The organism is Streptomyces incarnatus (assembly GCF_001027185.1).
Lineage (GTDB): Bacteria > Actinomycetota > Actinomycetes > Streptomycetales > Streptomycetaceae > Streptomyces > Streptomyces puniciscabiei.
This window is the reverse complement of sequence record NZ_CP011497.1, coordinates 3,454,261-3,565,831: the sequence shown is the minus strand read 5'-3', so window position 1 is coordinate 3,565,831 and position 111,571 is coordinate 3,454,261. Positions and strand designations below refer to the sequence as shown.

Genomic DNA, 111,571 nt, shown 5'->3' with positions numbered 1-111,571 from the left:
GCAACGCGGACAGCGGTCCACCGCCACCGTCGACGCGGTCGACAGCGTCCCCGTGACGAGGTCGAACGTCCGTACCGTGCCGCCGAGCCCCACCGGGCCCGTGCGCAGCTCGGCCACGGCCAGCGTCAGCAGACCGTGCGCGATCGCGAGGTGCATCCGGCCGAAGCCCTCCGGCAGTCCCCGGGTCGCCTCGCCCACGGGATCGGCCTGCCCGGGGTCCCGGTGCTGCTCGACGCGCCGCAGGTAGCAGTCGTAGCAGGCCGTGGCTCCGGGGATCACGGCCGGACCGCATACGATCCTGGTCGGGAGCAGCTCGACCGCCACCGTCGGGACGCCCCGCTCGAATCCGAGCCGGTCGAGCGCGTCACGCAGTTTCTCGTCCTGCCCGGAGTAGACGGCGGCGATCACCGCGGCGTGCAACAGCCGGTCGTCGTCGGGAAGTTCACTGCCGGTCACCCGGCTCGATGCCGCCGCCTGGTACGCGTCGGCGTACTGCTCCCCGAACGCGTCTCTCACCAGGTACAGGCATCCCTCTGATTGCTCGGACAGCACGTGCCTTGTCCCCTATCTACGCAGCGGGCTGTGGTTCCGGATTCAGCGACTCCTCGCCGTGGCTCTCGTGCCCCATCGCCGTGGGCGCGGTGTAGAGCCGGTCCGTGCCGAGGTAGCGCTCGCTGTGAATGAACGACAGCGGCACGGCCTCGGGGACCAGCACCTTGACGGCGTGCATGCCGACCTGTCGTGCCTCGTCCGTGGTGACGTCCACCACGAGCACCTCGGCCCCCCGCGCGGCCACCCGGGACACCGCGGTCGCCAGCGGGTCCGGGTCGGCGGACAGGTCGGGCAGCTCGTCGAGGCGTCGTACGTCCCGCTCGCCTTCCAGCAGGTGCCGGAAGGCGTCCCGTCGGTCGGCCGAGGCGTTGTAGGCCGCCGAGCCGATCACGCTGACGGTCCCGTCGTCGGGCCGCCCCGCCGGCCGGCTGTCCACCGCGGCGCGCAACGCCACCCGCACGGCGGCGAGTTCGCGGTAGATCTTGGCCACGGCCCGCCGCGGATCGACGTCGCACGTGGCGCAGACGATCTGGGCCAACCGGTCTTCGTGGGGCGAGAGTTGCACGGCGTACACCACAGGGATGCCGAAGTCCGTCGTCGCGTCGAAGAGCCGGACGTCGAGGTGACGCGCGGTTCCCGTCGCGTGGTAGGCGCGTTCGAGCGGTTCCAGCAGCTCCGGATCGACCGACAGGTGCGGCAGCCGCAGGCGCTGCAGCCACGCGATCGAGAGCGCGTCCCGCTCCACGACTTCGAGCAGCCCGCCGAGCACCGCGCCGCGGAGATCGGAGTGGACGGCCGCTCCCGTGGTGATGCCCCGGGTGAAACGTTCCGACCGTGACCGCGGTGCCATGTGCAGGTACACCGCGATGGCCGGGACGAGGACGGAGCACCGCCGGGTGAGCGACCAGGCCCGGACCCATCTGATCGGAACAGCCGGGTCGTACGGGACCAGACCGCAGTCGTCGCGAGCGAACTCGCTCGCGGAGCACTGGGGCCAGCGCGTCGGCGAGACGAACTCCTCGGTGAGCTCGTCCTCGGCGGCGACAACGATGTCCTCGTCGTGCCAGGCGCAGACCGAGTACCGTTCGAGCGCCTCGGCGATCGAGATCAGCCTGGCCCGCTCGCCGGCCAGAGCGCTGCCCACACCGTCGACATTGCCCAGGTCCCCGTCGTTGCTCCAGCCCCGCATGCTGTGCAGGACCTTCGACGGGTCGCCGATGCCGGCGACGCGGATGGTGAAGTCCGGATCGCCGTCGGCCACTGGCAGGGCCGCGGTGCGGGACACAAGGCCGTACGGAGACACCAGAGACGTTATTCGCCGTAACGCAGGCGTACTGACGTCCATAGATTCTCCCCCGTTGAGAAACTCAGGCCGACGGCGGTTGGTGGACCGCCGTGGGCCGATCGTCACCGACCGCGGTCCAGGCTGTCAAGCAATGTGGAGCCGGTCCCTTCGGTTGCGTGTCCTATCACTGCTGGTCGGGACGCATTTTTTGCATGTAGGGAGCACGTGCCGTCACAGGGTGACTTCGCGGCACTCGGGCAACGTGTCGGCAAAGGGCTGGCCGTCGAAGAGGATGTGCGGCACGATGCTGGCGGCGCAACGGGGAGAAATGCTGCACCTACGCCGGCGGACGTGGCCCTGCGTGCATGACATCGGGGCCGGTCGGGTATGTCGACGTGTTAACGCGGTCGAAGCAGCAGGGAACCGCCGGTGCGTGGTTCGGTAAAGGCTTTCGACGGGCCCCCGTCGGTCCGTTATGGGCGAGAAGGCGGTCGAAGGGGGCACTTGCGGCACAGCCGTCGCGGATATGGGCGAGCGAATCCGGCCAATGCGGCCTGGCCGGTGGCGACATTTTTCTGGGACAGTCTGCTGGAACCATGACCCGAAATCCGGCCAGTTCACTGCCCTAATGCCGCGTACGGTGCGGGGAGTTCGCCGCAGCGGATGGGTTCCGGCCCCGCGCGGACACAGGGCGGATCGACAAGGGGGAAACGACGTGACCGACGTGACCAAAGAGAACCAGCGGCTCCTCGCACTGTGGCAGGAATACGCTCCCCGCTATGACCGTGACGCCGGGCGTCTCGAACGCATGCTGCTCGATGACGGGCGTTCCTGGGTGGCCGGCCAGGCAAAGGGAGAAGTCCTCGAAGTCGCCATCGGCACCGGCCTGAATCTGCAGTTCTATCCGGCCGGGGTGTCCCTGACCGGACTCGACCTGAGCCCGGCCATGCTGGACCAGGCCCGCGACCGCGCCGCCGCACTGGGCCGGGAGATCGAACTGCGGGAAGGACAGGCCCACGCGATGCCGTTCGCGGACGACTCGTTCGACACGGTCGTCTGCACGCTCGGGCTGTGCAGTGTGCCCGACGAACGGCCCGTGATCGCCGAGATGTACCGGGTGCTGCGACCTGGGGGGCGGCTGCTGCTGCTCGACCACGTGGGCAGCCACCACCGGTTGATCTTCTGGTGGCAGCGCATGCTCGAGAAGAACATGCTGCGACAGTGCGGCGACTACCAGACCCGCCGGCCGCTTCCGCTGGTCCAGCGGGCCGGATTCGTCATCGAGCACCAGGAACGGCGCAAGCTGGGCGTCGTCGAGCGGGTCACCGCGCGCAAGCCGGCCGCATAGCGGGCCGCTTCACTTCGGTCGGCCACCAATTCGACGGGCAACGGACCAGCCGATGGAAATCCTGGCTTCGGTGGCCGTGTCCAGGGACTTTCTTCTGGGGCCCGGGACGAAGCCCTCCGCCATCGGATTCCATACCCACGCTCTAGCAAAGGATGACGAAACGTGACATCCATGGCCGACACCTGGGGAATTCACGAGGCGCAGTTCTGGCTACGTGGCCGGGCGCCGGAAGCCCCGGTGCGCTACGACGCCCAGGCCGGAATCTGGTGCGTCTACGGCTATAAGGAAGTCCAGCACGTCCTGGCCAACCCCGCGACGTTCTCCTCGCATACACAGCGCGTCATACCCAAGGACATGCTGGAGGGCCAGGAGGAGTTCAGTGAGGGCAACCTCATTCAGATGGACGGGCTGGAGCACAAAAAGCTCCGCGGACTGATCAGCCATGCCTTCACTCCGAAGATGGTGGCCGATATGGAACCCCGCATCGCCGAGCTGACCAACGAGTTGCTCGACGAAGTCGCGGACGGCAACCGGATGGAGCTGGTCAACGACCTGGCCTATCCGCTTCCGGTCATCGTCATCGCCGAACTGCTCGGAGTGCCCGGCTCGGACCGGCACAGATTCCGGGAATGGGGCGACGCCCTGATGGAGAGCACCCAGGAGTTCTCCTTCGCCGACCGGACCGAAGGACAGCGGCAGCGGCTTCAGGACGCGATGCTGAAGGTCCGGAAACTCTCCGACTATCTGCGTGAACATGTGGAGGATCGCAGGAGGAATCCCCGCGAAGACCTGATCACCAAGCTGATTCAGGCCGAAGTGGACGGTGAACACCTCACCGACAACGAAGTGGTGAACTTCTCCAACGTCCTGCTGATCGCCGGGCACATCACCACCACAATGCTGCTGGGCAACTCGATCCTGTGCCTGGACACCCATCCGGAGTGGTTCGCCAGGGTGCGCGAGGACCGGAGCCTGATCCCCGCGGCGATCGAGGAAGCGCTGCGGTACTTCAGCCCGTTCGCCGGGACGGCGCGGGCCACCACGACCGAGGTCGAACTCGGCGGCGAGCGCATCCCCGCCGACTCCTTGGTGGTGACGTTCCTCGGCGTGGCGAACCGGGATCCGAAGGTGTTCACCGATCCGCACACCTTCGATCCGACGCGGGACCCGAACCCGCACATGGCGTTCGGCCGCGGGGCACACTTCTGCATCGGAGCGCCGCTCGCGAGGCTGGAAGGCAGAGTGGCGCTGAACATCCTCCTGGACCGCTTCCCGAACCTGCGGAGCGATCCGGAAAGGCCGCCTCGGTTCCTTCCCAGCCTGAGCATGACCGGGGTCAAGGAACTCCCGTTGGTGTTCTGAGCACGACACAGTGCGGCCCTGCCCCGCCGAAGAGCTCGCGGTTCCGGACGGTGGAGATTCTGACCGGCGGTCACTGCAGGTCGGCGCGCCGGCCCGGGGATGCAGCCGTACGGCGGTGCGGGCCGGCGGGGCCGGTCCGGGGAAGACTGCGGTGATGTCGAGGGGCCGGGGCGGCGTCGTACGCGTCATGACCGTTCAGGCTCCGGGCCCCTCTGGCAGGGCGGCCCGGAGCGATGGCCCGGTTGCCCCGGGCGGGACCGTTACGGCAGGTCGACGGCGTTGACGGACAGGCCGTTGTCGACCGTGTAGTACGGCCGTACCCGGGCGCGTCCGCGCGGGGTGTCCTCGAACACCGTGACGGGGTACACGTACACCTTCTTGCGGTCCTTGACGTCGCCGAACCAGCCGCCGACGCGCACCGGTTCGGTCCGGCCGGCGACGCGGACCGACAGGTCCCACAGGTCCTGCTCCGCGTGGTGGTGGCGGGCGACGTCCGCGCAGCTGACGCGGGCGTGCAGCAGCCCGTCCCCCGCGCGGTGCCAGGACGGCTCCAGGACCGGGGCGTCGGCGCGGCCGCGGTGCCGCAACTCGACCCCCTCGACGTCGGCGCCGGTCCCGAACAGGCGCACCGTCACGCCGATCTCGCCGCCGTCGATGTCGATGCCCTGCACCTCGGCGTGCACATCGGCCTCACGGGTGCTCAGCGCGACGAACCCGTCCACGGTCGTGTACGGCAGCAGCGCCCGCACCGGGGAGAGCTGCGGCTCGGGCCGGAAGTCCATCAGGCCCCGCAGGTCGAGCAGTTCGCTGCGCAGCCGCTTGCGCGGCCCCTTCGCCGGAGCGATCCACAGGTCCCACACCGCGTTCCCCAGGGGCAGCGTGCGCTCCACGGGAGCCGAGAGCCGGCCGCTGTCGTCACGGACGAGCGGCACGCGCAGGGTCGTACGGTCCTCGCCGCCGCGCCTGATCAGCAGCAGCTCGCCCTTGTCGACCGGCGCGGTGGGCGCCGTCACCACGCGCAGCGAGCCGTCCGCGCCGGCCTGGACGGACCCGCTCATCGGAGCCGGCGCCGACGACGCGGACGGCCGCGACCCCGCCGCCGGCGTCTCCGCCGTCCGGTCGGCGCGGGTGCGCAGCAGACGGCCCCACAGCGAGGGGCGGACGGGCGCGGCGGCGGAGCGGCCGGCACCGAGCTCACGGAACAGCTCCTCGTAGCGCACGGCGACCGCGGCGGGGTCGAACCGCTCGGCGTTGCGGCGAGCGGCGGCACCCATCGCGGCCCGCGCGCCCTCGTCGTCGATCAGCCGCAGCAGGCCCGCGGCGATGGAGTCGACGTCTCCCGGCGTGACCAGCAGGCCGTCCTCGCCGTCGCGGATGATCTCACGCGGGCCGAGCGGGCAGTCGGTGCTCACGACCGGGACCCCGCAGCGCATCGCCTCCACGATGGTCATGCCGAAGGACTCGCTGTCCGAGGTCACCGCGGCGATGGAACCCTTGACCCACTCGGCCTCGATCGGCGAGGCGAGCCCCATCAGATGGACCTGGTCGTACAGACCGAGGTCATTGATCAGGGAGCGCAGCTTCCCGCGCTGGCCGCCGTCGCCGTAGATCCGCAAGCGCCAGTCGGGGTGCTTGGCGGCGACCTGCGCGAAGGCCTGCACGAGCAGGTCGTACCGCTTGACGACCGCCAGCCGGCCCGCGGCGACGACCGTCTTGGCGGCGGGGTCGGCCGGGGAGACCGACGGCGCGGGGACGCTGTTGGGTATGGAGACGATCGGCAGCCCCGGAATGGCCATGTCACTGCGGTAGTTGGCCGCATCGGCCTCGGACACCGTGACGAATGCGTTCAGGCGTGCGTAGGCCTTCTTCAGGTCCGCACGCAGGGCCTCCGAGTGCGAGGCGAGCGTGATGTGCTCCTGGCCGATGCGCAGCGTCCGGTCGCCGCCGAAGCGGGCGACGTACACGTTCAGGCCGGGGCGCGTGCCGATGAGCACATCCGGGCTGTTCCGGCGGAAGTGCGCGGCGGCCCGCTCGTCCGTCACCGTGCTGTACTGGTGGTAGCGGGCCTCGGCGGCGGGGAAGACCCTGGCCGGTACGGACCGGTCCTTCTCGGGGACCTCGCGCGTGTCGATGAGACTGGTCAGCCTGATCCGCGGGTCCACGGTGAACAGCGGTGCGTCGGTGCTCTGGAACACCGACACGATCTCCACCTCATGGCGCTCGGCCAGGGCCGTCGCGAGATTGATCGTCGTCCGGTTTGTCCCACCCAGGCCATACACATTGTGGATGAGGAACGAGATCTTCACGCAGTTCTCCGGCTTTGTGGCATGGGTGGGGCCCGCCGACGAGTCGGGCTCAGACCGTCCGCAGGGCAGTCATACAGTATTCACACATTTTCCATACCGTTTACAAGGGCTTAGAGGTCTCGAAACGAACAGGAGCCGGCCGGGGCCGGTCGCGGCGATTGCCGTACCATGCGCCCCTGTGGCGATACAGAACCCGTACCCGTGGGGCCCTCCTTACGGCGGCCCGCCGCCTGCGCCGCCGAACATCCCGGCGAAGGTCCTGCGACCCCGGCGCCTCTGGTATGTGGTGGCCGGGCTGCTGGGGCTCGTCCTGGCCGGTGCCGGTGTCGCCTTCATCGCGGTGACGCTGAAGAACACCGTGGACTCGGTCGACACCGCCCACAGCTTCTCCAGCGGCGACTCGCGCACCTTCAGCTTCGTCCAGGGGAAGACCAAGGCGATCTACGTCTCCCAGTCCGGGCCGGGTCACGTCGACTGCCGGATCCCCCAGATGCGGTCCGGCTCGATGACCCAGCCGTCCAGCTCCTTCCGCGTCACCGCCGGCTCCCGCACCTGGGAGCGCGTCTTCGAGGTGAAGCCCGGCAGCACCGGCAGCTACACCCTCACCTGCACCTCGGAGCTGCCGGCCGAGTTCGCGCTGGGGGACAAGCCCCGGGTGGGGGCGTTCGTCGGCAACGTCTTCGCGGGGATCGGCTGCTTCGTCGCCGCGTTCGTCACGGCCGCGACCATCGCCGTCGTCACCGCCGTCCGCCGCCACCGCCACCGCCGCCGCCTCACCGCCACGTGGACCGCCCCACCCCAGTGGGGCCCACCCCCCTCAGGCCCCGCCCCATGGCCTCCGGCCGGCCCGGTGTCCTAGCGCGTCGCGTGCCCGTGGCCGGCTCTCTCACCTTGGGGCCGGCATGGTGATCTCGGCCCACACGGTCTTGCATGGCAGCCTGCCCGGCGCGGCACCCCAACGGTCGGCCAACGCCGCCACGAAAATCAGCCCCGTCCCGACTCGCCCTCGCCGCCCGGGAGTTGCCTCCGGGGCAGGCGGTCCCCGCGCCTGTCGGTCACCTCGATGCGGAGGGCGTCGCCGACGACGTGGAGGGTGACCTGGAAGCTCCTCCCGGGCACACCGCCGTGGGTCGCCGCGTCGGCCACCGGCTCGGCCACGTGTGCTGCGCCGCGACCAACGTGAGTCCGGACGCGCGGAGTTGCTCGATGGCGAGGAGCCGGGCCAGACGGGCGTGACGAGATCGAGCCCGTGGCGCAGGCGGGGGAGTACGCGCGAGCGCTGCTGCCAACCTGGCGGCCGGCCCGCAAGCCCATCGCCCGGTTGCCGCCCGTGGAGCTTCAGGTCATGCCAACCACCGACGGTGACTTCGCGGGCCGCCCGGTCTCGAACCCCAGGCAGCTCCGGGTCCTCGACCTGCGCTATGGCATCATGCGGGCTCAGGCGCTCACGCCCGAGGAGTCTGTGGTCTTCATCGAGCAAGCACTGTGGGCTCGGCGATAGGTGTGCTGCCGGCGGTGGTGGGGCTCGCCTTCGTAGCCGTACGGCCGTCGCCGCCGCTGGACCGGTTTCCGGGCGGTCACCGCACCTCCTCCGCACCGCTGCCCGCCGAGACGGCGCTGCCCTCGAGTGCCCCGGGGTGGGGTCGACCACGCCGGACCACCCACCCGCAAGGACCCCTTCCGCGGCTCGCCCGTCCAGCGATGGGCCGAGGGGGCGGACGCCATCGAGGTGCCGGCCGCGAAGGCCGTGGGCGGGATGAGCCGGCAGGACGTGGCCCTCGCCCTGCGCCGTACCAAGGAGTTCCTGGTCGGCACCAACCTGGACTCGGCCGTGCTGCCCGGCGGGCAGTCCGACGCGGCGCCGGCCCTGCTCGACCCGCGGCAGCCCACACACTGCCCGACCTGCGGCGCTCGCTGCGCACCCCGGACCGGGCCCACGACCCCCTGGAAAGCTGCGGGTACACGCGGACTACCCCTTCGTCTGCCCGCTGGTCCGGGCCGGCGGAAAGGGAGACCGCGATGTCGTGGCACGGACGATCACCGCCGCGACCTGACCACGGTCCTGCTCGACCCGCACGAGTGGATCGCGACCGAGGGCAAGCTCAACGTCCGGTCGTCCGACAGCGAGTTCTACAACAGCGAGCGCGGCGGCTACGACGGCTGCTACCACCCGATCTTCCCGGACCTGAAGCAGAACGTCGGCGGCATCGTCGCGGGGACCGGCTGCTTCCTTGCCACGTTCGCCGTGGCGGCGACCGTCCTCGTCGTCGGCCTGCGGGTGCGGTGGCGGTGATCGCTAGGTCGGCAGCGCAACTGCCCCCGTCTACAGGATATTTGTTAGCGTGATACGCCAACGCGCAACGAGCGGACGGGGGTTGGCATCGTGGCAGGAAAGGCACATGGCGACCAGCACATAGCCGAAGGATCGGCTGGACAAGGGGCCGTCGGGATGCGGCTCAACCACCTGCCGGACGGCCCTGGTGGCGGCGGGCCCACGGGCGGAAAGCCGGACCTCGCGTCCTCGCCCGCCCAGAAGCGGGCCGCGGCGAATGCGATCGAGCAGCACATCGAGCCCGACACCAAGAAGGCGGGCGATGCTGCAAAAGACCAGACGAACGCGGTGGTGAAGGCATTCGACGCGAAGGACGGCAGCGGATGGCTCACCTCCGGCGCGGTGAGCAAGGCGTACAAGACCTGGGGTGAGCAGGTCCAGAACCTGATGAACCGGCTGTGGTCGGAGAAGTCGGCGCTGCGTGGGGCCAACAGGGTCTTCACCGGGACGGACGCAGGAGTCGCGGCCGGAGTACGGACGTCGTCTTCGCTGGACGCGTACTGATCCAGCCGCCGTCGGAAACGCCATCGCTTCACTCAACGGGGGACTCATGCCGACGTACCACGAGATTCTGACGACCGATCTCTCCACGCTCACCACGGCCGCCGAGCACTGGGACGGTGTGGCCAAGGACTTTCATACGCAGGAGACCGCCTACCGCCGGGACGTGTACGGGATCTCCATGGGGCCGGCGTGGCAGGGTATGAGCGCCACCGTCGCCAACGGGCATTTCGACGTCACGCTGAAGGAGTTCCAGAAAGCCCGGACCGAGGCAAAGGCCATCGCCTCACTCTTCCGCGACGCGCACACGCAGTTCATGGACCTGCGCAAGAAGCTCGAGTCGGCCAGGGATGACGCCATTGCCCAGGGGATGAAGGTGTCGGACCAGGGCGTGGTCTCGTATGACACCGGGAAGCTCAGCCCGGGGGACCGTCAGGCACTGGCACACGACCCCGACTATCAGGACAGCATCCGTAAGTCCGTTGCCTCGTGGCAAGCGCTCATCGACCAGTGCGTGAAGAACATGGATGACGCGGACGCGGGCGTTGCGATTGCCTTCCAGGCCGTCGTGATCGACTCTGACACCAGCGACGGCACAGTCAATGGCTTCAACGGCAAGGCGCAGGGAGACATCAAGAAGTACGACGCCGAGGCTGCAGCAGCGGCCAAGGAGGCCCGTACGAAGCCCGACGGCTGGCACGCCAAAGGCAAGACCAAGTTGACCGGGCCCGACGCAGGCTTCTCCGTCACCACTGACCCCAAGTACGGCAAGGAGGGGTCCGTCAAAGCGTACGCCGACCTCTTCCACGCGACCGCGGACGGCACCCTGACCAACGGAGACTTGAAGCTTGCCGGGGTGGTCGACGGCTATGGAGGAGCCAGGGCCACCGCGAACTACGGATTCAACAACAAGGGCGTCGTGGGCAAGGCCGAGGCATCCGTCGGGCTGCGAGGATTGACTGAAGGCCGGGCTGAGTACGGTCCCTACGGCAGTCTCTATGCGCGGGCCGACGGATTCGCCGGTGCCGAGGCGGGGGTCAACGCCAAGGTGACCAAGGACGAGGTCACCGTCGGCGGGAAGGCGTTTGCCGGGGCGAAGGGAAGCGTAGCCGGGGGTGGCGAAGTCGCAGGTATCGGTTTCGGCGCGACGGCCGAGGGGTGGGCCGGTCCCGGTGCAGAGGCCTGGTGGGGTTACAAGAAGGACGACAGCGGGGCTTATCACCTCGGCGGTAAAGCCGGCGTCTCCCCGATCCTGGGCGGCTCGGTGGGATTCGAGATCACTGTTGATCCACACAAGCTGAGCAAGACCGCCGACGCCGCAGCCGATGCGCTGGGTGACGCGGCTGAGAAGGTTGGCGAGGGATTCAGCTCCGTCACCAACGTCGCCAACTGGCTCTGACCTACTTGCCCAGAAGGAGGGCTGCAATGCCCGCGACACTGCCAACGCCCATCGAGTTCCGGTTGCCGGAGGGCTGGCTCCCAGCCCGTTCGGAAGAGTCCGATGCTGCTTGTGTGGCCTTCGCTGCGGTGCATCCGCAGCCGGATGCCGGCTTTGCCGCAAACATCACCATTGATGGCGAAGCGGTGCAGGACCCGGTGACGCTGACCGACCTCGCGGACGAGTCGGCCGAGCGCCTGCGTGAGGTCGCCGAGTCGGTGGTCGTGGCGCACCGCCGCGAGGTCGGGACAGCCGACGCGCCCGCCCTGACGCAGCGGCTGACCTTCTCGGCAGTTGTCAATGGGACGCATCGCGACCTCGTCCAGTCACAGGTCTACTTGTCCCTGCCGGACGTCGGGGAATCGCATAAGCATGCGGTGATCCGGTTGACTCTGACCGCCTCCGCGTCCCAGCACGACGATGTCCTGGGGGATTTTCAGGGCTTCGTCCGCACGGTTCGCCCGGATGCCCCGGCGGGTGCCTGAGGATGGGACGTCTCTGGGAAAGACTGACCGGCACCAGGCACCCCGACAGCGGTGTCGCACCGCTGTCGGCGACGGAGGTCCGGGCCGCCCTGTTGGCACTCAATGGACCGGATGTGCCGTACCGCGTGCGCAACGCTTCCCTTGACGAGAAGGCCGATCTCGTGGCGGAGTGCACGGTTCGGCGGATGGGTGTGAGGCTCAGGACGCGGATGCGCCTGATCCCGGAGAAGCGGGAAGTGCGCTCTCTGGACGAGCGGTGGGAAAACCGTTCGTCCGGTCAGGCCAATGCGCAGTACGGCCGTGGGCACGCGCCGGCGGTCTACCGGCAGTGGGAGATGAAACAAGGCCCCGACGGCCGTCGGCACAAGGTTGAAGCGTTCCGCTTCGACACGCGGGAGATGACCGATCCCCTGCAGAATGCCGTCCTTGGCGCCGGATGGACCTGGCGGGGAGTGTTCCGGCTCTGATCGGCGGGTGAGCCGTCGGCGGGGCGTTCGCCCCGGTCGGCGCCGCGGCGGGGGTCAACACGTCCTCGGCTCGCCGTGCACTCCGCCGCCTGGACCGCGTTATCGGGTATGCCGCCGAGCGCCGGCGGCCCACACCACCAGGCCCAGCCTCAGCAGCGCGGCCCCCCGTTGCCGGGACGGCAACCCACCCCGCCGATGCGGTATGCCGTGATGCCCAGGGCCGGAGCCCGTCGCGCCGCCGAGGTAGTACGACGTCATGCAGACGGATGCGAACCGGGCGGGAGGGGCGGTGGGTCGTAGACCACGCTCATGGTGAGCATGTGGGCGGCATGGACGACGGCGTCCATCAGCAGGGCGCCGGCCGCCGGCCAGTGCAGGCTGTGACCGCCCGGCCACGTCGCCGCGAACGCGATCACACCCCACAACAGCAGCACACCGGTGGCCCCGCCCTGTGGCCGCTGTCAGCGCGTCGGCCCGCCGCCTTGGCCGCGATCGCGCCTGCGGCGCCGACCAGGGAGAACAGCCCGATCGCAGATGATCCCCAGCCGTAGTGCGGTCCGGCCGGCCGGAATGCCGAGGTCGCCCAGAAGACGCTGAAGGCCGCGAAGCAACACGCCCCGATCAGTGAGCGTCGGCGCAGCACCGGCTCGGTGGCGGCCGGCCGCAGCGTGGCGGCGAGCTGGGTGCCGTGTCCGGGAGACACGTCCGGCGGAGACGGCGGCAGCACCGTACGAGGAGCTGGGCCACGGCCGCCGGCGTGCCGGACGCGGCCAGGGACACCGCGCGCCGGCCGAAGGCCCCGCTGAGCAGCCCGGCCGCCGTGCGGGAGAGCAGGATGCCGAGCAGGATACCGGTGAGCAGGGTCGCCATCGCCCGGACCAGCGCAGCCCCGGGGACGTCGGAGGCCGCGTGCGGGATGAGGACCCGGACGACGACCGCCCCGGCCCGCGGCGAAGCCCCCGCTCAGCAGTGCCCACAACGAGGGTGTTGCCCCCGACTGGAGCACTTCGGCGGTGGCCGTGCCGAGAAGGATGCCGATCAGGCGGACGCGCGCACGGCCGCCTCGGCGTGCTCCTCGTCGGACTCGGCGGTCTCCTCCCCTGCGTTTGACCTACGTCACCATGGGGGTATTCTCTCCGCCCCGATTGGCATCCGCCCCGCCCCATATGGCAGACTGTCCGAGTTGCTCGGTCGAGTGTTGATGCTGCGCGCCTCCCGCCGGGAGGACCGGAAGCGAGTCCCACAGTACTCGTCGTCCTAACTGCCACCACGGCAGCACTGGGGCGGACGTACGGGAATCTTCCGGGAAGCGTGGGCGCGGCACCGGCCAGGCGCCCGGTGGGCCCGAGGTCCCCGGTCCGCGGTTCCGGAAGGGCCGTCGTAATCCCCGCAGGGATGTTCGAACAAGGGACATCTGTGTCAGCGGGAGCGCGACACGCCCGACCGCGTGGGTCGGAGAAACGACGGCAGCAGAAGGAATCCGCCGGGTGTCAGAGCGTAAGAGAGACAGGACTACTGAGTAGCCATGGCGGGACAGAAGATCCGCATCCGGCTCAAGGCCTACGACCACGAGGTCATCGACTCCTCGGCGAAGAAGATCGTCGAGACGGTGACCCGCACTGGTGCGTCGGTCGCGGGCCCGGTGCCGCTGCCCACTGAGAAGAACGTGTACTGCGTCATCAAGTCGCCGCACAAGTACAAGGACTCGCGCGAGCACTTCGAGATGCGCACGCACAAGCGCCTGATCGACATCCTCGACCCGACCCCCAAGACCGTTGACTCTCTGATGCGACTCGACCTGCCGGCCGGTGTCGACATCGAGATCAAGCTCTGAGGCTGGTGGGCTGAGAATGGCTAAGCAGATCAAGGGCATCCTGGGCGAGAAGCTCGGCATGACGCAGGTGTGGGACGAGAACAACCGTGTTGTTCCGGTCACCGTCGTCAAGGCCGGCCCCAACGTCGTGACCCAGGTTCGTACGAACGACGTCGACGGCTACGAGTCCGTTCAGATCGCCTTCGGCGAGATCGACCCGCGCAAGGTGAACAAGCCCCTCAAGGGCCACTTCGCCAAGGCCGACGTCACCCCCCGTCGTCACCTCGTCGAGATCCGCACCGCGGACGCCTCCGAGTACACGCTGGGCCAGGAGATCACCGCCGAGGTGTTCGAGGCCGGCGTGAAGGTCGACGTCACCGGCAAGAGCAAGGGCAAGGGCTTCGCCGGTGTCATGAAGCGCCACAACTTCCGTGGTCTCGGCGCCGGGCACGGCACCCAGCGCAAGCACCGCTCGCCCGGTTCCATCGGTGGCTGCGCCACCCCGGGCCGCGTGTTCAAGGGCCTCCGCATGGCGGGTCGCATGGGCAACGAGCGGGTCACCACCCAGAACCTGACCGTCCACGCCGTTGACGCGGAGAAGGGTCTGCTGCTCATCAAGGGCGCGGTTCCCGGTCCGAACGGCGGCCTCGTCCTGGTCCGCACCGCGGCCAAGGGGGCCTGAGGTAACCGATGAGCACTGTTGACATCCTTTCGCCGGCGGGCGAGAAGGCCGGTTCCGTCGAGCTCCCCGCGGAGATCTTCGACGCCAAGGTCAGCGTTCCGCTGATCCACCAGGTCGTCGTCGCGCAGCTGGCCGCTGCCCGCCAGGGCACGCACAAGACCAAGACCCGCGGTGAAGTCCGTGGTGGTGGCAAGAAGCCGTACCGCCAGAAGGGCACCGGTCGCGCCCGCCAGGGTTCGACCCGCGCGCCGCAGTTCGCCGGTGGTGGCGTCGTGCACGGTCCCGTGCCGCGTGACTACTCGCAGCGGACCCCGAAGAAGATGAAGGCCGCCGCCCTGCGCGGTGCCCTCACCGACCGGGCGCGTCACAACCGCATCCACGTCGTCTCCGGCGTGGTCGAGGGCCAGATCTCCACGAAGGCCGCCAAGAGCCTGTTCGGCAAGATCAGCGAGCGCAAGAACCTGCTCCTGGTCGCCGAGCGCTCCGACGAGGCCGCGTGGCTGTCCGCCCGCAACCTGCCCCAGGTCCACATCCTGGAGCCGGGCCAGCTGAACACGTACGACGTTCTCGTCTCGGACGACGTGGTCTTCACCCAGGCCGCTTTCGAGTCCTTCGTCGCCGGCCCGAAGGCCAACGACACCGAAGGGAGCGAGGTCTGATGGCCATCCGTCACCCCGCTATCGCCTCGAAGGCCGCCAAGGCCGCCAAGGCCGCGCGCGTCGCCAAGGCGCGCCGTCACGCCGCCGAGGGCAAGAACACCGTCGAGACCCCGCTGAGCAAGTCCTTCACGGACCCCCGTGACGTGCTGCTCAAGCCGGTCGTCTCCGAGAAGAGCTACGCGCTCCTCGACGAGAACAAGTACACGTTCGTCGTCGCCCCGGGCGCCAACAAGACCCAGATCAAGCAGGCCGTCCAGGCGGTCTTCGACGTCAAGGTCACCGGGGTCAACACGATCAACCGCCAGGGCAAGCGCAAGCGGACCCGCACCGGTTTCGGCCAGCGTGCCGCGACCAAGCGCGCGATCGTGACCCTCGCCGAGGGCGACCGTATCGACATCTTCGGCGGTCCGACCGCCTAAGGGCGGTCCGGATCGTCCGATATCGGACGAGGACTGAGAAATGGGAATCCGCAAGTACAAGCCGACTACGCCGGGCCGTCGTGGCGCCAGCGTCGCCGACTTCGTCGAGGTCACGCGGTCCACGCCGGAGAAGTCGCTGGTCCGCCCCCTGCACAGCAAGGGCGGCCGTAACAACGCCGGTCGTGTGACCGTTCGCCACCAGGGTGGCGGACACAAGCGCGCCTACCGAGTGATCGACTTCCGTCGTCACGACAAGGACGGCGTGCCGGCGAAGGTCGCGCACATCGAGTACGACCCCAACCGCACCGCGCGCATCGCGCTCCTGCACTACGCGGACGGCGAGAAGCGCTACATCCTCGCGCCGCGTGGCCTCAGCCAGGGCGACCGCGTCGAGAACGGTCCCGGGGCCGACATCAAGCCGGGCAACAACCTGGCCATCCGCAACATCCCGGTCGGTACGACCCTGCACGCCATCGAGCTGCGTCCGGGCGGCGGGGCCAAGTTCGCCCGCTCCGCCGGCGCCTCCGTGCAGCTGCTCGCGAAGGAGGGCGCCTACGCCCACCTGCGCATGCCCTCCGGTGAGATCCGCCTGGTCGACGTGCGCTGCCGCGCCACCGTCGGCGAGGTCGGCAACGCCGAGCAGAGCAACATCAACTGGGGCAAGGCGGGCCGCAAGCGGTGGCTGGGCGTTCGCCCGACCGTCCGTGGTGTGGTCATGAACCCGGTTGACCACCCGCACGGTGGTGGTGAGGGCCGGACCTCCGGTGGTCGCCACCCTGTGTCCCCGTGGGGCAAGAAGGAAGGCCGTACTCGTTCGCCCAAGAAGGCGTCGAACAAGTACATCGTCCGCCGCCGCAAGACGAACAAGAAGCGCTAAGGACGGGTTGAGATGCCTCGTAGCCTGAAGAAGGGGCCCTTCGTCGACGACCACCTGATCAAGAAGGTGGACGCCCAGAACGAAGCCGGCACCAAGAACGTCATCAAGACCTGGTCCCGCCGCTCGATGATCGTCCCGGCCATGCTGGGCCACACGCTCGCGGTGCACAACGGCAAGACCCACATCCCGGTGTTCGTCACCGAGTCGATGGTCGGCCACAAGCTCGGCGAGTTCTCGCCGACGCGCACCTTCCGGGGTCACGTCAAGGAAGACCGGAAGTCGAAGCGCCGCTAGCAGCGGATCGCATTCAGACACGTAAGTAACTGAAGGGACAACCATGGAAGCCAGGGCCCAGGCGCGGTACATCCGCGTCACGCCCATGAAGGCCCGCCGCGTGGTGGACCTCATCCGTGGCATGGACGCCACGGAGGCCCAGGCTGTTCTGCGATTCGCTCCGCAGGCAGCCTCCGTGCCGGTCGGCAAGGTGCTCGACAGCGCCATCGCCAACGCCGCGCACAACTACGACCACACCGACGCCGACAGCCTCTACGTCTCCGAGGCGTACGTCGACGAGGGCCCGACCCTGAAGCGGTTCCGGCCGCGCGCCCAGGGCCGTGCCTACCGGATCCGCAAGCGGACCAGCCACATCACCGTGGTCGTCAGCAGCAAGGAAGGAACCCGGTAATGGGCCAGAAGGTTAACCCGCATGGGTTCCGGCTCGGTGTCACCACGGACTTCAAGTCCCGGTGGTACGCCGACAAGCTGTACAAGGACTACGTCAAGGAAGACGTCGCCATCCGTCGGATGATGACGTCCGGCATGGAGCGCGCCGGCATCTCCAAGGTGGAGATCGAGCGCACCCGTGACCGCGTGCGTGTGGACATCCACACCGCTCGTCCGGGCATCGTCATCGGCCGCCGTGGCGCCGAGGCCGACCGCATCCGCGGCGACCTCGAGAAGCTCACCGGCAAGCAGGTCCAGCTGAACATCCTCGAGGTCAAGAACCCCGAGACCGACGCTCAGCTGGTTGCCCAGGCCGTCGCCGAGCAGCTCTCCTCCCGCGTCTCCTTCCGCCGTGCCATGCGCAAGAGCATGCAGTCGGCGATGAAGGCCGGCGCCAAGGGCATCAAGATCCAGTGCGGTGGCCGCCTCGGCGGCGCCGAGATGTCCCGCTCGGAGTTCTACCGCGAGGGCCGCGTGCCCCTGCACACGCTCCGCGCGAACGTGGACTACGGCTTCTTCGAGGCCAAGACGACCTTCGGCCGCATCGGTGTGAAGGTCTGGATCTACAAGGGCGACGTCAAGAACATCGCCGAGGTCCGCGCCGAGAACGCTGCCGCCCGTGCGGGTAACCGCCCGGCCCGCGGTGGCGCCGACCGCCCGGCCCGTGGTGGCCGCGGTGGCGAGCGGCGCGGTCGCAAGCCGCAGCAGGCTGCCGGCGCCGAGGCCCCCAAGGCCGAGGCTCCCGCCGCTCCGGCTGAGAGCACCGGAACGGAGGCCTGACCGACATGCTGATCCCCCGTAGGGTCAAGCACCGCAAGCAGCACCACCCGAAGCGCAACGGTATGTCCAAGGGTGGCACGCAGGTTGCGTTCGGCGAGTACGGCATCCAGGCGCTGACCCCGGCCTACGTCACGAACCGCCAGATCGAGGCGGCCCGTATCGCGATGACCCGCCACATCAAGCGTGGCGGCAAGGTCTGGATCAACATCTACCCGGACCGTCCCCTCACCAAGAAGCCTGCCGAGACCCGCATGGGTTCCGGTAAGGGTTCTCCGGAGTGGTGGATCGCGAACGTCAAGCCCGGACGTGTGATGTTCGAGCTGTCGTACCCCAACGAGAAGATCGCCCGTGAGGCGCTGACCCGTGCGGCCCACAAGCTGCCGATGAAGTGCCGGATCGTCAAGCGCGAGGCAGGTGAAGCGTGATGTCGGCCGGTACCAAGGCGTCCGAGCTGCGCGAGCTGGGCAACGAGGAGCTTCTGGCGAAGCTCCGCGAGGCCAAGGAAGAGCTGTTCAACCTCCGCTTCCAGGCGGCGACGGGCCAGCTCGAGAACCACGGCCGTCTCAAGGCGGTCCGCAAGGACATCGCCCGGATCTACACCCTCATGCGTGAGCGTGAGCTCGGCATCGAGACGGTGGAGAACGCCTGATGAGCGAGAAGAACGTGACTGAGCAGAACACTGAGGCGCGCGGTTTCCGCAAGACCCGTGAGGGCCTCGTCGTCAGCGACAAGATGGACAAGACCGTCGTCGTCGCCGTCGAGGACCGCGTCAAGCACGCGCTGTACGGCAAGGTCATCCGCCGTACCAACAAGCTCAAGGCGCACGACGAGCAGAACGCCGCGGGTGTCGGCGACCGCGTCCTCCTGATGGAGACCCGGCCGCTGTCCGCGACGAAGCGCTGGCGCGTCGTCGAGATCCTCGAGAAGGCCAAGTAGGTAATTCCCGCAAGGGAATTCCAAAAAGTACGTTCCTGCGGGGCGCCCCTCGCAGGACAGTTCCGCCAGGCTCCGGGGGCCGCTCGGTTGAGCGGCCCCCGGGGAACCGGCAGACATTCAGGAGATAGACGTGATCCAGCAGGAGTCGCGACTGCGTGTCGCCGACAACACTGGTGCGAAGGAGATCCTTTGCATCCGTGTGCTCGGTGGCTCCGGTCGCCGCTACGCGGGCATCGGTGACGTCATCGTCGCCACCGTCAAGGACGCGATCCCCGGTGGCAACGTGAAGAAGGGTGACGTCGTCAAGGCGGTCATCGTTCGCACCGTCAAGGAGCGCCGCCGTCCGGACGGCTCGTACATCCGCTTCGACGAGAACGCCGCCGTCATTCTGAAGAACGACGGCGACCCTCGCGGCACCCGCATCTTCGGCCCGGTCGGCCGTGAGCTGCGCGAGAAGAAGTTCATGAAGATCATCTCGCTCGCGCCGGAGGTGCTGTAAGCATGAAGATCAAGAAGGGCGACCTGGTCCAGGTCATCACCGGCAAGGACAAGGGCAAGCAGGGCAAGGTCATTGCCGCTTACCCGCGCGAGGAGCGTGTCCTGGTCGAGGGTGTCAACCGGGTCAAGAAGCACACCAAGGCCGGTCCGACCGCTAGCGGTTCCCAGGCCGGCGGCATCGTGACCACCGAGGCGCCGATCCACGTCTCCAACGTCCAGCTGGTCGTGGAGAAGGACGGTCAGAAGGTCGTCACGCGTGTCGGCTACCGCTTCGACGAAGAGGGCAACAAGATCCGCGTTGCCAAGCGGACGGGTGAGGACATCTGATGGCTACCACCACCACTCCGCGTCTGAAGCAGAAGTACCGCGAGGAGATCGCGGGCAAGCTGCGTGACGAGTTCAAGTACGAGAACGTCATGCAGGTTCCCGGCCTCGTCAAGATCGTGGTCAACATGGGTGTGGGCGACGCCGCCCGCGACTCCAAGCTGATCGAGGGCGCCATCCGCGACCTCACCACGATCACCGGTCAGAAGCCGGCCGTCACCAAGGCCCGCAAGTCCATCGCGCAGTTCAAGCTGCGTGAGGGCCAGCCGATCGGTGCCCACGTCACGCTCCGTGGCGACCGCATGTGGGAGTTCCTGGACCGCACCCTGTCGCTCGCGCTGCCGCGCATCCGCGACTTCCGCGGCCTGTCCCCCAAGCAGTTCGACGGCCGTGGCAACTACACCTTCGGTCTCACGGAGCAGGTCATGTTCCACGAGATCGACCAGGACAAGATCGACCGTACCCGGGGCATGGACATCACCGTGGTCACCACGGCGACCAACGACGCTGAGGGCCGCGCGCTCCTTCGTCACCTCGGCTTCCCGTTCAAGGAGGCGTGAGCGAGATGGCGAAGAAGGCTCTGATTGCCAAGGCTGCTCGCAAGCCCAAGTTCGGTGTGCGTGGCTACACCCGCTGCCAGCGCTGCGGCCGTCCGCACTCCGTGTACCGCAAGTTCGGCCTCTGCCGCGTGTGCCTTCGTGAGATGGCTCACCGTGGCGAGCTGCCGGGCGTGACCAAGAGCTCCTGGTAATCCCGACTTTTAGGGATTCCTGGACCTCTCGGTAAGCAACCGGAACGGCAGGGGCCCTCCTGCACATGCCTTAGGCTAGGAGGGTTGGGCCTCTGCCGCCCGTACGACTTACTACGCCGTAGGTCCCCGCACCGCACCCGTCCCGTCTGCAGAAGTACGGGGAGAGGGATGGCGCATATAGGAAACCCCGGCGAGAAAGGCCACAGGCCAATTCATGACCATGACTGATCCGATCGCAGACATGCTGACGCGTCTGCGGAACGCGAACTCGGCGTACCACGACTCCGTGACGATGCCGGCGTCCAAGATCAAGTCTCACATCGCGGAGATCCTCCAGCAGGAGGGCTTCATCACGGGCTGGCGCGTCGAGGACGCCGAGGTCGGCAAGAACCTCGTCCTCGAGCTGAAGTTCGGCCCGAACCGTGAGCGCTCCATCGCGGGCATCAAGCGGATCTCCAAGCCCGGTCTCCGGGTGTACGCGAAGTCCACCAACCTGCCGAAGGTGCTCGGCGGCCTCGGCGTGGCGATCATCTCCACGTCGCACGGGCTCCTCACCGACAAGCAGGCCGGCAAGAAGGGCGTGGGTGGGGAAGTCCTCGCCTACGTCTGGTAGCAGAAGGGAACGGAGGAAACAGCTATGTCGCGCATCGGCAAGCTCCCCATCGCGGTTCCCGCCGGCGTGGACGTCACCATCGACGGCCGTACGGTCTCGGTCAAGGGCCCCAAGGGCTCGCTGACCCACACCGTCGCGGCTCCGATCGACATCGCTAAGGGCGAGGACGGCACCCTGCAGGTGACCCGCCCGAACGACGAGCGTCAGAGCAAGGCCCTGCACGGCCTCTCCCGCACGCTGGTGGCGAACATGATCACCGGCGTGACCCAGGGTTACGTGAAGAAGCTCGAGATCAGCGGTGTCGGTTACCGAGTGACCGCCAAGGGTTCGAACCTGGAGTTCGCTCTCGGTTACAGCCACCCGATCCTCGTCGAGGCCCCCGAGGGCATCACCTTCAAGGTGGAGTCCCCGACCCGCTTCCAGGTCGAGGGCATCGACAAGCAGAAGGTCGGCGAGGTTGCGGCCAACATCCGCAAGCTGCGCAAGCCCGACCCGTACAAGGCCAAGGGCGTCAAGTACGAGGGCGAAGTCATCCGCCGCAAGGTCGGAAAGGCGGGTAAGTAAGCCATGGCATACGGGCAGAAGATCCTCAAGGGCGACGCCTACAAGCGCGCCGCGATCAAGCGCCGTCACATCCGGATCCGCAAGCAGATCTCCGGTACGGCGGAGCGCCCCCGTCTGGTCGTGACCCGCTCCAACCGCCACATCGTGGCGCAGGTGATCGACGACCTGAAGGGCCACACCCTGGCGTCGGCGTCCACGCTGGACGCTTCGATCCGTGGTGGCGAGTCCGACAAGTCCGCGCAGGCCAAGCAGGTCGGCGCCCTGGTCGCCGAGCGTGCCAAGGCCGCCGGTGTCGAGGCCGTCGTGTTCGACCGTGGTGGCAACCAGTACGCCGGGCGCATCGCCGCCCTGGCGGACGCCGCCCGCGAGGCCGGGCTCAGGTTCTGAGCCGCCGTAGCTAGCGGAAAAGAGAGAGGTAAATCCAATGGCTGGACCCCAGCGCCGCGGTGGCGGTGCCGGTGGCGGCGAGCGGCGGGACCGGAAGGGCCGTGACGGCGGCGCTGCTGCCGCCGAGAAGACCGCGTACGTTGAGCGCGTCGTCGCGATCAACCGCGTCGCCAAGGTTGTGAAGGGTGGTCGTCGCTTCAGCTTCACCGCGCTGGTCGTGGTGGGCGACGGTGACGGCACCGTGGGTGTCGGATACGGCAAGGCCAAGGAGGTGCCGGCCGCCATCGCCAAGGGCGTTGAGGAGGCCAAGAAGCACTTCTTCAAGGTCCCCCGGATCCAGGGCACCATCCCGCACCCGATCCAGGGTGAGAAGGCTGCCGGCGTCGTGCTGCTCAAGCCCGCGTCCCCCGGTACCGGTGTTATCGCCGGTGGTCCGGTGCGCGCCGTGCTCGAGTGCGCCGGTATCCACGACGTGCTGTCGAAGTCGCTCGGCTCCGACAACGCCATCAACATCGTGCACGCGACCGTGGAGGCCCTGAAGGGCCTGCAGCGTCCCGAGGAGATCGCGGCCCGCCGTGGTCTGCCGCTCGAGGACGTCGCTCCCGCGGCTCTCCTTCGTGCGCGTGCCGGGGCGGGTGCGTAATCATGGCGCAGCTCAAGATCACGCAGGTCAAGTCCTACATCGGCAGCAAGCAGAACCACCGTGACACCCTGCGGTCGCTTGGTCTCAAGGGGATCAACACCGTGGTCGTCAAGGAGGACCGCCCCGAGTTCCGCGGCATGGTGCACACCGTCCGCCACCTCGTGACGGTCGAGGAGGTCGACTGATCATGGCGGAGCAGAACCCGCTGAAGATCCACAACCTCCGTCCGGCCCCCGGCGCCAAGACCGCCAAGACCCGTGTCGGTCGTGGTGAGGCGTCGAAGGGTAAGACGGCCGGTCGTGGTACCAAGGGCACCAAGGCCCGCTACCAGGTTCCGGAGCGCTTCGAGGGCGGCCAGATGCCGCTGCACATGCGCCTCCCGAAGCTGAAGGGCTTCAAGAACCCGTTCAAGACCGAGTACCAGGTCGTGAACCTCGACAAGCTGGCCGCGCTCTACCCCGAGGGTGGCGAGGTCACCGTCGAGGGCCTGGTGGCCAAGGGTGCCGTTCGCAAGAACAGCCTCGTCAAGGTCCTCGGCCAGGGCGAGGTCTCCGTGGCGCTGCAGGTGACGGTCGACGCCGTCTCCGGCTCCGCCAAGGAGAAGATCACCGCCGCCGGCGGTACGGTCACCGAGCTGGTCTGAGTTCCTCAGGTCCCTCGATGACGTGAACGATCCCGACCGGGGATACTCCACAAAAGGGGTATCCCCGGTCGGTCGTTCCAAGGGGGGTGCTCTCGCCGGTAAGGTGGCCAGCACTGCCTACTTTCAACGGATGCTTCCCATGGGGCACCCTGAGCGGCAGTTGACCGTTAGTAATTCGTCTGTATCCGTCGAACCTCAAGACCGTCACCCTTGACGCAGTTGCGCGGGGGTCGCAGGAGGCACCGTGCTCACCGCGTTCGCCCGGGCGTTCAGGACGCCCGACCTGCGCAAGAAGCTGCTCTTCACGCTGGGCATCATCGTGGTCTACCGGGTCGGTACCCACATTCCGATCCCCGGCGTGAACTACGCGTCTGTACAGCAATGCGTAAAGGAGGCCTCTGGCAACCAGGGGCTCTTCGGCATGATCAACATGTTCAGCGGCGGTGCGCTGCTGCAGATCACGGTCTTTGCGCTCGGCATCATGCCGTACATCACGGCCAGCATCATCCTTCAGCTGCTGACCGTGGTCATCCCGCGCCTGGAAGCCCTCAAGAAGGAGGGCCAGGCCGGTACGACGAAGATCACGCAGTACACCCGTTACCTCACGGTGGCCCTGGCCATCCTGCAGGGCACCGGTCTGGTCGCCACCGCCCGCACCGGCCGGCTGTTCAACGGCTGCTCGGTCGCCACGAGCATCGTCCCGGACCAGTCGATCTTCACGACCGTCACGATGGTCGTCTGCATGACCGCCGGTACGGCCGTCGTGATGTGGCTCGGTGAGCTGATCACCGACCGCGGCATCGGCAACGGCATGTCGATCCTGATGTTCATCTCGATCGCCGCGACCTTCCCGTCCGCGCTGTGGGCCATCAAGAAGCAGGGCACCCTGGCCGGCGGCTGGATCGAGTTCGGCACCGTCATCCTGGTCGGCCTGGTCATGGTCGCGCTCGTCGTCTTCGTCGAGCAGGCCCAGCGCCGCATCCCGGTGCAGTACGCGAAGCGCATGATCGGCCGCCGTTCCTACGGCGGCACGTCCACGTACATCCCGCTGAAGGTGAACCAGGCGGGTGTGATTCCCGTCATCTTCGCCTCCTCGCTGCTCTACATTCCGGCGCTGTTGGCGCAGTTCGCGGGGGGCAAGTCGGGCTGGAAGACCTGGATCGAGCAGAACCTGACCAAGCAGGGCGATAGTCCCGTCTATATCACCCTGTACTTCTTGCTCATCGTGTTCTTCGCGTTCTTCTACGTGGCGATCTCCTTCAACCCCGAGGAAGTCGCCGACAACATGAAGAAGTATGGTGGCTTCATCCCGGGCATCCGGGCTGGCCGACCGACCGCTGAGTACCTCAGCTACGTGCTCAACCGGATCACCTGGCCGGGTTCGCTGTATCTGGGTCTGATCGCTCTCGTACCGACAATGGCGTTGGTGGGCTTCGGGGCAAGCCAGAACTTCCCCTTCGGTGGGACCAGCATCCTCATCATCGTGGGTGTCGGCCTTGAGACGGTGAAGCAGATCGAGAGCCAGCTCCAGCAGCGCAATTACGAAGGGTTCCTCCGCTGATGCGTATCGTCCTCGTCGGGCCGCCGGGTGCCGGTAAGGGAACGCAAGCCGTCCGGCTCGCCAAGGAGCTGGCCATCCCGCACATCTCCACCGGTGACCTTTTCCGGGTCAACATCAGTCAGGGGACGGAGCTGGGCAAGCTCGCGCAGTCCTACATGGACAAGGGCGAGCTGGTGCCGGACTCCGTCACCATCGGCATGGCCAAGGACCGCATGGAGCAGAAGGACGCCGAGGGCGGCTTCCTGCTGGACGGCTTCCCGCGGAACGTGGAGCAGGCCGAGGCGCTGGACGAGCTGCTGGAGACCGAGGGCATCAAGCTGGACGCCGTCCTGGACCTGGAGGTCCCCGAGGACGAGGTCGTCAAGCGGATCGCCGGCCGGCGCATCTGCCGCAACGACTCCTCGCACGTGTTCCACGTGACGTACAGCCCCCCGAAGAAGGAGGGCGTGTGCGACGTCTGCGGCGGTGAGCTGTACCAGCGCGACGACGACTCCGAGGACACCGTCCGCACGCGGCTGGAGATCTACCACACGAAGACCGAGCCGATCATCGACTACTACAAGGCGCAGGGCCTGGTCGTGACGATCTCCTCCCTGGGCCCCGTGGACGAGATCACGCAGCGGGCGCTGGAGGCCCTCAAGCGTGAGAAGGCCGAGCAGTAACAGCCCGGCTCCTCCGGCCGCGGTGCCCTCCCCGGGTGCCGCGGCCGTACTGTTGTACAGATACCCCAGCCGATGTGAGTGACGGAGAGCGCAGGCCCCCATGGTGCAGATCAAGACGCCCGAGCAGATCGCGAAGATGCGTGCGGCGGGCCTGGTCGTCGCCGCCATCCACGCGGCCACCCGCGAGGCCGCGGTGCCCGGCGCCTCCACCAAGGACCTGGACGAGGTCGCCCGCAAGGTGCTGGCCGAGCACGGCGCCAAGTCGAACTTCCTGGGGTACGGCGGCTTCCCCGCGACCATCTGCACCTCCGTGAACGACGTCGTCGTGCACGGCATCCCCTCCGACGAGGTCGTCCTCAAGGACGGCGACATCATCTCCATCGACTGCGGCGCGATCGTCGACGGCTGGCACGGCGACGCCGCCTACACGGCGTTCGTGGGCTCCGGTCACGCCCCGGAGCTGATCGAGCTCTCCCGGGTGACGGAGGAGTCGATGTGGGCCGGCATCGCGGCCATGAAGCAGGGCAACCGGCTGGTCGACGTCTCCCGCGCGATCGAGACGTACATCCGCCGCCAGCCCAAGCCGGGCGGCGGCAGGTACGGGATCATCGAGGACTACGGCGGCCACGGCATCGGCACCGAGATGCACATGGACCCGCATCTGCTGAACTATGTCGACCGGCGCCGCGGCAAGGGCCCCAAGCTGGTGCCCGGCTTCTGCCTCGCGATCGAGCCGATGGTCTCCCTCGGCACCCCGAAGACCGAGGTCCTCTCCGACGACTGGACGGTCATCACCACGGACGGCACCTGGTCCTCCCACTGGGAGCACTCGGTGGCCCTCACCGAGCAGGGCCCGCTGGTGCTGACGGCACCGGACGGGGGCAGGGCCAAGCTGGCGGAGTACGGCATCACCGCGGCGCCCGACCCGCTGGGCTGAGGGTCATTCCCTGAAGATCGCAAAGCCTTCACCAATAATCGATCTTCAGTTCGATTTCTGCAGTTAAGATCAACGTCGACCAACAGGGGGACGGTCGGCTGATCTGAGCGCTCCCCTGGCATGTACATGAAGAGGGGAAGCGTAGTGGGTTCGACACTGAAGCGAACGGTCGGCGTTCTGGCCGGTGCGGCCGCCCTTGCCATCACCACCGGCACCGCTCCCGCGTTCGCGTCGGCGGCGGGGTGTCACGGCGGTGCCTGTGTGAGGGTCCAGGGTTCCGGCCTTCACGTGGACTGGATCCAGGCCTACTCGGGGGACGAGGTCTTCCACGGCAAGTTCAAGATCTACGCCGAGAAGATGGGGTACGTGAAGTACTCGCCGCTGACGACGTACTACAACACCGGTGATCACTTCACCTACTTCCGGGTGCCGATCAACAAGAACTGGAAGGACGGCACCGACATCTGCGTCCAGGCCCTTCTGGACGGCACGCACGATGACGGCACTGCCTGCGAGACCGTCGAGAAGTAAGCCGACAAAGCAGTAGTGGGACCAGCTGCTCGCCCCGTTCGTCGTGCATACCGTGCCGATGGGCGGGGCATCGTCATGAGCAGGCGTGGTGCACGGGCGAATTCGTCTTTTCCGACGCGCTGACGTAGACTGACTCGTCGGCTCTCGTGTACCCGCATGTCCGCATGCCCCTCGTGAGTCGATCAAGGTAGTCGATTCGAAGGGCGAAGCGTGGCCAAGAAGCAAGGTGCCATCGAGATCGAGGGCACTGTCGTCGAGTCTCTGCCGAACGCCATGTTCAAGGTCGAGCTCCAGAACGGCCACCAGGTCCTGGCACACATCAGCGGCAAGATGCGTATGCACTACATCCGCATCCTCCCTGACGACCGGGTCGTGGTGGAGCTGTCTCCGTACGACCTGACGCGTGGCCGGATCGTCTACCGCTACAAGTAGATCTTGCCCGCATCCCGCTTCCACGGGGTGATGGCACTGACCCGGAGAACCTCAATCCCATGAAGGTCAAGCCGAGCGTCAAGAAGATCTGCGACAAGTGCAGGGTGATCCGCCGTCACGGCCGGGTCATGGTCATCTGCGAGAACCCGCGCCACAAGCAGCGCCAGGGCTGACGCACGACCTCACCCTCTGCACCTCTATCGCAGAGATTCGCGCGACGCGAGCTGAATATGTTCATACGCAGAACCCGAGCCACTCAGCTCGACACCCCCGGTTCGGAGGCCGGGGACCCGGTTCGTACCTGGTACGGCGGCCGGGAGCCGGTTCTGCGGAAGACCTCCGAAGATCACCAGGAGCCATTGAATGGCACGCGTTTCCGGTGTTGACATCCCGCGCGACAAGCGCGTGGAGGTCGCCCTCACCTACGTGTTCGGCATCGGCCGGACCCTCTCGAAGGAGACGCTGGCTGCGACCGGCGTCGACCCGAACACCCGCGTCCGTGACCTGAGCGAAGAGCAGCTGGTCGCGATCCGCGAGTACGTCGACAACAACATCAAGACCGAGGGTGACCTCCGTCGCGAGATCCAGGCCGACATCCGCCGCAAGGTCGAGATCGGCTGCTACCAGGGTCTCCGTCACCGTCGCGGTCTGCCCGTCCGCGGTCAGCGCACCAGCACCAACGCCCGCACCCGCAAGGGCCCGCGTCGCGCCATCGCCGGCAAGAAGAAGCCGGGCAAGAAGTAGTCCGCAGCGGACACCTGTCCACGGTCTTCGCTGTAGGACCGACCACCTCCCGTAGGAGTTAGTAGATGCCCCCCAAGGGACGTCAGGGCGCTGCCAAGAAGGTGCGCCGCAAGGAAAAGAAGAACGTCGCTCACGGCCACGCGCACATCAAGAGCACGTTCAACAACACGATCGTCTCCATCACGGACCCGTCCGGCAACGTGATCTCCTGGGCCTCCGCCGGCCACGTCGGCTTCAAGGGCTCCCGGAAGTCCACGCCGTTCGCCGCGCAGATGGCCGCCGAGTCGGCCGCCCGCCGCGCCCAGGAGCACGGCATGCGCAAGGTCGACGTGTTCGTCAAGGGCCCGGGCTCCGGTCGTGAGACCGCGATCCGCTCCCTGCAGGCCACGGGCCTCGAGGTCGGCTCCATCCAGGACGTCACCCCGACCCCGCACAACGGCTGCCGTCCGCCGAAGCGTCGTCGCGTCTGACGCACGGTTGACCGATGGGTCCGGGCGGTATGGCTCCGTAGGGGTCGTACCGCCCGTACCCTTGCAGTACCCGCACTTTTCACGGGTGCGGTTTCCGTCGGACGTCAAATAGCGGGCGTCCACGAATGAAGGATCTGATCCACACATGCTGATCGCTCAGCGTCCCTCGTTGACCGAAGAGGTCGTCGACGAGTTCCGCTCCCGGTTCGTGATCGAGCCGCTGGAGCCGGGCTTCGGCTACACCCTCGGCAACTCCCTCCGTCGCACCCTCCTGTCGTCGATCCCCGGCGCTGCTGTCACCAGCATCCGCATCGACGGCGTCCTGCACGAGTTCACCACCGTGCCGGGCGTCAAGGAGGACGTCACCGACCTGATCCTCAACATCAAGCAGCTGGTCGTCTCCTCGGAGCACGACGAGCCGGTCGTGATGTACCTGCGCAAGCAGGGCCCGGGTCTGGTCACCGCCGCCGACATCGCGCCCCCGGCCGGTGTCGAGGTGCACAACCCCGACCTCGTCCTCGCCACGCTCAACGGCAAGGGCAAGCTGGAGATGGAGCTGACGGTCGAGCGCGGCCGCGGTTACGTCTCCGCCGTGCAGAACAAGCAGGTGGGCCAGGAGATCGGCCGTATCCCGGTCGACTCCATCTACTCGCCGGTGCTCAAGGTCACGTACAAGGTCGAGGCCACCCGTGTCGAGCAGCGCACCGACTTCGACAAGCTGATCGTCGACGTCGAGACCAAGCAGGCCATGCGTCCGCGTGACGCCATGGCGTCGGCCGGCAAGACCCTGGTCGAGCTGTTCGGTCTGGCGCGCGAGCTCAACATCGACGCCGAGGGCATCGACATGGGCCCGTCCCCGACGGACGCCGCCCTGGCCGCCGACCTGGCCCTGCCGATCGAGGAGCTGGAGCTCACGGTCCGCTCCTACAACTGCCTCAAGCGCGAGGGCATCCACTCCGTGGGTGAGCTCGTCGCCCGCTCCGAGGCCGACCTCCTGGACATCCGCAACTTCGGTGCGAAGTCCATCGACGAGGTCAAGGCGAAGCTGGCCGGCATGGGCCTGGCCCTGAAGGACAGCCCGCCCGGATTCGACCCCACGGCCGCTGCCGACGCCTTCGGCGCCGACGACGACGCGGACGCGGGTTTCGTGGAGACCGAGCAGTACTGACCGTACTGACCGGTCGTTGCCGGTGAGCATCCGCTCATCGGGTTCCTGACCCCGGTACCTGACACGGCCGGGGCAGACACACAGGAGAAGAACCATGCCGAAGCCCACCAAGGGTGCCCGTCTGGGCGGCAGCGCCGCGCACGAGAAGCTGCTCCTCGCGAACCTCGCGAAGAGCCTCTTCGAGCACGGCCGTATCACCACCACCGAGGCGAAGGCCCGCCGCCTGCGCCCGTACGCCGAGCGTCTGATCACCAAGGCGAAGAAGGGCGACCTTCACAACCGCCGTCAGGTGCTCCAGGTCATCACGGACAAGAGCATCGTCCACACGCTCTTCACCGAGATCGGCCCGCGGTACGAGAACCGTCCGGGTGGCTACACCCGCATCACCAAGATCGGTAACCGCCGTGGCGACAACGCGCCCATGGCCGTCATCGAGCTGGTCGAGGCGCTGACGGTGCAGCAGAAGGCCGTGGGTGAGGCCGAGGCCGCCACCAAGCGTGCGGTCAAGGAGGCCGACGAGGCCAAGGTCGAGGAGACCAAGGCCCCCGAGGCTGCCGCCGAGGAGCCGAAGGACGCGTAAGCGTCTGCCGGGGGCTGCCGGTCGGCGGCTGCGGCGCCGTAGTGGCTGGTCGCGCAGTTCCCCGCGCCCCTCAGGGCGTTGGCGGGCCCGTTCCTTTCAAGGAGCGGGCCCGCTTTTCTGTACCTGAGAGGATGTGCACGTGACTGACGAAGTACAGCCCGGTTTCGTACGCATCCGCCTCGACCTCTCCTACGACGGCACCGGCTTCCACGGCTGGGCCAAGCAGGCCGGCGGCAAGCGGACCGTGCAGGGCGAGATCGAGGACGCCCTGCGTACGGTGACGCGGTCGAAGGAGACGTACGACCTGACCGTGGCCGGACGGACCGACGCCGGTGTGCACGCGCGCGGTCAGGTCGCCCATGTCGATCTGCCCCGGGAGGTCTGGGCGGAGCAGAGCGGAAAGCTGCTCAAGCGGCTCGCCGGGCGGCTGCCGAAGGACGTGCGGGTGTGGGCGCTCAGGGAGGCGCCCAGCGGTTTCGACGCCCGGTTCTCCGCGATCTGGCGGCGCTATGCCTACCGGGTGACGGACAACCCCGGGGGAGTGGACCCCCTCCTGCGGGGCCACGTGCTCTGGCACGACTGGCCGCTCGACGTGGACGCCATGAACGAGGCCGCGCGGGCGCTGCTCGGCGAGCACGACTTCGCCGCGTACTGCAAGAAGCGGGAAGGGGCCACGACCATCCGGACCCTGCAGGAGCTGAGCCTGGAAAAGGGCGCCGACGGGATCATCACCGCCACCGTGCGCGCCGACGCCTTCTGCCACAACATGGTGCGCTCGCTGATCGGCGCGCTGCTGTTCGTCGGGGACGGGCACCGGGGACCGGAGTGGCCCGGGAAGGTGCTGGCCGCGGGGGTGCGGGACTCCGCCGTGCATGTCGTACGGCCGCACGGGCTGACCCTGGAGGAGGTCGGCTACCCCGCCGACGAGCTGCTGGCCGCGCGCAACAAGGAGGCGCGGAACAAGCGCACGCTGCCGTCGGCGGGGTGCTGCTGAGCCGGCGGGTCAGCCGGCCAGGGCCTTTTGGACCGTCGGCCTGAGGAAGGGCACCAGCGACTTCGCGTAGCCCGCCGTGATGTGGCTGGCGTCGAAGTAGACGATCTGGTCCGCGATCACCGCCGGGCATACGCCGCTCGCGCAGAACGCGGGCAGCGTGTCGATGACCTCGGCACCGTGGGCCTCGGCCACCCGCTGCTCCGTGGCCCGGTGGTCGCGGTACTCGATGGCCTGGTCCTGGGTGGGGTTGCAGGCGGAGACGTCGTGGAGGTGGGTGGCGAGGCAGTCCGGGACGTTCCGGCCGGGCTGCGGGGTGTCCGTGAGGTACAGGAGCCTGGCACCGGAGGCCTCGAACCGCTCGAAGGCCTCCTCGGCGCCCTTCTCGGTCACCTCGCGGCGGATGCGGCTGGAGACGACGATGACATCGGGCTTGAGGTCCTCGATGCTCTTGAACGCCGATTCCCGCCAGCTGTCGCACTCCGCGTACTCGCGGTTCAGCTCGGGGTTCTTGATGGCGTAGACCTCGGGGGAGCAGCCGCCCTTCGCCATGGTCACCACCTTGGCGTGCAGCGACGCGCCGAGGGCGTTGAAGGCGTCGCCCCACTGCCAGGCGTGGGAGTCGCCGATGACCACGATGGTCTTCCTGCCGGACCGGTCGCCGATGACGCAGTTCCCGCGCAGGACGAACGTCTTGACGTCCGTGTTGTCGATACAGCCGTAGTGGGTCATGTCCTTGGGCGCCCCCGGGAGGGCGCTCTGGGCGGTCGCCGAGAGCTCCTTGTGCAGCACGGCCTGCTTCACCGAGCCCGCGCCGGAGTAACCGGCGGCGTCGCCGCTCGCGGCGGAGGCGGAGGTGGCGAGGTTGAGCGGGACGAACATGGCGCAGGCCGTGGCCGCCGCCGCGCCCGCGGTGGCGGTGCCGCCGGCGCAGATGCCCTTCCAGGGGGTCGCCACCAGTTGGGCGTTGTTCCGGAACCGCAGCTCGACGACGTAGTACATGACGACGGCCAGGATGAACGACAGGGACAGCACCCGGAAGCGGTCCGAGTAGGTCATGTCCCGGCCCACGACGTTCGGCCACAGGACCAGGATCGGCCAGTGCCACAGGTACCAGCCGTAGCTGACGTTGCCGATGTAGTCGGTGACCGGGTTGTGCAGGATCGTCTCGACGCCGAGGCGGGGATGGGCGCAGCCGCCGGCGATGATCATGCAGGCGCCGAGCACGGGACCGGCCACCGCGTAGCCCGGCAGCGGGGTCTCCTTGGTGATGAGCAGTGCGGTGCCGATCGTGGTCGCCAGGCCCGCCCAGGTGATGACGGCGGCCAGGCCCTGGTTCATGCGGGACAGCAGGGGCGCCCCCAGGGCGAGCAGGATGCCGGAGGCGAGCTCCCAGACGCGGGTCTGGGTGCCGAAGTAGGCGAGGGGCTGGTTCGAGGCGGTCTGCTCGACCGACAGATACAGCGACCCGCCCACCACGGCCGTCAGGAACAGGCCCAGCAGGACGCGGTTGCGGAGGATCCTGCGGGACAGCCACACCGTGACGACGAGGACGACCGGGGCGGCCAGATAGAACTGCTCCTCGATGCCCAGCGACCAGAAGTGCTGGTACGGGGACTGCGTGCCGTCGCCTGCGAAGTAGTCCGTGCCGGTCTCCACCAGGCGCCAGTTCATGAAGCTGAGCGCCGCGCTGAGACCGTCCTTCATGGTGGTGCGGAACCTGAGCGGGCTGGCGTAGAGCCAGGCCACGGCCGCCGTGGTGATGACGACGACGGCCATGCCCGGCGCGAGCCGCCGCATCCGGCGCGCCCAGAACTTGCTCAGTGACACCCTGCCGGTCCTGTCGATCTCGGCGATGAGCTGGCTGCCGATGAGGAAGCCGCTCAGCACGAAGCTGACGTCCACGCCGCCGTGGATGTCGAGGATGCCGACGTGCATGGTGACCACCATCATGATGGCTACGGCACGCAGGCCCTGGATGTCCGGCCGGTACGTGCGCAGACGCCCGGTCTGCGCGGCCGTTGAGCGATGGCGGGTCACGGTTCTCCAGTAACTGTCCGGTCGGGCCGGCGACTTCAGTGGGCCGTCGGGCAGGCGGCAGCCGTACCGCTGACGCGCACCCCTTGGGCGGGAATGCGGATGCCGCACGACAGCCGCAGCTGGGCGGGGAGCTCGTTCTGCGCGCCGACATGCGAGTGGCAGCCGACCACGACCTCGTGCAGGAACGATTCGCTGCCGATCGAGGAGTCGTGGTCGACCACGGAATCGCGGATCCGGGCGCCCTCGGCTACGGTGACGTGCGCGCCGACGATGGAGCGGTCGACGACCACGCGCGGGCCGATCACGGCGTGCGGGCCGATCGTCGAGCCGCCCGTGACGCGGGCGGTCGCGTCGACGGTGGCCGTGGGATGGATCAGGGCCTCGGCCGGCGGCCCCACCAGCGGCGAGGCCGCCCGGCCGGTGACCAGGTCGGCGGACCCGTGCACGAAGGCGAGCGGGGTGCCGAGGTCACGCCAGTAGTCGTCGGTGACATGGCCGAGGACCCGCCCGCCCCCGGCGACGAGCCGCGGGAAGGTCTCCTGCTCGACGGAGACCTCCCGCCCGCCCGGGATGGCGTCCAGGACGGAGCGGCGGAAGACGTAGCAGCCGGCGTTGATCTGGTCGGTGACGATCTCCTCCTGGGTCTTCGGCTTCTCCAGGAAGGACAGCACCCGGCCGCTGTCGTCGGTGGGGACGAGGCCGAAGGCACGGGGGTCGGCGACGCGGGTGAGGTGCAGCGTCACGTCCGCCTCCGCGGCCTCGTGGCGGGCCAGGATGCCGCGCAGGTCCACGCCGGAGAGGATGTCGCCGTTGAGGATCAGCACCGGCGCCTCGGGCCCGCCGCGCAGCAGCCGTCCGGCGTTGCGGATCGCCCCGCCCGTGCCGAGCGGCACCTCCTCGACGGCGTAGGAGATCTCCAGATCCTGGGAGAAGCCCCGGAACTCCTCCTCGAAGAGGCCGGCCAGATAGGACGTGGCGAACACCAGGTGCTCGACGCCCGCGTCCATCAGCTTGGCCACCTGGTGCCGGATGAAGGAGGAGCCGGCGACCTTCAGGAGCGGCTTGGGGGTGTGGTTGGTCAGGGGGCGCAGGCGGGTTCCCTTGCCGCCCACGAGAATGATGGCTTCCTGCATGAGTGCCTCGCTCGGTCAGCTGGTGGTCTGGGGCCCGGGTCCCGCGTAGTCGGAGGTGAAGCAGGCCCTGATCGCCTTCTCGGTGAGGGGACGGCCGGCGAAGTCGAGCCGGGAGGCGACCTTGTCGTCGGGCGCGGTGTTCGGGTCGTCGTCGAAGTAGATCGACCACCAGTAGACGCCGCTCATCTTCCGTTCCTGGACGACCTTGCAGACGGCCGTGTACCAGGTGGCCTGCACCCGGGGGTCGACGGCCCGCTTGGTGGAGAAGTCGCCGGGGGCGTGGTAGGCGCCCTTCATGGCGCCGATGCCGGCCTCGGCCACGGTGATCTTGGGCAGCGGGCCGGTGGCCTTCCTGTCCAGCCACCGGTTCCAGCCGGCGGCCAGGGTGTCCACCGAGGCGCCGTCGCCGGCCTTGACCGGGAAGTAGGCGTCGACGCCGAGGTGGCTGACCGGCATGACCACCGGGCCCCGGACGTAGTTGTCCCAGTTGGCGTCGTAGGCGACCTCGCCGCTGAACAGCTTCTCGGCGTCGTTCACGACGGTCTCCCAGTGGGGGTCGCCCTCCAGGGAGTTCAGCTCGGTGCCGATGACGAAGGTGGCCGCCTTCTCGCTCTGGGCCGCCTTCAGGTACGGGGTGACGAACTTCTCGTACGACGCGAACCAGGCGGCGCGGCCGGCCGGTTCGATGCTGCCGCGCCAGCCGTGTTCGGCCTTCAGGGAGTGCTCGTCCATGAGCGGCCGGACGGTGGTGCGCAGCCCGGCCTCGTGGAAGATCTCCAGGACGCGGGCGAGCCGGTCCGGCGTCGGGGTCCTGGCGCCGCGGGTGATCTTCGTCGAGGAGCGGTTCCCGGTGAAGAAGGGGAAGGACACGCTGACGGAGTTGGCGTGCAGGCCGACCAGGTAGTTCGCGTGCAGCCGCGCCTGCTTCTCGACGTAGGCGAGGGAGTGCCGGGGGTTGTCCTCCCAGTAGATCTGGGCGCCCCACTGGGGCATGCCCTGCTTCCACTCCTTGTCCACCTTGGCGAGCTCGGGGCCGGTCGAGGGCGCCGCGGCAGTCCTGCCGTCGCCGCCCGTGGGGCCGGCCGGGCGGGTGTGTTCCTTGCCGTCGAGCACCAGGTGGGGCACGGGTGAGCCGGACGACCACTGCAGCGGGTGGTCGCCGAGCACGAAGGGGACCGCGACCACGAAGGAGATGACGGTGACGGGGAGCACGGCGAGCATGGGCAGGCGTGCGCGCTTCATGGGTGTGTGATCTCTTCCGGGTCAGGCGGGCTTGGCGATGACGACGAACTTGTTCTCCTCGCGGCGGATGAACTTCCACAGGCCCCTGATCCCGCCGAGCCCCTCGATGAGGGAGAAGTAGGGCAGCAGGACGAGGACGACCAGGGGCTCCCACCACTTGCGTCGGCCGTTCACCGAGGCGATCGCGTTGAGCCGCAGCCCTTCCCAGTACGCCCAGATCACATAGGCGAAGCTGATCGACCACAGGATGACCACGGACTGGGTCACGGGTGAGGTGTTCATGTCGCCGATGAACCAGGCCACGAACAGGATCGTGCCGACGTGCTGCAGCGGGCCGAGGATCCAGCTCGTCACGCAGATGGTGAGGAACCAGCGGTAGCGCAGCGGCACCTTGCGGTTGAAGCAGAGGGCGACCAGGCCCCAGGCCCAGCGCTCGCGCTGCTTGACGAAGTCCTTGGTGTTGGCCGGCGAGGCGCCGTAGCAGCGGCCGTTGAACCAGTCGCTGCGGCCCGGGTAGAGCCGGCAGAACGTCAGCGCCAGCCGGGCGTCCTCGACGATCTCCTTGGGCCCGAAGTCCCAGCCGATCTCGGCCTCGATGGAGGCGCGGATGACGAGCAGCTCGCCGTGCACGCCGGCGGCCGGGGTGCCGAGCCCGGTGAAGGCGCGGAACCGGGCGATGTCGTCGGCGGGGCGGATGGCGTCGGCGAACCAGGTGACCAGGCTCACCGCGTTCTCGCGCGGGTAGGTCAGGATGCCCTGCGCCATGTGCTTGACCTCTTCCGGGGTCGCACGGCGCTGGCGGTTGATGAACTGGGCGAGGGCCGACGAGGTGTCGGGGCCGACCCCGGTGTCGTCGTCCATGTGCAGCACCCAGACGTTCTCCAGGGCCTCGCCCTCCGCGATGCGCAGCTCGTGGGCGTAGTTGTTGGCGCGGGCCTTGAAGCGGGTGCCGTTCCTGGTCCGGTAGGCCTTCGGGACCGTGACCACGCGGATCAGCGGGCTGCTCGCCGCCAGGGCGTCGATTCGCTCGGCGGCCTCGCAGCCCTCCTCGGTGAGGACGTCCACGCGCAGGTACGGGAACCACTCCGGCAGGTGCTCCACGTACGACAGCACGGAGCGCTCCAGGGCCGGGTAGGTGTCGTGGCGCCCGATGGTCGGCACCAGCACGATCAGGAAGTCCTGCTCGACCGGGGCCGGCGGGGTCATCAGGTGTGCCTTGCGCAGCCGGCGCCGGATGAGGAGGAAGCCCTGGACCGACACCAGCACCCCCGGCACCGGGAGGGCCCAGCAGATGGTGATCAGCCAGGCCAGCGGCGAGTGGCTGGGCGTGTACGACCACAGGCTGAAGAGGGTCAGGAGGACCAGCGGGATCAGGAACGGCAGGAGGCCCGGTTTCCACGCGGCGGTACGTTTCGCCAGCTTGGAGTTGTGCCGTGACTGCTGCATCCCCCCGTCGACCAGTGTCGATGCCATGACGACTGCGGAACTCCCCGTGAGATCGGTGGGCGCGTCGAGGCGGCAGCAGGCATCGGCCGTGGTGCGACGGCGCACCACGGCACTCTCTTACTCGGGTTCCGTGCCCCCCGACGCCTTCTTCGGCGTCTCGGCCACTGCGTGCTCAGAAGCCCCCCCAGGCGCTCAGATCACTGGCCGAACAGAAAGCTGATCCTTACACGTATGAACGAAGTAAGGAAGCGGTGTGAGGGTGATGTGTTCAAAATTTAACCAAGTGGACTCTTGTCCGGAGATCTCCAGTCGTCTGCGGTGATCACCCGGTCGGATCCGTAGGTCTGCCGCACATCGGCCACCGTGTTCCGGTACCGAGGCTCGGAGACGTTGTCGTAGGTGAGTGCCTGGCCCCATACCGTCCACAGCACCCACGGCGTGTCGGAAAGTGTCCCCGGCTGAGCGGAACCGAGCGGGACGTGAAAGGACTCGGCCATGACGCGGGGCCGGTCGTAGCCCTCCAGACCCCGGTACCAGAACTCGGTCCAGCGCTCGCCCCGGTACGGCCGCTGCGGGGTGTCGCTGTAGTCGTCGACGCCCACGAGATCGACGTGGCGCCCGCCCGGGTAGTAGTCGCCGGGCTCCCACGCGAAGGTGCCCTCCCAGGCGCTGGGCGACCACACGAACAGCAGGTTGTGCAGACCGCGGGTGCCCACCAGGTAGTCGTACGTGATCCGCCACAGCTTCCGGTACGCGGCGGGATCCTGCCCGGCCCACCAGAACCCGTGGCCCGGCCGGGTGTTCATCTCGTGGTACGGCCGCAGCAGCACCGGTACGCCGTGCGCGGCCAGGTAGCCCAGGTGGTCGGCCAGGTAACCGAGGTCGTGCAGCAGGGCCCGGTGCTCGTCCGTGCCCTCGGTGACCACCCGGCCGAACCAGCCGCGGTCCCGGGCCGCCGGGGAGTTCCGGTACCGGGTCTGCTCGAAGCCCTTGACGGTGCTGCCGGGGTAGGGCTGGTGGAAGGAGAAGCCGACGATGCCCGCCGGACCGCCCCCGTTGTCCGGCAGGCTCACCCGCGTCCCGGAGGCGCAGTCGACGTGTGTGCCCGAGGGGCGGTACGAGCCGTCCGCCGCCCGCGGCAGCCCCGCCCACACGCCGAGCGCCAGGTCCACGGCGTCCTCCGCGTACCCCCAGCACCTGCGGCAGCCCGGCCACGAGGACGAGTACGGGCGCGGCTCGCCCACCGCCCACCCCGGCTGCCCGTACCCGGGCCCCAGGTCCACCTCCACGAACCCCGGCAGCCGCCCGGTGATGTCACGGGCCTTCTTGTAGTAGTAGCCGGGCTGCTTGGCGCCCCGGTAGTCGCCGTACGCCGGGTTGTAGCGCTCGTTGTGCAGCTCGACGTGCTGGCCGATGACGGTCCGGGACGCCTCGCCGCGCCGCGCCCGGTTCTCCAGGCCCGCCAGCAGCGCGTACACGCGGCGGGCCTCGGCGGTCGCCTCCGGGTCCCGCTCGGTCAGGTCCGTGGGGACCGGGCGGGGTCCGCTCGTGGCGGGCCCGGGCCGGGCGGCCCACCAGGCCACGGGCGCGAGCAGGGCGGCCGACACCCCGGCCCCGATGAGCCGAACCCGCCCGCGCATCCGCATCCGTACCCCCCTGGCCGGTGATCAGGCGGAGAGTCTCACACGAGCGCGGCCGGTCGTGGCCGGTGTCAGCCGTTCGCAGCCGCCGACGCCTGGGCCTGGCCGCGGCGGTAGATCTGGTTGAAGACGAACTGCTGCAGGTCGTTGCCGGCGGAGAAGACCTTCGTGTCCTTGTTGGTGACGTTCTTGCCGTTGAGGAAGCCGCCGGTGGTGAGGTAGACGTAGCGGCCGACGGAGTTCGTGGTCGTCAGGCAGACCGCGGAGTCGCAGAAGTTCTTCACGCCCTTGCCGGGCAGGGAGCGCACCACGGCGTTCTTCTTGGCCTGCCGCCTGACCTTGGTGGCGTGCGCCTGGTCGTCGAAGACCGCGACGCCGACGGTGACCGCGACGCCGCCGTTGGTGTAGGTCGCGCGGATCAGCCGGGTGCAGCCGCCCGCGGTGAGGATCTTGGGCAGGTTCGCGCTGGCGGCCGAGGCGCAGTTCGTGGTGTCGGCCGTGGCGCCCTTCTTGTACACGGTGCCGTTCATGGTCAGCTGCGTCCCCGGGAAGAGGGTGTCGGCGCTGAGCGGGGCCGTGTCCTTCTTGGCGCTGGCTATGAAGTCCTTCGGGTCCAGCGGCGGCGGGGCGCTGGTGGGCGCGAAGGAGGGGGTGGCCGAGCCGCTGGGCACGGCGGCGCTGGCGGGCAGGTTGGTGGGCGTGCCGTGGGCGTCGGCGCCGCTGTTCGCGGAGACGACGGCCATGGCCACAGCCGTGCCGACCGCGACCGTGGCGACCGCGCCGGCGCCGATGAACAACAGCTTGCGGCGCTTGTTGCGGGTCTCCGAGGCCTCGGCGAGCGCGGCCCAGTCCGGGGTCCCGTCGTCACCGCCGGTGGTCCAGGACTGCTGGGAATGCGGTTTCCAGGGATCCCACTGAGACTGGGGTCCCCCCTGCCCGTAACTCATGGGGCGCATCTTAGACGGGGGGCGGGGGTGAGCACGCCGATCGCTCGTTTTGACCCTCACCGACGACCCCGGTATCCTGCTTGTTCGTTGTGTATTGGCTTGCTCATTCTCACGGGACGGGCCCTTACACCGGTCCACCGGGCCGATGACCAGCGACCCCACTACGCGGTATGCGTCGCCGCCGTGCGGTCCAGGCTGTCGTGATCGTTTCGGTGACCTGTTCAGGACCATTCACTCGAAGCGAAGGCTACGAACCGTGCGTACGTACAGCCCCAAGCCCGGCGATGTGACGCGCCAGTGGCACGTCATCGACGCTCAGGACGTTGTCCTGGGCCGTCTCGCCACCACCGCAGCGACCCTTCTGCGGGGCAAGCACAAGCCGATCTACGCCCCGCACGTCGACGCTGGTGACTTCGTCATCATCATCAACGCCGACAAGGTGCACCTGTCCGGCAACAAGCGGACCCAGAAGATGGCCTACCGCCACTCCGGCTACCCGGGTGGTCTGCGCTCCGTCCGTTACGACGAGCTGCTGGACAAGAACCCCGAGAAGGCCATCGAGAAGGCCGTCAAGGGCATGCTCCCGAAGAACTCCCTGGGCCGTCAGATGCTCTCGAAGCTGAAGGTCTACAAGGGTGACCAGCACCCGCACGGCGCGCAGCAGCCGCAGCCGTACGAGATCACCCAGGTCGCGCAGTAAGTCCGGCCACCCCCTAAGACTGAACAGAATCTGAGGAGAATCGTGGCCGAGACCACTGCCGAGCAGCCGCTCGAAGAGCTTGACATCGACAGCTACACCACCGAGTCCGAGGTTCCGGTGGAGGGTGAGTACACCTCCGAGTCCCTCGCCTCGCGCTTCGGTGAGCCCCAGCCGGCCGCCGGCCTGGGCCGCCGCAAGAACGCCATCGCCCGCGTCCGGATCGTTCCGGGCACCGGCAAGTGGAAGATCAACGGTCGCACCCTCGAGGACTACTTCCCGAACAAGGTGCACCAGCAGGAAGTCAACGAGCCCTTCAAGGTGCTCGAGCTCGACGGCCGTTACGACGTCATCGCCCGCATCGCGGGTGGCGGTGTCTCCGGTCAGGCCGGTGCCCTCCGCCTCGGTGTCGCCCGCGCCCTGAACGAGGCCGACGTCGACAACAACCGCGGCCCGCTGAAGAAGGCCGGCTTCCTCAAGCGCGACGACCGCGCGGTCGAGCGGAAGAAGGCCGGTCTGAAGAAGGCCCGCAAGGCTCCGCAGTACAGCAAGCGCTAATCAGCAGCTGCCTGCTCGTACTCCGAACGCCCCGGCGGCACGCCACCTGTGCCGTCGGGGCGTTCGTTTATCCCAGGCAAGGGCGTATAACGACACGAGACGCTCAGCCGCTCTTCGGCTTGTGTGATCGCAGTTTCCTCAGGAGGACAAGTGGGACGACTCTTCGGCACGGACGGTGTGCGCGGTGTCGCCAACGCGGACCTGACCGCCGAGATGGCGCTCGGCCTGTCCGTCGCGGCGGCCCACGTGCTGGCCGAGGCGGGCACCTTCGAGGGCCACAAGCCGACGGCGGTGGTCGGTCGGGACCCGCGGGCGTCCGGGGAGTTCCTGGAGGCGGCCGTGGTCGCGGGCCTCGCGAGCGCGGGCGTGGACGTCCTGCGCGTCGGCGTGCTGCCGACGCCCGCGGTGGCCCATCTGACCGGCGCCCTCGGCGCCGACCTGGGCGTGATGCTCTCCGCCAGCCACAACGCCATGCCGGACAACGGCATCAAGTTCTTCGCCCGCGGCGGCCACAAACTCGCCGACGAGCTGGAGGACCGGATCGAGGCGGTGTACGACTCCCACCGGCACGGCGAGCCGTGGGAGCGGCCGACGGGCGCCGGCGTGGGCCGCGTGCGGTCGTACGACGAGGGCTTCGAGAATTACGTCGTCCATCTCCTCTCCGTCCTCCCGAACCGGCTCGACGGACTGAAGATCGTCCTGGACGAAGCGCACGGCGCGGCCTCGGGGGTCTCGCCGGAGGCGTTCTCCCGGGCGGGCGCCGAGGTCATCACGATCGGCGCGGAGCCGGACGGGCTCAACATCAACGACGGCTGCGGTTCCACGCATCTGGACCAGCTGAAGGCCGCGGTCGTCGAACACGGCGCGGACCTCGGCATCGCGCACGACGGCGACGCCGACCGGTGCCTGGCCGTGGACCACACCGGCGAGGAGGTCGACGGCGACCAGATCCTCTCCGTGCTGGCGCTGGCCATGCGGGAGCGCTCCGCGCTGCGGGCCGACACGGTCGTCGCCACCGTGATGTCCAACCTGGGCTTCAAGCTGGCGATGGAGAAGGCCGGGATCAACCTGGTGCAGACCGCCGTCGGCGACCGGTACGTGCTGGAGGAGATGAAGGAGCACGGGTACGCCCTGGGCGGCGAGCAGTCCGGGCACGTCATCATCCTCGACCACGCGACCACCGGCGACGGCACGCTGACCGGGCTGCTGCTGGCGGCGCGGGTCGCCGAGACCGGGCGTTCGCTGCGGGAGCTGGCCTCGGTCATGGAGCGGCTGCCGCAGGTGCTGATCAACGTGCCGGACGTGGACAAGTCCCGGGTGAGGACCTCGGCCGACCTCGCGGCCGCCGTCGCCGAGGCGGAGCGGGAGCTGGGGGAGACCGGGCGGGTGCTGCTCAGGCCGTCCGGCACCGAGCCGTTGGTGCGGGTGATGGTCGAGGCGGCCGACATCGACCAGGCGCGGTCGGTGGCCGGGCGGCTGGCCGACGCGGTGAAGTCGGCGCTGGGTTAGGCCGGCGGGATCCGCCGGGGCGGGAGCGTCTCCTGCCCCGGACGTCCCACACGGGTGCGCCCTTCCGGGGCACGCGAGTCACCCTAAGAACGCAATAAAGGATGCGAAATCGATCGCTGTCGGTATCCCTTCCGTCGAGGCCGTCCCGTGTGGCGTGCCCCCTTCGACGGAAGTGAGAAAGCGCAGCATGAAGATCGTGAGCAGTACCTTGAAGCGAGCGGTCGGTCCGGCCCTGGTGGCGGGTGTCCTCGTCGCCTCGGCCGCCACCCCGGCCGCCGCCCAGACGCCGGGTTCCACGGCGTTCCGCCTCTTCGGCAGTCTTGCCGTGCTCCAGGCGCAACCCGGTGTGAACAACACGGTCACGGCCACCGTTTCCGGTCCCCATCTGTACCTCACCGACACCCACGGCATCGCGGTCGGCCCGGGTTGTACCCGGCTGTCCCCCAACACCGCCGACTGTGGCCCTGCCACCAGCCTCGCCGTCCAGCTGGGCGACGGGAACGACTACTTCGACGGTTCGATGGCGCCGGTCAACACCACCGTCGACGCCGGTACGGGCATGGACAGGGTGATCACCGGCAACGGCAACGACACGATCGGTGTGCAGGATCATGTCGCCGATGACATGGTGAACTGCGGCGGTGGCACCGACACGGTGTTCCGCGACCCCGGTGACATGATCACCGCTTGCGAACGAGTGTTCTAGAGGCCGCCCGCCTCCGCCGCGCGCTCACGCTGCCTCGCCCACAGCCACTTCTGGGCCGGCAGCGTGAGCGTGCCGGCCAGGACGATCCCCACCAGAGGACGTCACAGTTTGCGCAGCCTCAGCCGCTGCACCTTGTGGTCCGGGCCCTTGCGGACCACAAGGGTGGCCCGGCCGCGGGTGGGGGCGATGTTCTCGACCAGGTTGGGCTTGTTGATCGTCCGCCACTGCGTGCGGGCGTAGTCGAGGGCCTCCTCCTCGGAGACCTGGGTGTACTTGCGGAAGTACGAGTTCGGGTCCTGGAAGGCGGTCTGGCGCAGCTTCTTGAAGCGGTTGAGGTACCAGCGCTCGACGTCCTCGGCGTTGGCGTCGACGTACACGCTGAAGTCGAAGTAGTCGGCGAGACCGACCCGGGTACGGCCGTCCTTGCCGGGCAGGGCGGGCTGCAGGACGTTCAGGCCCTCGACGATCAGGATGTCGGGGCGGCGCACGACGAGCTTCTCGTCCGGGACGATGTCGTAGATCAGGTGGGAGTAGACGGGGGCGGTGACCTCGTCCTTGCCCGCCTTGATGTCGGCGACGAAACGGGTCAGGGCCCGGCGGTCATAGGACTCGGGGAAACCCTTCCGCGACATCAGGCCGCGGGCCTGCAGCTCCTTGGTCGGCAGCAGGAAGCCGTCGGTGGTGACCCGCTCCACGCGCGGGTGCTCGGGCCAGCGGGAGAGGAGGGCCTGCAGGAGACGGGCGACGGTGGACTTGCCGCAGGCCACGGATCCGGCGATCCCTATCACGAACGGGGTGCCGGACTGGGAGCCCTGCTCGCCGAGGAAGGTGTTCAGCGCGCCGCGCAGGCCGTCCGTGGCGCCGACGTAGAGGTTGAGGAGCCGGGAGAGCGGGAGGTAGATGTCCCGCACCTCGTCCAGGTCGATCACATCGCCCAGACCGCGCAGCCTCTCCACCTCCTCAGCGGTGAGCGGCAGCGGCGTCTTGTCGCGCAGCGCGCTCCACTCGGCGCGGGTGAGGTCGACGTAGGGAGTCGCCTCCGGCCTGTGCCGGTGGGCGCTCCGGGGCATCGAGGAGACCGGTGAGATCACAGTCCATTGTTAACGGAGTTTGAACAGCGCGGCGGGTGGGGTCCATCACGCCCGCCACCGGAATCCTCCGCGAAGTGCGCGGACCGGCCCTCGTACGACGGTGGGAATTTCCGATTTCGGGCAGGCGGAGGCCAGTTCTGGCCGTTTCCGGGTCGTAGGCTGCGGCCCATGTGCGGAATCGTTGGATACGTAGGGTCACAGTCGGCGCTCGATGTCGTGATGACCGGGCTGAAGCGGCTGGAGTACCGGGGTTACGACTCGGCGGGTGTCGCCGTGCTGGCCGACGGCGGGCTGGCCGCGGCGAAGAAGGCGGGCAAACTGGTCAACCTGGAGAAGGAACTGGCCGAGCGGCCGCTGCCGGCGGGCGCGACGGGCATCGGCCACACCCGCTGGGCCACGCACGGCGGACCCACGGACGCCAACGCCCACCCGCATCTCGACAACGCGGGCCGGGTCGCCGTCGTCCACAACGGCATCATCGAGAACTTCGCGGTCCTGCGGGCCGAACTCGCCGAGCGCGGCCACGAACTGAACTCCGAGACGGACACGGAGGTCGTCGCCCACCTGCTGGCCGAGGAGTTCTCCTCCTGCGCGGACCTCGCGGAGGCCATGCGGCTGGTCTGCCGGCGGCTGGAGGGCGCGTTCACGCTGGTCGCGGTGCACGCGGACGAGCCGGACGTGGTCGTCGGCGCGCGGCGGAACTCGCCGCTGGTGGTGGGCGTCGGAGACGGTGAGGCGTTCCTGGCCTCGGACGTCGCCGCGTTCATCGCCCACACGCGCTCCGCGATCGAGCTCGGCCAGGACCAGGTCGTGGAGCTGCGCCGCGACGGCGTCACGGTCACGGGCTTCGACGGCCGCCCGGCCGAGGTCCGCAGCTACCACGTGGACTGGGACGCCTCCGCCGCGGAAAAGGGCGGGTACGACTATTTCATGCTCAAGGAGATCGCCGAGCAGCCCAAGGCGGTCGCCGACACGCTGCTGGGCCGCATCGACCCGTCGGGTTCGCTGACCCTGGACGAGGTCCGTATCACGCCCTCCGAGCTGCGGGAGATCGACAAGGTCGTCATCGTCGCGTGCGGTACGGCCTTCCACGCCGGCCTGATCGCCAAGTACGCCATCGAGCACTGGACGCGCATCCCCTGCGAGGTGGAGCTCGCCAGCGAGTTCCGGTACCGGGACCCCATCCTGGACGGCCGCTCCCTGGTCATCGCCATCTCCCAGTCCGGCGAGACCATGGACACCCTGATGGCGCTGCGGCACGCCCGCGAGCAGGGCTCCAAGGTGCTGGCGATCTGCAATACCAACGGCTCGACGATCCCGCGCGAGTCGGACGCGGTGCTCTACACGCACGCCGGCCCGGAGGTCGCGGTGGCCTCCACCAAGGCGTTCCTGACCCAGCTGGTCGCCTGCTACCTGGTGGCGCTGTACCTCGGCCAGGTGCGCGGCACCAAGTGGGGCGACGAGATCCAGGCCGTGATCAAGGACCTGTCCCGTATCTCGGTGGAGGTCGAGCGGGTCCTGGAGACCATGGAGCCGGTGCGCGAGCTGGCCCGGAGCCTGGCCGCGAAGAACACGGTGCTGTTCCTGGGCCGGCACGTGGGTTACCCGGTCGCCCTCGAAGGCGCCCTGAAGCTGAAGGAACTCGCCTACATGCACGCCGAGGGGTTCGCGGCGGGCGAGCTGAAGCACGGCCCGATCGCGCTGATCGAGGAGGACGTGCCGGTCGTGGTCGTCGTCCCGTCCCCGCGCGGCCGCTCGGTCCTGCACGACAAGATCGTCTCCAACATCCAGGAGATCCGGGCGCGCGGTGCCCGCACGATCGTCATCGCCGAGGAGGGCGACGAGGCGGTGGTCCCGTACGCCGACCACCTGATCCGCATCCCGGCCACCCCGACCCTGCTGCAGCCGCTGGTGGCCACGGTGCCGCTCCAGGTCTTCGCGTGCGAGTTGGCCACCGCCAGGGGGAACGAGGTGGATCAGCCGCGGAATCTGGCGAAGTCGGTGACGGTGGAGTAGGGGGCGGGTGCGGCTACTCGTCTGCCGGGTGCGGTTGTTCGCCGGCTGCGGGTCCGATGGGGCTGGTCGCGCAGTTCCCCGCGCCCCTGGGGGGCGCTCAGTGGACCGAGAAGCCGCCGTCCACGAAGATCGACTGGCCTGTGATGTAGGCGGAGGCGCGGCTCGCGAGGAAGACGGCCGCGCCTTCGAAGTCCTCGGCGAGGCCGTTGCGGCCGGTCATCGTGCGGGCGGCCAGGGCGGTCACCTTGTCAGGGTCGGACGACAGCCGCCGGTTGAGCGGCGTCATCACGAAGCCCGGCACCAGGGTGTTGACGGTGACGCCGTACGGCGACCAGGCCTCCGCCTGCGAGCGGGCCAGCGACTCCAGCGCGCCCTTGGAGACGCCGTAGGCCCCGCTCTGCACGAAGGCGCGGTGGGCCTGCTGGGAGGTGATGTGGATGATCCGGCCGAAGCCGCGCTCCGCCATGCCGGGCCCGAAGCGCTGCCCCAGCAGGAAAGGCGCCTCCAGGTTCACGGCCATGGTGGCGTCCCACACGTCCTCGCCGAGCTCACCCATCGGCGGCCGCAGGTTGATCCCGGCGGAGTTGACGAGGATGTCCGGCTCACCGAAGACGGCGGCCGCCTCCTCGGCCGCCGCGCGCACGCCGTCGCGGGTCCCCAGATCGACGGCGACCCAGGCGGCCCGGCAGCCCGCAGCCGTCAACTCGCCGACCGTCTCCTCCAGTTGGTCCTTGGTGCGGGCCACGACCACCACGCTCGCACCGGCCCGGGCCAGCGCCCCGGCGATGGCCCGGCCGATGCCGGAACTGCCTCCGGTCACCACGGCGACACGGCCGTCCAGCGAGAACAGTTCGGAGAGGTAGTTCTGGGGCGTCATGGGACGGAGCGTAGACGGCACGCGCGCGGACGGCAGTTGCGTTTCGACAGGTGGGCGGGTGGCGGGCGGCCGGTGGGCGGGTGCCGCCGGGGCCGCGACCGTAGGCTGCCCGGCATGAGCATCATCGGAGTCGGGATCGACGTCGCCGAGATCGACCGGTTTCGCGCGTCGCTGGAGCGGACGCCCGGGCTGGCCGACCGGCTGTTCGTGGCGCGGGAGCTGCTGCTGCCCAGCGGGGAACGGCGCGGGATCGCCTCGCTCGCGGCCCGGTTCGCCGCCAAGGAGGCCCTGGCGAAGGCGCTGGGGGCGCCACCCGGGCTGCACTGGACCGATGCCGAGGTGTACGTCGAGGACAGCGGGCAGCCCCAGCTGAGGGTGACGGGCACCGTGGCCGCGCGGGCCGCGGAGCTGGGCGTGCGGTCCTGGCACGTGTCGCTCAGTCATGACGCGGGCGTCGCCTCGGCCGTGGTGGTCGCCGAGGGCTGAACCCCGGGTGTGGGTGACGGCCGTTCCGGGGCAGACTCGGTGCCATGCGGAGTGCGTACGGCGTGGAGACGGTAAGGGCGGCCGAACGGGCGCTGATGGCGCGGCTGCCGGACGGTGCGTTGATGCAACGGGCGGCCGCGGGGCTGGCCGCCGCCTGCGCCGAGTTGCTCGGCCGGGTGTACGGCAGCCGGGTGGTGCTGCTCGTCGGCAGCGGTGACAACGGCGGGGACGCGTTGTACGCCGGGGCGCGGCTGGCCCGGCGCGGGGCCGGGGTCACCGCCGTGCTCCTGACGCCCGAGCGGGCGCACGCGGGCGGGCTGGCCGCGCTGCGGCGGGCAGGAGGCGCGGTCGCCGGGGCCGGTTCCGCCGACGGGCTGATCGAGCGGGCCGACCTCGTCGTGGACGGGATCGTCGGGATCGGCGGCAAGGGCGGGCTGCGGCCCGGGGCCGAGGCCCTGGCCGGTGCCGCCGAGCGGTCCCGGGCCGCCGTGGTGGCCGTGGACCTGCCGAGCGGGGTCGAGGCGGACACCGGAGAGGTGCGGGGGGCCGCGATCCGGGCCGATCTGACGGTGACCTTCGGGACGTACAAGCCGGGCCTGCTGATCGATCCGGCGCGGGAGTACGCCGGGGTCGTCCGGCTCGTCGACATCGGCCTGGAACCTCCCGCCGAACCCGAGCTCCAGGCCCTGCAACACGCCGACGTGGCACGGCTGTTGCCGGTGCCCGCCGGGGAGAGCGACAAGTACCGGCGCGGGGTCGTCGGCATCGCCGCCGGGTCCGCGCGCTATCCCGGCGCCGCCGTGCTCGCCGTCTCCGGCGCACTGCGGGGCGGGGCGGGTGCCGTGCGCTACGTCGGGCCGGCCGGGGAGGCCGTCATCGCCCGCTTCCCGGAGACGCTGGTGTCCGACCGGGGACCGGCGAAGGCGGGGCGGGTGCAGGCCTGGGTGGTCGGGCCGGGTGCCGGGGACGACGCCGTGACCGTGGCCGAGGTGCTCGCGGCGGACGTGCCGGTGCTGCTCGACGCGGACGGGCTGCGGCTGGCCGAGCGGGACGCGGTGCGCGGGCGTACGGCGCCGACCCTGATGACGCCCCATGCCGGGGAGGCCGCCGCGCTGCTGGGCGTACGCCGGGAGGAGGTCGAGGAGGCCCGGCTGGCCGCGGTGCGGGAGCTGGCGGCGGCGTACCGGGCGACGGTGCTGCTGAAGGGGTCCACGACCCTGGTCGCCGACGCCGGGGGCGGGGCCGTGCGGGTCAACGCCACGGGTACCCCTTGGCTGGCCACCGCGGGCAGCGGTGACGTGTTGTCAGGGCTCGGCGGGTCGCTGCTGGCGGCGGGGCTGTCCGCGCTGGACGCCGGGAGCGCGGCGGCCTACCTGCACGGCCTCGCCGGCCGCTTCGCGGCGGACGGCGCGCCGGTGGGAGCGCATGACGTGGCCGCGCACATTCCGGAGGCGTGGCGGGACGTGCGTGCGCTGTAGCCGACCGGGGTGTGGCTGGGCGGGGGGCTCGCTCGTCTGCGCCGGCGGGGCACCCGGTGCTGCGGCTGGGCGGGGGTGGGTGTCGCTTGCCCGCGCTGGCGGGGTGCCGCTGCGCCCACCCGTGCCGCCTGGGGGTCCCCCCAGGCCCTTAAGGCACTGGGGGAGGCACGACTGCCCGCAGCTACGCGGGTACGACTGTGGCGCAGGGCTGCAGGAGCGCCCCGAAGGGGCGCGGGGAACTGCGCGACCAGCCCCCACGCACCCGCACCCGGCCGATTACCGACGTACCCAGCTCCATCCCCCGGGTGACCTCCCCCGCGCGGCACCCCTGATCCGGCGGAGCCGCGCGCTTGGCTGATCGCATGATCAGCAGACGAATCGCGTCCAGAGGCGTCGCCGTGCTGCTCGCCACCGCGACGGCCCTCCCGGCGGCCGGCACCGCCGTGGCCTCCCCGGCGGCCGGTGCCCCAGCGGCGAGCGTGCACGCGGCTGCCGCTCCCGTACCCCCCGCCGTCGCCCCCGAGCTGGTGCCCGGTGTCGCCCCGGGGCCCGCCCAGCCGTGGCAGATCGACACGCCCGACCAGGCGTTGCCGCCGCGGGTGTACACGCCGAGCAAGGCCGAGGACGCCGTGGAGCCGAGGGACGCGGCGCCGGGGACGTACGACCTCATCGAGTACGTGCCGCTGGACGACGCGGTCGGCAAGGCGACGTGCAGCAAGCAGGCCGGCCCCTATCAGTGGCAGGTCGAGGCGTGGCTGAAGCTGAAGGTCGACGGGAAGCAGTCCACCGCCGACTGCAAGGCCATCCGCGCCTTCCAGCTGAAGTACAAGATCAAGCCCGCCATCGGGTTCGCCGGGCCCGTCACCTGGTCGACCATGATGCTCGTCGCCGCGAAGAAGAACCCGAACGCGGCCGGGAAGTGCCCCGTCCGGTCGTACAAGGTGGCCTGCGTCGATCTGGACCGGCAGCTCACCTGGGTGCAGAAGGGCTCCAAGGTGGTGTTCGGGCCGGTGCCCATGCGCAGCGGACGCAAGGGGTACGTCACCCGCAAGGGCTGGCACACCATCTACTGGCGGCACAAGAACCACGTGTCGACCCTCTACAACCAGCCCATGCCGTACGCCCAGTTCTTCGACGGCGGCCAGGCCTTCCACGCCGTCTACGGCAGCATTTACACGACCGTCGGCTCCATGGGATGCGTGAACCTGAAGCTCTCCGACGCGCGCACCCTGTGGGACGTGCTGAAGAAGGGCGACCATGTCTACGTATGGGGGAGGCGGCCGGGTACCTGAGGTCCGGAGACTGCGGCCGGGGCCCTGACGGCCCTCTGAGACACTGGGGGCGCGATGAGTGAGACTGCGACTGTGCCGACCGCCCCCCTGCGCGCCCGTGCCGAGATCGACCTGGGCGCCCTGCGGGCCAATGTGCGTGCCCTGCGTGCCCGGGCGAAGGGCGCGGCCCTGATGGCCGTCGTCAAGTCCGACGGGTACGGCCACGGGGCGGTGCCCTGCGCCCGCGAGGCCCTCGCGGCGGGCGCGACCTGGCTCGGCACGGCCACGCCCGAGGAGGCCCTCGCGCTGCGCGCGGCCGGACTGCGGGGGCCCGTTCTGTGCTGGCTGTGGGTGCCGGGCGGCCCCTGGCGGCAGGCCGTCGAGGCCGGCATCGACGTGTCGGTGAGCGGCATGTGGGCGCTGCGGGAGGTCGTCGCGGCCGCCAGGGAGGCCGGGCGGCACGCGCGCGTGCAGCTCAAGGCGGACACCGGGCTCGGCCGCAACGGCTGCCAGCCCGGGGCGGACTGGGCCGAGCTGGTCGCCGAGTCCCTGCGCGCCGAGGCCGAGGGACTGGTGAAGGTCACCGGGCTGTGGTCGCACTTCGCCTGCGCCGACGAGCCCGGCCACCCCTCCATCACCGCCCAGCTCGACCGCTTCCGGGAGATGCTGGGGTACGCCGAGGAGCAGGGCGTGCGCCCCGAGGTGCGGCACATCGCCAACTCGCCCGCCACGCTCACCCTGCCCGAGACCCACTTCGACCTCGTGCGCACCGGCATCGCCCTGTACGGCATCTCGCCCAGCCCGGAGCTGGGCACCCCGGCCGACTTCGGGCTGCGCCCCGTGATGACGCTCAGCGCCTCGCTGGCCCTGGTCAAGCACGCCCCCGGCGGGCACGGCATCAGCTACGGCCACCATTACGTCACCCCCGGTGAGACCACCCTCGGCCTCGTCCCGGTCGGCTACGCGGACGGCATCCCCCGGCACGCCTCCGGCACCGGTCCGGTGCTGGTCGACGGCAAGTGGCGCACCGTCGCCGGCCGGGTGGCCATGGACCAGTTCGTGGTGGACCTCGGCGGCGACGAACCCGAAGTGGGCAGCGAGGCCGTGCTGTTCGGCCCCGGCGACCGCGGGGAGCCCACCGCCGAGGACTGGGCGCAGGCCTGCGGCACGATCGCGTACGAGATCGTCACGCGGATCGGAACCCGGGTTCCGCGCGTCTATGTGAATGCGTCTGTGTAAATGCCTTCTGTGTGACCGAGTTCATGTGAACGGGGAAGGACTTCGGTAACCCGTTCGACAGACGCGACCCGGATCACGTGTAACTCCGGTCATACCTGTTGCGGCGGCAGCACAGGCACCATCGTCGCACCCACCTGGCGAACTGCAGTACGGCGAAGAGGAGCGGTACGTGAGCGAGAGCAGCGCGGAGGCCGTGGCGGACGTCGTCGCCTCGGCGGCCGCCGCCTCCGCCGCGGGAGCGGCCGGAAGCTGGCGCAGGGCGACCGGCATCGCCGGTGCCGCGATAGGCGTGATCGCCGCGGGAGCGGCGGCCGGCGTCGCGATAGAGCGGATGACAGTGGGGCGCGGCATGCGCCGGAAGGCCCGGCTGGCGCTGGACTCCGCGGGCCCCTACGGCACCCTGCGCGGCATCCCGGGCAAGGCGATCGCCGACGACGGCACCGAGCTGTACTACGAGGTGGACGAGGTCGAGCCCGACCCGGGGCCGAACGTCTCCCCGCGCCGGCGCCGCCTGTTCGGCCGCAAGGCTCCCGCGCCCGTGACCGTCGTCTTCTGCCACGGCTACTGCCTCAGCCAGGACTCCTGGCACTTCCAGCGCGCGGCCCTGCGCGGGGTCGTACGCACCGTGCACTGGGACCAGCGCAGCCACGGCCGCTCCGGGCGGGGCGTGGCCCAGACCCGGGACCGGGTGCCGGTCACCATCGACCAGCTCGGCCGCGACCTCAAGGCCGTCCTCGACGCCGCCGTACCTCAGGGCCCGATCGTGCTGGTCGGCCATTCCATGGGCGGGATGACGGTCATGGCGCTCGCCGCCCAGTTCCCCGAGCTGATCGAGGAGCGGGTGGTCGCCACCGCCCTGGTCGGTACGTCGTCCGGGCGGCTGGGCGAGGTCAACTTCGGGCTGCCGGTCGCCGGCGTCAACGCGGTGCGCCGGATCCTGCCCGGGGTGCTGAAGGCGCTCGGGCAGCAGGCGGAACTGGTGGAGAAGGGGCGCCGGGCCACCGCCGACCTGTTCGCCGGGATCATCAAGCGGTACTCGTTCGCGGGGCGGGACGTCGACCCGGCCGTCGAGCGGTTCGCGGAGCGGATGATCGAGTCCACGCCGATCGACGTGGTCGCCGAGTTCTACCCCGCCTTCACCGACCACGACAAGACCGAGGCGCTCGCCTGCTTCCGGGACATGCCGGTGCTGGTCCTGGCCGGCGTCCGGGACCTGGTCACGCCCAGCGAGCACAGCGAGGCCATAGCCGACCTGCTGCCCGACGCCGAGCTGGTCCTCGTCCCGGACGCCGGGCACCTGGTGATGCTGGAACACCCGGAAGTGGTCACCGACCGCCTGGCCGACCTGCTCACCCGCGCGGGTGCGGTGCCCGCAGGGGCTACGGTTATGGGCTATGGAAGCACCAGCAGCACCGCAGGACCCCACTGAGACCCGGCTGACGATCACCTCGCCCGAGCAGATGCGGGAGCTGGGCCGCAGGCTGGCCAAACTGCTGCGCGCCGGCGACCTGGTGATGCTCAGCGGTGAGCTCGGAGCCGGCAAGACCACGCTGACCCGCGGGCTCGGCGAGGGACTCGGGGTGCGCGGCGCGGTCACCTCGCCGACCTTCGTGATCGCCCGGGTGCACCCCTCCCTGGGCGACGGCCCGCCCCTCGTCCACGTGGACGCCTACCGGCTCGGCGGCGGCCTGGACGAGATGGAGGACCTGGACCTCGACGTCAACCTGCCCGAGTCGGTGATCGTCGTGGAGTGGGGCGAGGGCAAGGTCGAGGAGCTGACCGAGGACCGCCTCCAGGTCGTGATCCACCGCGCCGTCGGCGACACCACGGACGAGGTACGGCACGTCACCCTGACGGGGCTGGGGGAGCGCTGGTCGGACGCGGGCCTGGAGACGCTCACGGCCTGAGCGCCAGGATTCCGACAAGCCGTCGGCAACATGTTGCGCAGGACCTCCCGGGCGTGGTCACATGGTATCCAGCCCGTAGTTAGGTATGCCTAACTACCCGCCCCCGCACGTCAGGAGGCGCCCCATGACCGCACCCACCCCCGCCGGTGTGTCGATGCACGACCTGCTGGCGTCCTGCGAGGCGGCAAAGGCGGTTTCCTGTCCACCCCGGGCCTCTGAGGAGCGCCCCGAAGGGGCGCGGGGCTGTGCCGAATCCGCGGCCACCGCCGCGCGGGGGCGACCGGCCACCACGAACCCGCAGCCGCCGGACGGCGAATCGCGGCACTCGCCGGCGGCGGCCTAGCGAATCACCACGACCTTCACCCCGACGGTCGCGAACATCCACATCGCGTCGCCATCGGCCCGGGTCTCCCGGATCCCCCCTGTCCGCCCGCCCGGATCGGCGGCGGCCGCCCGCGGGGCGACCGCCGCGCTGAACCCGATCGTCAGCCCGTTCACGCTGGTGAAGCGGACGACATGCTCGACGGGAACACCGTCCGTGCCGGTGGTCGCGCTCGACCGGGACGTGACCCAGTACAGGCCCGGGGGAGGGTCGACCGTGCCGGGCGCGACCTTGAAGGAGCGCTCCAGCCGGTTGGTGCCGTCGACCAGCCACACCCGGTCGTCGTCCACCGAGTACACGACCCGTTCACCCGTACCGGACCCGCGCGGCACCGAGGACGGGCTGTGCCGGCCCCCGGGGACCTGGCTCGCGCTCGCCGCGGAGTTCGGGCCGGGGCTGCCGCTCAGGTGCGCCGGCGCGGTCGCCCGGGCCTGGTAGCCGAGGAAGCCGACGGCTCCGAGGGCCGCCGCGGTGAGCCCGGCCACGATCAGCGAGCTGGTCCCCGCCATGTGCGCTCACCTCTCCCTCGTGTTCCTCGGGTTCCTCATGCGATATGTCGTACTTCGTACAGACCGTAGCAGTCAGTGACCGTCCGCCCCGGACGGCCGTGCACGCGGCGCGGGCGCCGTAGGCTGTTCGCGTGCTCTTGCTCGCTCTGGATACCGCAACCCCCGCTGTCACCGTCGCGCTGCACGACGGCACGGACGTCATCGCCTCGTCGAGCCAGGTGGACGCGCGCCGGCACGGAGAGCTGCTGCTGCCGGCCGTCGACCGTGTGCTCGCCGAGGCCGGGCTCAGGCTGGAAGCCGTCACCGGCATCGTCGTCGGCATCGGACCGGGGCCGTACACCGGCCTGCGGGTCGGCCTGATGACCGCCGACACCTTCGGTCTGGCGCTGGGCGTCCCCGTCCACGGCGTGTGCACGCTGGACGGTCTCGCCTACGCCGCCGACATCGAGAAGGGCCCCTTCGTCGTGGCGACCGACGCCCGGCGCAAGGAGGTCTACTGGGCGACGTACGCCGACTCCCGCACCCGGTTGACCGACCCGGCCGTGGACCGGCCGGCCGACATCGCCGAGCGGGTCGCGGGCCTGCCGGCGGTGGGCGCCGGCGCGCTGCTCTACCCGGACACGTTCCCGAGCGCCCACGAGCCCGAGCACGTCTCCGCCGCCGCCCTCGCCTCGCTGGCCGTGGCGAAGCTGGCCGCCGGCGAGGAACCGGCGGCACCCCGGCCGCTGTATCTGCGCCGCCCGGACGCCCAGGTGCCCAAGAACTACAAGGTGGTCACGCCGAAGTGACCGTACGACTGCGCGAGATGCGCTGGTGGGACATCGACCCGGTCCTCGAGCTGGAGAAGGACCTGTTCCCCGAGGACGCCTGGTCCCGGGGCATGTTCTGGTCCGAGCTGGCGCACTCCCGGGGCGCCGAGGCGACCCGGCGCTATCTCGTGGCCGAGACCGACGGCCGTGTCGTCGGCTACGCCGGGCTGGTGGCCGCCGGTGAGCAGGGCGACGTCCAGACCATCGCCGTGGCGCGCGACCACCAGGGCACCGGCCTCGGCGCGCGGCTGCTGGCCGAGCTGCTGCGGGCGGCGACCGCGTTCGACTGCCACGAGGTGATGCTCGAATGCCGGGTCGACAACGTCCGCGCCCAGAAGCTCTACGAGCGCTTCGGCTTCGAACCCATCGGCTTCCGACGCGGCTACTACCAGCCGGGCAACGTGGACGCCCTGGTCATGCGCCTGACCACAGCACCCGACAGCGGCTCCGCCGCGGGACCATCAGCACAAGGAACCGAGATCAATGACTGACGAACCTCTCGTCCTCGGCATCGAGACCTCCTGCGACGAGACCGGCGTCGGCATCGTCCGCGGCACCACCCTGCTGGCGGACGCCGTCGCCTCCAGCGTCGACGAGCACGCCCGCTTCGGCGGTGTCGTGCCGGAGGTGGCGTCCCGGGCGCACCTGGAGGCGATGGTCCCGACCATCGACCGTGCGCTGAAGGAGGCGGGGGTCAGCGCGAGGGACCTCGACGGCATCGCCGTCACCGCCGGTCCCGGTCTCGCGGGCGCCCTGCTGGTCGGCGTCTCGGCGGCCAAGGCGTACGCCTACGCCCTCGGCAAGCCCCTGTACGGCGTCAACCACCTCGCCTCGCACATCTGCGTCGACCAGCTGGAACACGGCCCGCTGCCCGAACCGACGATGGCCCTGCTGGTCTCCGGCGGGCACTCCTCGCTGCTGCTGTCCGAGGACATCACCTCCGACGTCCGCCCGATGGGCTCGACCATCGACGACGCGGCCGGCGAGGCCTTCGACAAGATCGCCCGGGTGCTGAACCTGGGCTTCCCGGGCGGCCCGGTCATCGACCGGTACGCGCGCGAGGGCGACCCCGAGGCGATCGCCTTCCCGCGCGGCCTGACCGGCCCCCGCGACCCCGCCTACGACTTCTCCTTCTCCGGCCTGAAGACGGCCGTGGCCCGCTGGATCGAGGCCAGGCGCGCGGCCGGCGAGGAGGTCCCGGTGCGTGACGTGGCCGCCTCCTTCCAGGAGGCCGTCGTGGACGTCTTGACCCGCAAGGCCGTCCGCGCCTGCAAGGACGAGGGCGTCGACCACCTGATGATCGGCGGCGGTGTCGCGGCCAACTCCCGGCTGCGCGCGCTCGCCGAGGAGCGCTGCGAGGCGGCCGGCATCCGGCTGCGCGTGCCGCGCCCCAAGCTGTGCACGGACAACGGCGCGATGGTCGCGGCGCTCGGCGCCGAGATGGTCGCCCGGGGCCGGGCCGCCTCCAGCTGGGATCTGTCCGCCGACTCCTCCCTGCCGGTCACGGACCCGCATGTGCCGGGTAACCACGACCACGTGCACGAGGTCAGCAAGGAGAACCTGTACTCGTGACCGTCGCGCTGATGTGGGAGGCCCGGGCCGCCGCGGGCCGGGGCGAGGAGCTGCTGGCCTGGGTGCGCGGCCAGCGCCTGACAAAGGAGCCGCTCAGGCGCGAGACCTTCCGTGCGCCGCAGGACCGGGTGCTGGTCATCACCTGGTGGGACGCGCCGTACGACGCCGAATTGCCCGAACTGCCCGAGCCGGACGGCGAGTTGGTGACACGGGCCGTGCACCGCTGGCGGTTCGAGCCGGTCGCGGACGGCTGAGTTGCCAAGATCCCCCCGACCTGGGCTATGATCATCACACAGCGAACGGCCGGAACCCGGAAGGCGGAGAACGGCTCGGACGCAGTGCGTTGGTGGTCCAAGGAAAGACGCCCCGCTTCCTGCGGGGAGATGCAGGTGCAAGGCCTGCCCGGCGCTCCACAGGAACCCCGCCTCCGGATCTTCCGGAGACGGGGTTTCGCGTTACCGGCGCCCGGCCTCCTCGGGCTGCACCGCCTCCGCCCCGCGGCCCCCGAACTCCGGGGCCGCGGCCCGTCGTTCCTTCACCTGCGCATACCCCATCAGGCCGAACAGCACCGCGAGCAGCACCGCCGAGGAACCGGCCGTACCGAGGTCCAGGCCGCCCTTGGCGACCGGCTTGGTCAGGAGGTCGCCGGCCGTGGCGCCGAGCGGGCGGGTCAGCACGAACGCGATCCAGAAGAGCAGGACGTTCGGCACCGCCGGGACCTTCATCAGGGCGACCAGGACGAGCAGCACGCCGGTCACCAGGGCCGCGCCGCCCAGATAGCCCAGGCCCGAGCTGTCGGAGAGGAAGTCGCCCATCGAGGTGCCGAGGGTGTTGGAGACCAGGATCGCCGACCAGAACAGGGCCTCGCCCCGGAAGGTGACGATCTCGGTGATCTGGAAGGTCATCCCGCTCAGCTTCCAGCCGAGGAAGATCAGCAGCAGGATCGAGATCAGGATCGCGGCGCCCTCCGGGTAGCCGAGGCCGAGACCCTGCGGGCCCCAGCCCAGCTTCGTCGCGCCGTTCGCGAGGTACTTGGCGCTGGCGTCCCGGTTCATGAAGTCGGACATGGTGGTGCCGGCCATGGAGGTCGACAGGATCACGGTCCAGTAGAAGAACGGGTTGTAGCGCGCGGCGCGCAGCTGGACCACCAGCGTCACCACGAAGACCAGGAACAGGGCGACGGTGGTGAGGAAGTAGCCCAGCTTGAGGGTCTGGGCGAACAGGTCGCCCGCGGTCTCGCCCAGGGTCGTCGCCGCGATCTTCATGATCCAGAACGCGAGGGTGACCTCGGGCAGTTTCTTCATGACGGACTTCGTCGTGGGGGGTGTCGTCGAGGGCGTCAAGATCGGTGCTCCTGTGGGGGTGTCAGATGATCAACGACCCTGTCAGGGGCACCCTGAAAGCATCCTGAACGCCCGTGTCAGAGGTCTTGCGGAAGCGCGTTCGGTGTGCTCCCGCCGCGGCCTCATACGTTCCACCCCGCCCCTGATGTTCAATCGGTTCCCCGGGACACCTCCACCTCGCACCGAAGCCGCCGCTCGGGCCCGACCACCCGGACCGGCCCCGTCAGCCGCAGCCGCACCCGGTGCCGTACCTCCGTGCTCGACGCGGCCAGCCGCAGCTCCAGCGCGCCCGGCTCCACCACCCGCGTGCCCGAGCGGTCCGTGAAGGAGGACAGGTCGGCGTGGAAGCGGAAGGTGAGGCGGCGGGACGCGCCCGGGTCCAGCTCCACCCGCCGGTACCCGATCAGCCGTACGTCGGGCCGGGTCACGCTCGCCACCGGGTCGTGCAGATACAGCTGGACCACCTCGGCCCCGGCGCGGTCGCCGGTGTTGCGGACGGTGAGGGAGAGGTCGTACGAGCCGTCGGTCGGGATCCCGGCCTCGGGGGCGTGGACGTCCTCCCAGGCGAACGTCGTGTACGAGCGGCCGTGCCCGAACGGGTACAGCGGGGTCGGATCCAGGCTGCTGACCTCGCCGGCCAGGCCCAGCGGGGGCTGGAGATAGGTCCAGGGCTGGCCGCCGGGCACGCGCGGCACGCTCACCGGGAGGCGCCCGGAGGGGTTCACCCGGCCGGACAGCACCCCGGCCACCGCGGGTCCCCCCTCCTCGCCGGGGAAGAAGGCCTGGACGACCGCGCCGAGCCGGCCGTGCCAGCGGCCCAGGGCGTACGGCCGCCCGGTCAGCAGCACCAGCACCACCGGGACGCCGGTCGCCACCAGCCGGTCCAGCAACTCCGCCTGCACGCCGGGCAGTTGGAGGTCGGTCACGTCGCAGCCCTCGCCGGAGGTGCCCCGGCCGAACAGGCCCGCCCGGTCACCGAGCACCGCCACGCACACGTCCGCCTCCGCCGCCCGGGCCACCGCCTCCTCGAAGCCGGCGGTGTCCGGGTCCGAGACCCCGCAGCCCTCGGCGAACGTCACCTTGGCGTCCGGGAGTTCGGCGCGCAGGGCGTCCAGGACCGTGGGGATCTCGATGCCGAGCGGGACCTCGGGGTGGTGGGTGAGGACATGGGAGGGGAAGGAGTAGCAGCCGAGCATCGCGAGCGCGTCCGCCGCGCGCGGCCCGACCACCGCGATCCGGGTGCCGGAGGCCAGCGGCAGCAGTCCGCCGGGGTTGTCCAGCAGGACCACCGACTCCTCGGCCAGCCGCCGGGCCACGGCCCGGTTCTCCGCCGAGTCCAGGTCCACCGGGCCCTCCGGCTCCGCCTTCCAGCCCGGATCCAGCAGGCCCAGCTCGCACTTCTGCAGCAGCACCCGCCGGGCCGCCCGGTCCACCAGCGCCTGCGGGACGCGGCCCTCGCGTACGGCGGTGACCAGCGGGGTGCCGTAGCACTTCACGGTCGGCAGCTCGACGTCGATGCCCGCCGCCAGCGCCCGGTGCGCCGCCTCCTCCTCGTCCGCCGCCACCCGGTGCAGGCTCTGGAGGAACCCGATGCCGAAGTAGTCGGCGACCACCGTGCCGGTGAAGCCCCACTCCTCGCGCAGCAGCCCGGTCAGCAGGCGCGGGTCGGCGGAGGCGGGCACACCGTCGGTCTCGGTGTAGGCCGCCATCACCGAGCGGGCCCCGCCCTCGCGCAGCGCCATCTCGAAGGGGGGAAGGGTGATGTCCGCGAACTCCCGTACCCCCGCCCGCACCGGCGCCAGGTTCCGGGCGCCGGCCGAGGACGCGTACCCGGCGAAGTGCTTGAGCGTGGCGACCACCCCGGCCGACTCCAGGCCGCGCACATAGGCCGTGCCGATGGTGCCGACCAGGTACGGGTCCTCGCCGATCGTCTCCTCGACCCGTCCCCAGCGCGGGTCGCGGACCACGTCCAGGACGGGGGCCAGGCCCTGGTGGACGCCACAGGCGCGCAGGTCGTGGCCGATGCGCCGGCCCATCTCCTCGACCAGCGCCGGGTCGAAGGCCGCGCCCCAGGCCAGCGGCACCGGGTAGGCCGTCGCGCGCCAGGCGGTGAAACCGGCCAGGCACTCCTCGTGGGCGACGGCCGGGATGCCGAAGCGGCCGGCGGCGGCGATCCGGCGCTGGGCGCGGGCCAGGGCCCGCGCGCCGACCGCCGGGTCCACGGGGGCGGTGCCGAAGGAGCGGGTCAGCTGGCCGAGGCCCTGGGTGATCAGCTCGTCCCAGTCGACGTCGGCGGTCATCTCGCGCTGCAGGGGGGCGACCCCGTCGCCGTCCGTGGCGGCGCCCACCCACACGCCGTACAGCTGGGCGGCCTTCTCCTGAAGGGTCATCCGGGCGAGCAGGTCGGTCACGCGGGCGTCGGCGGGCAGGGCGGGATCGCGCCAAGGAGCGGTGGTCATGGAACTCCCGTCACTCTGACTGTCGCTCACGAATGCCTACGAATGTTTCGAAGAAGATACCGAATGTTCCGGGGAACCTATGGCGCGCGCAGACCTTCGTCAAGGGGGCCCGCGACGATACGATCGCGGGCATGAAGCCTTCGAAGTCCGCAGAAACGCAGACGGCGACCCTCGCCGAGATCGCCCGTGAGGCCGGGGTGTCGGCTCCGACTGTTTCGAAGGTGCTCAACGGCCGCGCCGACGTCGCCCCCGCGACCCGCACCCGGGTCGAGGAGCTGCTGCGCGCCCACGGCTACCGGCGCCGCCGCGCCGAGGCGTCCCGCTCCCCGCTGATCGACCTGGTCTTCCACGAGCTGGAGAGCGCCTGGGCGCTGGAGGTCATCCGGGGCGTGGAGAACGTGGCCCGGGACGCCGGGCTGAGCGTGGTGCTGTCCGAGTCGGCCGGCCGGCTCACCCCGGGCCGGACCTGGGCCGATCAGGTGGCCGCGCGCCGCCCGCACGGTGTGGTGCTGGTGCTGTCCGGGCTCGACGAGTCCCAGCGGGCGCTGCTGACCAGCCGGTCCATCCCCTTCGTGGTGATGGACCCGGCCGGCGACCCGGGCCCGGACGTGCCGTCCATCGGCGCCACCAACTGGCAGGGCGGGCTCGCCGCCACCCGCCATCTGGTCGAGCTCGGCCACACCCGCATCGGCGCGATCAGCGGCCCGTCGAGGATGATGTGCAGCCGGGCCCGCGTCGACGGCTACCGCGCCGCCCTGGAGACGGCCGGCCTGCCCGTCGACCCCTCGCTGGTCGTGGCGGGCGACTTCCACCATGACGCCGGCTACCGCCTGGGCCTGGAGCTGCTGCGTCGCCCGGACCGGCCGACGGCCGTCTTCGCGGGCAACGACCTGCAGGCGCTCGGCCTGTACGAGGCCGCCCGTGAGCTGGGCCTGCGCATCCCGGAGGACCTCAGCGTGGTCGGCTTCGACGATCTGCCGGTGGCCCGCTGGGTCGGCCCGCCGCTGACGACCGTACGGCAGCCGCTCACCGAGATGGCCGAGGCGGCGGCCCGCCTGGTGCTGGAGCTGGGGCGGGAGCCGGAGGAGCGGGGGGCGACCCGGGTGGAGCTGGCGACCAGCCTCGTCGTCCGCAGCAGCACCGCGGCGGCGGCCGCGGCCGGCCGACCCTGACCGCGACAGGGGTGGGCGGCCCCACACTCCTCCCGAAGCAAATCGGTGCTTCGGTCGAAACTTTCGGGTCCGTGTGGGCGGCGCATGAGAAATTCCCGAGAAATCCGGCACTCACAAGTTCTGCTAACAGTCCCCTAATAATTCGGACTTACGTTCCTGTCCGTGACGCGACAAGAGGAGCAACGCGACGCCGGCAGACGGGTGGGCCGACGGTCGGGAGCGCTGAAGGCCGTCGGTCTCACCCTGGCGGGTGCCCTGGTGCTGGGCGTGGCGCTGGCGGGCTACGCGTACTGGCATCTGGACAACAACATCAGAAGCGTCGACATCAACAGCGCACTGGGCGACGACCGTCCGGCCAAGGCGGTGGTCACCCCCTCGGCCGCCGCCGTCCCGCTGCCGACCGGCTCCCTGAACATCCTGGTCCTCGGCTCGGACTCGCGCAGCGGCAGGGCCAACCAGGAGCTCGGCGGCGGCGACAGCTCCGGCGCCCGCTCGGACACGGCGATGGTCGTGCACATCGACGCGGGCCGTACGAAGGCCACCGTTGTCAGCATCCCGCGCGACACCCTCGTCACCCGCCCGTCCTGCCCGCTCCCCTCCGGCGGCTCGACGGCGGTGGCCCACGGCGCGATGTTCAACACCGCGTACGAGCTGGGCGGTCCGGTGTGCGCGGTGAAGACCGCGGAGTCGGTCACGGACGTCCGCATGGACCACTACATCGGGATCGACTTCTCCGGTTTCGCCAGGCTGGTGGACGCGCTCGGCGGGGTCGACGTCACCACCGTGAAGGACATCGACGACGACTACAGCCATCTGCACCTCAAGGCCGGCGCCCACCACCTGAACGGCACCCAGGCCCTCGCGCTCGCCCGCACCCGGCACGGCATAGGCGACGGCAGCGACCTCGGCCGCATAGGGCTGCAGCAGATGCTGGTCAAGGCCCTGCTGGCGCGGATGGCCGCCACCGACCTGCTCACCGACCCCGCCAAGCTGTACCGGGTCGCCGACGCGGTCACCGCGAGCCTCACCACCGACACCGGCCTGGACTCCCTGGGCGAGCTGATGCGGCTCGGCCGGAGCCTGAAGGGCCTGACCGCCGACCGGGTGAAGACGGTGATGATGCCGGTCGTCACCGCCCCCTCCGACCCCAACCGGGTGATCGCGAAGGAACCCGCGGCGAGCGAGCTGTGGGCGTCCCTGCGCTGAGTGCGGGCGCCGGCGTGACGGCATCACCGGTGCCGGAAAAAATCTTCGGTGACCGTGTCGATCCGGGTGTCTCCCGTTCGACGCATGGGTGAGCGGCGGGGAGAGGCCCCGCCGCCCCTGCCGTGAGGAGTCGTCATGCCCCGCTATCTGTCGCTCGTACGCGTCGACGAGACCACCGCTCCGCCCGAGGGCCCCAGCCCCGAGCTGATGGAGCGCATGGGCGCCCTGATCGAGGAGATCACGAAGGCCGGCGTCATGCTCGACACCGCCGGGCTCACCCCGCACAGCCAGGGCAAGCGGGTCCGCTGGGAGGGCGGCAGGCTCGCCGTCACGGACGGGCCGTTCACCGAGTCCAAGGAGGTCGTCGGCGGCTACGCGCTCATGCAGTGCAAGGACATGGACGAGGCGATCGAGTGGACCAAGCGGTTCCTGCAGACCCACGAGGAGTACTGGACCGTGACCTGTGAGGTCCGGGAGATCGCCGAGGCCTGAGATTCCTGGCGCCGGGCCCTTGCAGGGTGTTGCATGGTGGGCTGTGGAAGAACCACGGCCCACCCCGCCACCGCCCACCCCGGCCCACGCCATCGAGACCGTCTTCCGCCTGGAGTCGCCCCGGATCATCGCCGGTGTCGCCCGGATCGTCCGGGACGTCGGCATCGCCGAGGAACTGGCGCAGGACGCGCTGGTCGCCGCCCTGGAGCGGTGGCCGCGCGACGGCGTGCCCGGCAACCCCGGCGCCTGGCTCATGGCCACCGCCCGGCACCGCGCCGTCGACCTGGTCCGGCGCCGCGAGACCTACGCCCGCAAGCTCGCGGAGATCGGCCGCGACCTGTCGGAGACGACGCCGTTCGAGGACCCCGCCGACCCCGAGGACATCGACGACGACCTGCTCCGCCTCGTCTTCACCGCCTGCCACCCGGTGCTGTCCCCCGAGGCCCGCACCGCGCTCACCCTGCGCCTGCTCGGCGGTCTGACCACGGCCGAGATCGCCCGCGCCTACCTGGTCCCGGAGCCGACGGTCGCCCAGCGCATCGTACGGGCGAAGCGGACCCTCGCCACGAGGAACGTGGCCTTCGAAGTGCCGTACGGCCCCGACCGCGAGGCCCGCCTCGGCTCCGTCCTGGACGTCATCTACCTGGTCTTCAACGAGGGGTACGCGGCGACCGCCGGCGCCGACCTGCTGCGCCCCGGCCTGTGCGAGGACGCGCTGCGCCTGGCCCGCGTCCTGTCCGCGCTGATGCCCAGGGAGCCGGAGGTGCACGGCCTGACCGCGCTGCTGGAGTTCCAGGCCTCCCGCACGGCCGCCCGCACCGGTTCGGACGGCGAGCCGGTGCTGCTGAAGGACCAGAACCGCCGCCGCTGGAACCGCATGCTCATCGCCCGCGGCGTCCACGCCCTCGACCGGGCCGGCGCCACGGCGACCGGGCCGCCGGGCCCGTACGCCCTCCAGGCGGCCATCGCCGCCTGCCACGCGCACGCGTACACGTACGAGGAGACCGACTGGCGCACCATCGCCACCCTCTACGCCCTGCTGGCCGCCCGCGCCCCGTCCCCGGTGGTGGAGCTGAACCGCGCGGTCGCCGTGTCGATGGCCGACGGCCCCGCCGAGGCCCTGGAACTGGTGGACGCCCTGACCGCCGAACCCGCCCTGCGTGACTACCACCTCCTGCCCAGCGTCCGCGGTGACCTGCTGGCCCGCCTGGGCCGTACGGCGGAGGCCCGGGCGGAGTTCGAGCGGGCGGCGGGCCTGGCGTGGAACGAGCGGGAACGGGAGCTGTTGCTGTCGAGAATCCGTTCCCTTCCCGGTCACTGAGGGGTCACGGGCGCCCCGACCAGCATCGTCGGCGCCCCCGCCACCCGGGTCAGGAACACGGTCGCGGAGTTCGGCCCCTGCGGCTTGACCTTCTTGCGCAGTTCCTCCGGCTCGACGGCCGACCCGCGCTTCTTCACGGTCAAGGTGCCGACCTCGCGCTCCCGCAGCAGGGCCTTCAACTTCTTTACGTTGAAGTGGAGTTGGTCGGTGATCTCATAGGCCGAGGCATAGGCCGTGGGGCGCGGTTCGTCGGCGGTGACGTAGGCGATGGTGGGGTCGATCAGCCCGCCGTCCAGCTGCTCGGCCACCTCGGCGACCAGATGGGCGCGGATGACGGCGCCGTCGGGCTCGTACAGATAGCGCCCCACTGGCCGGACGTCCGGGTCGGGCAGCCCCTTGCCGAGGAGGGTGCGCGGGCCGGGCAGCAGGGTGGCGCGCACGGCGCCCGGCTCGGTGCCGAACCACACCACCGCCTCCTTGACGTCCCCGCCGTCCGAGATCCACTCGGCCTCGGCGTCGCCGGGCACGGCCTCGTGCGGAATGCCGGGCGCCACCTTCAGCGCCGCGCGGGGCGCCCGGCGGGCGGCCTCGATGGCCCAGGACAGGGGAGGGGAGTAGGCCTCGGGGTCGAAGATCCTCCCGCCCGTCGCCCGGCCACCACCCCTCACCGACGCGCTTCGCGCGGCCCCTCCCGATTGCCCGCCCCGCCGGGCGGGGTCCACGAACACGGCGTCGTAACCGCCCGTGTCCACCGCCGTGACGTCCGCCTCGCGCACCTCGATCAGCTCGCCCAGCCCCAGCACGTCGGCGTTCGCCCGCGCCACGGCGGCGGTCACCGGATCCCGGTCCACGGCCAGCACCCGGATCCCCGCCCGGGCGAACGCGATCGCGTCCCCGCCGATCCCGCAGCACAGGTCGGCGACCGAGGTCACGCCGAGGCTCCGGAACCGCTCGGCCCGGTAGGCGGCGACGCTCGCCCGCGTCGACTGCTCGACCCCGTTCGGCGTGAAGAACATCCGCCCCGCGTCCGCCGCCCCGAACTTCGCCGCCGCCCGCTGCCGCAGCCGGGCCTGGCCGAGCGCGGCCGACACCAGCTCGGCGGGGTGGTCCCGGCGCAGCCGGGTGGCGACGGTGAGCTCGTCGGCCGGGGCGGTGTCGCGGACCTCGTCGAGGAGGGCACGGCCTTCGGGGGTGAGGAGGAGAGCGAGGTCGTTCATCGGGTCATTGTGGTCCAGTCGGTGGATCGTGCGCCTTCCGGCGGCGGTGTCGGCCCGGGGACCGGGCTCCGGGCTGGGAGTATCCGACACCATGCGAGTAGTCGTACAAAACGATAAAAATTGGGCCCGGTGCGGGCGTCGGTTCATCGGCCGCGGAGCCGCCGCGCTGGCCTGCTCCGCCCTTTTGTCCAGCTGTGCCGGCTCCCCCTCGCTCGCGCCCCGCCCCACCCCCGCTCAGGGCCCCGTGCACGTCCTGAGCCCCCAGGACCGTCAGGCGGCCGAACACGCCCGTCTCGTCGCCGCGGCCCGGCGCTGGGGCCTCGACCGGGCCCCGCTGACGCCACCCCCGCCCCCCAGGGTGAAACCGGAAATCACCGCGCGGGCGGGCTTCGAGGTCGGTCACCAGGAGGACTGGGACCTGCCGCCCGTCTTCACCACGATCCCCACCAAGCGGAAGATCGTCTTCCTTACCATCGACGACGGCTCGGAGAAGGACCCGAAGTTCCTGCGGATGATGCAGGACCTGAAGATCCCCTACACCGCCTTCCTCAGCAACTACCTGGTCAAGGACGACTACGGCTACTTCCGCAGGATGCAGTCCTACGGCCACACCCTGAACAACCACACGCTGACCCACCCCTACCTGCCGGGCCTGTCCTACGAGGAGCAGAAGGACGAGATCTGCGGCATGCAGGACATCATGGAGAAGCAGTTCGGCAGGCGTCCGACGGTCTTCCGGCCGCCGTATGGCAACTACAACCAGGACACCCTGCGCGCCGCCAAGGCCTGCGGCATCAAGTACGCGCCGATCTGGAACGAGGAGGTCTACGTCGACCACTGGGAGTACCGCGAGGACGACCAGAGGATGCGCCGCGGCGACATCGTCCTCACCCACTTCCGCGGCCGCTCCGACTGGAACGGCACGATGGTCGACGACATGCGCCGCTTCCTGAACAAGGTCACCCGTGAGGGCTACGCCGTGGCCCGCCTGGAGGACTACCTGTGAGGCCGGGGGCGGGCCGCCGCAACGCGGGTTCCGGGTGGCGCCGCCCGGCCCGCTACCTCGGCGCGCTCCTCGCCTCGGCCCTGCTCCTCACCGGCTGCGCCCAGTCAGTCGACCCCATCGAACGCCTCGGCAAGAAGGCCGCGGAGGGAGTGCGCCCGCACGGGGCCGCCCCCGACCAGACCTACCGCCGCTGGGGCCTGACCGAGCCCCTCGCCCGCCCGCCGCAGCCCGCCGCCCACGCCCTCGCGCTCACCCCGCAGACCGGCGGCCGCACCCTGCCCCGCGTGCTGGACCACGTCCCCACCCACGACCGGGTCGTCTTCCTCACCTACGACGACGGCGCCGACCAGGACCCCCGCTTCGTCGACATGGTCCGCGAACTCCGGCTCCCGGTCAGCATGTTCCTCACCGACAGCGTCGCCGCCCCCGCCTACGGCCACTTCGCCCGCCTGCACCGGCTCGGCGCCGGCATCCAGAACCACACCCTCGACCACCGCGCGCTCGCCGGACTGCCGTACGCCGGGCAGCGCGCCGAGATCTGCGGCCAGCAGGACCGGCTCAGATCCCGCCTCGGCCTCACCGCCCGCCTCTTCCGCCCGCCGTACGGCGCGTACGACCACACCACCCTGCGCGCGGCGGCCGGCTGCGGCATCTCCGCGGTCGTCCTCTGGCGCGCCGCGATGACCCCGACCGACCTCGTCTACACCCACGGCGAACACCACCTCCGCCCCGGCGACATCATCCTGATCGGCCCGGACGAGACGACGGGCCCGAGCCTCAGGGAGCGCACGGCGCGGGTGCTGCGGAGGGTGCAGCAGCGGGGGCTGACGGTGGGGCGGCTGGAGGATTACCTGTAGGCCGTTTCGGGGCCGGGGGCGTTTTTAGCGACGGTCGGCACCTTCCAGCCCGTCCGGCGTTTGAGGACGAGGGCCGCCAGGCCCGACAGCGGGGGTCCGGGGGCGGCAGCCCCCAGGACGGCGGGGCGACTCCGGCCCACCGAACAGCCCGGCGCCGACAGGGATCCGGCCGACGCGCCGCACGGCATTGGCACTCCGCTTGACCGAGTGCTAATCGCGGTCATAGTCTCGGCTCTGGCACTCCCCACTGGAGAGTGCCAACAAAGCGACGGGCAGGTCCGGCACCCGCGACGACGGATCGACCTGGTCGCCACCTCAGACAGTTAACCCCGTGAGATCTCCGAAGGGGGAGGTCGGATCGTGACGACCGCCAGCTCCAAGGTTGCCATCAAGCCGCTCGAGGACCGCATCGTGGTCCAGCCGCTGGACGCCGAGCAGACCACGGCCTCTGGCCTGGTCATCCCGGACACCGCGAAGGAGAAGCCCCAGGAGGGCGCCGTCCTCGCCGTGGGCCCGGGCCGGTTCGAGAACGGCGAGCGCCTTCCGCTCGACGTCAAGGTCGGCGACGTCGTCCTGTACAGCAAGTACGGCGGCACCGAGGTGAAGTACAACGGCGAGGAGTACCTCGTCCTCTCGGCTCGCGACGTGCTCGCGATCATCGAGAAGTAAGACCACCTCGAAGCAATTCATTGCTTTTGAGCTGCGCCCCTGGCCCCCGCGACCGATAACGAAGCCGGGCGCCCGGGGCGCAGTCGTTTACCACCCATAGATTTCCGAGAGGGCTCCCGCTGTCATGGCGAAGATCCTGAAGTTCGACGAGGACGCCCGTCGCGCCCTCGAGCGCGGCGTCAACAAGCTGGCCGACACGGTGAAGGTGACGATCGGCCCCAAGGGCCGCAACGTCGTCATCGACAAGAAGTTCGGCGCCCCCACCATCACCAACGACGGTGTCACGATCGCCCGCGAGGTCGAGATCGAGGACCCGTACGAGAACCTCGGCGCGCAGCTGGTGAAGGAGGTGGCGACCAAGACCAACGACATCGCGGGTGACGGCACCACCACCGCCACCGTGCTCGCCCAGGCGCTGGTCCGCGAGGGCCTGAAGAACGTCGCCGCCGGCGCCTCCCCGGCCGCCCTGAAGAAGGGCATCGACGCCGCCGTCAAGGCCGTCTCCGACGAGCTGCTCGCCTCGGCCCGCCCGATCGACGAGAAGTCCGACATCGCCGCCGTCGCCGCGCTGTCCGCCCAGGACCAGCAGGTCGGCGAGCTCATCGCCGAGGCGATGGACAAGGTCGGCAAGGACGGTGTCATCACCGTCGAGGAGTCCAACACCTTCGGTCTGGAGCTGGACTTCACCGAGGGCATGGCCTTCGACAAGGGCTACCTGTCGCCGTACTTCGTGACGGACCAGGAGCGCATGGAGGCCGTCCTGGAGGACCCGTACATCCTCATCAACCAGGGCAAGATCTCCTCCATCCAGGACCTGCTGCCGCTGCTGGAGAAGGTCATCCAGGCCGGCTCCTCCAAGCCGCTGCTGATCATCGCCGAGGACGTCGAGGGCGAGGCCCTGTCGACCCTGGTCGTCAACAAGATCCGCGGCACCTTCAACGCCGTCGCGGTGAAGGCCCCCGGCTTCGGCGACCGCCGCAAGGCGATGCTGCAGGACATGGCGATCCTCACCGGCGCCACCGTCATCTCCGAGGAGGTCGGCCTCAAGCTCGACCAGGTCGGCCTGGACGTGCTCGGCTCCGCCCGCCGCGTCACCGTCACCAAGGACGACACCACCATCGTCGAGGGTGCCGGCAAGCAGGAGGACCTGACGGGCCGCGTCGCCCAGATCAAGGCCGAGATCGAGAACACCGACTCCGACTGGGACCGCGAGAAGCTCCAGGAGCGCCTCGCGAAGCTGGCCGGCGGCGTGTGCGTGATCAAGGTCGGCGCCGCCACCGAGGTGGAGCTGAAGGAGAAGAAGCACCGTCTGGAGGACGCCATCTCCGCGACCCGCGCCGCGGTCGAGGAGGGCATCGTCTCCGGTGGTGGCTCCGCCCTGGTCCACGCCTCCAAGGTCCTCGAGGGCAACCTCGACAAGGCCGGCGACGAGGCCACCGGTGTCGCGGTCGTCCGCAACGCCGTGGTCGAGCCGCTGCGCTGGATCGGCGAGAACGCCGGCCAGGAGGGCTACGTCATCGTCTCCAAGGTCAAGGACCTGGAGAAGGGCAACGGCTACAACGCCGCCACCGGTGAGTACGGCGACCTGGTCAAGGCCGGCGTCATCGACCCGGTGAAGGTCACCCGCTCCGCCCTGGAGAACGCCGCCTCCATCGCCTCCCTGCTGCTCACGACCGAGACCCTGGTCGTCGAGAAGAAGGAAGAGGAAGAGCCGGCCGCCGCGGGCCACGGCCACGGCCACGCCCACTGACCCGACCGGGCACAGCCCCGACAGGCCCGGCGCTCCTCTCGAGCGCCGGGCCTGTCCCGTTTCCGCCGGCCCCCGCGCCGGCGCACGTCACGCCGTCCGGCCCCATACCGCGGCCGGCCGGTGGGTGCGTCCCTGACGGGCCCAGGACGCCGGGCGGATGACATCGGCGGGCAGGTCCCCCACGCGGTGGTTCACCACGCTGTGCAGGACGACCAGGACGGCGGCGAGCTCCTGAGGGGTCGGCTCGCCCGACTCGATCCGGATCCCGTTCATGCCGGCTGGTTCCCGTGCTTGCGGTGCGGCAGCGGCGCGCTCTTGGTGCGCAGCATCCGCAGGCCCGAGGCGAGCACGGCCCGCGTGGACTGCGGGGTGATCACGTCGTCGACGAGGCCGCGCTCGGCGGCGTAGTACGGGTGCATCAGCTGCGCCCGGTACTCGGCCACGCGCCGGGCCCGGACCGCCTCCGGGTCGTCGGCGGCGGCGATCTCCCGCCGGAAGATGACGTTCGCGGCGCCCTCCGCGCCCATCACCGCGATCTCGTTGGCGGGCCAGGCGTACGACAGGTCGGCGCCTATGGAGCGGGAGTCCATGACGATGTAGGCGCCGCCGTAGGCCTTCCGCACGATCATCTGGATGCGCGGCACGGTCGCGTTGCAGTACGCGTACAGCAGCTTGGCGCCGTGCCGGATGATGCCGCCGTGTTCCTGGTCCACTCCGGGCAGGAAACCGGGCACGTCCACCAGCGACACCACCGGGATGTTGAAGGCGTCGCACAGCTGCACGAACCGTGCGGCCTTCTCCGAGGCGTGGATGTCGAGCACCCCGGCGAGCACGAGCGGCTGGTTGGCGACCACACCGACGGGGGCGCCCCCGATCCGGCCCAGCGCGCAGATCACGTTGCCCGCCCAGCGCTCGTGCACCTCCAGGAACTCGCCGTCGTCCAGCACCTCCTCGATCACCCGGCGCATGTCGTACGGCTGCGCCGGGTCCGCCGGCACGAGGTCCAGCAGGCCGGGGCACAGCCGGTCCGGCGGGTCCGCCGAGGGCGCCTCGGGCGGGGTCTCGGTGCTGTTCTGCGGGAGCAGCGACAGCAGATAGCGGACCTCCTCCAGGCAGGTCTCCTCGTCGTCGTAGGCGAAGTGCGCGACACCGGAGGTCGCGGCGTGCACGTCGGCGCCGCCGAGCCCGTTCTGCGTGACCTGCTCGCCGGTCACCGCCTGGATGACGTCCGGGCCGGTGATGAACATCTGCGCGGTCTCGCGGACCATGAACACGAAGTCGGTCAGGGCGGGGGAGTAGGCGGCGCCCCCGGCGCACGGGCCGAGCATCACGCTGATCTGCGGGATGACCCCGGACGCCCTGACGTTGCGCTGGAAGATGCCGCCGTAGCCGGCCAGCGCGGTGACACCCTCCTGGATGCGGGCGCCCGCACCGTCGTTGAGCGACACCAGGGGCGCTCCGGCCGCCAGGGCCATGTCCATGATCTTGTGGATCTTCTGGGCGTGCGCCTCGCCGAGCGCGCCGCCGAAGATGCGGAAGTCGTGCGCGTACACGAACACGGTACGGCCGTGGATCGTGCCCCAGCCGCCGATCACCCCGTCCGTGTGCGGTCGTTTGTCCTCCAAGCCGAATCCGGTCGCCCGGTGCCGGCGCAGCGGCTCGACCTCCTGGAACGTGCCGGGATCCAGGAGGATCCCGATGCGCTCCCGGGCCGTCAGCTTGCCCTTGGCGCGCTGCCGTGCGGTGGCGGCGGCGTCGCCCGCGACCACGCCCGAGCGCAGCCCTTCCAGTTCCGCGGTGCGGGCCCGCAGCGACGGCTGGACGGCCGGGGCGGCGAACTCCTCTTCCAGTTCGGCCAGTTGACTGCTGCTCACGGTCTGCACGGACATGGCCGGTCTCCTTTCCGTTGTCTGATCCCTTGTCTGATCGCGTGTCTGATCGCTTGTCCGATCCCTGTCTGATCCGTGTCCGGTCCCTTGTCCGGTTCCTTGTCCGGTTCCTTGTCCGGTCCGGGAGTCACAGGCCGAGGCCGCGGTAGCGGCGGGGCCACAGGCCGTGGCTGCCGGGGGCCAGGACGCCCGCCGGGTCGAGGGTGTCCTTCACCCGCTCGCCGAGCCGCCGCAGAGCGTGGTCGTGCTCGGCGTAGGCCGCCGCGACCTCGTCCATCAGGGCCGGGTGCGCCTGCCGTACGCCGAGTCCGTCGGCCGCCGCCCGTGTCACCAGGCGGCGGGCCAGGGCCAGGGCGCCGGCCCGGCCGTCCGGGTCGTGGACGTCGAACACGACCGGCACATGGTGGTGCAGGACCCGCCGGCCCACCACGAAGGAGCCCAGGTAGTCGTGGTCCGCCGCGTGCAGCAGCCGCCGGGTGCTGCCGTACTGCCCGAGCGCGTCCGCGCCCGTGGCCGGCAGCACGGGTGTGACGGCCAGATGCCCGCCGTGCTTCAGCCAGCCGTCGGCCGCGTCACCCCACAGCCCGGCCGGCGCCCGGTCCGCACCCGGCTCGCCCAGCGTGCACCGGGCGCCCGGGACCGGCTCCAGCGCCTCCCGCAGCGCCGCCCACCGGGCGTTCACCACGGCCGGGTGACCGGCCAGCGTGCCGTACGCGGTCCAGTGCCCGAGCCGCAGCTCGCGCACGACGGAGGCGACGGCGTCCTCGGGCACCGGGCCCGGCACACCGGGGAAGTCCTCGCGGCGTCGCCCGGCCGCCGCAGCGGCCAGCAGCGGGCCGCGCACGATGGGCGGCTCGGTGAGCGTCCCGTCGGCGCGCAGCGCCCGCAGGATGTCTACGAGCGGGCCGAGGTCGTCCGCGCGCGGCACGGTGACGACATAGGAGCGGCGGTCGGCCGGCGCCGGGCGCAGCCGTACGCCGAGTCTGGTGACGACCCCCAGGTTGAGGGGCGCGAACATGGTGTCGAAGGAGGGACCGTGGCCGTACGGCCACAGATGAGCGGTGCGCGCGCCCGGCACGGCACCGGTGCCGGTGCGCACCAGCTCGCCGTCGGGCAGGACGACCTCCAGACCGCACCACAGCGGCGGCTCGTCCTCGTACGGGGCGAGACCGCCGGTGTCCAGGGCGTGGCCGAGCACGCTGCCCCAGCCGAGGTCCACCGGGTCCAGCCGGTAGGGCAGCCGGTGGGCGGCGAGGTGCGCGGCGAGGTCGGCGAAGGTGACGCCGGGTTCGACCACGGCGTGCCCGAAGGTGGCGTCGACGGCCACGATCCGGTTCAGCCCGGCGAGGTCCAGGACGACCGCGCCGGGCAGCCGGGGGGCCGCCCCGCCCAGACCGGTGTGGCGGCCGGGCAGGGCGGGGGCGAGCGGGATCCGGTGGCGGCCGGCGAGGGGCAGCAGCTGCCGTACCTCCTCGACCGAGCGGGGCAGCAGGGCGGCGCTGGGGGCGAAGTGCCCGGCTCCGCACACCGCCTGGGGATCGTCGTACCCGGTGAGGGCCACCGCCTCGGCGGTCAGCACCCGGGAGTCGCCGAGCACCGCGCGGAACGCGGTGAGTGCCTCGGCGAACTCCCGGGCGCCGACACCGTGCGGGAGCCGGGTACGGCCGCCGACGGAGGTCACGGCCGGCCGTCCGGGCCGGCCCCGGTGCGGGGCACGGCGTCGGTGAGCCGCACCGGGGAGTTCAGCGAGGGCGCGAACGCCTGGACCTCGATGCGCTCCCAGACGCCCGAGACGGCGAACGGATCGTTGAAGGCGAACTCCTCGGCCTGCTCGCGGGTCTCCGCCTCGACCAGGATCAGGCTTCCCACCGGAGTGCTGCCGTCCTCGGCGACCAGGGGCCCGTAGAGCACCGGCACCACCGGGGCGGCGCGCAACCGGGCCGAGTGCGCGGGCCGCTGGTCCGCGCGCAGTCCGGCGGTGCCCGGCGCGTCGAGGCAGTGGATGACCCACAGCATCGGTCTCCGCCTCCTCACACGCCGGCGAGCGCCGGCTCGCGCAGCTGGGCCAGTCCGTTCGCCACGGCCTGGCGGGCCGCGATCTTCTCCTGCTTGACGCTGACCGGCTCGGGGATCACCCGGTACTCGGCCTCGACCACGCTGGCGAGGGTGTCGCCGTGGTGGACGGAGATACGGCACCGGAAGACCGTGCCGACCGGGGTGCGGGCCAGCTCCAGCAGCTCGTAGCGCAGCGTGGCCGCCAGCGGGAAGACGAAGCTGTGGAAGGAGGACGACACCGAGCCGATGACGAACCGGGTGCGCTCGGGACCGGTGACGTAGAACTGCTCGGTCACCACCGTCCAGAACTGGCGGGCGGCCTCCAGCAGGGTGATCGCCGGGATGTGCTGGCCGGTGAGGTGGTCCGCGAGCACCTCCACGCGCTGGTCGAGCACCAGGTCGGCGACGAACGCGTGCTCACCGACCTGACCGACCGGCCCGATCAGCACGTTGGCCGGGTCGTGCTTGTGGGTCAGCCGCTGCTCGGCGCGCTCGGGTATGCCGGGTTTGGCGACCGTCACGGTCGGTGCGTGCCGGTCGACCAGCCCGCGCAGTTCCTCCAGCTGCTCGGTGCTCAGGCCCTGGCCGACGCTGAGGGCGAGGCGCTCCGGCAGGTCGCCGGAGCGCAGCCGCTCCAGCAGGGCGGAGACCGGCACGGTCCCGCGGTTGGCGAGGAACTCCTCGAAACGGTCCCCGACGACGATGACTGCTTCCTGTGACATGACTCGGTCCTTCGCTCGTTGGTGGGCGATCCGTGTGCTCCGGGATCGGGGTCTCAGACGGAGGCCGCGGCGAGGTTCGCCAGCGTCTCGACGTAGGCGTCGGTCAGCTCGCGCACCGTTCGCACGTCGGAGATGACGTAGTCCTCCTCGAACGGGTCGGCGCCGAACTCGATCTCCAGCTGGATGATCAGCCGGGCCAGCAGCAGGGAGTTGAGCCCGATCCGGGCCAGCGGCTCGTCCCCGGTCAGCAGCGTCACGGGGCGGCCGGCCTCCTTGAGCAGGGCGTTGATGTTCTCGTGGACGGTCGCGGTGATGTCGGTCGTGGTCAGCATGTGATTCCTCCGTCGACGACGATGGTCTGCCCCGTGATGAACGAGGCGCCGGGTGAGATGAGGTAGAGCACGGCATCGGCGATCTCGTAGACCGTGCCGAGCCGGCCGAGCGGGGTACGCCCCTGGATGCGCTCCTTGTTCCGCTCCGTGACGTCGGCCGTCATGTCGCTGTCGAAGAAGCCGGGGACGATCGAGTTGACCCGGATGTCGAACGCGCCGAGCTCCCGGGCGAGACTCCGGCTGAACCCGTCCAGTCCCGCCTTGGCGGCGGAGTAGACGGCCACCCCGCGGTAGCCGCGGATGGCGTTGATGGACGAGACGTTGAGGATCTGGCCGCCGCCCTGCTTGGTCATCGCCCGGGCGCAGGCGTGCGCGAGCGTGATCGGGGCGAGGAGGTTGGCGGTGATCAGGGTCGAGGTCTGTTTCGCGGACGTGGTCAGGAACAGCTCCTGGTGCAGCACGCCCGCGTTGTTGATGAGCAGGTCGATCCGGCCGAAGCGGCGCAGCACCGTGCGGACCGTCGCGCGCAGCGAGTCGGGGTCGGTCAGGTCCGCGGCCTCCCACAGGAACCGGTCCTCGGCGGTGACCTGGAGCTCCTTGACGAACGCGTTCGCCGACCTGCTGAACGTGGCCACGCGCCAGCCGTCCATCAGCAGCCGCTCCACCAGCAGCCGGCCCAGTCCCTTGCTGCCGCCGCTGATCAGGGCGACCCGGTCGCGATGGCCGGTGCCGTAGTCGGGTACGGCGCTCATGCGGCGCTCCGGATCTTCTTGTAGCGGTCGGAGTGCATCGGCGCCTCTGCGATCTCGACCAGGGCCGGCACCTTGTACGGCTCCAGCCGCGCGGTGCAGAACTCCCGCACCCGGCGCGTCAGTTCGCGCCGGTCCTCGGCCTCGACCAGCTGCACGGTGGCCTTGACGACCATGCCGGTCACCGGGCTCGGCCGGCCGCTGACGGTGGCCTCGGCGATGTTGTCCAGCTGGAGCAGGACGGACTCGACCTCGCTCGGGTAGACCTTCTCGCCGCCCACGTTGATGATCTCGGAGTTGCGGCCCAGGATCCGCACCCAGTCGCCGTCCACCTCGACCACGTCCTGGGTGTTGAAGTAGCCCTCGTCGTCGAAGGGCGCCGGGGCGTTGAGGTAGCCCAGCATCGCCATCTCGGAGCGGATCCACAGGACGTTGTCGATGATCTTGTGGTCGAAGCCGGAGTCGCCGAGCTTCACCCACAGCGTGTCGTCGCCCCGGGAGCGCGTCGGCAGGATGCCCAGCTCCGACAGGCCGTACGTCTGCTTCAGCCGGACCCCGGGCAGCGCCTTGCCGAGCCGGTGCAGCGTCTGCAGCGGCATCGGCTCGGTGCCGTACGTCACCAGGCGCAGGGAGCCGGTGGCGAACCGCTCGTGGGCCGCGGAGATCAGCACCATGTTCAGGAAGGTGGGCGTGGTCGGCAGGATCTCCACCCGGTGCTCCTCGATCGCCCGGAACACCGCGTCCGGCGTGCGCTCGGCGACCGTGATCACGGTGCCGCCCTGACTGAGCGTGTGCAGCAGGGTGTTGACGCCGCCGATGTGGTCCAGGCTGAGGAAGGACAGGATGCGGCTCGGCTTCTTCGCCTCGCCGTACCGGCCGAGCACCTTGTCGAAGTCCAGCACCGAGGCCTTGCTGCGGCCGGTGGTGCCGGAGCTGAACAGCACCAGACCGGGATGCCCCGTGCCGCGCAGCCGCTCGTACAGCTCGTGCCCGGCGCGCCGCCCCGTGCGCTCGGCCCGGTGCCCGGCGCCGCTCGCGTCGACGTGGATCACCACCTCGACCTGGGCGACGTCCAGGAACTCCGCGCGCTTGGCGGCCGGGAGGGCGCTGAGCGGTACGACCACGGCGCCGCGCTCGATCAGCGCGAGCAGGCCGGCGCAGGCCTGCGGGGAGTAGGCGCCCTCCAGGGTGACGACCTCGCCGGCCGCGACCTGGTGGCGGTCGAGGAAGCCGCGCCAGTCGTCGACGAGGCGCAGCAGCTCGTCATAGCCGTGGGACCGGCCCTCGAACACGATGGACTCGGTATTCCCGAAGGATTCCAGCCGTTCCAGAAAAGGGTGGGGCATCGCTGTCTCCCGTTGGTGTTTTCGCCTGTTTTTGAATTCGTGTGCGATGTCGATGCGGAAAACGCTAGTTCCGGACTGTTCTGGGGTTCAATCTGCCTTTTCCGGGGTCTCTTCCGGGGTGTCCACCGGGTATGCCCGAAGGGGTGTGTCCGCATGGCCAGGGGTGGGGGTGGCCGTACGGCCATGTAGCGGAAGAGGCATCGGGCGAGGCACGATCGGGGCAGCGAAGCACTGCCGTGACCTTGTCCTGGGATGGCAGTGGCCCGCCGCACACGGCGGGCTTCGGTGCGCCTTTTCCGCGGCGCCTTTCATCCCAGGAGAAGTCGTGATCCAGCAGATACTGCCGCCCGTCGTCGCCGGCGCCGACACCACCGCCGACCTGCTCGACTCCCCGGTTTTCCCGGAGGAGGAGGCATATCTGGAACAAGCGGTGGAATACCGCCGGCGCGAGTTCGTCACCACCCGCGGCTGCGCCCGCAGCGCCATGGCCGCGCTGGGTCTGCCGCCGGCCCCGGTGGGTTCCGGGGCCAAGGGCGAACCGCGGTGGCCCGCCGGGGTGACCGGCAGCATGACCCACTGCGACGGCTACCGGGCGGCGGCCGTCTCCCGCAGCCGCGACTACCACTCCGTCGGCATCGACGCCGAGCGCCACGAGCCGCTGCCCGCCGAGGTCGTGGAGTACGTCACGGTCGCCGAGGAGCGCGCGCACCTGCGCGAACTGGCCCGCACACATCCCCACGTCCACTGGGCGACGGTGCTGTTCAGTGCCAAGGAGACCGTCTACAAGGCCTGGTATCCGCTCGCGCGGCGCTGGCTCGGCTTCCGGGACGCCCGGCTGACCTTCGATCCGGACGCCGGCACGTACACGGCACGGCTGCTGGTGCCGGGGCCGGTCGTGGACGGCACGCGGATCGGCTGGCTGACCGGCCACTGGTCGGTCCGCGACGGGATCGTCCTGACGGCGATCGCGGTACGGCGCGGCCGGTGAGACCGGCCGGCCCGCGCTCCCGCGGTGCTCCGCACCCCTCCGCCCAGTGCCTTGCCGCTCAGTGCCCCTCTGCCGCTGCGAGCAGCAGAGCGGGCGGGACGGCCGGGCTCGGCAGGCGGCCGGGGGCCGCCGACAGCACCGGCCAGTCGAGGGCCTGGGCGCGTTCCAGCAGCACCCGGTCGGCGCCGACCACCACCGGGTTGCCGACGGCGCCCAGCATGTCCAGGTCGCTGGAGTGGTCGCCGTAGCAGAAGCAGCCGGCGGCGTCGAGCCCGAGTTCCGCGACGCTCTCCCGTACCGCCGCGGCCTTGTTCGAGCCGATCATCGGCCGTACGACCTCCCCGGTCAGCAGCCCGTCCGCGCCGACCACGGGCTCGGAGCACAGGATCCGGTGGGCGCCGAGATCCTCGGCCAGCGGCTCCAGCAGGCCCCGGAAGGAGCCCGAGACCAGCACCACCAGGTCGCCCGCGGTGCGGTGCCGGGTGGCGGCGGCCCAGGCGGCCACGACCACGGCCGTCGGCCCGCACCGGTACTCCTCCCACCACGCGCGTCCGGCCGCCAGCAGGTCGTCGTACCGCTCACCGGCGAAACGGCGGTAGTAGGCGCGGTTGATCTCCGTGCGGGGCACCCCGGAGGCCGCGGCCTGGCGCACCTGGGCCATGACCGCCTCGTGGCCGCTGCCGTCGTCGCCCTGCCGGGCCATCCAGAAACGCAGGAAGTCGAACATGCTCTTGACGTTGACCAGCGTCTCGTCGACGTCGAAGAACGCGGCGCGGTCGTGGCGCGTGCTGCTCATGGCGGGGCTCACCAGCCGTTCGTGAGGGTCGGGGCGGACACCGGGTCGGCGGCCGCCGGGAGGGGAAGCACGCCGCCGCGTACGGGGAGTTCGGCAGGACGCGGGGCCGGGCGGTCGTGGTGCTGCGGGGCCGGTCGCTCGGCCTGGTGCGGGGCCGGCGGGGCGCACAGTCCGTCGCGTATCGCGCGGACGGTCGCCAGCGTGCGGTTGGGGCAGTTCAGCTTGGCGAGGATGTTCGCGACGAGGCGCTTCACCCCGTGCTCCGAGATGTGCAGCCGGCGGGCGATCTGCTTGTTGCTCAGGCCCTCCACGAGATGCGTCAGGGCCTCGCGCTCGCGCGGCGTCAGACGGGGCGTCACCGGAACGGGCCGCGCGCCGCGGCCGGCGAGCTGGAGCAGGTCGCGGGTGAGCGAGGCGGGGATGTGCACGTCGCCGTCGCGCATCACGGTCAGCACCTCGTGCAGGTCCTCGACCTGGAGGCCGCCCGAGCACAGCAGGGACACGCCGGGCAGCGAGGCCACGCGGGCCAGGTCCACCGAGTCCAGGTCGGGCAGGAGCAGCAGCACCCGCACGCCGTAGGCGACCACGCGGTGCAGTACGGAGTCGGGGTCCAGGTCGGTGCCCCGGGGAGCAACGATGAGCAGGTCGGTCGCCGCGTCGGAGACCGCGTCCACGGCGGACGTGAGATCGGCGAAGGCGTGGCAGGCGGCCACGCCGCGGAGCGGACGCAGCATGCCTTCGAGGCCGTAGCGCTGCAGGTCGTCGTGGACGGACAGGATGACGTTCAGGGGCTCGGAGAGCACTGCCGCGAGGGCAGTACGGCGCGGTGACATGGTGACCGTACCTCCAGGGGTCCTGTGGTTGACCGCGGGTACTTCCATGCCCGGAACGCTAGAGCCGCCCGGCCGCCGATGGGCGCCCACTGCCTCCAAGACGGGGTGGCCACGGACCGAAAGTGGTAGCGCGGTACCTCGCCGGCAGAACCCGGCAGACCCCCGGGCCGACCGCCTGGAGCCGCCCGCGTGCCCACGAGCCGCCTGCCACCGACGCCGACCCGCGCCGGCCGACGCCAGAAACTCGTACAGCAACCGCCGGTGGGCACCCGGTGCGGAGACCTGTGGCGGGGCGGCCGGGCGTGATCGGGGCGGTGGGCGCCTGTGGGGTGGGGCGGCTGGGCGTGATCGGGGTGGTGGGGGCCTGTGGTGGGGCGGCCGGGCGTGATCGGGGCGGTGCGGGCCGGTGGGGTGGGGCGGCTGGGCGTGGTCGTGTGCCCGTGTGCGGAGCGCGCTCGCGGTGGGCCACTGGCGCGCCCGCCCAGGCATGACGGCGATCGGCGACTCGCGAGGGTTCGGGGCGGTCGCTGGGCGGACGGGGCCGTGGGGGCGGGTGGTGTGGCGGGGTGCCGGCTCGCGGTGAGGATCGAGTCGGTTGCCGGGGTGCGGGTCTGGGTGGAGCGGGTGCGGCGGATGGGTGGTTGTGCGGCTGCGAGTGGGGGCCGGGGTCGGGGGGCCGTGACGGGAGTGCCGGCCGTGGCTCAGCCTGCGGTGGGTGTCCGGCCCCCGGGAGTGCGGGCTGTGCCTCGGTCGGTTGCCGGGATGCGGGTCTGGGTGGAGCGGCGCGGTGGATGGGCGGTCGCGCGGCTGCGAGCGGGGGCCGGGGGGACCGCGACGGGAGTGCCGGCCGTGGCTCAGCCTGCCGTGGGTGTCCGGGCCCCGGGAGTGCGGGCTGTGCCTCGGTCGGCTGCCGTGGCTCAGCCTGCCGTGGGTGTCCGGGCCCAGGGAGTGCAGGCTGTGCCTCGGTCGGTTGCCGTGGGTGTCCGGGCCCCGGGAGGGGCGCGTCGGCCTTGTGTCAGCCGGTCGTGGGGGTCCGGGTCACCGGAACGGCGTTCGTGGCTCAGGCCGGCGCCGGGGTTCGGGCCTCGAGGGCGTGGCGGGCGAACTCCACCACGTGTTCGCGCAGATCCGGCTGTGACCCGGCCGTGCCGAGGATCAGCCGGGACATCTGCGGCACCGCGGCCGGCCAGACCGCGAGGCCGATCAGGCTCAGCAACACGCGCGCCACGACCGCGGCGGTCTCCTCGTCGCCCAGGGCCTCGCCCAGCCCGAGGCTCTCGCCCAGTGCGGCGATCTTCTCCTCGTAGTGCGCCCGCCGCTGCCCCTCGCCCGGCAGCACCTCGTCCCGGTAGTGCAGGCCCTCCCAGAGCAGGAGGCGTACCAGCACGGGGTTGTCGCGATGGAAGTCGTAGACCCGGCCCACGTACTCGGCGGGATCGTCCCCTCCCTTGAGCGGCACCGCCTCGGCCAGCTCGTCGAGGGCGCGGCCGACGACCGCGTCGAAGAGCTTCTGCTTGTTGCCGAAGTAGCCGTAGATGCGCTCCTTGTTGACCCCGGCGCTCGCCGCGATGCGGTCGACTCGCGCGCCGGCGATGCCGTGAGCTGCGAATTCCTCGGTCGCGGCGCTGAGGAGCCGCTCTTTGGTGGTGTTCGGGTCCCTGGTCATGACCCCAGCGTAGGACGCCGGCCGCTCCTTGCCAACCAACTAGGTGGTTGACATCCAACTGGTTGGTTGGTTCACTGGTGATGTCGCCGAGGGCGGAGCACACACCGCCCCGGCCCCAGGACTCAGCACCACATGCGCCACCTGCATCACCCGCTCCACCCGCACCACCCGGAGCGCCCGGCGGCCCGGCAAACGGCCCCCGCTCCGGCCACCGCAGAGCAAGCCATCGAGATCCGTGCCGACAGGATTGGAATCCGCCATGACCACCGTCGCTCACCGCCCCGCCGAGACCTCGACCGCCGCGTCCGCTCCCGCCGCCCCGGCCCAGGCCTCCACCCCGGCACCGGCGCCGGCCGGGCTGCCCTCGATCCACACCCGGTTCCTGTTCACCTGGCTGTCGGTGTTCTCGGCCCTCACCGTCGTACAGCTCCTGGCCGGTCCGTACGTCGTCCACCTGCCGCTGCTGCTGCGCAACCTGACCGTGACCGGGCTGGTCGTGCCGATCGTCGTCTACGGCCTCGTCCCCGCCCTGCTGAAGGTCCGCGCCGCGGTCCTCGGCCGCCGCACCACTCCCCGACACCGCTGAACCCCGCACCGCTGAACCCCGCACCGCCGATCCCGGCCGTTGTTCGGCCGGCCCCCGAGCCCGCGGTCAATCCCCCGGGCCGCGGTAACCGGACAGGCCTGGCGACTTTTGTTCGCCAGGCCTGTTTCCGTTGCTTTTTCCGCCCTCGCCGTGCCTCCCTGAAGAGTCTTTCGAATTTCAATCAATCAGTGTTTTACAGCGATGTCACACGCGTTTTTTCGGCCACCGGTTACTTCTGGCCGTTGAATCGGCTTACCCTGCACCCCGGCTACCGGGGGTCCGACTCCCGGTCCGTAGGGGGGAGGGGAACGTCTTGGGGGATTCCACGGCAAGCCCGTCCGGTATCGATGCCGGCGGTCTCTGCGCGCAGCGCTTCCGGTCGTACGAGGGCGCGGCCATAGCCGCCTATGCCGAGCGCTTACGTGTCATCAGCAGCCCGCTCGTCGGCTCCGCGGAGGCGTGGCAGCAGTGCGAACTTCAGGCCCGGCGGATCTTCGCCGACTGCGCCGAGAGCCTCGCGCTGGGCCGTACCAAGGTCACCGACAGCCAGATCGCCGAGGTGATGGACCTGGGCGGGATCCGCGTCCAGCAGAGCATCCACCTCACGCACTCGGTGCGCGCCGGCGTCATCCTTTTCGACACGGTGCTGGACTACCTGCTCCAGAGCATCGAGCACGCCGGGGAGAGCGTGCCCGAGCGGGTCGCCGGATACGCCCCGGCCGTCCGGGCCCTGCAGCAGGGCATCGGCCGCCGCCTGGAGGTCGGCTCGATCGCGTACGACTCGTTCATGCTCGGCCGGGTCCGCGAGGTGCACGAGCAGGGGCATCGCAAACTCGCCCGGGAGATCCACGACCAGCTCGGCAACTCCCTCAGCCTGGCCATGCGCCAACTCGAGCTGCACGAACTGGAGTTGAGCCGAAAAGGGGCCGAGGTGTCCAAGGCGGTGCGATCCGCCCGGGCCGCCATCCTGGAGACCCTCGCCCGCACCCGGGAACTCGTCACCGAACTGCGCCGGCCCTCCGTCTCCGGCTGCCTGGAGGCGGCCATCAACCAGTTCGTCGCCTCGATGGGCGACTCCGTGGCGCCCGTACAGGTGTGGGTGCGCGGCCTGGACGAATGGATTCCGCAGCCCGTGTCCGAGGAACTGTTCCTCATGGTGCGCGAGTGCCTGCGCAACGCCTTCCGGCACGCCGACGCGGGCAACATCGTCGTCCACATCGACATCGCACCGCACGAGATCCAGACGGAGATCATCGACGACGGCCTCGGCTTCGACGTCGACGAGGTCCGCACCGGCGGCAGCGCCAACGGCCTGGCCGGACTCCAGGAACGCGCCGAACTGGTGGGCGGCCGCCTCCACATCTCCTCCGCCCGGGGCGGCGGCACCCACGTCACCATCTGGATACCCATCACGGAAGGCCAGGTGACCCGGTGAGCGAGCACATGACCGCCGCACCCGGCGCGCGGCGCGGGGACACCGTCCGCATCCTCGTCGCGGACGACCACACCCTGCTGCGCGAGGCCCTGTGCGACCTGCTGCGCGCCGAGCCGGACTTCGAGGTGGTGGCCCAGGCGGGCAACGGCGAGGACGCGGTACGGCTGGCCGCCGAGCACCGCCCCGACGTCGTACTGCTCGACGTCGAGATGCCCCGCAACGACCCGCCCGTGACCGTCCGCCGTCTGCTGGAGCGCGACCCCGGGCTGCGCATCATCGTGCTCAGCATGTACGACGGTCAGCCGCTGGTACAGGAGTTGCTGCGCCTGGGCGTGCGCGGCTACCTGCACAAGAGCACCGGCCGCGAGACGCTGGTGTCCGCCGTCCGCGACCGTGACGGAGCCGGCGGGCAGACCGTCACGGTGTCCGTGTCCCCCGCGAGTCTGCGCCCCGACCCGGTCCCGGGCGGCGGCGCGGAGGTGCTCTCCGAGCGGGAGACCGAAGTCCTCGCGCTCGTGGCCCAGGCCATGAGCAACCGTCAGGTCGCGGCCCGCCTGGGCATCGCCGAGGGCACCATCAAGCGCCATCTGCGCAACGTTTTCGCCAAACTCGACGCGGTCTCCCGGATCGACGCCGTCAACAAAGCGGTCGAACGCCGCCTGATCCCCGCCCCGGTCCGCCGCTCCGACAGCGCCTTCGGCCCGGGCCCGCACCGGGGTTTCTGAGCGGGGCGGCTCCCGCCGGTGCGGGGATCGCCCGGACCGGGCGGCGGGCGAGCATGCCGTCCGCTCCGGTCCGGGCCTGTCCGCTCCGGTCCGGGCCTGTCCGGGCCTGTCAGGGCCGGGCCGCTGCCGGACGGTGCGCCGGCCGTGGGTGTGCGGTGCTGTTCGGGTGCTGGGCGGTTCGGGTGCTGGGCGGTGCCGGTGCTGGGCGGTTCGGGCGTCGCGCTGTGGGGTGCCGGCGGCCGCATGGTGCGGGGACGGGCGTGGTGCGGGAACACGCGTGATGCGGGAACACGCGGGGTGCAGGGGCAGTCGCTCGTCGTACGCGCCGCGGCCTCGCCCCGCACAGCGCTCTACGGCCCGGTGCGGCGGCGCCCCGGGAGGGCGCGGCCGCACCGGGCCGGAACGGTGGGGCGCCGGTGGGGCGGCGCCGGGTCAGCGTGCCGTCCAGGCCAGCGCGGCGAACAGCGCCAGGTGGACCAGGTGCTGCGTCACCATGAAGGCGCGGTAGGGCGTGCGCCCGCGCGCCGCGTTGCCGCGTGTCGTCCCGCACAGGACCGCCACCGTGACCGCCCCGCCGGCCAGTACGGACGCCGCCGGCCCCAGGAGCGCCGGCCACCGGACCGCGACCGCCGCGAAGCCCGCGGCCACGAGCAGCGCGCCGAACGCACCGGCGAGCCGTGCGGTCCCGTCGCCCCAGGCGGTCACGGAGGTGCGCCGGCCGGCCGCCGCGTCCCCGGTGACGTGCGAGAAGTCCTTGGTGACCGCGCCCACGGCGGCCATCCACAGCGACATCGCGACGGCCACGGCGAGCGCCGGCCCGGAGGGCAGCGTCCGGCCGGCGGCCGTCCAGCCCGCCGCGTAGGTCAGCAGACCCATCAGCAGTACGGAGCCGGAGGTGCCCGCGGCGGACCGCTTCAGCTGGAACGGTGCCGCCGAGTAGGCGTATCCGAGCAGCAGGAACAGCAGGTCGTACCCGGTCAGCAGGGTGCTGCCGCTGAGCAGCGTCAACACCACCGAACCGGCCGCGCACAGCCAGGTCCACACCGCCGCGGTGCGGGCCGGCAGCGCGCCGCGGGCGATGGGCCGTCCCGTCCTGTTGACCCGGTCCTCGCGGACGTCGCAGACGCCGTTGATGCCGTAGGTGAACAGGGTCGCCAGTACCCAGGCGGCCGCCGCCTCGGCCATCGGTGCGCCGAGTGCGGAGAACCCGCCGGCGGAGACCAGCGCGCCGGCCAGAAAACGCATCAGGAAGATGACCTGCACGCTCGGCCGCGCCTCTTCGAAGAAGAGCGGGAAAGAGCGCGGGAAGGGCTGGAACCGGCGGAAAAGGCCGCCGTGGTATGCCCGGGCGCCGTGTCCGCGGGCGCCTTCGCCGCCGCCCGGCAAAGAGCGCCCGGCGACCGGGCGGAGCGGCGTCGTGAGCGGACGCGGCGCGGTGATCGTGTACGAGCCACTGATCTGTGCGGTGTATTCCCCCATGGCGGGGACACTAATGAAGCCCGGACCACGCACACATGCCCCATCGGCGGCCCTTCCGATACCCCTTTTGGGGAAGGGGGAGTATCGGATGGGCCGCCGACGGGGCGCTGCTCACCGGACGGCTCACTGCTCCTTCTGCGCTCCGGTCACCGAGGGGAGGTTGACCAGGAGCGTGGCGAGCAGGCCGATGATCAGGCCGGTGAAGTGGACCTGCTGAGCGGCGCCGATGTAGATCCAGTAGCCGAACCACATGCCACCGCACAGGAAGAGCAGGAAGAGGCCGATGAAGGCGCCGAGCGCCAGGTTGGTCTGCTGGGTCGCGGCGATGCCGGTGCGCAGGCCGCGCGCACGGCGCCACTGCAGCACCGCGGCCCGGGCCAGCAGGGCGACGGTGAGGATCTCGTAGACGATGACGCCGATCAGGGTCGGGGTCGCCATCGACGCCGGCAGCGCCCGCCACTCCAGGCCGTTGCCGCGCACCGGGTCGTGGACCAGGTCGACCATGGTCAGCATCCGGGTGATCAGTGCCTTGTTGGTGCCGAAGTCGTTGAGGTTGTTCAGCGTCACCAGGCCGAGCCAGAGGGTGAGCCCGCTGAGCAGGAAGGCGTTGAACGCCGCGAGGCGTGAGCGCACCGCGAGGTCGCCGCGGCCGGCGGGGACGGCGGCCGTACCGCTCTGGGCCGGCCGGTCGGCAGTGAGCGCCATGGGAAGTCTCCTTGGACAGTAGGACGATAGGGCGGAGCACAAGTGAGGGACTTGAGAGCCGCTCGTGCGGGAACCGCTCTCGATGCCCTCAGCCTGCCGCCGTCCGTACCGCCCCGACAGCTCCCTCTTCGACCTGCCCGACGGAAAAGCCCCTACGGCCTGCCCGGCCGGCTACCGCTCCAACTCGTCCAGCGCGCCCAGCTGTTGCAGCAGTCCCAGCTGGTCCTCCTGCCACCAGGTCTCGGCGATCTTGCCGTGGGCGCCGAAGCGGAACAGCGTCGTCCCGGTCATGGTGACCTTCCGTCCGGTCGGCGGGATCCCCAGGAAGTCGCCCCTGTGCGTGGCGTTCCAGGTCCAGCGTGCGCAGGCCCGGTCGTCCTGGGTGAGCACGTCCTCGAGCGTGAACCTGAAGTCGAAGGCGCCGCGCCACATCCGGTACTCCGCGCGGACGTTGTCCAGGCCGATGGTGTCCTGCGGGTTCACCGGATCGTGGCTGTGGATGTCCTCGTCCAGCAGGTCGTTGAGCGGCGGCAGTTCACCCGGGGTCGCGAGCGTCTCGTAGAACCGCCGCACGGTGTCCTCGGCCAGCCGCTCGTCCCGTACGACGTCCAGGTCGGTGAACGTCGGCGTCTCTTCGCACAGCGCGACCATCTCCTGGAAGATCCTGTCGGTCTCCGGGAGGTTCGAGTTCCGCACCGCCTCGTCGTACGACGGGAACTCCACCACTTCGACGATGTGGGACGCGTCCGACCGGTCCTTGCCGACCAGCGCGTGCCGCGCCGTCCGTTTCCCCTTGGTCTGGGCGACCCAGTCGTCCATGAGCCGGTTCATCTCGTCCAGCCGGCTCGTCCTGCACTCGATGAGCTGTACGAAGGTCATGACGCCGCCTCCCAGGCCGGCAGAGAACGTCACGCCTATTTTATTCTTGTACGCCACCTACGTCCCGCTGGGGTCTCCCCGGCACGGGGAGGGGGACGGGGGAGCGGGACGGGGCCGGTCGCCGTCACCGGCGATCACGACCGCGCCACCGGCGCCGCCGCCACGCCCGGCCCGCCTTGACCGGGTCCGTCGCGTCACGCCGCGCGAACTGGCCAGCCGGCTGCAGGAGTTGGCCGTGGTCGCGCCCGGCCGACGCAGGGGCATGCGGGCACGCCGAAGGACGGGTGTCCGCCCTGCCCGTGTTGCCGGCCGGGAGCCTACTGAGGCCCGTACTTCCGCCCCGTCCTCGACGTGACTCCGCCCAGCAGCCCCCGCGGGGTGACCTTCACCAGGCCCATCAGCGCCTTGTAGCGGGGGTCGGGGATCGACAGGGACTTGCCGCGGGCCAGGTCGGACAGGGCCGCCGCGACCAGCTTGTCGGCGTCCAGCCACATCCAGCCGGGGATGTTGTCCGTGCCCATCCCGGCCCGCTGGTGGAACTCGGTGCGCACGAAGCCGGGGCACAGGGCCATCAGGCGGACGCCGCTGCCGGCCAGGTCCTTGGCCGCGCCCTGCGTGAACTGCACGACCCAGGCCTTCGAGGCGCCGTAGGTACCCCGGGGGACGAAGGCGGCCACGGAGGCGACGTTGACGACTCCGCCCCGGCCCCGCTCGCGCATCGCCTCGGTCGCCGCCGAGGTCAGCCGGAGCACCGCCTCGCAGTGCACCTTGAGCATCCTGAGCTCGTCGGCCATGGGGACCTCCAGATAGCGGCCCTTGTTGCCGAAGCCGGCGTTGTTGACCAGCAGGTCGACCGGGTTCCTCCGGTCGCCGAGGCGGTCGGCCACCGTCTCGATGCCCTTGTCCTCGGACAGGTCGGCGGTCAGCACCTCCACCTCGATGCCGTGCCGGTCGTGCAGTTCGGTCGCCTGTTCGCGCAACCTCCTGGTGTCCCGTGCCACCAGCACGAGGTCGTGCCCGTCAGCCGCCAGCCGCCGCGCGAACGCGGCACCGATCCCCGCGGTCGATCCCGTAATCAGAGCCGTTGTCATGGCCCAAGGGTATTGACCCGGAGCGCCCGCGTCCGCTCTCCTCGGCCACGGGAGTTGACCGCCGCGCATCCCGGCCGACGCCGCCGCGCGTCCCGGCCGACGCCGCCGCGTGTCCCGGCCGACGGCCGCCGCGCGTGCCGGGCGACGGCCGAAGTATCCCTGTGAGCCCGGCCCCCGCAGGGTCGTACCCGTACGGTGGACACCCCCGGCATCAAGTCTCCCGACCACCCGCCTGCCTGCCCGGTGGTGCCTTCCGGCTCCCAGTCTTCCCGGGGGCGGTCTTCTCAGGGGCGGTCTTCCGGGCGACCGTCTTGCGGCCGACCACCTCCCGGCCGCCCCCTCCCGTCCAGCCGGTTCGCCGTCCGGTCCGGGTGACGGCTGATCAGCCCGCCTGCTCCGCCACGTACTTGCGCGCCCGCTTCAGCGACTCGGAGTGCAGCGCGTCGCCCGCCGCGAGGAGTCGCGGCAGCAGCTCCCGCTCGGTGGTGACCGCGCGGAACTGCAGCGCCGCCGTCACGCCGTGGTGCGGCCGGTGCACGATCTCGATCGGATCGCCCGCCCGTATCTCACCCGGTTCGATCACCCGGAGGTAGGCACCGGTTGCGCCCTTCTGTGTGAACCTCCTGACCCAGCCCCGTTCGCCCAGATGGCCCTGGAACGTACGGCACGGGATCCGGCCCGAGGTCACCTCCAGGACCAACCCGGAGCCGATCCGCCAGCGCTCGCCGATCAGCGCCCCGGAGACGTCCAGCCCGTCCGTCGTCAGGTTCTCCCCGAAGCAGCCGTTGGCCAAGGGCCGGCCGAGTTCGCGCTCCCACTCGTCCAGGTCCTCGCGCGCGAAGGCGTACACCGCCTGCTCGTCCCCGCCGTGATGCCGCAGGTCGCACACCGCGTCACCGGCCAGCCCGCTCGCGCCGACGCCCTTGGGACCCGGCGCCGCCACCCGCACCGGCCCGTCGGCGGGCTTCTTGCCGATGCCTGTCACACCGTCCGCCTGGTCCGTGTACGGCACCGGCTGCGGACGGCCCAGATTGACCGAGAGGAGCTTCATGACCGCACGGTACGGGACAGCGCCTCAAAGCGTCGAGCGAATATCGCGCATCATCCCCAAGCTGCCCTTATGCTCAAGGGGTGATCGAGGCCCGTCATCTCCGTGTCCTGCGCGCCGTCGCCGCCACCGGTTCCTTCTCGGCGGCGGGGCGCGAGCTGGGCTGCACCCAGCCCGCCGTCAGCCAGCAGATGAAGGCCCTGGAGACCTCGGTCGGCACCCCGCTGCTGGTCCGCAGCGGCCGCGAGATGCGGCTGACCCAGGCCGGGGAGGCCCTGGTCAGGCACGCCTCCGGCATCCTCGCGGGGCTCACCGCGGCCGAGGAGGAGGTCGCGGCCATCGCGGGCCTGCGCGCCGGCCGGGTCCGGCTGGTGTCCTTCCCCAGCGGCAGTTCCACCCTGGTCCCCACCGCCCTGGCCGCCCTGCGCGCCGCCCACCCCGGCACCCGCGTCTCCCTGGAGGAGGCCGAGCCTCCGAGGTCGGTGGAGCTGCTCCGCGAGGGCGACTGCGACCTGGCCCTGGCCTTCCGCTACGAGGGGGCGGCGGTCGCCGAGGACTGGGACGACCTGGTCGTACGGCGCCTGCTGATGGACCGCCTGGTGGCGCTGGTGCCCGAGCGGCACCGGCTCGCGCGCGCGGAGAGCGTCGCCATCGGCGAGCTGGCCCAGGAGCCCTGGATCGCGGGCTGCCCGCGCTGCCGCGGCCAGCTGGTCGAGGTCTGCGAGGGGGCCGGTTTCACCCCGCGCATCGACTTCGCCACCGACGACTATCCCGCGGTGGTCGGCCTGGTCGGCGCGGGCCTGGGGGTCGCCGTGCTGCCCCAGCTGGCGGTGGAGTCGGTACGGCCCAGAGGCGTGCGCACGGTACGGCTGGAACCGGCGGTCCGGCGCGAGATCGTCGCCCTCACCCTGCCCGACCTGGCCCAGGTGCCGGCCGTTGGGGCGACTCTGGAACAGCTGGCCCGGGCGGCGGGGCCGGCGGGGCGCGGCTAGCAGGCGGAGGGGGGCCGCGCGGCCGGGCCGCGGTCGTCCGGCCGGGAGCCGGGGCCGCCGGGCGGCGGCAGAATCAAGGGCACGCGCGTGGCGACGCGGCGTGCCCTGGGGGAGGGATATGGCGCACCCGGGGGAAGGTGCGTGCAGAAACGTTCCTTCATTGGTTCGGGGTGGTATCCGCGCCGGCGGCCGAGGCCGTCACCAGACGGTTGCGCGCGCGCCCCATCAACTCCTCACGCTCGTCCTCGGTCAGGCCGCCCCACACGCCGTACGGCTCGCGTACCGCCAGTGCGTGCGCCGCGCACTCCGCGCGGACAGGGCACCTCATGCAGACCTCCTTGGCCGAGTTCTCGCGAGCGCTCCGAGCCGCCCCGCGCTCGCCCTCGGGGTGGAAGAAGAGCGAGCTGTCCACGCCGCGGCAGGCAGCCAGCAGCTGCCAGTCCCACAGGTCCGCGTTCGGTCCGGGAAGGCGGGAGAAATCTGCCATTACGTGACCCCTTGTAGCCGTTCTGAGCGGATACGGTGCCATCGACCGTACATCTCCGGTCTAAGGAGATGAAAATATGACTCATTGCGAATCTAGCCTCAGACACCGCAAAACGGGAAGAAAAAGGGCCGAACGGGGCATAGTTGTGATGAAAAGTTGAGGGTCTGTTGTGCGTGTCTGCACCGTGTCGGCCCCCTCACGTAGAGTGCCGAAGACGGCACGTAGCCCCGTAACTCTTTCGAGTGACCGTCGTTGAGAGTGCGGAGGCGGTTGAAAACACAAGCGCTCGGGCAGGCGTCCGAGGCGGTCGACCGCACAGGTGACGATTCCGTACCAGCCTGGAGGCTCAAGGTGACGCGCATCAGCTGCGGAGGGCGGTCATGACATCCGTCCTCGTCTGCGACGACTCCCCGCTTGCCCGAGAAGCGCTCCGCCGCGCGGTCGCGACCGTGCCCGGTGTCGAGCGCGTGACGACGGCGGCCAACGGCGAGGAAGTCCTCCGCCGCTGGGGCGCCGACCGCTCCGACCTCATCCTGATGGACGTGCGCATGCCCGGCCTGGGAGGCGTGGAAACCGTGCGCCGCCTGCTGTCCGCGGACCCCGGCGCGCGCATCATCATGCTCACCGTCGCCGAGGACCTCGACGGCGTGGCCCTCGCGGTCGCCGCCGGCGCCCGGGGCTACCTGCACAAGGACGCCTCGCGCGCGGAGCTGCGCGCCACGGTGACGCAGGCCCTCGCCGACCCGACGTGGCGCCTCGCCCCGCGCCGGCTCCGCTCGGCCGAGATGGGCGCAGCGCCCACGCTCACCGCGCGCGAGATCCAGGTCCTGGAGGGCATGAGCCACGGCCGGTCCAACGCCGAGATCGGTCGCGAGCTCTTCCTGTCCGAGGACACCGTCAAGACGCACGCGCGGCGCCTGTTCAAGAAGCTCGGCGCCTCGGACCGGGCCCACGCGGTGGCGCTCGGCTTCCGCTGGGGACTGGTCCGGTAGACAGTGCCCAGCCCCGCGGGGCAGGCGGGGCCCGCCCGGCGCCGGGAAGCACACCCGGAGCCGGACGCGTGTCCGCCTCCCCTGGCAGCAGCGGGATGTCTCACCGGCCCTTTCGGGCAGCCCCCCGGGCCGACCGCCGACCCGAAGGCGACGCACGTACGGCACCGTGCCGGGCCCAGGCGCCGGTGCGCCGTGCCCCGGCCCCGCGCGGGCCCGGACCAGCGCGCTCTTCGGCGGCGCCGTCGGTACGGCGGTCGTAGCCGTCGTACCGGGGTCGAAGCCATGGGCACCGGGGTCGAAGCCGTCGGTCCCCGGCCGTACCGGTGCCCCGGCGGCATGCACGCGTGCGCGGAACTGTCGTGCGCGTGCGCAGAGCTGCCGCGCGCGTGCGCGGAAGTGCCCTGCGGCTCCGCTGCCGTACGGGCGTGCCCGGACCTGGCGCCCGCACCTGTCCTGGCGCCGGTGCGCCGGGTGGACGATCGCCCCCGCGGGGCGGTCGTGACGGGCCCTCGCGGGGTGGACCCGGTCACACCCGAGGAGCCGCGCGGCAGGCGGTCGGCCCGCCGTGCGGCCGGCCGTGCGGACGGAGATCCACTTCATGAACAGCCGTGGTCGGCGCCGCGCGGCGAGGCGCGGGACGCACACGGCCGGGCGGTCCGCGCCCCGGGCGTACGAGTCCGGGTGGCGCCGCGGCGGGCGGTGCACACGTCGGCCCGCCGGACGCGCGCTGCTCGTTTCGGCGCGGATGCCGCATCCTTGAGATGTGGAGTCTCTCGGGGACGAGTCGGTCGAGCGGAAGGGGAGGGCGCAGGAGATGAGTGCCGGCGCACCTGCTCATAACGCTTCGGTGCACAACCACGAGCACAATGCGACGGACCCGACGGCCACAAGGCACCATGGACCGATGCGCGACGACGAGGCGGGCACGGCCCATGGGGCGATCGGTGCGCTCGTCCATCGCGCCGTCGACGGTGACGAGCAGGCCACGCACGATCTGCTCGCCCATGTCCACCCGCTGGCGCTGCGTTACTGCCGCACCCGGCTGTCCCGGCTGCCCGGCGACGCGCGTCACTTCGTCGAGGACCTCGCCCAGGAGGTCTGCGTCGCGGTCCTGCTCGCGCTGCCCCGCTATCGCGACACCGGCCGCCCCTTCGAGGCGTTCGTCTTCGCCATCGCCTCCCACAAGGTCGCCGACCTGCAGCGGGCCGCCATGCGCCACCCGGGTTCGACGGCGGTGCCCTCCGACGAGATGCCGGAACGGCCCGACGACTCCCTCGGCCCCGAGGAGCGCGCCCTGCTCAGCAGCGACGCCGAGTGGGCCAAGAAGCTGCTGGCCAACCTGCCCGAGAACCAGCGCGAACTGCTTCTGCTGCGGATCGCCGTGGGCTTGACCGCGGAGGAGACGGGGCAGATGTTGGGAATGTCACCCGGCGCGGTCCGGGTCGCCCAGCACCGGGCACTGAGTCGCCTGCGCGCGCTCGCCGAGCAGTAACGCCCTGGTACGAAGCCCCTGCCGGTCCCTCTGTTGAGCAGGCACGCTTCCGCTTCCGTACGAACATACGAAGCCTGAAGTCACCCCGTACCGTGGAATTTGCTAGCGATGCTTCCCGTTAGCATGGACATCCGCACCGATCAAGGCCATTTTGGGGAAGGTGTCATGACTGCCAACGTCGACGGAGTGCCCGGTAAATTCGCGACACTCGGGCTGACCTACGACGACGTGCTGCTGCTGCCGGGCGCATCCGAGGTGCTCCCCAACGCGGTCGACACCTCGTCCCGCATCTCCCGCAACGTCCGGGTGAACATCCCGCTGCTGTCGGCGGCGATGGACAAGGTGACCGAGTCCCGCATGGCGATCGCTATGGCCCGGCTCGGCGGCGTCGGCGTGCTGCACCGCAACCTCTCCGTCGAGGACCAGGTCAACCAGGTCGACCTGGTGAAGCGGTCGGAGTCCGGCATGGTCACCGACCCGATCACGGTGCACCCGGAGGCGACGCTCGCCGAGGCGGACGCCCTGTGCGCGAAGTTCCGCATCAGCGGCGTTCCGGTCACCGACCCGGCCGGCAAGCTGCTCGGCATCGTGACCAACCGCGACATGGCCTTCGAGAGCGACCGCACCCGCCGCGTGCACGAGGTCATGACCCCGATGCCGCTGGTCACCGGCAAGGTCGGCATCTCCGGCCCGGAGGCCATGGAGCTGCTGCGCCGGCACAAGATCGAGAAGCTGCCGCTGGTCGACGACGAGGGCGTCCTCAAGGGCCTGATCACCGTCAAGGACTTCGTCAAGGCCGAGAAGTACCCCAACGCCGCGAAGGACGCCGAGGGCCGGCTGCTGGTCGGTGCCGCGGTCGGCGCGAGCCCGGAGGCGCTGGAGCGCGCCCAGGCGCTCGCCGAGGCCGGTGTGGACTTCCTGGTCGTCGACACCTCGCACGGCCACAACAGCAATGCCCTGAGCTGGATGTCGAAGATCAAGTCGAGCGTGAACGTCGACGTGGTCGGCGGCAACGTCGCCACCCGCGACGGCGCCCAGGCGCTGATCGACGCCGGTGTGGACGGCATCAAGGTGGGCGTGGGCCCGGGCTCCATCTGCACCACCCGAGTGGTCGCCGGCATCGGCGTCCCCCAGGTCACCGCCATCTACGAGGCGTCCCTCGCGGCCCGTCCGGCCGGCATCCCGCTGATCGGCGACGGCGGCCTGCAGTACTCCGGTGACATCGGCAAGGCGCTCGCCGCCGGCGCCGACACGGTGATGCTGGGCAGCCTCCTCGCCGGCTGCGAGGAGTCCCCGGGCGAGCTGCTCTTCATCAACGGCAAGCAGTTCAAGTCGTACCGCGGCATGGGCTCGCTGGGTGCCATGCAGTCCCGCGGGCAGGGCAGGTCGTACTCCAAGGACCGCTACTTCCAGGCCGACGTGACCGCCGACGAGAAGCTCGTGCCCGAGGGCGTCGAGGGGCAGGTGCCCTACCGCGGCCCGCTCGCCAACGTCCTGCACCAGCTCGTCGGCGGCCTGCGCCAGACCATGGGCTACGTCGGCGCCGCCACCATCGAGGAGATGGAGTCCAAGGGCCGGTTCGTGCGGATCACCTCCGCGGGCCTGAAGGAGAGCCACCCGCACGACATCCAGATGACGGTCGAGGCGCCGAACTACAGCACCAAGGGCTGAAACGGCGTCCCCACGCGCGCGTGACGGACATCAACGGCGGCTCCGGAACCCCCGGGGCCGCCGTTGTCGTCCCCGCGGCGGGCTTCTGCCGTACCCGTCGGCGATACTGGAAGGCGCTGCAACGCATAGGGAAAGGCCTAGAGACGTGACTGAGATCGAGATCGGGCGCGGCAAGCGCGGCCGCCGGGCGTACGCCTTCGACGACATCGCCGTCGTCCCCAGCCGCCGTACGCGGGACCCGAAGGAGGTCTCGATCGCCTGGCAGATCGACGCCTACCGCTTCGAGCTGCCCTTCCTGGCCGCCCCCATGGACTCCGTCGTCTCCCCGGCCACCGCGATCCGCATCGGCGAGCTGGGCGGCCTGGGCGTCCTCAACCTCGAGGGCCTGTGGACGCGGTACGAGGACCCGCAGCCGCTGCTGGACGAGATCGCCGGCCTGCCCGCCGAGCGGGCGACCCGCCGTCTGCAGGAGATCTACGCGGCGCCGATCAAGGAAGAGCTGATCGGCGCCCGCATCAAGGAGGTGCGCGACTCCGGCGTGGTCACGGCGGCCGCGCTCTCGCCGCAGCGCACCGCCCAGTTCTCCAAGGCGGTCGTGGACGCGGGCGTGGACATCTTCGTCATCCGCGGTACGACGGTCTCGGCGGAGCACGTCTCGTCCTCGCACGAGCCGCTGAACCTGAAGCAGTTCATCTACGAGCTGGACGTCCCGGTGATCGTCGGCGGCTGCGCCACCTACACGGCGGCCCTGCACCTGATGCGCACGGGCGCCGCGGGCGTGCTCGTGGGCTTCGGCGGCGGCGCCGCGCACACCACACGCAACGTGCTGGGCATCCAGGTCCCGATGGCCACGGCCGTCGCCGACGTGGCCGCGGCCCGCCGCGACTACATGGACGAGTCCGGCGGCCGGTACGTGCACGTGATCGCGGACGGCGGCGTCGGCTGGTCCGGCGACCTGCCCAAGGCGATCGCCTGCGGCGCCGACGCGGTGATGATGGGCTCCCCGCTCGCCCGCGCCACGGACGCGCCCGGCAAGGGCCACCACTGGGGCATGGAAGCGGTCAACGAGGAACTGCCCCGCGGCCAGAAGGTCGACCTGGGCACGGTCGGCACCATCGAGGAGGTCCTCACCGGCCCGTCCCACACTCCCGACGGCTCCATGAACCTCTTCGGCGCCCTGCGCCGCGCGATGGCCACCACCGGCTACAGCGAGCTGAAGGAGTTCCAGCGGGTCGAGGTGACCGTCGCGGACAGCCAGCACCGCCGCTGACGCACACACGACGTACAGGGCCCGGCCACCGACGAGGTGGCCGGGCCCTGTTCCCTTGCGGGAAGGCGTTACGCGGCGGCCTTCTTGGTGCCGGAGAACGCGGCGAAACCGGCGATGGCGAAGAAGACGAAGGTCAGCGGGTCGGCCTCTTCCTTCCAGGCCTTCTGGACGATGTCGAAGTGGTCGAAGAAGACCGTGGAGAAGCCCAGGCCGCTCGCCTTGGCGCCGATCATCGCCTCGCCCACCAGCTGGCCGAGGTAGACGGCGGCCAGGGACAGGACGACGGCGGCGATCGGAAGGACGGGGTTGCGGCCGCCCGCCTTGCCCGCCGCGACGCCGACGACGAAGCCGACGCCGACGGCCGCGTAGCCGATCTCGTGCTTGGTGGCGCCGATGATGACGCCGTAGAGCGCGGCGGCGGCCGCGGCCGCGACGACCGCGGCGACCAGGCCCAGGACGAAGTTGCTGCGGCCGGGCGCGGGCGGCGCCGGCGGGGCGAACGCGCCCGGCTGGGGAGCCCCCGGCTGCGGCGGGTACGGCGCGCCGGCCGGGGCCTGCTGCGCGTACGGGTTGCCCTCGACCGGACCGGGCTGCGAAGGCTGAGGCGGTGGAGCTGACTGGCTCATGACAGAAATCCCCCCGATATGGAGCACGACTGAAAGGACGGAAACGGAAACGCGCGTGCACGCGCGTGTGCGCTCGCCGTACACGTGTGCGCGGCGAGTCCGGGGGAGACTAACAGCCGGGCACGACAACGCTCCCGGCCGTTTTCCGTTCGTGACCGGGCTCAGAGCCGGTGCGCCGCTCCCGTCGGGGTGGCTCCGCGCGTGTCCAGCAGCAGCTGCGCCTTCACCGACAGGCCCTGCAGGTCGTACGTGCGGTGCTGCTGGAGCAGGATCGTCAGGTCGGCGTCGGCGGCGGTCTCGTAGAGCGAGTCCGCGCGGGGGACCGGGCGGTCCAGGACGTTCCAGGAGGCCACGAAGGGGTCGTGGTAGCTGACGGCGGCGCCCAGCTCCATCAGCCGGATCGCGATCTCCTGGGCCGGTGTGCCCTGCAGGTCGGCGAGGTCGGGCTTGTAGGTGACGCCGAGGAGCAGCACCCGCGCGCCGCGGGCGGACTTGCCGTGCTCGTTGAGGAGGGTGGCCGCGCGCTGGACCACGTACCGGGGCATCCGGCTGTTGACCTGCTGGGCCAGCTCCACCATCCGCAGGGTGCGGGTGGCGTGTCCGGTCAGGTCCTGTGGGACGCCGTGCCCGCCGACGCCGGGCCCGGGGCGGAACGCCTGGAAGCCGAAGGGCTTGGTCTCGGCGCACCGGATCACATCCCACAGATCGACGCCCAGCTCATGGCAGAGCACGGCCATCTCGTTGACCAGCGCGATGTTGACGTGCCGGAAGTTGGTCTCCAGTAGCTGCACGGTCTCCGCCTCGCGCAGTCCACGCGCGCGTACCACCTTGTCGGTGAGCCGGCCGTAGAAGGCGGCGGCCGACTCGGTGCAGGTGGGGGTGAGGCCGCCGATGACCTTGGGGGTGCTCGCGGGGACGTGGTCGCGGTTGCCGGGGTCGACCCGGCTGGGCGAGTAGGCGAGGTGGAAGTCGCGGCCGGCCCGCAGCCCCGAGCCCTCCTCCAGCAGGGGGCGGAGGAAGTCCTCGGTGGTGCCGGGCAGCACCGGCGACTCCAGGATGACGGTGGTGTGCGGGCGCAGCTGCTGGGCGAGGGCGCGGGTGGCCGCCTCCACCTGGCCGAGGTCGAGTCCGCCGTCGGCGCCGCGCGGGGTCGGCGCGCAGATCACCGCGGTGCGCACCCGGCCGAGCTGGGCCGGGTCGGTGCCGGGCCGGAAGCCCGCGGCGTGCATCCGGCGCAGCTCGGCGGGGCTGAGCGAGCCCGCCTCGGGGCCGGTGGCGTAACCGATGGTGGGGATGCCAGCGGCGACGGCGGCCTGGGCGAGCGGCAAGCCGTAGGGGCCGAGTCCGATGACGGCGAGGTCTGCGGGCATGGCGTGGGCCGTCCTTCCCAGTAGCCGAAGCGGGACAGGTGCGCAAACGCTGTGGACAGGGTGCGCGAGTGCAATGTCAGACTAGGTACACATATGACCGTCATGTGTGATTCTGTTCGTGTGTCTTGCAAGGGTTGTGCTCGAGTTGTCCACAGGTTGGGAACCCGTGGTGGCTGAAGTCGGGCAACCCGGTCAGAATTTGGGCATGAGGAGGGGATGAACCGGGCTTCGCCCACCGGGTGCGGCCGACGCGAGCGAGTCTGCGACAGCGGGAGGCAGCGTGAGGACAGCGACTCTGGGGCCGACGCAGCGCGCCGAGGCACTGGCGGCGATGGCGGAGCGGGAGCTGGACGTGCTGGTGATCGGTGCCGGAGTGGTCGGCGCGGGTACCGCGCTGGACGCCGTCACGCGCGGCCTGTCCACCGGCCTGGTCGAGGCCCGCGACTGGGCGTCCGGCACCTCCAGCCGGTCCAGCAAGCTCATCCACGGCGGCCTGCGCTATCTGGAGATGCTCGACTTCGCCCTCGTACGGGAAGCGCTGAAGGAGCGCGGACTTCTCCTGGAGCGGCTCGCACCCCACCTGGTCAAGCCGGTGCCGTTCCTGTACCCGCTGCAGCACAAGGGCTGGGAGCGGCTCTACGCCGGCTCGGGCGTCGCGCTCTACGACGCGATGTCCATGGCCCGCGGCCACGGCAGGGGCTTGCCCGTGCACCGTCACCTGAGCCACCGTCACGCCCTGCGCGTCGCCCCCTGCCTGAGGAAGGACGCCCTGGTCGGCGCCCTGCAGTACTACGACGCCCAGATGGACGACGCCCGCTTCGTGGCCACGCTGGTGCGCACGGCGGCGTCCTACGGCGCGAAGGCGGCCAACCGCGCGCGCGTGACCGGGTTCCTGCGCGAGGGCGAGCGGGTGGTGGGCGCCCGGGTGAAGGACGTGGAGGGCGGCGGGGAGTACGAGATCCGCGCCAAGCAGATCGTCAACGCGACCGGGGTGTGGACCGACGACACGCAGGCCATGGTGGGGGAGCGGGGCCAGTTCCACGTCCGCGCCTCCAAGGGCATCCACCTGGTCGTGCCCAAGGACCGCATCCACTCCACCACCGGCCTGATCCTGCGCACCGAGAAGTCCGTCCTCTTCGTCATCCCCTGGGGCCGGCACTGGATCGTCGGCACCACCGACACCGACTGGAACCTCGACAAGGCCCATCCGGCCGCGTCCAGCGCCGACATCGACTACCTGCTGGAGCACGTCAACTCGGTGCTCGCGGTGCCGCTCGGCCGCGACGACGTGCAGGGCGTGTACGCCGGTCTGCGTCCGCTGCTCGCCGGCGAGTCCGACGCCACCAGCAAGCTGTCCCGCGAGCACACGGTCGCCCATCCGGTGCCGGGACTCGTGGTCGTGGCCGGCGGCAAGTACACCACCTACCGCGTGATGGCGAAGGACGCGGTCGACGCGGCGGTGCACGGCCTGGACATGCGGGTCGCCGACTGCGTGACGGAGGAGACCCCGCTGCTGGGCGCGGAGGGGTACCAGGCGCTGTGGAACGCGCGCGCCCGGATCGCCGCCCGCACCGGGCTGCACGTGGCCCGCGTGGAACATCTGCTGAACCGGTACGGCTCCCTGGCCGAGGAGCTGCTGGACCTCGTCGCCGCCGACCCCTCCCTGGGCCGGCCCCTGCAGGGCGCCGAGGACTATCTGCGCGCCGAGGTGGTGTACGCCGCCTCGCACGAGGGCGCCCGGCACCTGGACGACGTCCTCACCCGCCGCACCCGCATCTCCATCGAGACCTTTGACCGGGGCACCCGCAGTGCCCGTGAGGCGGCCGAGCTGATGGCACCGGTCCTCGGCTGGGACAAGGACCAGATCGAGCGCGAGGTCGAGCACTACGAGAAGCGGGTGGAGGCCGAGCGCGAGTCCCAGCTCCAGCCCGACGACCAGACGGCGGACGCGGCGCGGCTGGGCGCACCGGACATCGTTCCGCTCGGCTGAGGAGGCCCCGCCCCGGTCCTTTCGGGCAGCCGTGGGGCAGCCGTGCGTGCCGATGGCCGAACGCACCGTCACTCCCGCGAGCGGAACGCGTACTTCGCCCGGCTTCCGGCAGGTTGGCCCCGCCCGGCGAGGGGCACCCTGGGCACGTGGCACTTGTCGGGTGAGAGACAATGGAGGCTCTGTCAGGGCGGGTTGTATCGAGGGGACGCATGTCGGAGGCGGAGCGGGCGGGAACTTCTCGTCAGGGGACTCGTCGGGACAAGAGCGAGCGTCGTCTCCTCGCCGGGCGGTACCGGCTGGGAGACGTGCTGGGCCGGGGCGGGATGGGCACCGTCTGGCGCGCCGAGGACGAGACCCTGGGCCGGACGGTCGCCGTCAAGGAGCTGCGGTTCCCGTCGAACATCGACGAGGAGGAGAAGCGGCGCCTGATCACGCGCACCCTGCGCGAGGCCAAGGCGATCGCCCGGATCCGCAACAACAGCGCGGTGACGGTCTACGACGTGGTCGACGAGGACGACCGGCCCTGGATCGTCATGGAGTTGGTGGAGGGCAAGTCCCTCGCCGAGGTCATCCGCGAGGACGGCCTGCTGGAGCCGAAGCGCGCCGCCGAGGTGGGGCTCGCCATCCTCGACGTGCTGCGCTCCGCGCACCGCGAGGGCATCCTGCACCGGGACGTGAAGCCGTCGAACGTGCTCATCGCCGAGGACGGCCGGGTCGTGCTCACCGACTTCGGTATCGCACAGGTCGAGGGCGACCCGTCCATCACCTCCACCGGCATGCTCGTCGGCGCCCCCTCCTACATCTCTCCGGAGCGGGCCCGCGGCCACAAGCCGGGCCCGGCGGCCGACCTGTGGTCGCTCGGCGGCCTGCTGTACGCGGCGGTCGAGGGCGTGCCCCCGTACGACAAGGGGTCGGCGATCGCCACGCTCACCGCGGTGATGACCGAGCCGCTGGAGGAGCCCAAGAACGCGGGCCCGCTGCGGGACGTCCTCTACGGCCTGCTCACCAAGGACCCGGCCAAGCGGCTCGACGACGCGGGCGCCCGGGCCATGCTCAACGCCGTGATCCACGCGCCCGAACCCGAGCCGATGGACGCCACGCGGGTGGTGCCGCTGCCGCCGCGGCCGGGCGCGTCCGAGGGCAGGCGGAGCGAGGAGGCCGGGGAGAAGCTGCGCGGCGCGCTGCGTTCGGTGCGCAAGGCGGCCGGTGCGGCCACGGCGGCCGCGGCCGCCCGGACGAAGAGCGGCGGCGACACGGCCGCGCCGGGTGCCGGTGAAGCCACGGGCGCGGGCGGTGCCACCGCCGGCGGGGCACGTCCCGCCGCCAAGGGCGGAGCGCGACCAGCCTCCCCCGGCGGAGCGCGACCCGCCTCCCCCGGCGGAGCGCGACCCGCCTCCTCCACCGGGGCGCGACCGGCTTCCCCCGGTGGGGCCGGCGCCGAATCCGCCGGGAGACAGACGGGTCCTGCCGTCGGCGCCTCCGGTGCCTCAGGAGTGCCGAACTCCAGCGCGAACAAGCCGAGTTCGGGCTGGCCCGTGGTGCCGCCGCCGGACCTGGACCTGCCGCCGCGGCCGGTGCCGAGGGCGCCGCTGACCGACGTGGTGCCCAAGCGCACGCTGGTGATCATCGCGGTGGCCGTGCTCCTCGCCGTCCTCGGCACCGTCCTGGCCTTCGCCCTGAGCGGCGACGACAAGGACGGCAAGAGCAGCGGGGCCGGGGCGGCGGCGAGCGCCAGTGCGTCCACCAAGCAGGACAAGAGCGGCAAGGGCACGGGCAGCGGGCGGACGGGCGCCGCGAACTCGTCGTCGGGCGGCACCGGTGCCACCTCGGGCGCCGCCGTCGACGCGAGCGCGTCCACCGACGGCTCCGGTTCGGACGGCTCCTCCGGTGCGTCCGGTGCCAAGGGCGGCGGGAGCGCACCGGTGGTGTCGACCCGCAAGGGCGGCCAGGGGTACTCGATCGGGCTGCCCAAGGGGTGGAAGTACCAGTCCACCGGTGACGCGGGCGACCGCTACACCGGTCCCGACGGGCAGAAGCTGCTCATCGGCTGGACCGGCAGTCCCAAGAGCGACCCGGTGGCCGACTGGGAGAACCAGGAACACGCGATGATCCGGTCCCAGTACCAGCGTATCCGCATCGAGAAGGTGGGCTACCGCGGTTGGAACACGGCCGACTGGGAGTTCACCTACGTCGACGGCGGCACCAAATACCGTGCGATCGACCGCGGCTTCGTGGTCAACGGCCGTCTCGGGTACGGGATGATGTACACCGCGAAGGCCGCGAACTGGGACAGCGCGCTGCGCAAGGACACGTGGAAGACGCTCACGGCGTCCTTCGCGCCCAAGTCGTAGACGCCGGGCGCCGGTTTGGGGCGTGAGAATCCGTCATCCACTCGGTGCGGGTTGCCTACGGCACGTATCGTGAATGGTTGCGGACCGTACGCAGCCGGAAGTGTGTGCGAAACGGGTCGTGAGGCGAACGGATGTGACCGACCGGGCGGCCGGGGGAGGCAGTGTGGACGACTACGCGGGTCGGGTGCTCGCCGACCGCTACCGCCTGCCGTTGCCGCCCTCCGACGAGTACGAACTCACCGAGACCCGCGCCTTCGACACCTACAGCGGCCAGGAAGTGCTCGTCCGTCAGGTGCCGTTGCCGGAGGTCGTCGAGGCCGAGGTGCTCGACGCGGAGGGACTGCCCGAGGGCTTCACCGCACGTGAGCGCGGGGCCGGGGCCCGTGCTGGGGGCGGTTCCGGGGGCCGGCGGACGGCGGACACCCGGGCCGCCACCCGGCGGCCCGCCGACCCGGCCGTGCGGCGCGCCGTGGAGGCCGCGCAGGCGGCGGCCCGCATCCCCGACCATCCGCGCCTCGACCAGGTCTTCGACGTGTTCGCCGAGGGTGGTTCGCTGTGGATCGTCAGCGAGCTGGTGGCCGCGCGCCCGCTGGCCGCGCTGCTCGCCGAGCAGCCGCTGTCGCCGTACCGGGCGGCCGAGGTCGCGGCCGACGTGCTCATGGCGCTCCGGGTGCTGCACGGCCATGGCTGGGTGCACCGCAACATCACCGCCCGCACGGTGCTCGTCTGCGACGACGGCCGCGTGATGCTGACCGGCCTGGCCGTCGGCGCGGCGGAGGAGGCGTTGTGCGGGTACGACCCGGTACCGCGCCAGGAAGGGCTGGAAGAGGGGGCCGCCGGGAGCGCGGCGACGGAGGCGGCCGGGCCGGGCGCGGGTCCCGCGAGGCGGGCCGACGGCGACCGGGGCGGCGTTCCTCCGGGGGCGGGTGCTGGCCCTGCTGCCCATCCGGGGGCGGGCGGTGGACCTGCTGGGCCTCTGAGGCCGGACGGTGGCCTTGCTGCCCATCCGGGGGCGGGTGCTGGCCCTGCTGCCCATCTGGGGCCGGGTGCTGGCTCTGCTGTGCCTCTTGGGCCGGGCGGTGGCCCTGCTGTGCCTCTTGGGCCGGGCGGTGGCCCTGCTGTGCCTCTGGACGCGGGCAGTGGACCTGCTGGGCCCCTGGGCCCGGGCGCCGGCCTGGATGTGCCTCCGGGGCCGGGCGGGCTGGGAGCGGGCCGGGGTCCGGGCGGGGACTTCTTCACCGGGGCCCGCGGGGATTCCTCCGGCTCCGGTGGCTCCGGCGGTTCCGGTGACCGGCCGAGCGGTGTGGCCGGGGCGGCCGGAGCGGGCGGGGTGCCTTCCCCGGACGTCGATCCCGAGGTCGCGCGCCGGGCCGCGATCCAGGCACGGGCGGCCGGAGGACTGGCGGCGCCGGGGGCGAACGGGGTGTCCGGCGGGACCGGTGTGCCCGGCCCGGCGGGGCAGACGGGGCAACGGCCCCTGGAGAACGGCGCGGACATCCGTGCCGCCCGCGCCGGGGCCATCGCCGCGTACCGTGCGGGTGCCCGGGCCGCCGCACGGGTGCAGGAGGCCCGGGACAGCGGGCGCCCCGCCCTGCCCGGGGCGCGGCCGCCCGCCGAGGGCGACACCGGTGCCGCCCGGGCCGACGGCACGCCGCAGTCGCCGTACTCCGGCGGTCCGGGCGCCGCGACCCCGCCCGGACGGATCGCCGACCCCTACGGAGTACAGGGCGCCCCCTGGCACGGCGCCTCACCGTGCCCCGCCTCCGGCGGCGCCTCGGCCCTGAGCGGCGCCCCGCAGCGCCCCGGGCTCCCCTCGACCGACCCGCGCCACGGCCCCCCGTCCGTACCGGCCCAATCCCCAGCCCCGGACCCCACCACCCCCGGCCGCCAAGGCTCAGAGCTGCCCCCCTACGGCACTGGTCCGTCCCTGTCGGCGCACGCCACCGGCCCGGCCGCCACCGGGGCCGGCGCCGCCCCCGGCCACCACGGCTCCGAGCTGCCTCCCTACGGCACCCGGCCGGCCCTGCCGCCGTACGCCACCGCCCCCGTCGTCGGCCCCGGGACCGGTGCGGACCCCGGCCACTCCCGCTGGAACGAGCCGGGAGCGGCCGGTGTCCGGCGGGGGCCCGGGAGTGCGTTGGCGGCTGAGCGGGCGCGGCAGGTGCGGATGACTGTCGTCGGGCCGGTGACCGAGCGGTGGGCGCCGGAGCAGGCGGGGCCCGTGCACGAGAACTGGCAGCTGGCGGCGCCGATCGGGCCGGCGACCGATCTGTGGGCGCTGGGCGCGCTGTTGTTCCGGGCGGTGCAGGGGCACGCGCCGTATCCGGAGGAGTCGACGGCCGAGCTGGTGCAGCTGGTGTGTGCGGAGCCGCCGGCGTTCGCGGAGGAGTGCGGGCCGCTCCGGCCGGTCGTGGAGTCGCTGCTGCGCCAGGACCCCACCGAGCGCCTGGACTTCGAGGAGCTGAACGGCTGGCTCCGCTCGCTGGTGCGCTCCGCGCCCGAGCCGGACGCCGGTACCCATGTCGTACCCGTGCCGCCCGCCGACCCGAGCCGGCTGCCGGTCGTGCGGCGCCGCGGCGAACTCGTGCGGTTGCGCAGGCGGCGTGCCGGACTCCCCGAGGTTCATCCGCACGGCCGGCACAAGAGAGGCCGGGCCCGGGAGGAGGTGCGTTCGCCGCGCAGTCTCGGCCGGACCCTGCTCCTGCTGATCCTTCTCCTGCTGGCCGGCGCCATCGCGTACGCGATGCTGTTCATGCCCAAGCAGGGGGCGAGCGGGGCCACGGGCAGCCCGGACCGCACCGGAAACGCCGGGGAGGTCAGTACCGCGCCCTCGGCCACCGGGCCGTCCCCCTCGGAGCAGGGCGGCAGCCCCTCCGCGTCCGCGCCCGCCACCGAGCCGCAGACCGGCGGCGATGCGTCCGCCGCCGACGGCTTCACGCTGCGCAGGGATCCCGAGGGATTCCAGGTCGCCGTCGCCCAGGGCTGGGACCGCACCCCGAAGAACGGCAGCGGCCAGGTGGTCTACGCGCACGGGAACTTCGAGCTGATCCTCGTGCCTGGCCGGGACAGCGCCGCCGCCTACGGCAGTGACCCGATGACCTACCAGCGGGACAAGGAGAGCGAGCTCCAGCCGTACCGCGACTCCAGCTGGGCCACGGCCACCGGCCTGAGAACCATCGAGGTGGGCGGGCGGACCATGGCCGAGGGCCAGTTCACCTGGACCGACGGCCAGGGCCGCGACCTGTTCGTGCGCAACATGGCGATCCTGCTGAACGGCCGCTACCACATCATCCAGGTCCGTGGCCCGGAGTCCCAGCGGGACGCGGTCACGCGGCTGTACGAGCAGGCCACGGCGACGTACCGCTACACGGGTTGAGCGCCCCGTATACCGGTTGACCGATCCGGGCCGATTCCGGCGGCGACAACCGTCACAGTGCTGTCACCTTGGCACCCCGCTTGTTCCCAGTTGGTTGACCGGTCCTTAGTCTGACCCTGTCAAGAGCATTGCGGGGCAACGTGAATCAGATGCAGGGCCTGCTGATAGCGGGCCGCTACCGGCTCGCCGATTCCATCGGCAGCGGCGGCATGGGCCGGGTGTGGCGCGCCCACGACGAGGTGTTGCACCGGACGGTCGCCGTCAAGGAGTTGACCGCCGCGCTCTACGTCTCCGACAGCGATCGGGCCGTGCTGCTCGCCCGCACCCGGGCCGAGGCCCGCGCCGCGGCGCGCATCAACCACTCCGCCGTCGTCACCGTGCACGACGTGCTCGAACACGACGGCCGCCCGTGGATCGTCATGGAGCTGGTCGAGGGCAACTCGCTGGCCGACGCGGTCAAGGAGCGGGGGCGGGTGGAGCCCGCGGAGGCCGCCCGGATCGGGCTGTGGGTGCTGCGGGCGCTGCGCGCCGCGCACTCCGCCGGGGTGCTGCACCGGGACGTCAAGCCCGGCAACGTCCTCCTCGGCCGGGACGGCCGGGTGCTGCTCACCGACTTCGGCATCGCGCAGATAGAGGGCGACTCGACCATCACCCGCACCGGCGAGGTCGTCGGCTCGGTCGACTATCTCGCGCCCGAGCGGGTGCGCGGCCAGGACCCCGGCCCGGCCTCGGACCTGTGGGCGCTGGGGGCCACGCTGTACACGGCGGTCGAGGGCCGTTCACCGTTCCGCCGCACGTCACCGCTGGGCACCATGCAGGCGGTCGTGGAGGAGGAGGCCGACGAGCCGCGCCACGCCGGTGCGCTCGGCCCCGTCATAGCCGCCCTGCTGCGCAAGGAACCGGAGCGCCGGCCGAGCGCGGAGGAGGCGGAGCAGATGCTCGCCGAGGCGGCGGAGGGCCGCCGCCCGCACACGGCCCAGGCCTTCATCCCGACCCAGGGCTCGGGCCTGCACACCGGCGGGCCGAGCACCTCGGGTTACAGCCCCACGGGCCCCACTTCCGGCTACGGCCCCACTTCCGGCTCCGGCTCCACCTCCGGCTACGGCCCCACTTCCGGCTCCGGCTCCACCTCCGGCTACGGCCCCGCCTCCGGCTCCGGCGCCACGGGGACCGTCCACGGCCCCGGAGCACCGGGGGGTCCGGGCCGTTCCATGACCGGACCGACGGCCGTGGCGCCCACGCCGCGGGGTCCGGCGCCGGTACGGCCCCGGCCCCGCCGCCGGCTGCGCACCCTCGCCCTCGTCGTCGCCGCCGCGGCGGTACTCGGCGGCGGCGCGGCGGTCGCCTTCCAGGAGTGGGGCGGCATGCAGCAGCACACCGGGTCGGGCACGGGCGCGGGTCCGGCCACGGACTCGCCCTCCGCGAGCGGCAGCGCCACGCCGGGCGGCGCCGGGACCCTGCCGGTCGGCTGGGAGCAGCACCACGACCCGGTGGGCTTCAGCATCTCCCTGCCCAAGGGGTGGAAGCGGTCCGTCTCCATCGACCAGGACGGCCTGCGGCAGGTCGACTACTCTCCCGACAAGGGCAAGCACCTCGTGCGGGTCGCCGTCGACACCGCACCGGACTTCCGCACCTCGTACGAGCACATGAGCAACCTGGATCAGCGGGTCTCACGGCGGCTGCAGGACTACAAGAAGCTGAGCCTCAAGGACGAGCTCTTCCGCGACCAGCCGGGCGTCCGCTGGGAGTACACGTGGAACGCGCTGGCCAAGGACCCGCCGCACTACTTCCCTGGGCCCTACCACGCGATCGACGTCGCGTACATGGAGGGCAACGGCACCGAGTACGCCCTCTACGCGGCCTCGCCGGCCGACGACTGGGCCACCACCAGCAAGCAGTTCGACTGGATCCTGCGGGGCTTCCAGGAGGGTTGATCTCTCACCACGCGGTCGCCTGTCGGCCCGTCGAACTGGCCGAAGCGGTCGCATACTTGGCCGGTCGCCGTCCCGGAAGGGGTCCGTCCGATGCGGCATGATGGGGCGCATGGGGACCGAGGGGGACGTCTTCCGTGTGATCGCCGGCCGTTACCGTCTGGAGGCACGCATCGGGCGCGGCGGCATGGGCGTCGTGTGGCGGGCCGTGGACCAGGTGCTGGGCCGGCGTGTCGCGGTCAAGGAACTCCTCCCGGACGACTCGCTCGCCGAGGGCGACGCACGGCGCCGCCGGGACCGCACGTTCCGTGAGGCGCGAGCGGTCGCCCAGCTGCGGCATCCGCACGTCATCGTCGTGCACGACGTCGTGGAGCAGGACGAACGGCCGTACCTGGTCATGGAGTTGATCGAGGGCGGTTCGCTCGCCGACCGGATCGCCCGGGACGGCCCGGTCGACGCCGCCGAGGCCGCGCGGATCGGCATCGCCCTGCTCGGCGCGATCCGCACCGCGCACGAGGCCGGGGTGCTGCACCGGGACATCAAACCCGCGAACGTGCTGATCGAGTCGGACACCGGCCGGGTCGTGCTGACCGACTTCGGCATCGCGCAGGTCGCGGGCGCCACCACGCTCACCGAGACCGGCTCCTTCGTCGGCTCCCCCGAGTACACCGCCCCGGAGCGGATGTCGGGGCTGCGCACCGGCCCGGAGTCCGACCTGTGGTCACTGGGCGCGCTGTTGTGCACGGTGCTCAGCGGCGAGTCACCGTTCCGGCGCGACTCGCTCGGCGGCATCCTGCACGCCGTGGTCGCCGCCGAGATCCGGCCACCCGCCGAGGCCGAGCCGCTGCTGCCGGTCGTACGGGGGCTGCTGGAACGCGACCCCGACCGGCGGCTCGGCGCGGCCGATGCCGAGCAGATGCTGCGGACGTTCCTGGAGACGGGCCGGACCCCGGAGGCACCGGGCACGCCCGGCGCGCCCGCCTCCGGGCGGGGACACCGGATCGGCGGGGGCCGGACACCGAGGCCGGGGGCGCCGGGGAACCGGCCGCAGAGATCCCGGGCGGCGGGGAGCCGTCTGCCGGGGTCCGGGCCGGTGGGGAGCCGCACGCCGGGGTCCGGGGCGGCGGGGGGCCGGCCGTCGGAATCCGATGAGGCCCAAGGGCGTACGGCGGCATCCGGTGCGGACCATGGCCGTACGCCGGGATCCGGCGCGGCCCAGGATCGTACGGCCGATGCGGCCGGGGCGCGTGCCCCGGGGGCGGACGCGGCTTCGGGGCGTGCGGCGTGGTCCGGTGCGGACGAAAGGCGTACCCCCGAAGGCGGCGCGGGATACACGCCGACCCAGCAGGACCTCCCGCACGGCGGACCCCCGTCGCCGCCCACCGTCTCCGGGACGGCGGCGGAGCCCGCGGCGCGCACGTCCACGCGCGGGGTGCTGGTCGCGGCGCTGCTCGTCGCCGCGCTGGCGGGGGCCGGGGTGTCGGCGGCGGCGCTGCTGCTGCACGGGAGCGGGCACGGCGGCGGCAGCCCCGGCGGTACGGCGACCTCCCCGGCGACCGGGACCGGCACGAGCCACTCCGCGCGGCCGTCCCCGTCCCCGACGCCCGCTTCCCCCGGCCCGTCGCCCAGCGGGACCGGCCCGTCGCCCAGCGGGACCATCCCGACGGCCTCGGCGGGCTCGCGCACCGCGCCCTCCGGATACCGCACGGCCCGGGATCCGGCCGGCTTCTCCCTCGCCGTACCGGATGACTTCACCCGCAGTCCGCAGGGCGAGCGCGTCTTCTACCTCTCACCGGGCGACACCTTCCGCCTCGGCATCAAGGTCGCCGACCCCCAACCGGGCGGCCCGCAGGCCGTGATGAACCGGTCGGCCGCCAACGGACCGTCCACCAACCCCGGTTACCACGACGGCCGGGTCACCTCCACGAGCCACGACGGACACCCGGCGGCGCTCTGGGAGTTCACCTGGAACGGCTTCAGCGCGGCGGAGGGGCCGCGCCACACCTACGACCTGTGCTGGGAGGAGGCCGGGCGGATGTACGACGTGTGGGTGTCGGCGCCGGTCGGCAAGGTGCGGGAGGCGCGGGAGTACTTCGACGTGGCGGTGGACACCTTCCGGGCGGGGTCCTGAACGGCCGCTCGGTCACGGGTGTGTGACCGGTTCGCCGTCCCTGTGGCTGTGGGCGCGGGTGGCGCGATAGGGATGAGGCATGAGCAGTGACGGGGGAGTCGGCCACGGGACCGACGACACGACGAGTTTTGTTCTGCGACCGCCGCAGCCGGACGCGCGACCGCACCCGGTCCCGGCACAGCAACGGGACCGGCAGGAGACCGGTACCGGGCGGCTCGTCGCCGGCCGGTACCGGCTGCTCGGCAGGCTGGGCCATGGCGGGATGGGCACCGTGTGGCGGGCCAAGGACGAGGCGGTGGACCGGGAGGTCGCCGTCAAGGAGCCGCGCGTACCGGACCACCTTCCCGAACGGGAACGCGCCAACGCCTTCGAGCGCATGCACCGCGAGGCTCGCGCGGCGGCCCGTCTCGACCACCCGGCGGTGGTGAACGTCCATGACGTCGCGGTCGTCGAGGGCCGGCCCTGGATCGTGATGGAGCTGGTGCGCGGCCGCAGCCTCGGCGACGTCCTGCGCGAGGGCACACTCGACGCGCGCGAGGCCGCCCGGATCGGCCTGGAGGTGCTCGGGGCGCTGCAGGCGGCGCACGCGGCGGGCGTCCTGCACCGCGACGTCAAGCCCGACAACGTCCTGCTCGGCCGGCACGACCGGGTGGTCCTCACGGACTTCGGGATCGCGCAGATCGAGGGCGACACGCGGCTCACGGACACCGGCGGCTTCGTCGGCTCGCCCGAGTACATCGCGCCGGAGCGGGTGCTGGGGCAGCGGCCCGGCCCGGCGAGCGACCTGTGGTCCCTGGGCGTGCTGCTCTACACGGCCACGGAGGGCGTCTCGCCGTTCCGCCGCAGCAACACCCCGGCCACCCTGCAGTCGGTCCTCAACTCCACCCCGGCCGCCCCCGCGTCCGCCTCCGGCCCGCTGGCCGAGGCCATCAACGGGCTGCTCCACAAGGACCCCGCACACCGGCCCGGGGCGGACCGGGTTCGGGAGCTGCTCCGGGAGGCGGCCAGGCCCCCGGCCCCGCCCGCGCCGCCGGTGCCGACCGTGCCCGGCCAGGTC

Annotated in this window: 114 protein-coding genes and 2 pseudogenes (1 of these 116 cut by a window edge); 79 read left to right on the top strand and 37 right to left on the bottom strand. The window is 71.1% G+C overall.

What is annotated here, in order from left to right; translation table 11 throughout:
• Positions 1–516, bottom strand: partial view of a TOMM precursor leader peptide-binding protein gene (locus ABB07_RS15840; RefSeq protein ID WP_244189378.1) — the 5' portion only. It extends 57 nt beyond the left edge of the window; only the first 516 of its 573 coding nucleotides appear in the window; it begins with the start codon at positions 514–516; its stop codon lies beyond the left edge, outside the window.
• 52 nt (positions 517–568) lie between these two features.
• Positions 569–1,837 carry a YcaO-like family protein gene (locus ABB07_RS15835; RefSeq protein ID WP_244189377.1) on the bottom strand — a complete coding sequence of 423 codons (1,269 nt, stop codon included), beginning with the start codon at positions 1,835–1,837 and terminating at the stop codon, positions 569–571.
• Positions 1,838–2,552: 715 nt separating this feature from the next.
• On the opposite strand from ABB07_RS15835, the gene ABB07_RS15830 reads away from it, so the two are divergent.
• The gene (locus ABB07_RS15830; protein WP_208899312.1) at positions 2,553–3,185 is read left to right on the top strand and encodes a class I SAM-dependent methyltransferase; all 633 of its coding nucleotides are present in this window, start codon (positions 2,553–2,555) and stop codon (positions 3,183–3,185) included.
• A gap of 171 nt (positions 3,186–3,356) precedes the next feature.
• Positions 3,357–4,547, top strand: coding sequence for a cytochrome P450 (locus tag ABB07_RS15825; RefSeq protein WP_208903465.1), 1,191 nt, complete (start codon positions 3,357–3,359; stop codon positions 4,545–4,547).
• A gap of 260 nt (positions 4,548–4,807) precedes the next feature.
• On the opposite strand, the gene ABB07_RS15820 is transcribed toward ABB07_RS15825, so the two are convergent.
• Complete coding sequence (locus tag ABB07_RS15820) at positions 4,808–6,853, bottom strand: glycosyltransferase family 4 protein (RefSeq protein WP_208899311.1); 2,046 nt, start codon at positions 6,851–6,853, stop codon at positions 4,808–4,810.
• A gap of 178 nt (positions 6,854–7,031) precedes the next feature.
• Between ABB07_RS15820 and ABB07_RS15815 the strand changes: the two genes are divergently transcribed.
• Positions 7,032–7,712 (top strand): serine/arginine repetitive matrix protein 2, encoded by a 681-nt coding sequence (locus tag ABB07_RS15815; RefSeq protein WP_208899310.1) that lies wholly within the window; start codon positions 7,032–7,034, stop codon positions 7,710–7,712.
• Between the two features lie 27 nt (positions 7,713–7,739).
• Here ABB07_RS15815 and ABB07_RS15810 read toward each other — a convergent pair.
• Positions 7,740–8,142 (bottom strand): annotated as a pseudogene (locus ABB07_RS15810) (ATP-binding protein).
• Between the two features lie 23 nt (positions 8,143–8,165).
• Between ABB07_RS15810 and ABB07_RS15805 the strand changes: the two are divergent.
• From ABB07_RS15805 to ABB07_RS15780, 6 genes and pseudogenes are all read left to right on the top strand, one after another.
• A pseudogene (locus ABB07_RS15805) lies at positions 8,166–8,354 on the top strand (transcriptional regulator); the annotation flags it as partial.
• Between the two features lie 126 nt (positions 8,355–8,480).
• Positions 8,481–9,146, top strand: a complete 666-nt coding sequence (locus tag ABB07_RS15800) for a hypothetical protein (RefSeq protein ID WP_208899309.1) — start codon at positions 8,481–8,483, stop codon at positions 9,144–9,146.
• Positions 9,147–9,302: 156 nt separating this feature from the next.
• Positions 9,303–9,689, top strand: coding sequence for a hypothetical protein (locus tag ABB07_RS15795; RefSeq protein ID WP_244189376.1), 387 nt, complete (start codon positions 9,303–9,305; stop codon positions 9,687–9,689).
• A gap of 46 nt (positions 9,690–9,735) precedes the next feature.
• On the top strand, positions 9,736–11,085 hold the full coding sequence (locus tag ABB07_RS15790) for a hypothetical protein (RefSeq protein WP_208899307.1): 1,350 nt from the start codon (positions 9,736–9,738) through the stop codon (positions 11,083–11,085).
• Positions 11,086–11,111: 26 nt separating this feature from the next.
• Positions 11,112–11,609, top strand: a complete 498-nt coding sequence (locus tag ABB07_RS15785) for a hypothetical protein (protein WP_208899306.1) — start codon at positions 11,112–11,114, stop codon at positions 11,607–11,609.
• A gap of 2 nt (positions 11,610–11,611) precedes the next feature.
• A complete protein-coding gene (locus ABB07_RS15780; protein ID WP_208899305.1) occupies positions 11,612–12,076 on the top strand; it encodes a hypothetical protein in 465 nt (154 codons plus the stop codon).
• A 254-nt stretch (positions 12,077–12,330) separates the two neighbouring features.
• Here the strand turns inward: ABB07_RS15780 and ABB07_RS15775 are convergent, their stop codons facing one another.
• Positions 12,331–12,510, bottom strand: a complete 180-nt coding sequence (locus tag ABB07_RS15775; protein ID WP_208899304.1) for a hypothetical protein — start codon at positions 12,508–12,510, stop codon at positions 12,331–12,333.
• 187 nt (positions 12,511–12,697) lie between these two features.
• Positions 12,698–12,946 carry a hypothetical protein gene (locus ABB07_RS15770; RefSeq protein WP_208899303.1) on the bottom strand — a complete coding sequence of 83 codons (249 nt, stop codon included), beginning with the start codon at positions 12,944–12,946 and terminating at the stop codon, positions 12,698–12,700.
• A 655-nt stretch (positions 12,947–13,601) separates the two neighbouring features.
• On the opposite strand from ABB07_RS15770, the gene rpsJ reads away from it, so the two are divergent.
• The 32 genes from rpsJ to truA all read left to right on the top strand — a co-directional run bounded on the left by rpsJ (position 13,602) and on the right by truA (position 31,467).
• Entirely contained in the window at positions 13,602–13,910 is a 309-nt protein-coding gene (gene rpsJ / locus ABB07_RS15765; protein ID WP_003948644.1) for a 30S ribosomal protein S10, read from the top strand.
• A gap of 16 nt (positions 13,911–13,926) precedes the next feature.
• Positions 13,927–14,571, top strand: a complete 645-nt coding sequence (rplC, locus tag ABB07_RS15760) for a 50S ribosomal protein L3 (RefSeq protein WP_014674369.1) — start codon at positions 13,927–13,929, stop codon at positions 14,569–14,571.
• A gap of 8 nt (positions 14,572–14,579) precedes the next feature.
• Positions 14,580–15,230 carry a 50S ribosomal protein L4 gene (gene rplD / locus ABB07_RS15755; protein WP_189994128.1) on the top strand — a complete coding sequence of 217 codons (651 nt, stop codon included), beginning with the start codon at positions 14,580–14,582 and terminating at the stop codon, positions 15,228–15,230.
• Positions 15,230–15,649, top strand: coding sequence for a 50S ribosomal protein L23 (gene rplW / locus ABB07_RS15750; RefSeq protein ID WP_055706469.1), 420 nt, complete (start codon positions 15,230–15,232; stop codon positions 15,647–15,649). Before rplD ends, rplW begins: the two co-directional genes overlap by 1 nt.
• A gap of 40 nt (positions 15,650–15,689) precedes the next feature.
• Entirely contained in the window at positions 15,690–16,526 is an 837-nt protein-coding gene (gene rplB, locus ABB07_RS15745; RefSeq protein WP_055706470.1) for a 50S ribosomal protein L2, read from the top strand.
• A 12-nt stretch (positions 16,527–16,538) separates the two neighbouring features.
• Entirely contained in the window at positions 16,539–16,820 is a 282-nt protein-coding gene (gene rpsS, locus ABB07_RS15740; protein ID WP_023547380.1) for a 30S ribosomal protein S19, read from the top strand.
• 43 nt (positions 16,821–16,863) lie between these two features.
• Positions 16,864–17,211 (top strand): 50S ribosomal protein L22, encoded by a 348-nt coding sequence (gene rplV, locus ABB07_RS15735; protein WP_030174537.1) that lies wholly within the window; start codon positions 16,864–16,866, stop codon positions 17,209–17,211.
• On the top strand, positions 17,211–18,029 hold the full coding sequence (gene rpsC, locus ABB07_RS15730) for a 30S ribosomal protein S3 (protein ID WP_055706471.1): 819 nt from the start codon (positions 17,211–17,213) through the stop codon (positions 18,027–18,029). Before rplV ends, rpsC begins: the two co-directional genes overlap by 1 nt.
• Positions 18,030–18,034: 5 nt before the next feature.
• Positions 18,035–18,454 (top strand): 50S ribosomal protein L16, encoded by a 420-nt coding sequence (gene rplP, locus ABB07_RS15725; protein WP_009190136.1) that lies wholly within the window; start codon positions 18,035–18,037, stop codon positions 18,452–18,454.
• Positions 18,454–18,678 carry a 50S ribosomal protein L29 gene (rpmC, locus tag ABB07_RS15720; protein ID WP_007494763.1) on the top strand — a complete coding sequence of 75 codons (225 nt, stop codon included), beginning with the start codon at positions 18,454–18,456 and terminating at the stop codon, positions 18,676–18,678. Before rplP ends, rpmC begins: the two co-directional genes overlap by 1 nt.
• On the top strand, positions 18,678–18,965 hold the full coding sequence (gene rpsQ, locus ABB07_RS15715; protein ID WP_055706472.1) for a 30S ribosomal protein S17: 288 nt from the start codon (positions 18,678–18,680) through the stop codon (positions 18,963–18,965). The genes rpmC and rpsQ overlap by 1 nt, the downstream gene beginning before the upstream one ends.
• Before the next feature lie 130 nt (positions 18,966–19,095).
• Positions 19,096–19,464, top strand: coding sequence for a 50S ribosomal protein L14 (gene rplN, locus ABB07_RS15710; protein ID WP_003998823.1), 369 nt, complete (start codon positions 19,096–19,098; stop codon positions 19,462–19,464).
• A 2-nt stretch (positions 19,465–19,466) separates the two neighbouring features.
• A complete protein-coding gene (rplX, locus tag ABB07_RS15705; RefSeq protein ID WP_014674376.1) occupies positions 19,467–19,790 on the top strand; it encodes a 50S ribosomal protein L24 in 324 nt (107 codons plus the stop codon).
• Positions 19,790–20,347, top strand: a complete 558-nt coding sequence (gene rplE / locus ABB07_RS15700; protein ID WP_061920719.1) for a 50S ribosomal protein L5 — start codon at positions 19,790–19,792, stop codon at positions 20,345–20,347. The genes rplX and rplE overlap by 1 nt, the downstream gene beginning before the upstream one ends.
• A gap of 5 nt (positions 20,348–20,352) precedes the next feature.
• On the top strand, positions 20,353–20,538 hold the full coding sequence (locus tag ABB07_RS15695; protein WP_003948630.1) for a type Z 30S ribosomal protein S14: 186 nt from the start codon (positions 20,353–20,355) through the stop codon (positions 20,536–20,538).
• A gap of 214 nt (positions 20,539–20,752) precedes the next feature.
• On the top strand, positions 20,753–21,151 hold the full coding sequence (rpsH, locus tag ABB07_RS15690) for a 30S ribosomal protein S8 (RefSeq protein ID WP_030046382.1): 399 nt from the start codon (positions 20,753–20,755) through the stop codon (positions 21,149–21,151).
• Positions 21,152–21,175: 24 nt separating this feature from the next.
• Entirely contained in the window at positions 21,176–21,715 is a 540-nt protein-coding gene (gene rplF, locus ABB07_RS15685) for a 50S ribosomal protein L6 (RefSeq protein WP_208899302.1), read from the top strand.
• Between the two features lie 3 nt (positions 21,716–21,718).
• The gene (rplR, locus tag ABB07_RS15680; protein WP_208899301.1) at positions 21,719–22,102 is read left to right on the top strand and encodes a 50S ribosomal protein L18; all 384 of its coding nucleotides are present in this window, start codon (positions 21,719–21,721) and stop codon (positions 22,100–22,102) included.
• 37 nt (positions 22,103–22,139) lie between these two features.
• Positions 22,140–22,745 (top strand): 30S ribosomal protein S5, encoded by a 606-nt coding sequence (gene rpsE / locus ABB07_RS15675; protein ID WP_009190144.1) that lies wholly within the window; start codon positions 22,140–22,142, stop codon positions 22,743–22,745.
• Between the two features lie 2 nt (positions 22,746–22,747).
• Positions 22,748–22,930, top strand: a complete 183-nt coding sequence (rpmD, locus tag ABB07_RS15670) for a 50S ribosomal protein L30 (protein ID WP_003998814.1) — start codon at positions 22,748–22,750, stop codon at positions 22,928–22,930.
• A 2-nt stretch (positions 22,931–22,932) separates the two neighbouring features.
• Positions 22,933–23,388 carry a 50S ribosomal protein L15 gene (gene rplO, locus ABB07_RS15665; protein ID WP_030745257.1) on the top strand — a complete coding sequence of 152 codons (456 nt, stop codon included), beginning with the start codon at positions 22,933–22,935 and terminating at the stop codon, positions 23,386–23,388.
• A gap of 244 nt (positions 23,389–23,632) precedes the next feature.
• On the top strand, positions 23,633–24,949 hold the full coding sequence (gene secY / locus ABB07_RS15660) for a preprotein translocase subunit SecY (protein ID WP_208899300.1): 1,317 nt from the start codon (positions 23,633–23,635) through the stop codon (positions 24,947–24,949).
• A complete protein-coding gene (locus tag ABB07_RS15655) occupies positions 24,949–25,611 on the top strand; it encodes an adenylate kinase (protein WP_208899299.1) in 663 nt (220 codons plus the stop codon). Before secY ends, ABB07_RS15655 begins: the two co-directional genes overlap by 1 nt.
• A gap of 100 nt (positions 25,612–25,711) precedes the next feature.
• The gene (gene map, locus ABB07_RS15650) at positions 25,712–26,548 is read left to right on the top strand and encodes a type I methionyl aminopeptidase (protein ID WP_208899298.1); all 837 of its coding nucleotides are present in this window, start codon (positions 25,712–25,714) and stop codon (positions 26,546–26,548) included.
• 288 nt (positions 26,549–26,836) lie between these two features.
• Complete coding sequence (locus ABB07_RS15645; protein ID WP_208899297.1) at positions 26,837–27,079, top strand: hypothetical protein; 243 nt, start codon at positions 26,837–26,839, stop codon at positions 27,077–27,079.
• 210 nt (positions 27,080–27,289) lie between these two features.
• Entirely contained in the window at positions 27,290–27,511 is a 222-nt protein-coding gene (gene infA, locus ABB07_RS15640) for a translation initiation factor IF-1 (RefSeq protein WP_003948620.1), read from the top strand.
• A 59-nt stretch (positions 27,512–27,570) separates the two neighbouring features.
• Complete coding sequence (gene rpmJ, locus ABB07_RS15635) at positions 27,571–27,684, top strand: 50S ribosomal protein L36 (RefSeq protein WP_003998809.1); 114 nt, start codon at positions 27,571–27,573, stop codon at positions 27,682–27,684.
• Between the two features lie 190 nt (positions 27,685–27,874).
• The gene (rpsM, locus tag ABB07_RS15630) at positions 27,875–28,255 is read left to right on the top strand and encodes a 30S ribosomal protein S13 (protein ID WP_208899296.1); all 381 of its coding nucleotides are present in this window, start codon (positions 27,875–27,877) and stop codon (positions 28,253–28,255) included.
• Between the two features lie 65 nt (positions 28,256–28,320).
• Positions 28,321–28,725 carry a 30S ribosomal protein S11 gene (rpsK, locus tag ABB07_RS15625; protein WP_003956432.1) on the top strand — a complete coding sequence of 135 codons (405 nt, stop codon included), beginning with the start codon at positions 28,321–28,323 and terminating at the stop codon, positions 28,723–28,725.
• Positions 28,726–28,870: 145 nt separating this feature from the next.
• Positions 28,871–29,893, top strand: coding sequence for a DNA-directed RNA polymerase subunit alpha (locus ABB07_RS15620; protein ID WP_003966937.1), 1,023 nt, complete (start codon positions 28,871–28,873; stop codon positions 29,891–29,893).
• A gap of 94 nt (positions 29,894–29,987) precedes the next feature.
• Complete coding sequence (rplQ, locus tag ABB07_RS15615; protein ID WP_208899295.1) at positions 29,988–30,473, top strand: 50S ribosomal protein L17; 486 nt, start codon at positions 29,988–29,990, stop codon at positions 30,471–30,473.
• A gap of 139 nt (positions 30,474–30,612) precedes the next feature.
• A complete protein-coding gene (gene truA, locus ABB07_RS15610; protein WP_208899294.1) occupies positions 30,613–31,467 on the top strand; it encodes a tRNA pseudouridine(38-40) synthase TruA in 855 nt (284 codons plus the stop codon).
• Positions 31,468–31,476: 9 nt separating this feature from the next.
• On the opposite strand, the gene ABB07_RS15605 is transcribed toward truA, so the two are convergent.
• The 6 genes from ABB07_RS15605 to ABB07_RS15580 all read right to left on the bottom strand — a co-directional run bounded on the left by ABB07_RS15605 (position 31,477) and on the right by ABB07_RS15580 (position 39,912).
• Positions 31,477–33,504, bottom strand: coding sequence for an acyltransferase family protein (locus ABB07_RS15605; protein ID WP_208899293.1), 2,028 nt, complete (start codon positions 33,502–33,504; stop codon positions 31,477–31,479).
• 35 nt (positions 33,505–33,539) lie between these two features.
• A complete protein-coding gene (manB, locus tag ABB07_RS15600; RefSeq protein ID WP_208899292.1) occupies positions 33,540–34,637 on the bottom strand; it encodes a mannose-1-phosphate guanylyltransferase in 1,098 nt (365 codons plus the stop codon).
• A gap of 15 nt (positions 34,638–34,652) precedes the next feature.
• A complete protein-coding gene (locus ABB07_RS15595) occupies positions 34,653–35,879 on the bottom strand; it encodes a glycoside hydrolase family 113 (RefSeq protein WP_208899291.1) in 1,227 nt (408 codons plus the stop codon).
• A 21-nt stretch (positions 35,880–35,900) separates the two neighbouring features.
• Complete coding sequence (locus tag ABB07_RS15590; RefSeq protein ID WP_244189375.1) at positions 35,901–37,352, bottom strand: glycosyltransferase family 2 protein; 1,452 nt, start codon at positions 37,350–37,352, stop codon at positions 35,901–35,903.
• 248 nt (positions 37,353–37,600) lie between these two features.
• A complete protein-coding gene (locus ABB07_RS15585) occupies positions 37,601–38,965 on the bottom strand; it encodes a glycoside hydrolase family 26 protein (RefSeq protein WP_208899290.1) in 1,365 nt (454 codons plus the stop codon).
• 71 nt (positions 38,966–39,036) lie between these two features.
• The gene (locus tag ABB07_RS15580; RefSeq protein ID WP_208899289.1) at positions 39,037–39,912 is read right to left on the bottom strand and encodes a hypothetical protein; all 876 of its coding nucleotides are present in this window, start codon (positions 39,910–39,912) and stop codon (positions 39,037–39,039) included.
• 256 nt (positions 39,913–40,168) lie between these two features.
• On the opposite strand from ABB07_RS15580, the gene rplM reads away from it, so the two are divergent.
• From rplM to ABB07_RS15560, 4 genes are all read left to right on the top strand, one after another.
• A complete protein-coding gene (rplM, locus tag ABB07_RS15575) occupies positions 40,169–40,612 on the top strand; it encodes a 50S ribosomal protein L13 (RefSeq protein WP_003998796.1) in 444 nt (147 codons plus the stop codon).
• Between the two features lie 42 nt (positions 40,613–40,654).
• The gene (rpsI, locus tag ABB07_RS15570; protein ID WP_030601145.1) at positions 40,655–41,167 is read left to right on the top strand and encodes a 30S ribosomal protein S9; all 513 of its coding nucleotides are present in this window, start codon (positions 40,655–40,657) and stop codon (positions 41,165–41,167) included.
• A 150-nt stretch (positions 41,168–41,317) separates the two neighbouring features.
• The gene (glmM, locus tag ABB07_RS15565) at positions 41,318–42,676 is read left to right on the top strand and encodes a phosphoglucosamine mutase (protein ID WP_208899288.1); all 1,359 of its coding nucleotides are present in this window, start codon (positions 41,318–41,320) and stop codon (positions 42,674–42,676) included.
• A gap of 196 nt (positions 42,677–42,872) precedes the next feature.
• On the top strand, positions 42,873–43,382 hold the full coding sequence (locus tag ABB07_RS15560) for a hypothetical protein (protein ID WP_208899287.1): 510 nt from the start codon (positions 42,873–42,875) through the stop codon (positions 43,380–43,382).
• A 101-nt stretch (positions 43,383–43,483) separates the two neighbouring features.
• On the opposite strand, the gene coaA is transcribed toward ABB07_RS15560, so the two are convergent.
• The gene (gene coaA / locus ABB07_RS15555) at positions 43,484–44,452 is read right to left on the bottom strand and encodes a type I pantothenate kinase (protein ID WP_208903463.1); all 969 of its coding nucleotides are present in this window, start codon (positions 44,450–44,452) and stop codon (positions 43,484–43,486) included.
• A 189-nt stretch (positions 44,453–44,641) separates the two neighbouring features.
• Between coaA and glmS the strand changes: the two genes are divergently transcribed.
• Entirely contained in the window at positions 44,642–46,489 is a 1,848-nt protein-coding gene (gene glmS / locus ABB07_RS15550; RefSeq protein ID WP_208899286.1) for a glutamine--fructose-6-phosphate transaminase (isomerizing), read from the top strand.
• A 97-nt stretch (positions 46,490–46,586) separates the two neighbouring features.
• On the opposite strand, the gene ABB07_RS15545 is transcribed toward glmS, so the two are convergent.
• Positions 46,587–47,366 (bottom strand): SDR family NAD(P)-dependent oxidoreductase, encoded by a 780-nt coding sequence (locus tag ABB07_RS15545; RefSeq protein ID WP_208899285.1) that lies wholly within the window; start codon positions 47,364–47,366, stop codon positions 46,587–46,589.
• 114 nt (positions 47,367–47,480) lie between these two features.
• On the opposite strand from ABB07_RS15545, the gene ABB07_RS15540 reads away from it, so the two are divergent.
• From ABB07_RS15540 to tsaE, 6 genes are all read left to right on the top strand, one after another.
• Positions 47,481–47,852, top strand: coding sequence for a holo-ACP synthase (locus tag ABB07_RS15540; RefSeq protein WP_142218614.1), 372 nt, complete (start codon positions 47,481–47,483; stop codon positions 47,850–47,852).
• 44 nt (positions 47,853–47,896) lie between these two features.
• The gene (locus ABB07_RS15535) at positions 47,897–49,330 is read left to right on the top strand and encodes an NAD(P)H-hydrate dehydratase (RefSeq protein WP_208899284.1); all 1,434 of its coding nucleotides are present in this window, start codon (positions 47,897–47,899) and stop codon (positions 49,328–49,330) included.
• Between the two features lie 362 nt (positions 49,331–49,692).
• The gene (locus ABB07_RS15530; RefSeq protein ID WP_208899283.1) at positions 49,693–50,622 is read left to right on the top strand and encodes a L,D-transpeptidase; all 930 of its coding nucleotides are present in this window, start codon (positions 49,693–49,695) and stop codon (positions 50,620–50,622) included.
• Positions 50,623–50,676: 54 nt separating this feature from the next.
• Positions 50,677–51,840 carry an alanine racemase gene (gene alr, locus ABB07_RS15525; protein WP_208899282.1) on the top strand — a complete coding sequence of 388 codons (1,164 nt, stop codon included), beginning with the start codon at positions 50,677–50,679 and terminating at the stop codon, positions 51,838–51,840.
• A gap of 169 nt (positions 51,841–52,009) precedes the next feature.
• Positions 52,010–53,269 carry an alpha/beta fold hydrolase gene (locus tag ABB07_RS15520; RefSeq protein ID WP_208899281.1) on the top strand — a complete coding sequence of 420 codons (1,260 nt, stop codon included), beginning with the start codon at positions 52,010–52,012 and terminating at the stop codon, positions 53,267–53,269.
• Positions 53,235–53,747: a tRNA (adenosine(37)-N6)-threonylcarbamoyltransferase complex ATPase subunit type 1 TsaE gene (gene tsaE / locus ABB07_RS15515; RefSeq protein WP_208899280.1), complete on the top strand. Its 513-nt coding sequence runs from the start codon at positions 53,235–53,237 to the stop codon at positions 53,745–53,747. The genes ABB07_RS15520 and tsaE overlap by 35 nt, the downstream gene beginning before the upstream one ends.
• A gap of 339 nt (positions 53,748–54,086) precedes the next feature.
• Here tsaE and ABB07_RS15510 read toward each other — a convergent pair whose 3' ends face one another.
• Positions 54,087–54,638, bottom strand: coding sequence for a hypothetical protein (locus ABB07_RS15510; protein ID WP_208899279.1), 552 nt, complete (start codon positions 54,636–54,638; stop codon positions 54,087–54,089).
• A gap of 131 nt (positions 54,639–54,769) precedes the next feature.
• Between ABB07_RS15510 and tsaB the strand changes: the two genes are divergently transcribed.
• From tsaB to ABB07_RS15490, 4 genes are read left to right on the top strand one after another with little or no spacing between them, the layout of a single operon-like run.
• Entirely contained in the window at positions 54,770–55,426 is a 657-nt protein-coding gene (tsaB, locus tag ABB07_RS15505) for a tRNA (adenosine(37)-N6)-threonylcarbamoyltransferase complex dimerization subunit type 1 TsaB (RefSeq protein WP_208899278.1), read from the top strand.
• Positions 55,427–55,443: 17 nt separating this feature from the next.
• The gene (gene rimI, locus ABB07_RS15500; protein ID WP_208903462.1) at positions 55,444–55,938 is read left to right on the top strand and encodes a ribosomal protein S18-alanine N-acetyltransferase; all 495 of its coding nucleotides are present in this window, start codon (positions 55,444–55,446) and stop codon (positions 55,936–55,938) included.
• Positions 55,931–57,019, top strand: a complete 1,089-nt coding sequence (tsaD, locus tag ABB07_RS15495; RefSeq protein WP_208899277.1) for a tRNA (adenosine(37)-N6)-threonylcarbamoyltransferase complex transferase subunit TsaD — start codon at positions 55,931–55,933, stop codon at positions 57,017–57,019. Before rimI ends, tsaD begins: the two co-directional genes overlap by 8 nt.
• The gene (locus ABB07_RS15490; protein ID WP_208899276.1) at positions 57,016–57,273 is read left to right on the top strand and encodes a hypothetical protein; all 258 of its coding nucleotides are present in this window, start codon (positions 57,016–57,018) and stop codon (positions 57,271–57,273) included. Before tsaD ends, ABB07_RS15490 begins: the two co-directional genes overlap by 4 nt.
• Before the next feature lie 201 nt (positions 57,274–57,474).
• On the opposite strand, the gene ABB07_RS15485 is transcribed toward ABB07_RS15490, so the two are convergent.
• Together ABB07_RS15485 and ABB07_RS15480 are read right to left on the bottom strand one after the other, a co-directional pair.
• The gene (locus ABB07_RS15485; protein ID WP_244189374.1) at positions 57,475–58,323 is read right to left on the bottom strand and encodes a COG4705 family protein; all 849 of its coding nucleotides are present in this window, start codon (positions 58,321–58,323) and stop codon (positions 57,475–57,477) included.
• Between the two features lie 188 nt (positions 58,324–58,511).
• Entirely contained in the window at positions 58,512–60,821 is a 2,310-nt protein-coding gene (locus tag ABB07_RS15480) for a beta-xylosidase/alpha-l-arabinosidase (RefSeq protein WP_208899275.1), read from the bottom strand.
• A gap of 131 nt (positions 60,822–60,952) precedes the next feature.
• Between ABB07_RS15480 and ABB07_RS15475 the strand changes: the two genes are divergently transcribed.
• The 4 genes from ABB07_RS15475 (at position 60,953) to ABB07_RS15460 (ending at position 65,012) form a co-directional block, all read left to right on the top strand.
• The gene (locus ABB07_RS15475; RefSeq protein ID WP_208899274.1) at positions 60,953–61,993 is read left to right on the top strand and encodes a LacI family DNA-binding transcriptional regulator; all 1,041 of its coding nucleotides are present in this window, start codon (positions 60,953–60,955) and stop codon (positions 61,991–61,993) included.
• A 162-nt stretch (positions 61,994–62,155) separates the two neighbouring features.
• Positions 62,156–63,199: an LCP family protein gene (locus tag ABB07_RS15470; RefSeq protein WP_208899273.1), complete on the top strand. Its 1,044-nt coding sequence runs from the start codon at positions 62,156–62,158 to the stop codon at positions 63,197–63,199.
• A gap of 135 nt (positions 63,200–63,334) precedes the next feature.
• Positions 63,335–63,691 carry a YciI family protein gene (locus ABB07_RS15465; RefSeq protein ID WP_208899272.1) on the top strand — a complete coding sequence of 119 codons (357 nt, stop codon included), beginning with the start codon at positions 63,335–63,337 and terminating at the stop codon, positions 63,689–63,691.
• Between the two features lie 43 nt (positions 63,692–63,734).
• On the top strand, positions 63,735–65,012 hold the full coding sequence (locus ABB07_RS15460; RefSeq protein WP_208899271.1) for an RNA polymerase sigma factor: 1,278 nt from the start codon (positions 63,735–63,737) through the stop codon (positions 65,010–65,012).
• Here ABB07_RS15460 and ABB07_RS15455 read toward each other — a convergent pair.
• Complete coding sequence (locus ABB07_RS15455; RefSeq protein ID WP_208899270.1) at positions 65,006–66,229, bottom strand: class I SAM-dependent methyltransferase; 1,224 nt, start codon at positions 66,227–66,229, stop codon at positions 65,006–65,008. The genes ABB07_RS15460 and ABB07_RS15455 overlap by 7 nt on opposite strands.
• 91 nt (positions 66,230–66,320) lie before the next feature.
• Here ABB07_RS15455 and ABB07_RS15450 point away from each other — a divergent pair, with 91 nt between their 5' ends.
• The 4 genes from ABB07_RS15450 (at position 66,321) to groL (ending at position 70,511) form a co-directional block, all read left to right on the top strand.
• Positions 66,321–67,235, top strand: coding sequence for a polysaccharide deacetylase family protein (locus ABB07_RS15450; RefSeq protein ID WP_208899269.1), 915 nt, complete (start codon positions 66,321–66,323; stop codon positions 67,233–67,235).
• On the top strand, positions 67,232–68,092 hold the full coding sequence (locus ABB07_RS15445) for a polysaccharide deacetylase family protein (protein ID WP_208899268.1): 861 nt from the start codon (positions 67,232–67,234) through the stop codon (positions 68,090–68,092). Before ABB07_RS15450 ends, ABB07_RS15445 begins: the two co-directional genes overlap by 4 nt.
• Positions 68,093–68,452: 360 nt before the next feature.
• A complete protein-coding gene (gene groES, locus ABB07_RS15440; RefSeq protein WP_039652762.1) occupies positions 68,453–68,761 on the top strand; it encodes a co-chaperone GroES in 309 nt (102 codons plus the stop codon).
• 124 nt (positions 68,762–68,885) lie between these two features.
• Positions 68,886–70,511, top strand: coding sequence for a chaperonin GroEL (gene groL / locus ABB07_RS15435; protein ID WP_208899267.1), 1,626 nt, complete (start codon positions 68,886–68,888; stop codon positions 70,509–70,511).
• A gap of 87 nt (positions 70,512–70,598) precedes the next feature.
• Here groL and ABB07_RS15430 read toward each other — a convergent pair whose 3' ends face one another.
• From ABB07_RS15430 to ABB07_RS15395, 8 genes are all read right to left on the bottom strand, one after another.
• Positions 70,599–70,784, bottom strand: coding sequence for an acyl-CoA carboxylase subunit epsilon (locus ABB07_RS15430; RefSeq protein WP_208899266.1), 186 nt, complete (start codon positions 70,782–70,784; stop codon positions 70,599–70,601).
• The gene (locus ABB07_RS15425) at positions 70,781–72,400 is read right to left on the bottom strand and encodes an acyl-CoA carboxylase subunit beta (RefSeq protein ID WP_208899265.1); all 1,620 of its coding nucleotides are present in this window, start codon (positions 72,398–72,400) and stop codon (positions 70,781–70,783) included. Before ABB07_RS15425 ends, ABB07_RS15430 begins: the two co-directional genes overlap by 4 nt.
• Before the next feature lie 127 nt (positions 72,401–72,527).
• On the bottom strand, positions 72,528–74,081 hold the full coding sequence (locus ABB07_RS15420; protein WP_208899264.1) for an FAD-binding oxidoreductase: 1,554 nt from the start codon (positions 74,079–74,081) through the stop codon (positions 72,528–72,530).
• Positions 74,078–74,416: a YciI family protein gene (locus ABB07_RS15415; protein WP_208899263.1), complete on the bottom strand. Its 339-nt coding sequence runs from the start codon at positions 74,414–74,416 to the stop codon at positions 74,078–74,080. Before ABB07_RS15415 ends, ABB07_RS15420 begins: the two co-directional genes overlap by 4 nt.
• Positions 74,417–74,430: 14 nt before the next feature.
• Entirely contained in the window at positions 74,431–75,177 is a 747-nt protein-coding gene (locus ABB07_RS15410) for an AfsA-related hotdog domain-containing protein (protein WP_208899262.1), read from the bottom strand.
• Between the two features lie 53 nt (positions 75,178–75,230).
• Positions 75,231–75,509, bottom strand: a complete 279-nt coding sequence (locus ABB07_RS15405) for a phosphopantetheine-binding protein (protein WP_208899261.1) — start codon at positions 75,507–75,509, stop codon at positions 75,231–75,233.
• The gene (locus tag ABB07_RS15400; RefSeq protein WP_208899260.1) at positions 75,503–76,261 is read right to left on the bottom strand and encodes an SDR family NAD(P)-dependent oxidoreductase; all 759 of its coding nucleotides are present in this window, start codon (positions 76,259–76,261) and stop codon (positions 75,503–75,505) included. Before ABB07_RS15400 ends, ABB07_RS15405 begins: the two co-directional genes overlap by 7 nt.
• Entirely contained in the window at positions 76,258–77,604 is a 1,347-nt protein-coding gene (locus tag ABB07_RS15395) for a class I adenylate-forming enzyme family protein (RefSeq protein WP_208899259.1), read from the bottom strand. Before ABB07_RS15395 ends, ABB07_RS15400 begins: the two co-directional genes overlap by 4 nt.
• Positions 77,605–77,929: 325 nt before the next feature.
• Between ABB07_RS15395 and ABB07_RS15390 the strand changes: the two genes are divergently transcribed.
• The gene (locus tag ABB07_RS15390) at positions 77,930–78,592 is read left to right on the top strand and encodes a 4'-phosphopantetheinyl transferase family protein (RefSeq protein ID WP_208899258.1); all 663 of its coding nucleotides are present in this window, start codon (positions 77,930–77,932) and stop codon (positions 78,590–78,592) included.
• A gap of 58 nt (positions 78,593–78,650) precedes the next feature.
• Here ABB07_RS15390 and ABB07_RS15385 read toward each other — a convergent pair whose 3' ends face one another.
• The 3 genes from ABB07_RS15385 to ABB07_RS15375 all read right to left on the bottom strand — a co-directional run bounded on the left by ABB07_RS15385 (position 78,651) and on the right by ABB07_RS15375 (position 81,887).
• Positions 78,651–79,388, bottom strand: coding sequence for an HAD family hydrolase (locus tag ABB07_RS15385; protein ID WP_208899257.1), 738 nt, complete (start codon positions 79,386–79,388; stop codon positions 78,651–78,653).
• Between the two features lie 8 nt (positions 79,389–79,396).
• Entirely contained in the window at positions 79,397–80,269 is an 873-nt protein-coding gene (locus ABB07_RS15380; RefSeq protein WP_244189373.1) for a helix-turn-helix transcriptional regulator, read from the bottom strand.
• 1,012 nt (positions 80,270–81,281) lie between these two features.
• On the bottom strand, positions 81,282–81,887 hold the full coding sequence (locus ABB07_RS15375; RefSeq protein ID WP_208899256.1) for a TetR/AcrR family transcriptional regulator: 606 nt from the start codon (positions 81,885–81,887) through the stop codon (positions 81,282–81,284).
• 259 nt (positions 81,888–82,146) lie between these two features.
• Between ABB07_RS15375 and ABB07_RS15370 the strand changes: the two genes are divergently transcribed.
• From ABB07_RS15370 to ABB07_RS15360, 3 genes are all read left to right on the top strand, one after another.
• Positions 82,147–82,473: a putative antibiotic biosynthesis monooxygenase gene (locus ABB07_RS15370; RefSeq protein ID WP_208899255.1), complete on the top strand. Its 327-nt coding sequence runs from the start codon at positions 82,147–82,149 to the stop codon at positions 82,471–82,473.
• Between the two features lie 787 nt (positions 82,474–83,260).
• Positions 83,261–83,908 (top strand): sensor histidine kinase, encoded by a 648-nt coding sequence (locus ABB07_RS41990; protein WP_425264726.1) that lies wholly within the window; start codon positions 83,261–83,263, stop codon positions 83,906–83,908.
• 8 nt (positions 83,909–83,916) lie between these two features.
• On the top strand, positions 83,917–84,633 hold the full coding sequence (locus ABB07_RS15360; RefSeq protein WP_208903459.1) for a response regulator: 717 nt from the start codon (positions 83,917–83,919) through the stop codon (positions 84,631–84,633).
• A 432-nt stretch (positions 84,634–85,065) separates the two neighbouring features.
• On the opposite strand, the gene ABB07_RS15355 is transcribed toward ABB07_RS15360, so the two are convergent.
• From ABB07_RS15355 to ABB07_RS15335, 5 genes are all read right to left on the bottom strand, one after another.
• Positions 85,066–86,112 carry a UbiA family prenyltransferase gene (locus tag ABB07_RS15355; RefSeq protein WP_244189372.1) on the bottom strand — a complete coding sequence of 349 codons (1,047 nt, stop codon included), beginning with the start codon at positions 86,110–86,112 and terminating at the stop codon, positions 85,066–85,068.
• 123 nt (positions 86,113–86,235) lie between these two features.
• Positions 86,236–86,817, bottom strand: a complete 582-nt coding sequence (locus ABB07_RS15350; protein ID WP_208899253.1) for a DUF2165 family protein — start codon at positions 86,815–86,817, stop codon at positions 86,236–86,238.
• Positions 86,818–86,988: 171 nt separating this feature from the next.
• Entirely contained in the window at positions 86,989–87,696 is a 708-nt protein-coding gene (locus ABB07_RS15345) for an ester cyclase (protein WP_208899252.1), read from the bottom strand.
• A 317-nt stretch (positions 87,697–88,013) separates the two neighbouring features.
• Positions 88,014–88,787 (bottom strand): SDR family NAD(P)-dependent oxidoreductase, encoded by a 774-nt coding sequence (locus ABB07_RS15340; RefSeq protein ID WP_208899251.1) that lies wholly within the window; start codon positions 88,785–88,787, stop codon positions 88,014–88,016.
• A 382-nt stretch (positions 88,788–89,169) separates the two neighbouring features.
• The gene (locus ABB07_RS15335; protein ID WP_208899250.1) at positions 89,170–89,838 is read right to left on the bottom strand and encodes an MOSC domain-containing protein; all 669 of its coding nucleotides are present in this window, start codon (positions 89,836–89,838) and stop codon (positions 89,170–89,172) included.
• Between the two features lie 80 nt (positions 89,839–89,918).
• Between ABB07_RS15335 and ABB07_RS15330 the strand changes: the two genes are divergently transcribed.
• A complete protein-coding gene (locus ABB07_RS15330) occupies positions 89,919–90,827 on the top strand; it encodes a LysR family transcriptional regulator (protein WP_208899249.1) in 909 nt (302 codons plus the stop codon).
• Between the two features lie 157 nt (positions 90,828–90,984).
• On the opposite strand, the gene ABB07_RS15325 is transcribed toward ABB07_RS15330, so the two are convergent.
• A complete protein-coding gene (locus ABB07_RS15325; protein WP_208899248.1) occupies positions 90,985–91,314 on the bottom strand; it encodes a WhiB family transcriptional regulator in 330 nt (109 codons plus the stop codon).
• A gap of 380 nt (positions 91,315–91,694) precedes the next feature.
• Here ABB07_RS15325 and ABB07_RS15320 point away from each other — a divergent pair, with 380 nt between their 5' ends.
• The 4 genes from ABB07_RS15320 (at position 91,695) to ABB07_RS15305 (ending at position 96,739) form a co-directional block, all read left to right on the top strand.
• Positions 91,695–92,306 carry a response regulator transcription factor gene (locus ABB07_RS15320; RefSeq protein ID WP_003948568.1) on the top strand — a complete coding sequence of 204 codons (612 nt, stop codon included), beginning with the start codon at positions 91,695–91,697 and terminating at the stop codon, positions 92,304–92,306.
• A 904-nt stretch (positions 92,307–93,210) separates the two neighbouring features.
• A complete protein-coding gene (locus ABB07_RS15315; protein WP_030641278.1) occupies positions 93,211–93,798 on the top strand; it encodes a sigma-70 family RNA polymerase sigma factor in 588 nt (195 codons plus the stop codon).
• Between the two features lie 165 nt (positions 93,799–93,963).
• A complete protein-coding gene (gene guaB, locus ABB07_RS15310) occupies positions 93,964–95,469 on the top strand; it encodes an IMP dehydrogenase (RefSeq protein ID WP_208899247.1) in 1,506 nt (501 codons plus the stop codon).
• Between the two features lie 145 nt (positions 95,470–95,614).
• Positions 95,615–96,739, top strand: a complete 1,125-nt coding sequence (locus ABB07_RS15305; protein WP_208899246.1) for a GuaB3 family IMP dehydrogenase-related protein — start codon at positions 95,615–95,617, stop codon at positions 96,737–96,739.
• Positions 96,740–96,807: 68 nt separating this feature from the next.
• Here ABB07_RS15305 and ABB07_RS15300 read toward each other — a convergent pair whose 3' ends face one another.
• Positions 96,808–97,365 (bottom strand): hypothetical protein, encoded by a 558-nt coding sequence (locus ABB07_RS15300; RefSeq protein WP_208899245.1) that lies wholly within the window; start codon positions 97,363–97,365, stop codon positions 96,808–96,810.
• A 161-nt stretch (positions 97,366–97,526) separates the two neighbouring features.
• Positions 97,527–98,735, bottom strand: a complete 1,209-nt coding sequence (locus ABB07_RS15295; protein ID WP_208899244.1) for a nucleotide sugar dehydrogenase — start codon at positions 98,733–98,735, stop codon at positions 97,527–97,529.
• Between the two features lie 280 nt (positions 98,736–99,015).
• On the opposite strand from ABB07_RS15295, the gene ABB07_RS15290 reads away from it, so the two are divergent.
• From ABB07_RS15290 to ABB07_RS40840, 6 genes are all read left to right on the top strand, one after another.
• Positions 99,016–100,725, top strand: coding sequence for a glycerol-3-phosphate dehydrogenase/oxidase (locus ABB07_RS15290; RefSeq protein WP_208899243.1), 1,710 nt, complete (start codon positions 99,016–99,018; stop codon positions 100,723–100,725).
• Between the two features lie 209 nt (positions 100,726–100,934).
• Entirely contained in the window at positions 100,935–103,076 is a 2,142-nt protein-coding gene (locus tag ABB07_RS15285; RefSeq protein WP_208899242.1) for a protein kinase domain-containing protein, read from the top strand.
• Positions 103,077–103,239: 163 nt separating this feature from the next.
• Positions 103,240–106,452 (top strand): protein kinase, encoded by a 3,213-nt coding sequence (locus tag ABB07_RS15280; RefSeq protein WP_244189371.1) that lies wholly within the window; start codon positions 103,240–103,242, stop codon positions 106,450–106,452.
• Between the two features lie 149 nt (positions 106,453–106,601).
• Entirely contained in the window at positions 106,602–108,386 is a 1,785-nt protein-coding gene (locus ABB07_RS15275; RefSeq protein ID WP_208899240.1) for a serine/threonine-protein kinase, read from the top strand.
• 109 nt (positions 108,387–108,495) lie between these two features.
• Positions 108,496–110,514, top strand: coding sequence for a serine/threonine-protein kinase (locus ABB07_RS15270; RefSeq protein WP_208899239.1), 2,019 nt, complete (start codon positions 108,496–108,498; stop codon positions 110,512–110,514).
• Between the two features lie 79 nt (positions 110,515–110,593).
• The coding region (locus ABB07_RS40840; RefSeq protein WP_244189370.1) for a serine/threonine-protein kinase at positions 110,594–111,571 on the top strand (978 nt) is incomplete at its 3' end.

Bases quoted from the DNA above. Each gene is read 5' to 3' on its own strand.
- ABB07_RS15385 (WP_208899257.1), bottom strand. From the start codon at position 79,388: ATGAGCAGCACGCGCCACGACCGCGCCGCGTTCTTCGACGTCGACGAG.
- map (WP_208899298.1), top strand. From the start codon at position 25,712: ATGGTGCAGATCAAGACGCCCGAGCAGATCGCGAAGATGCGTGCGGCG.
- ABB07_RS15370 (WP_208899255.1), top strand. From the start codon at position 82,147: ATGACCACCGTCGCTCACCGCCCCGCCGAGACCTCGACCGCCGCGTCC.
- ABB07_RS15275 (WP_208899240.1), top strand. From the start codon at position 106,602: ATGCAGGGCCTGCTGATAGCGGGCCGCTACCGGCTCGCCGATTCCATC.
- ABB07_RS15655 (WP_208899299.1), top strand. From the start codon at position 24,949: ATGCGTATCGTCCTCGTCGGGCCGCCGGGTGCCGGTAAGGGAACGCAA.
- ABB07_RS15340 (WP_208899251.1), bottom strand. From the start codon at position 88,787: ATGACAACGGCTCTGATTACGGGATCGACCGCGGGGATCGGTGCCGCG.
- ABB07_RS15770 (WP_208899303.1), bottom strand. From the start codon at position 12,946: ATGGCGACCCTGCTCACCGGTATCCTGCTCGGCATCCTGCTCTCCCGC.
- ABB07_RS15395 (WP_208899259.1), bottom strand. From the start codon at position 77,604: ATGCCCCACCCTTTTCTGGAACGGCTGGAATCCTTCGGGAATACCGAG.
- ABB07_RS15590 (WP_244189375.1), bottom strand. From the start codon at position 37,352: ATGGCATCGACACTGGTCGACGGGGGGATGCAGCAGTCACGGCACAAC.
- ABB07_RS15595 (WP_208899291.1), bottom strand. From the start codon at position 35,879: ATGAAGCGCGCACGCCTGCCCATGCTCGCCGTGCTCCCCGTCACCGTC.
- ABB07_RS15620 (WP_003966937.1), top strand. From the start codon at position 28,871: ATGCTGATCGCTCAGCGTCCCTCGTTGACCGAAGAGGTCGTCGACGAG.
- ABB07_RS15580 (WP_208899289.1), bottom strand. From the start codon at position 39,912: ATGAGTTACGGGCAGGGGGGACCCCAGTCTCAGTGGGATCCCTGGAAA.
- rpsE (WP_009190144.1), top strand. From the start codon at position 22,140: ATGGCTGGACCCCAGCGCCGCGGTGGCGGTGCCGGTGGCGGCGAGCGG.
- ABB07_RS15335 (WP_208899250.1), bottom strand. From the start codon at position 89,838: ATGAAGCTCCTCTCGGTCAATCTGGGCCGTCCGCAGCCGGTGCCGTAC.
- ABB07_RS15285 (WP_208899242.1), top strand. From the start codon at position 100,935: ATGTCGGAGGCGGAGCGGGCGGGAACTTCTCGTCAGGGGACTCGTCGG.
- ABB07_RS15300 (WP_208899245.1), bottom strand. From the start codon at position 97,365: ATGAGCCAGTCAGCTCCACCGCCTCAGCCTTCGCAGCCCGGTCCGGTC.
- ABB07_RS15785 (WP_208899306.1), top strand. From the start codon at position 11,112: ATGCCCGCGACACTGCCAACGCCCATCGAGTTCCGGTTGCCGGAGGGC.
- ABB07_RS15345 (WP_208899252.1), bottom strand. From the start codon at position 87,696: ATGACCTTCGTACAGCTCATCGAGTGCAGGACGAGCCGGCTGGACGAG.
- ABB07_RS15485 (WP_244189374.1), bottom strand. From the start codon at position 58,323: ATGAAGAAACTGCCCGAGGTCACCCTCGCGTTCTGGATCATGAAGATC.
- ABB07_RS15510 (WP_208899279.1), bottom strand. From the start codon at position 54,638: ATGGCGGGGACCAGCTCGCTGATCGTGGCCGGGCTCACCGCGGCGGCC.
- ABB07_RS15315 (WP_030641278.1), top strand. From the start codon at position 93,211: ATGCGCGACGACGAGGCGGGCACGGCCCATGGGGCGATCGGTGCGCTC.
- ABB07_RS15320 (WP_003948568.1), top strand. From the start codon at position 91,695: ATGACATCCGTCCTCGTCTGCGACGACTCCCCGCTTGCCCGAGAAGCG.
- ABB07_RS15410 (WP_208899262.1), bottom strand. From the start codon at position 75,177: ATGTCACAGGAAGCAGTCATCGTCGTCGGGGACCGTTTCGAGGAGTTC.
- ABB07_RS15545 (WP_208899285.1), bottom strand. From the start codon at position 47,366: ATGACGCCCCAGAACTACCTCTCCGAACTGTTCTCGCTGGACGGCCGT.
- ABB07_RS15455 (WP_208899270.1), bottom strand. From the start codon at position 66,229: ATGAACGACCTCGCTCTCCTCCTCACCCCCGAAGGCCGTGCCCTCCTC.
- ABB07_RS15480 (WP_208899275.1), bottom strand. From the start codon at position 60,821: ATGACCACCGCTCCTTGGCGCGATCCCGCCCTGCCCGCCGACGCCCGC.
- ABB07_RS15695 (WP_003948630.1), top strand. From the start codon at position 20,353: ATGGCGAAGAAGGCTCTGATTGCCAAGGCTGCTCGCAAGCCCAAGTTC.
- ABB07_RS15825 (WP_208903465.1), top strand. From the start codon at position 3,357: ATGGCCGACACCTGGGGAATTCACGAGGCGCAGTTCTGGCTACGTGGC.
- ABB07_RS15795 (WP_244189376.1), top strand. From the start codon at position 9,303: ATGCGGCTCAACCACCTGCCGGACGGCCCTGGTGGCGGCGGGCCCACG.
- alr (WP_208899282.1), top strand. From the start codon at position 50,677: ATGAGTGAGACTGCGACTGTGCCGACCGCCCCCCTGCGCGCCCGTGCC.
- ABB07_RS15295 (WP_208899244.1), bottom strand. From the start codon at position 98,735: ATGCCCGCAGACCTCGCCGTCATCGGACTCGGCCCCTACGGCTTGCCG.
- ABB07_RS15530 (WP_208899283.1), top strand. From the start codon at position 49,693: ATGATCAGCAGACGAATCGCGTCCAGAGGCGTCGCCGTGCTGCTCGCC.
- ABB07_RS15535 (WP_208899284.1), top strand. From the start codon at position 47,897: ATGCGGAGTGCGTACGGCGTGGAGACGGTAAGGGCGGCCGAACGGGCG.
- rplB (WP_055706470.1), top strand. From the start codon at position 15,690: ATGGGAATCCGCAAGTACAAGCCGACTACGCCGGGCCGTCGTGGCGCC.
- rplW (WP_055706469.1), top strand. From the start codon at position 15,230: ATGGCCATCCGTCACCCCGCTATCGCCTCGAAGGCCGCCAAGGCCGCC.
- ABB07_RS15430 (WP_208899266.1), bottom strand. From the start codon at position 70,784: ATGAACGGGATCCGGATCGAGTCGGGCGAGCCGACCCCTCAGGAGCTC.
- ABB07_RS15400 (WP_208899260.1), bottom strand. From the start codon at position 76,261: ATGAGCGCCGTACCCGACTACGGCACCGGCCATCGCGACCGGGTCGCC.
- rpmC (WP_007494763.1), top strand. From the start codon at position 18,454: ATGTCGGCCGGTACCAAGGCGTCCGAGCTGCGCGAGCTGGGCAACGAG.
- rplD (WP_189994128.1), top strand. From the start codon at position 14,580: ATGAGCACTGTTGACATCCTTTCGCCGGCGGGCGAGAAGGCCGGTTCC.
- rplF (WP_208899302.1), top strand. From the start codon at position 21,176: ATGTCGCGCATCGGCAAGCTCCCCATCGCGGTTCCCGCCGGCGTGGAC.
- rplC (WP_014674369.1), top strand. From the start codon at position 13,927: ATGGCTAAGCAGATCAAGGGCATCCTGGGCGAGAAGCTCGGCATGACG.
- tsaD (WP_208899277.1), top strand. From the start codon at position 55,931: ATGACTGACGAACCTCTCGTCCTCGGCATCGAGACCTCCTGCGACGAG.
- ABB07_RS15790 (WP_208899307.1), top strand. From the start codon at position 9,736: ATGCCGACGTACCACGAGATTCTGACGACCGATCTCTCCACGCTCACC.
- rpsM (WP_208899296.1), top strand. From the start codon at position 27,875: ATGGCACGCGTTTCCGGTGTTGACATCCCGCGCGACAAGCGCGTGGAG.
- rplQ (WP_208899295.1), top strand. From the start codon at position 29,988: ATGCCGAAGCCCACCAAGGGTGCCCGTCTGGGCGGCAGCGCCGCGCAC.
- ABB07_RS15360 (WP_208903459.1), top strand. From the start codon at position 83,917: ATGACCGCCGCACCCGGCGCGCGGCGCGGGGACACCGTCCGCATCCTC.
- ABB07_RS15425 (WP_208899265.1), bottom strand. From the start codon at position 72,400: ATGTCCGTGCAGACCGTGAGCAGCAGTCAACTGGCCGAACTGGAAGAG.
- rplV (WP_030174537.1), top strand. From the start codon at position 16,864: ATGGAAGCCAGGGCCCAGGCGCGGTACATCCGCGTCACGCCCATGAAG.
- ABB07_RS15475 (WP_208899274.1), top strand. From the start codon at position 60,953: ATGAAGCCTTCGAAGTCCGCAGAAACGCAGACGGCGACCCTCGCCGAG.
- rpsK (WP_003956432.1), top strand. From the start codon at position 28,321: ATGCCCCCCAAGGGACGTCAGGGCGCTGCCAAGAAGGTGCGCCGCAAG.
- rplR (WP_208899301.1), top strand. From the start codon at position 21,719: ATGGCATACGGGCAGAAGATCCTCAAGGGCGACGCCTACAAGCGCGCC.
- ABB07_RS15450 (WP_208899269.1), top strand. From the start codon at position 66,321: ATGCGAGTAGTCGTACAAAACGATAAAAATTGGGCCCGGTGCGGGCGT.
- ABB07_RS15415 (WP_208899263.1), bottom strand. From the start codon at position 74,416: ATGCTGTGGGTCATCCACTGCCTCGACGCGCCGGGCACCGCCGGACTG.
- ABB07_RS15585 (WP_208899290.1), bottom strand. From the start codon at position 38,965: ATGCGCGGGCGGGTTCGGCTCATCGGGGCCGGGGTGTCGGCCGCCCTG.
- rpsH (WP_030046382.1), top strand. From the start codon at position 20,753: ATGACCATGACTGATCCGATCGCAGACATGCTGACGCGTCTGCGGAAC.
- rpsQ (WP_055706472.1), top strand. From the start codon at position 18,678: ATGAGCGAGAAGAACGTGACTGAGCAGAACACTGAGGCGCGCGGTTTC.
- rpmD (WP_003998814.1), top strand. From the start codon at position 22,748: ATGGCGCAGCTCAAGATCACGCAGGTCAAGTCCTACATCGGCAGCAAG.
- rpsS (WP_023547380.1), top strand. From the start codon at position 16,539: ATGCCTCGTAGCCTGAAGAAGGGGCCCTTCGTCGACGACCACCTGATC.
- guaB (WP_208899247.1), top strand. From the start codon at position 93,964: ATGACTGCCAACGTCGACGGAGTGCCCGGTAAATTCGCGACACTCGGG.
- ABB07_RS41990 (WP_425264726.1), top strand. From the start codon at position 83,261: ATGCTCGGCCGGGTCCGCGAGGTGCACGAGCAGGGGCATCGCAAACTC.
- ABB07_RS15405 (WP_208899261.1), bottom strand. From the start codon at position 75,509: ATGCTGACCACGACCGACATCACCGCGACCGTCCACGAGAACATCAAC.
- rpsC (WP_055706471.1), top strand. From the start codon at position 17,211: ATGGGCCAGAAGGTTAACCCGCATGGGTTCCGGCTCGGTGTCACCACG.
- ABB07_RS15350 (WP_208899253.1), bottom strand. From the start codon at position 86,817: ATGGCGCTCACTGCCGACCGGCCGGCCCAGAGCGGTACGGCCGCCGTC.
- rimI (WP_208903462.1), top strand. From the start codon at position 55,444: ATGCGCTGGTGGGACATCGACCCGGTCCTCGAGCTGGAGAAGGACCTG.
- rplP (WP_009190136.1), top strand. From the start codon at position 18,035: ATGCTGATCCCCCGTAGGGTCAAGCACCGCAAGCAGCACCACCCGAAG.
- ABB07_RS15540 (WP_142218614.1), top strand. From the start codon at position 47,481: ATGAGCATCATCGGAGTCGGGATCGACGTCGCCGAGATCGACCGGTTT.
- rplX (WP_014674376.1), top strand. From the start codon at position 19,467: ATGAAGATCAAGAAGGGCGACCTGGTCCAGGTCATCACCGGCAAGGAC.
- groL (WP_208899267.1), top strand. From the start codon at position 68,886: ATGGCGAAGATCCTGAAGTTCGACGAGGACGCCCGTCGCGCCCTCGAG.
- tsaE (WP_208899280.1), top strand. From the start codon at position 53,235: ATGGAAGCACCAGCAGCACCGCAGGACCCCACTGAGACCCGGCTGACG.
- ABB07_RS15465 (WP_208899272.1), top strand. From the start codon at position 63,335: ATGCCCCGCTATCTGTCGCTCGTACGCGTCGACGAGACCACCGCTCCG.
- glmS (WP_208899286.1), top strand. From the start codon at position 44,642: ATGTGCGGAATCGTTGGATACGTAGGGTCACAGTCGGCGCTCGATGTC.
- coaA (WP_208903463.1), bottom strand. From the start codon at position 44,452: ATGCCCCGGAGCGCCCACCGGCACAGGCCGGAGGCGACTCCCTACGTC.
- manB (WP_208899292.1), bottom strand. From the start codon at position 34,637: ATGCAGGAAGCCATCATTCTCGTGGGCGGCAAGGGAACCCGCCTGCGC.
- ABB07_RS15325 (WP_208899248.1), bottom strand. From the start codon at position 91,314: ATGGCAGATTTCTCCCGCCTTCCCGGACCGAACGCGGACCTGTGGGAC.
- rplE (WP_061920719.1), top strand. From the start codon at position 19,790: ATGGCTACCACCACCACTCCGCGTCTGAAGCAGAAGTACCGCGAGGAG.
- rplO (WP_030745257.1), top strand. From the start codon at position 22,933: ATGGCGGAGCAGAACCCGCTGAAGATCCACAACCTCCGTCCGGCCCCC.
- ABB07_RS15375 (WP_208899256.1), bottom strand. From the start codon at position 81,887: ATGACCAGGGACCCGAACACCACCAAAGAGCGGCTCCTCAGCGCCGCG.
- ABB07_RS15780 (WP_208899305.1), top strand. From the start codon at position 11,612: ATGGGACGTCTCTGGGAAAGACTGACCGGCACCAGGCACCCCGACAGC.
- rpmJ (WP_003998809.1), top strand. From the start codon at position 27,571: ATGAAGGTCAAGCCGAGCGTCAAGAAGATCTGCGACAAGTGCAGGGTG.
- ABB07_RS15355 (WP_244189372.1), bottom strand. From the start codon at position 86,112: ATGGGGGAATACACCGCACAGATCAGTGGCTCGTACACGATCACCGCG.
- rpsJ (WP_003948644.1), top strand. From the start codon at position 13,602: ATGGCGGGACAGAAGATCCGCATCCGGCTCAAGGCCTACGACCACGAG.
- ABB07_RS15380 (WP_244189373.1), bottom strand. From the start codon at position 80,269: ATGGAAGTACCCGCGGTCAACCACAGGACCCCTGGAGGTACGGTCACC.
- ABB07_RS15270 (WP_208899239.1), top strand. From the start codon at position 108,496: ATGGGGACCGAGGGGGACGTCTTCCGTGTGATCGCCGGCCGTTACCGT.